The organism is Thalassospira profundimaris (assembly GCF_003326755.1).
Lineage (GTDB): Bacteria > Pseudomonadota > Alphaproteobacteria > Rhodospirillales > Thalassospiraceae > Thalassospira > Thalassospira profundimaris_B.
On record NZ_JPWH01000014.1, the window covers coordinates 1 to 115343 of the forward strand.

Annotated in this window: 98 protein-coding genes and 1 pseudogene (1 of these 99 running past the window's edge); 48 read left to right on the forward strand and 51 right to left on the reverse strand. The window is 54.8% G+C overall.

All coding sequences use genetic code 11. The features are described 5' to 3' along the window. Positions 1–27: 27 nt before the first annotated feature. Complete coding sequence (locus tag TH25_RS15890) at positions 28–432, reverse strand: MarR family winged helix-turn-helix transcriptional regulator (protein WP_220151422.1); 405 nt, start codon at positions 430–432, stop codon at positions 28–30. 277 nt (positions 433–709) lie between these two features. Here TH25_RS15890 and TH25_RS15895 point away from each other — a divergent pair, with 277 nt between their 5' ends. From TH25_RS15895 to TH25_RS15955, 14 genes and pseudogenes are all read left to right on the forward strand, one after another. Beyond that, positions 710–1984 carry a Rieske 2Fe-2S domain-containing protein gene (locus TH25_RS15895; RefSeq protein ID WP_114089347.1) on the forward strand — a complete coding sequence of 425 codons (1275 nt, stop codon included), beginning with the start codon at positions 710–712 and terminating at the stop codon, positions 1982–1984. A gap of 77 nt (positions 1985–2061) precedes the next feature. Continuing rightward, entirely contained in the window at positions 2062–3192 is a 1131-nt protein-coding gene (locus TH25_RS15900) for a Gfo/Idh/MocA family protein (protein ID WP_114089348.1), read from the forward strand. 33 nt (positions 3193–3225) lie between these two features. Further along, complete coding sequence (locus tag TH25_RS15905) at positions 3226–3648, forward strand: hypothetical protein (protein WP_114089349.1); 423 nt, start codon at positions 3226–3228, stop codon at positions 3646–3648. Between the two features lie 65 nt (positions 3649–3713). Next, positions 3714–4415: a class II aldolase/adducin family protein gene (locus TH25_RS15910; RefSeq protein ID WP_114089350.1), complete on the forward strand. Its 702-nt coding sequence runs from the start codon at positions 3714–3716 to the stop codon at positions 4413–4415. 28 nt (positions 4416–4443) lie between these two features. After that, complete coding sequence (locus TH25_RS15915; RefSeq protein WP_114089351.1) at positions 4444–5394, forward strand: PDR/VanB family oxidoreductase; 951 nt, start codon at positions 4444–4446, stop codon at positions 5392–5394. 91 nt (positions 5395–5485) lie between these two features. After that, the gene (locus tag TH25_RS15920) at positions 5486–6574 is read left to right on the forward strand and encodes an AbrB family transcriptional regulator (RefSeq protein ID WP_114089352.1); all 1089 of its coding nucleotides are present in this window, start codon (positions 5486–5488) and stop codon (positions 6572–6574) included. A gap of 262 nt (positions 6575–6836) precedes the next feature. Further along, positions 6837–7703 (forward strand): carboxylating nicotinate-nucleotide diphosphorylase, encoded by an 867-nt coding sequence (nadC, locus tag TH25_RS15925; protein ID WP_114089353.1) that lies wholly within the window; start codon positions 6837–6839, stop codon positions 7701–7703. A 370-nt stretch (positions 7704–8073) separates the two neighbouring features. Next, complete coding sequence (locus TH25_RS24790) at positions 8074–8544, forward strand: hypothetical protein (protein WP_147253033.1); 471 nt, start codon at positions 8074–8076, stop codon at positions 8542–8544. Between the two features lie 451 nt (positions 8545–8995). Then, positions 8996–9814, forward strand: coding sequence for a chromate resistance protein ChrB domain-containing protein (locus TH25_RS15935; protein WP_114089355.1), 819 nt, complete (start codon positions 8996–8998; stop codon positions 9812–9814). A gap of 3 nt (positions 9815–9817) precedes the next feature. Beyond that, entirely contained in the window at positions 9818–9955 is a 138-nt protein-coding gene (locus TH25_RS25475) for a hypothetical protein (protein WP_258549188.1), read from the forward strand. A 15-nt stretch (positions 9956–9970) separates the two neighbouring features. Further along, positions 9971–11110: pseudogene (gene chrA / locus TH25_RS15940) on the forward strand (chromate efflux transporter); the annotation flags it as partial. A gap of 235 nt (positions 11111–11345) precedes the next feature. Beyond that, complete coding sequence (locus TH25_RS15945; RefSeq protein ID WP_114089356.1) at positions 11346–11933, forward strand: recombinase family protein; 588 nt, start codon at positions 11346–11348, stop codon at positions 11931–11933. A gap of 10 nt (positions 11934–11943) precedes the next feature. Continuing rightward, positions 11944–13560 carry a DDE-type integrase/transposase/recombinase gene (locus tag TH25_RS15950; RefSeq protein ID WP_114089437.1) on the forward strand — a complete coding sequence of 539 codons (1617 nt, stop codon included), beginning with the start codon at positions 11944–11946 and terminating at the stop codon, positions 13558–13560. 12 nt (positions 13561–13572) lie between these two features. After that, positions 13573–14550 (forward strand): ExeA family protein, encoded by a 978-nt coding sequence (locus tag TH25_RS15955; RefSeq protein WP_114089357.1) that lies wholly within the window; start codon positions 13573–13575, stop codon positions 14548–14550. 669 nt (positions 14551–15219) lie between these two features. Here the strand turns inward: TH25_RS15955 and TH25_RS15965 are convergent. The 5 genes from TH25_RS15965 to TH25_RS15985 form a co-directional block, all read right to left on the reverse strand. After that, positions 15220–15981, reverse strand: a complete 762-nt coding sequence (locus tag TH25_RS15965) for a DeoR/GlpR family DNA-binding transcription regulator (RefSeq protein ID WP_114089359.1) — start codon at positions 15979–15981, stop codon at positions 15220–15222. Positions 15982–16009: 28 nt separating this feature from the next. Continuing rightward, entirely contained in the window at positions 16010–16945 is a 936-nt protein-coding gene (locus TH25_RS15970; RefSeq protein ID WP_114089360.1) for a sugar-binding transcriptional regulator, read from the reverse strand. 95 nt (positions 16946–17040) lie between these two features. After that, a complete protein-coding gene (locus tag TH25_RS15975; RefSeq protein ID WP_114089361.1) occupies positions 17041–17973 on the reverse strand; it encodes a sugar phosphate isomerase/epimerase family protein in 933 nt (310 codons plus the stop codon). Then, the gene (locus tag TH25_RS15980; RefSeq protein ID WP_114089362.1) at positions 17973–19481 is read right to left on the reverse strand and encodes a glycerol-3-phosphate dehydrogenase; all 1509 of its coding nucleotides are present in this window, start codon (positions 19479–19481) and stop codon (positions 17973–17975) included. Before TH25_RS15980 ends, TH25_RS15975 begins: the two co-directional genes overlap by 1 nt. A gap of 1 nt (position 19482) precedes the next feature. Next, positions 19483–21084: an FGGY-family carbohydrate kinase gene (locus TH25_RS15985; protein WP_114089363.1), complete on the reverse strand. Its 1602-nt coding sequence runs from the start codon at positions 21082–21084 to the stop codon at positions 19483–19485. A gap of 520 nt (positions 21085–21604) precedes the next feature. On the opposite strand from TH25_RS15985, the gene TH25_RS15990 reads away from it, so the two are divergent. From TH25_RS15990 to TH25_RS16005, 4 genes are all read left to right on the forward strand, one after another. After that, positions 21605–22255, forward strand: coding sequence for a DUF2291 family protein (locus TH25_RS15990; protein ID WP_114089364.1), 651 nt, complete (start codon positions 21605–21607; stop codon positions 22253–22255). Then, a complete protein-coding gene (locus tag TH25_RS15995; RefSeq protein ID WP_114089365.1) occupies positions 22252–23799 on the forward strand; it encodes a sugar ABC transporter ATP-binding protein in 1548 nt (515 codons plus the stop codon). The genes TH25_RS15990 and TH25_RS15995 overlap by 4 nt, the downstream gene beginning before the upstream one ends. An 11-nt stretch (positions 23800–23810) precedes the next feature. Then, positions 23811–24845: an ABC transporter permease gene (locus TH25_RS16000; RefSeq protein WP_114089366.1), complete on the forward strand. Its 1035-nt coding sequence runs from the start codon at positions 23811–23813 to the stop codon at positions 24843–24845. A gap of 101 nt (positions 24846–24946) precedes the next feature. Further along, positions 24947–25897, forward strand: a complete 951-nt coding sequence (locus tag TH25_RS16005; protein ID WP_114089367.1) for a D-ribose ABC transporter substrate-binding protein — start codon at positions 24947–24949, stop codon at positions 25895–25897. 200 nt (positions 25898–26097) lie between these two features. Here the strand turns inward: TH25_RS16005 and fba are convergent, their stop codons facing one another. The 4 genes from fba to TH25_RS16025 all read right to left on the reverse strand — a co-directional run bounded on the left by fba (position 26098) and on the right by TH25_RS16025 (position 29571). Beyond that, positions 26098–27129 carry a class II fructose-bisphosphate aldolase gene (gene fba, locus TH25_RS16010; RefSeq protein ID WP_114089368.1) on the reverse strand — a complete coding sequence of 344 codons (1032 nt, stop codon included), beginning with the start codon at positions 27127–27129 and terminating at the stop codon, positions 26098–26100. A gap of 3 nt (positions 27130–27132) precedes the next feature. After that, positions 27133–28101, reverse strand: a complete 969-nt coding sequence (locus tag TH25_RS16015) for a class 1 fructose-bisphosphatase (protein WP_114089438.1) — start codon at positions 28099–28101, stop codon at positions 27133–27135. 217 nt (positions 28102–28318) lie between these two features. Then, entirely contained in the window at positions 28319–28780 is a 462-nt protein-coding gene (derI, locus tag TH25_RS16020; RefSeq protein WP_114089369.1) for a D-erythrulose-4-phosphate isomerase, read from the reverse strand. A gap of 23 nt (positions 28781–28803) precedes the next feature. After that, entirely contained in the window at positions 28804–29571 is a 768-nt protein-coding gene (locus tag TH25_RS16025; protein ID WP_114089370.1) for a triose-phosphate isomerase, read from the reverse strand. Between the two features lie 135 nt (positions 29572–29706). On the opposite strand from TH25_RS16025, the gene tkt reads away from it, so the two are divergent. Beyond that, positions 29707–31713 (forward strand): transketolase, encoded by a 2007-nt coding sequence (tkt, locus tag TH25_RS16030; protein WP_114089371.1) that lies wholly within the window; start codon positions 29707–29709, stop codon positions 31711–31713. Positions 31714–31865: 152 nt separating this feature from the next. Here the strand turns inward: tkt and hydA are convergent, their stop codons facing one another. From hydA to aptA, 8 genes are all read right to left on the reverse strand, one after another. Next, a complete protein-coding gene (gene hydA, locus TH25_RS16035) occupies positions 31866–33323 on the reverse strand; it encodes a dihydropyrimidinase (protein WP_114089372.1) in 1458 nt (485 codons plus the stop codon). Between the two features lie 134 nt (positions 33324–33457). Further along, the gene (locus tag TH25_RS16040) at positions 33458–34438 is read right to left on the reverse strand and encodes an ABC transporter substrate-binding protein (protein ID WP_114089373.1); all 981 of its coding nucleotides are present in this window, start codon (positions 34436–34438) and stop codon (positions 33458–33460) included. Between the two features lie 63 nt (positions 34439–34501). Further along, positions 34502–35656 (reverse strand): ABC transporter permease, encoded by a 1155-nt coding sequence (locus tag TH25_RS16045; RefSeq protein ID WP_114089374.1) that lies wholly within the window; start codon positions 35654–35656, stop codon positions 34502–34504. Then, the gene (locus tag TH25_RS16050) at positions 35653–36582 is read right to left on the reverse strand and encodes an ABC transporter permease (protein WP_114089375.1); all 930 of its coding nucleotides are present in this window, start codon (positions 36580–36582) and stop codon (positions 35653–35655) included. Before TH25_RS16050 ends, TH25_RS16045 begins: the two co-directional genes overlap by 4 nt. Further along, complete coding sequence (locus tag TH25_RS16055) at positions 36572–37363, reverse strand: ABC transporter ATP-binding protein (RefSeq protein WP_114089439.1); 792 nt, start codon at positions 37361–37363, stop codon at positions 36572–36574. Before TH25_RS16055 ends, TH25_RS16050 begins: the two co-directional genes overlap by 11 nt. Positions 37364–37564: 201 nt before the next feature. Continuing rightward, the gene (locus tag TH25_RS16060; protein ID WP_114089376.1) at positions 37565–38431 is read right to left on the reverse strand and encodes a nitrilase-related carbon-nitrogen hydrolase; all 867 of its coding nucleotides are present in this window, start codon (positions 38429–38431) and stop codon (positions 37565–37567) included. A gap of 185 nt (positions 38432–38616) precedes the next feature. Then, the gene (locus tag TH25_RS16065) at positions 38617–40113 is read right to left on the reverse strand and encodes a CoA-acylating methylmalonate-semialdehyde dehydrogenase (RefSeq protein WP_114089377.1); all 1497 of its coding nucleotides are present in this window, start codon (positions 40111–40113) and stop codon (positions 38617–38619) included. Positions 40114–40134: 21 nt separating this feature from the next. Next, on the reverse strand, positions 40135–41466 hold the full coding sequence (gene aptA / locus TH25_RS16070; protein WP_114089378.1) for an omega-aminotransferase AptA: 1332 nt from the start codon (positions 41464–41466) through the stop codon (positions 40135–40137). Positions 41467–41900: 434 nt separating this feature from the next. Here aptA and TH25_RS16075 point away from each other — a divergent pair, with 434 nt between their 5' ends. The 4 genes from TH25_RS16075 to TH25_RS16090 all read left to right on the forward strand — a co-directional run bounded on the left by TH25_RS16075 (position 41901) and on the right by TH25_RS16090 (position 46195). Next, positions 41901–42545 carry a TetR/AcrR family transcriptional regulator gene (locus TH25_RS16075; RefSeq protein WP_114089379.1) on the forward strand — a complete coding sequence of 215 codons (645 nt, stop codon included), beginning with the start codon at positions 41901–41903 and terminating at the stop codon, positions 42543–42545. Between the two features lie 118 nt (positions 42546–42663). After that, positions 42664–44298 (forward strand): RNA-directed DNA polymerase, encoded by a 1635-nt coding sequence (locus tag TH25_RS16080; RefSeq protein ID WP_114089440.1) that lies wholly within the window; start codon positions 42664–42666, stop codon positions 44296–44298. Next, positions 44295–45035, forward strand: a complete 741-nt coding sequence (locus TH25_RS16085) for a hypothetical protein (RefSeq protein ID WP_114089380.1) — start codon at positions 44295–44297, stop codon at positions 45033–45035. Before TH25_RS16080 ends, TH25_RS16085 begins: the two co-directional genes overlap by 4 nt. Positions 45036–45256: 221 nt before the next feature. Then, on the forward strand, positions 45257–46195 hold the full coding sequence (locus tag TH25_RS16090; protein WP_114089381.1) for a substrate-binding periplasmic protein: 939 nt from the start codon (positions 45257–45259) through the stop codon (positions 46193–46195). Between the two features lie 96 nt (positions 46196–46291). Here the strand turns inward: TH25_RS16090 and TH25_RS16095 are convergent, their stop codons facing one another. The 3 genes from TH25_RS16095 to TH25_RS16105 form a co-directional block, all read right to left on the reverse strand. Further along, the gene (locus tag TH25_RS16095; RefSeq protein ID WP_114089382.1) at positions 46292–47569 is read right to left on the reverse strand and encodes a Zn-dependent hydrolase; all 1278 of its coding nucleotides are present in this window, start codon (positions 47567–47569) and stop codon (positions 46292–46294) included. A gap of 69 nt (positions 47570–47638) precedes the next feature. Then, positions 47639–48916: an NAD-dependent dihydropyrimidine dehydrogenase subunit PreA gene (gene preA / locus TH25_RS16100; RefSeq protein ID WP_114089383.1), complete on the reverse strand. Its 1278-nt coding sequence runs from the start codon at positions 48914–48916 to the stop codon at positions 47639–47641. Positions 48917–48942: 26 nt separating this feature from the next. After that, entirely contained in the window at positions 48943–50289 is a 1347-nt protein-coding gene (locus tag TH25_RS16105; RefSeq protein WP_114089384.1) for an NAD(P)-dependent oxidoreductase, read from the reverse strand. Positions 50290–51015: 726 nt separating this feature from the next. Here TH25_RS16105 and TH25_RS16115 point away from each other — a divergent pair. Next, positions 51016–51450, forward strand: coding sequence for a universal stress protein (locus TH25_RS16115; protein WP_114089441.1), 435 nt, complete (start codon positions 51016–51018; stop codon positions 51448–51450). Between the two features lie 84 nt (positions 51451–51534). Then, positions 51535–53055: an alanine/glycine:cation symporter family protein gene (locus tag TH25_RS16120; RefSeq protein WP_114089386.1), complete on the forward strand. Its 1521-nt coding sequence runs from the start codon at positions 51535–51537 to the stop codon at positions 53053–53055. A 73-nt stretch (positions 53056–53128) separates the two neighbouring features. Here TH25_RS16120 and TH25_RS16125 read toward each other — a convergent pair whose 3' ends face one another. The 6 genes from TH25_RS16125 to TH25_RS16150 form a co-directional block, all read right to left on the reverse strand. Beyond that, complete coding sequence (locus TH25_RS16125) at positions 53129–54190, reverse strand: osmoprotectant NAGGN system M42 family peptidase (protein WP_114089387.1); 1062 nt, start codon at positions 54188–54190, stop codon at positions 53129–53131. Between the two features lie 43 nt (positions 54191–54233). Continuing rightward, positions 54234–55109 carry a FadR/GntR family transcriptional regulator gene (locus TH25_RS16130; RefSeq protein ID WP_114089388.1) on the reverse strand — a complete coding sequence of 292 codons (876 nt, stop codon included), beginning with the start codon at positions 55107–55109 and terminating at the stop codon, positions 54234–54236. A 72-nt stretch (positions 55110–55181) separates the two neighbouring features. Beyond that, a complete protein-coding gene (locus TH25_RS16135) occupies positions 55182–56159 on the reverse strand; it encodes an ABC transporter ATP-binding protein (protein WP_114089389.1) in 978 nt (325 codons plus the stop codon). After that, a complete protein-coding gene (locus TH25_RS25480; RefSeq protein ID WP_114089390.1) occupies positions 56152–58137 on the reverse strand; it encodes a dipeptide/oligopeptide/nickel ABC transporter permease/ATP-binding protein in 1986 nt (661 codons plus the stop codon). Before TH25_RS25480 ends, TH25_RS16135 begins: the two co-directional genes overlap by 8 nt. After that, complete coding sequence (locus tag TH25_RS16145) at positions 58134–59081, reverse strand: ABC transporter permease (protein WP_073957339.1); 948 nt, start codon at positions 59079–59081, stop codon at positions 58134–58136. The genes TH25_RS25480 and TH25_RS16145 overlap by 4 nt, the downstream gene beginning before the upstream one ends. A gap of 111 nt (positions 59082–59192) precedes the next feature. Beyond that, positions 59193–60761, reverse strand: coding sequence for an ABC transporter substrate-binding protein (locus tag TH25_RS16150; protein ID WP_114089391.1), 1569 nt, complete (start codon positions 60759–60761; stop codon positions 59193–59195). Between the two features lie 231 nt (positions 60762–60992). On the opposite strand from TH25_RS16150, the gene TH25_RS16155 reads away from it, so the two are divergent. The 3 genes from TH25_RS16155 to TH25_RS16165 all read left to right on the forward strand — a co-directional run bounded on the left by TH25_RS16155 (position 60993) and on the right by TH25_RS16165 (position 64751). After that, the gene (locus TH25_RS16155; RefSeq protein ID WP_114089392.1) at positions 60993–61658 is read left to right on the forward strand and encodes a DUF1028 domain-containing protein; all 666 of its coding nucleotides are present in this window, start codon (positions 60993–60995) and stop codon (positions 61656–61658) included. A 46-nt stretch (positions 61659–61704) separates the two neighbouring features. Continuing rightward, positions 61705–62943: an allantoate amidohydrolase gene (locus TH25_RS16160; protein ID WP_114089393.1), complete on the forward strand. Its 1239-nt coding sequence runs from the start codon at positions 61705–61707 to the stop codon at positions 62941–62943. Between the two features lie 161 nt (positions 62944–63104). Next, entirely contained in the window at positions 63105–64751 is a 1647-nt protein-coding gene (locus TH25_RS16165; RefSeq protein WP_114089394.1) for a U32 family peptidase C-terminal domain-containing protein, read from the forward strand. Between the two features lie 122 nt (positions 64752–64873). Here the strand turns inward: TH25_RS16165 and TH25_RS16170 are convergent, their stop codons facing one another. Beyond that, a complete protein-coding gene (locus tag TH25_RS16170) occupies positions 64874–67342 on the reverse strand; it encodes a hypothetical protein (RefSeq protein ID WP_114089395.1) in 2469 nt (822 codons plus the stop codon). 3 nt (positions 67343–67345) lie between these two features. Beyond that, the gene (kduI, locus tag TH25_RS16175; protein WP_114089396.1) at positions 67346–68176 is read right to left on the reverse strand and encodes a 5-dehydro-4-deoxy-D-glucuronate isomerase; all 831 of its coding nucleotides are present in this window, start codon (positions 68174–68176) and stop codon (positions 67346–67348) included. Positions 68177–68402: 226 nt separating this feature from the next. On the opposite strand from kduI, the gene TH25_RS16180 reads away from it, so the two are divergent. Next, positions 68403–69419 (forward strand): LacI family DNA-binding transcriptional regulator, encoded by a 1017-nt coding sequence (locus TH25_RS16180; protein ID WP_114089397.1) that lies wholly within the window; start codon positions 68403–68405, stop codon positions 69417–69419. 57 nt (positions 69420–69476) lie between these two features. On the opposite strand, the gene kduD is transcribed toward TH25_RS16180, so the two are convergent. From kduD to TH25_RS16195, 3 genes are read right to left on the reverse strand one after another with little or no spacing between them, the layout of a single operon-like run. Beyond that, positions 69477–70217: a 2-dehydro-3-deoxy-D-gluconate 5-dehydrogenase KduD gene (kduD, locus tag TH25_RS16185; protein WP_114089398.1), complete on the reverse strand. Its 741-nt coding sequence runs from the start codon at positions 70215–70217 to the stop codon at positions 69477–69479. 31 nt (positions 70218–70248) lie between these two features. Beyond that, positions 70249–71571 carry a TRAP transporter large permease gene (locus TH25_RS16190; protein ID WP_258549189.1) on the reverse strand — a complete coding sequence of 441 codons (1323 nt, stop codon included), beginning with the start codon at positions 71569–71571 and terminating at the stop codon, positions 70249–70251. A 1-nt stretch (position 71572) separates the two neighbouring features. Continuing rightward, entirely contained in the window at positions 71573–72076 is a 504-nt protein-coding gene (locus TH25_RS16195; protein ID WP_114089399.1) for a TRAP transporter small permease, read from the reverse strand. 431 nt (positions 72077–72507) lie between these two features. Here TH25_RS16195 and TH25_RS16200 point away from each other — a divergent pair, with 431 nt between their 5' ends. Beyond that, positions 72508–73482, forward strand: coding sequence for a TRAP transporter substrate-binding protein (locus TH25_RS16200; RefSeq protein ID WP_114089400.1), 975 nt, complete (start codon positions 72508–72510; stop codon positions 73480–73482). Between the two features lie 50 nt (positions 73483–73532). Continuing rightward, positions 73533–74627 carry a beta-galactosidase BglB gene (gene bglB / locus TH25_RS16205; RefSeq protein WP_114089401.1) on the forward strand — a complete coding sequence of 365 codons (1095 nt, stop codon included), beginning with the start codon at positions 73533–73535 and terminating at the stop codon, positions 74625–74627. A gap of 58 nt (positions 74628–74685) precedes the next feature. On the opposite strand, the gene TH25_RS16210 is transcribed toward bglB, so the two are convergent. From TH25_RS16210 to TH25_RS16220, 3 genes are all read right to left on the reverse strand, one after another. Next, the gene (locus TH25_RS16210) at positions 74686–75912 is read right to left on the reverse strand and encodes a serine hydrolase domain-containing protein (protein WP_220151424.1); all 1227 of its coding nucleotides are present in this window, start codon (positions 75910–75912) and stop codon (positions 74686–74688) included. Between the two features lie 70 nt (positions 75913–75982). After that, complete coding sequence (locus TH25_RS16215; RefSeq protein WP_114089402.1) at positions 75983–77233, reverse strand: thiolase family protein; 1251 nt, start codon at positions 77231–77233, stop codon at positions 75983–75985. Between the two features lies 1 nt (position 77234). Beyond that, complete coding sequence (locus tag TH25_RS16220) at positions 77235–79100, reverse strand: feruloyl-CoA synthase (RefSeq protein ID WP_181847657.1); 1866 nt, start codon at positions 79098–79100, stop codon at positions 77235–77237. 378 nt (positions 79101–79478) lie between these two features. Here TH25_RS16220 and TH25_RS16225 point away from each other — a divergent pair, with 378 nt between their 5' ends. From TH25_RS16225 to TH25_RS16265, 9 genes are all read left to right on the forward strand, one after another. Continuing rightward, positions 79479–80951 carry a benzaldehyde dehydrogenase gene (locus tag TH25_RS16225; RefSeq protein WP_114089403.1) on the forward strand — a complete coding sequence of 491 codons (1473 nt, stop codon included), beginning with the start codon at positions 79479–79481 and terminating at the stop codon, positions 80949–80951. Between the two features lie 60 nt (positions 80952–81011). Further along, positions 81012–82127 (forward strand): NAD(P)-dependent alcohol dehydrogenase, encoded by a 1116-nt coding sequence (locus TH25_RS16230; RefSeq protein WP_114089404.1) that lies wholly within the window; start codon positions 81012–81014, stop codon positions 82125–82127. A 151-nt stretch (positions 82128–82278) separates the two neighbouring features. Continuing rightward, positions 82279–83043: an SDR family NAD(P)-dependent oxidoreductase gene (locus tag TH25_RS16235; protein ID WP_114089405.1), complete on the forward strand. Its 765-nt coding sequence runs from the start codon at positions 82279–82281 to the stop codon at positions 83041–83043. A gap of 40 nt (positions 83044–83083) precedes the next feature. Further along, a complete protein-coding gene (locus tag TH25_RS16240) occupies positions 83084–83863 on the forward strand; it encodes a crotonase/enoyl-CoA hydratase family protein (RefSeq protein ID WP_114089406.1) in 780 nt (259 codons plus the stop codon). A 171-nt stretch (positions 83864–84034) separates the two neighbouring features. Further along, entirely contained in the window at positions 84035–85087 is a 1053-nt protein-coding gene (locus TH25_RS16245; protein WP_114089407.1) for a TRAP transporter substrate-binding protein, read from the forward strand. A gap of 1 nt (position 85088) precedes the next feature. Continuing rightward, positions 85089–85643 (forward strand): TRAP transporter small permease, encoded by a 555-nt coding sequence (locus TH25_RS16250; RefSeq protein WP_114089408.1) that lies wholly within the window; start codon positions 85089–85091, stop codon positions 85641–85643. Continuing rightward, positions 85640–86962 (forward strand): TRAP transporter large permease, encoded by a 1323-nt coding sequence (locus TH25_RS16255; RefSeq protein WP_114089409.1) that lies wholly within the window; start codon positions 85640–85642, stop codon positions 86960–86962. The genes TH25_RS16250 and TH25_RS16255 overlap by 4 nt, the downstream gene beginning before the upstream one ends. 23 nt (positions 86963–86985) lie before the next feature. Beyond that, positions 86986–87465: a MarR family winged helix-turn-helix transcriptional regulator gene (locus tag TH25_RS16260; RefSeq protein ID WP_220151425.1), complete on the forward strand. Its 480-nt coding sequence runs from the start codon at positions 86986–86988 to the stop codon at positions 87463–87465. Between the two features lie 20 nt (positions 87466–87485). Further along, a complete protein-coding gene (locus tag TH25_RS16265) occupies positions 87486–87956 on the forward strand; it encodes an acyl-CoA thioesterase (protein ID WP_114089410.1) in 471 nt (156 codons plus the stop codon). Between the two features lie 35 nt (positions 87957–87991). On the opposite strand, the gene TH25_RS16270 is transcribed toward TH25_RS16265, so the two are convergent. From TH25_RS16270 to TH25_RS16295, 6 genes are read right to left on the reverse strand one after another with little or no spacing between them, the layout of a single operon-like run. Then, complete coding sequence (locus TH25_RS16270) at positions 87992–88822, reverse strand: phosphodiesterase (protein WP_114089411.1); 831 nt, start codon at positions 88820–88822, stop codon at positions 87992–87994. Positions 88823–88842: 20 nt separating this feature from the next. After that, complete coding sequence (locus TH25_RS16275; RefSeq protein WP_114089412.1) at positions 88843–89928, reverse strand: ABC transporter ATP-binding protein; 1086 nt, start codon at positions 89926–89928, stop codon at positions 88843–88845. Further along, on the reverse strand, positions 89925–90743 hold the full coding sequence (locus TH25_RS16280) for an ABC transporter permease (RefSeq protein ID WP_114089413.1): 819 nt from the start codon (positions 90741–90743) through the stop codon (positions 89925–89927). Before TH25_RS16280 ends, TH25_RS16275 begins: the two co-directional genes overlap by 4 nt. A gap of 2 nt (positions 90744–90745) precedes the next feature. Next, positions 90746–91654 (reverse strand): ABC transporter permease, encoded by a 909-nt coding sequence (locus TH25_RS16285; protein WP_258549190.1) that lies wholly within the window; start codon positions 91652–91654, stop codon positions 90746–90748. Then, on the reverse strand, positions 91655–92665 hold the full coding sequence (locus TH25_RS16290) for an ABC transporter substrate-binding protein (protein ID WP_220151426.1): 1011 nt from the start codon (positions 92663–92665) through the stop codon (positions 91655–91657). 11 nt (positions 92666–92676) lie between these two features. Beyond that, positions 92677–93705, reverse strand: a complete 1029-nt coding sequence (locus TH25_RS16295) for a LacI family DNA-binding transcriptional regulator (RefSeq protein WP_114089415.1) — start codon at positions 93703–93705, stop codon at positions 92677–92679. Positions 93706–94103: 398 nt separating this feature from the next. Here TH25_RS16295 and cydD point away from each other — a divergent pair, with 398 nt between their 5' ends. The 5 genes from cydD (at position 94104) to cydX (ending at position 100433) form a co-directional block, all read left to right on the forward strand. Beyond that, a complete protein-coding gene (gene cydD, locus TH25_RS16300) occupies positions 94104–95720 on the forward strand; it encodes a thiol reductant ABC exporter subunit CydD (protein WP_181847659.1) in 1617 nt (538 codons plus the stop codon). Beyond that, entirely contained in the window at positions 95720–97378 is a 1659-nt protein-coding gene (locus TH25_RS16305; RefSeq protein WP_114089417.1) for an amino acid ABC transporter ATP-binding/permease protein, read from the forward strand. The genes cydD and TH25_RS16305 overlap by 1 nt, the downstream gene beginning before the upstream one ends. Positions 97379–97503: 125 nt before the next feature. After that, complete coding sequence (locus TH25_RS16310) at positions 97504–99114, forward strand: cytochrome ubiquinol oxidase subunit I (protein ID WP_114089418.1); 1611 nt, start codon at positions 97504–97506, stop codon at positions 99112–99114. Positions 99115–99119: 5 nt separating this feature from the next. Then, positions 99120–100283, forward strand: a complete 1164-nt coding sequence (gene cydB / locus TH25_RS16315; protein ID WP_114089419.1) for a cytochrome d ubiquinol oxidase subunit II — start codon at positions 99120–99122, stop codon at positions 100281–100283. Positions 100284–100301: 18 nt separating this feature from the next. Beyond that, on the forward strand, positions 100302–100433 hold the full coding sequence (gene cydX / locus TH25_RS16320; RefSeq protein WP_114089420.1) for a cytochrome bd-I oxidase subunit CydX: 132 nt from the start codon (positions 100302–100304) through the stop codon (positions 100431–100433). Positions 100434–100526: 93 nt separating this feature from the next. Here the strand turns inward: cydX and TH25_RS16325 are convergent, their stop codons facing one another. The 10 genes from TH25_RS16325 to TH25_RS16370 all read right to left on the reverse strand — a co-directional run bounded on the left by TH25_RS16325 (position 100527) and on the right by TH25_RS16370 (position 109737). Then, on the reverse strand, positions 100527–100829 hold the full coding sequence (locus TH25_RS16325; RefSeq protein WP_114089421.1) for a cytochrome C oxidase subunit IV family protein: 303 nt from the start codon (positions 100827–100829) through the stop codon (positions 100527–100529). Continuing rightward, entirely contained in the window at positions 100829–101449 is a 621-nt protein-coding gene (locus tag TH25_RS16330) for a cytochrome c oxidase subunit 3 family protein (RefSeq protein WP_114089422.1), read from the reverse strand. Before TH25_RS16330 ends, TH25_RS16325 begins: the two co-directional genes overlap by 1 nt. Positions 101450–101497: 48 nt before the next feature. Continuing rightward, on the reverse strand, positions 101498–103453 hold the full coding sequence (locus TH25_RS16335; protein WP_114089423.1) for a nitric oxide reductase activation protein NorD: 1956 nt from the start codon (positions 103451–103453) through the stop codon (positions 101498–101500). A gap of 51 nt (positions 103454–103504) precedes the next feature. Continuing rightward, positions 103505–104314, reverse strand: a complete 810-nt coding sequence (locus tag TH25_RS16340) for a CbbQ/NirQ/NorQ/GpvN family protein (protein WP_114089424.1) — start codon at positions 104312–104314, stop codon at positions 103505–103507. 142 nt (positions 104315–104456) lie between these two features. Beyond that, positions 104457–105800, reverse strand: a complete 1344-nt coding sequence (locus TH25_RS16345; RefSeq protein ID WP_114089425.1) for a cbb3-type cytochrome c oxidase subunit I — start codon at positions 105798–105800, stop codon at positions 104457–104459. Positions 105801–105827: 27 nt separating this feature from the next. After that, positions 105828–106280, reverse strand: coding sequence for a c-type cytochrome (locus TH25_RS16350; protein WP_114089426.1), 453 nt, complete (start codon positions 106278–106280; stop codon positions 105828–105830). 312 nt (positions 106281–106592) lie between these two features. After that, positions 106593–107294, reverse strand: coding sequence for a Crp/Fnr family transcriptional regulator (locus TH25_RS16355; RefSeq protein ID WP_114089427.1), 702 nt, complete (start codon positions 107292–107294; stop codon positions 106593–106595). Then, the gene (locus TH25_RS16360; protein WP_147253034.1) at positions 107272–108012 is read right to left on the reverse strand and encodes a Crp/Fnr family transcriptional regulator; all 741 of its coding nucleotides are present in this window, start codon (positions 108010–108012) and stop codon (positions 107272–107274) included. The genes TH25_RS16355 and TH25_RS16360 overlap by 23 nt, the downstream gene beginning before the upstream one ends. A gap of 174 nt (positions 108013–108186) precedes the next feature. Further along, positions 108187–108867: a DUF542 domain-containing protein gene (locus TH25_RS16365; protein WP_114089429.1), complete on the reverse strand. Its 681-nt coding sequence runs from the start codon at positions 108865–108867 to the stop codon at positions 108187–108189. A gap of 171 nt (positions 108868–109038) precedes the next feature. Next, the gene (locus TH25_RS16370; RefSeq protein ID WP_114089430.1) at positions 109039–109737 is read right to left on the reverse strand and encodes a cyclic nucleotide-binding domain-containing protein; all 699 of its coding nucleotides are present in this window, start codon (positions 109735–109737) and stop codon (positions 109039–109041) included. Positions 109738–109990: 253 nt separating this feature from the next. Here TH25_RS16370 and TH25_RS16375 point away from each other — a divergent pair, with 253 nt between their 5' ends. The 3 genes from TH25_RS16375 to TH25_RS16385 all read left to right on the forward strand — a co-directional run. Further along, positions 109991–111367: an MFS transporter gene (locus TH25_RS16375; protein WP_114089431.1), complete on the forward strand. Its 1377-nt coding sequence runs from the start codon at positions 109991–109993 to the stop codon at positions 111365–111367. 14 nt (positions 111368–111381) lie between these two features. Further along, a complete protein-coding gene (locus TH25_RS16380) occupies positions 111382–112779 on the forward strand; it encodes a NarK family nitrate/nitrite MFS transporter (RefSeq protein WP_220151427.1) in 1398 nt (465 codons plus the stop codon). 81 nt (positions 112780–112860) lie between these two features. Continuing rightward, a protein-coding gene (locus TH25_RS16385; protein ID WP_114089432.1) for a nitrate reductase subunit alpha crosses the window boundary here: on the forward strand, positions 112861–115343 show its 5' portion. Its footprint extends 1255 nt past the window's final position; the window shows 2483 of its 3738 coding nt (coding positions 1–2483); the start codon lies at positions 112861–112863; its stop codon lies off the right edge, out of view.

The following is a 115343-nucleotide window of genomic DNA, read 5'->3' on the forward strand; positions in this document are numbered from 1 at the left end:
TTTTACCTCAATTAATGAGTCCTGAGCCTAGCTATTTTCGGTTTCAAGATTCTTGATGATGACAGACAGCGTGGTCCGCAGGGATTCCCTTTGGCTTTTGCGCAATCCGTTCAGAGCAAGTTCATTGACCTCTAGCGCCAGCGGAACCAGCTTTTTTTCCAACTCCCGCCCCTGCGCGGTCAAATAGATATAGATCGCCTTCTGATTGTCAGGCTTTTGCTCTTTGGTGAGGTAACCTAGTTTTTCCATTGCATGGAGTGCTGTTGCGCCAGCCGGTTTTGCAACACCGGCACGGCGGCACAATTCGGTGACGCTTAATCCGTCATCCTGCCAAAGTATTCTAAGAAACGTCCAGTGACCGTAAGCAACATTCTGCTTGGCGAGCCTGTTTTGCAAGGCCCGCGCCGTTGCTTTACTCGCAAGCTTCAACAAGTGGGCTGTACGATCAAAATGTATGCTGCTCGGAATGGTTGATCTCCCACAAGTAAATTGCCTTTTGAGAATGCGCGTCAATAGCTACACGACAATTCTGTTCGCGTAAAGCGATGAGGCATATCTCGAATTTGGTCAGGGAAAATTTCCTCCCAGAGCAACGAGATTGGTTGACACTCCCTCTTATTATTGTTAAGCACTTAACAATAATGATGTCGATTTCGACCGCATGAGAGATTGATCTAATCGCTGTTAGAAAAACCAAGAGGGAGGAAAAATGCTTACTCAAGAACAGAACGACATGCTGAGCCGTGTTGGTTCGGGGACGCCGGCAGGTGAACTTCTTCGCCGTTATTGGCATCCTATCGCGGCAAAGGAAGACCTTCAGGAAAAATGGACGGTTCCGGTCCGGTTGATGGGAGAGGATCTTGTCCTCTATCGCGACCGTCAGGGTCGGTTGGGGTTGCTGGCGCGTCAGTGTCCGCATCGCCGGGCATCGCTTGTCAATGGCATCCCGACCGAGGACGGCCTGCGTTGTCCTTATCATGGATGGGCATTTGGCAGTGACGGGCAATGTCTTGAACAGCCCAATGAGCCAGAGGGGTCTTCATTCTGTCAGAAAATCAAGACAACAGCCTATAAGGTGCAGGAGCTTGGCGGCATGATCTGGGCCTATATGGGACCGGATCCGGCACCGCTGCTTCCGTTGGTTGACGGCTTTATTGAACCGGGCACGGTGCGCATGATGGGCCGGACGATCATTCCGGTCAACTGGCTGCAGGCCATGGAAAATTCGCTTGATCCTGTTCATACGGAATGGCTGCATGGTCACCTGTATGAATTTGTTAAAGAGCAGGAAAACGTCAAGGTCGCAATCAGTGCGCCGCACGCCAAGATTGCGTTCAAGGAATTTGAATACGGCATGACCAAGCATCGTCTGCTTGTCGGGCAATCGGAGGATTCCGACGACTGGAAGGTCGGCCACCCCGTCATGTTCCCCAATACGCTGTCCGTCGGGAACGGGGATGAAAATTCGCGCTATTACGCGTTCCAGATCAGGGTGCCGGTCGATGACATCCATACCCTGCATATCTGGTACACGGCCTATGTTCCGCCTCAGGGTGTGGATGTTCCGTCGCATTTGACGGAAAAGCTGCATACTTATGAAGTGCCGATCTATGATGAAAACGGGGACCACATCGTTGATAACGTTGATGGTCAAGACATGATGGCCTGGATTTCCCAAGGGGCGCTTACGGATCGTACCCAGGAAAACCTGGGATCGACAGATCAGGGGATTGCGGCCTTCCGCCGGATGCTGCGTCGGGAGATCAAAAAGGTCGAGGCGGGCGAAGACCCGATGTGCGTGTTCCGTGATGAGAGTAAACACGGCCGTATCGACCTGCCCAATGAAAAGAAGAAACATCACAACAGTGATGGGATGAAAAGCTGGCTGATGCGCACTCATATGCGTTTTTCGCCAATCCTTGATGATTTGGTCGAGCTTTATGAACCGTCTGGCAAGCAGCCGCCCGCGCGCAAGGCTGTTTAAGGCATCAGGTTCTGGGTGCTATCCGGCTGCCTTACAGGCAGCCGGATAGCACCACCAAAATTTCAAGGAGATATCTGATGGTCCTGCTGGGGATTGTTGGACTAGGGGCGGCTGCACATGCTTTTCTGGAGCCGTTAAAGCGTCATCCCGATTTTGTCATAGCGGCAGTTTGCGATTCAAATGCGGTTGTCAGGGACGAGTTTGCCGCGACATTTGGCGTGCCGGGATATGGATGCCTTTCCGACATGCTCGCTGATGGCGTGTGCAATGCCGTTTATATCGGCACGCCCACCGATCTGCACCATGCCCAGGTTCTGGAAGCGCTTTGCGCAGGATTGCATGTTCTGGTTGAAAAGCCGATGGCGATTACCGTGGAAGAATCCCGGGACATGTCGCGAAAGGCGAAGGAAAACGGCCTGGCATTGGTGGTTGGACATTCCCACAGTCACGACCTGCCGATCCGCAAGATGCGCGAAATTATCCTTTCCGGTCGGCTGGGTGCTGTCCGTATGGTCAATACCATGTGCTACACCGACTGGGTACGCAGACCGCGTCGTGCGGATGAGCTGAAACCGGAACTTGGCGGAGGCATCACCTATCGGCAGGGGGCGCATCAGTTCGATATTCTTTGCAGTCTGTGTCATGAACCTGTTGTCGAAGTCTCTGCAAATGTTTTTGACTGGGATTCCGAACGTTCGACGATTGGTGCTCATGTTGTCCGTTTGTTATTCAAAAACGGGGCTGTCGGAACGGCCATCTATAATGGTTATGGCAATTTCCTGAGCTCGGAATTGACAGGCGAAGTCGGCGAATGGGGCTTTGTCGCAGCAAAACGAGAAAAGCCCTCACCGTTATCTGGTGCGTCCGAGGAAGAAGAACTCAGGAAAAAACAAATCCGCAGCAAGAATGCGATTGCAAACGATGCACCCCATCAGCCGCATTTTGGTCTTACCATTGTCAGTTGCGAGCGCGGTGATATTCGGCAGTCCCCTGATGGTTTGCTGATTTACACTGATGGCGGGCAAGAGGAAGTGCTGTTGTCTCGCGACAAATCCCCAAGAGATCTGGTGCTTGATGAATTCAGTCAGGCCATCCGCCAGGAGGCGGTGCTGCATGACGGGCAGTGGGGGGCGGCCATTATCGAAATTTGTTCCGCGGCATTGACATCGTCGCAAACCGGCAAGCCTGTGCGGATTCCGCATTGCTGATTGATGTTTGGCAGGGGAACAGGAGGAAATCAAATGATCAAAGTCAGTAAGGCTAACGGTAGCAACGAAGCGGTTATTCAGATTGAGGACGGCGTTCAGAAAGTTGAGCAACAACTGAATGCTGACGAGCTGGAGGCGCTTATTGCAAATCTGGCAAGTTTGCGAGCCGAGATGACGCCAGTGCATTCAGGCCAGTTCGTGCCTGGTTATACAGCGTCTTATGAGTGTGACAATCTGCTTTGGAGCACCATGCCCGATCCCGGCAAGAGGGGATTGCTTATCGCATTTCAAAATTCGGGGCTGGGCTGGATAACCATGCGAATGTCCCGGGCGCAGATCGAGGATTTGGTGACCAATATCGAGTTTTCTTTGCTTGATCTGTCGCGGGCACAAAATCGGGACACAACAGTTACGGCAGATATTGAACCCGACAATATGGTGCCGATCCGCAGCTAGATTTTCAGACAATCCACCACGCCCATAACTCCGAAACCAAAACCATGCCGTACCGGGAGAAAAAAATGAAATATCAGAATCTGAGAGAGAAGCTCGTCTATGCCGGAAAAATACTTTGTGCCAATGGTCAGGATGATCTGACACGCGGTCACGTATCAGCAAGAATTCCCGACAATTCCGGGCTTTTTCTTATGAAGCCGCACAGTGTGGGCCTTGATGAACTGACCCCGGAAAGTTTGTTGATGATCGATCTGGAAGGAAACGTTGTCGAAGGCGATGGACGCCGCCACAGCGAGGCTTTCATCCATACCGAGATTTATCGTTCAAGGGATGATGTCCAAGCTGTTCTTCATACACATCCGACCTATTGCGTGGCGCTATCGGCGTCGGGACAACCGCTCCTTCCCGTTAGCCAGCCGGCAGCATTATTCTTTAATTCGCTCGGTACCTACACTGATACAATCAACTTGATTCGGACCCCGGAAATGGGGGCTGGTGTTGCCGCAGCTCTTGGGACCAACCGGGCTGTATTGTTGCGCCATCACGGAATTGTCTGCACCGGTTCCTCGGTCGAGGAAGCAGTCATCGGTGCGATCATGCTCGAAAATGCGGCGATGATCCAGATGATCACCAGTGCGACAGGGCAGGTTTCTGAACTGTTTTCTGATGAAGATATTCTCAAGCTCCAGAACGCGATTGGCAAGCAAGAGCAGTTCACGATCAATTTCAACTATCTTGCCCGGCGCATAAATAAAAAACAGCTTTGACAATATCCTCTGCAAAAGGCGTGAAAAAATGGAAACGTTCAATGTGAAAGTTGCCTCTGTGCGGGAGGTGGCCACCGATATTTTCGAGTATGTATTCGAGCACCCGGACAAAATGGACCTGCCGGAATTTGTGCCCGGCGCACATATTCATGTCAATGTTCCGAACGGTGATACGCGGCAATATTCGTTGTGCAATGACCCGGCAGACAGAAGCATTTACAGGATCGCCATTAAACGGGAAGACAGCGGTAAAGGTGGGTCTGTCGGTTTCATTGAGCAGACAAAAGTCGGGGACCTGGTGGGAATTTCGGCACCGTGCAATGACTTTGAACTGAAGTTTGATGCCGAAGAAATTATTCTGATTGCCGGGGGGATCGGAATTACACCGATCTTGTGTATGGCAAAAGTTCTTGAAAGAACCAAACAGGTTCCCTGCAAGGTATTTTATCTTACACGAGACGAGACGCTGACGGCATACGGTGATGAAATCCGCAACACATTGCATGCTGATGTCACGATACATCACGATTATGGCGACCCTTCCAGATCGCTGGATCTGGTCAGTCTGCTATCGGGGGATCACAGCAAATCGGTGATTTACTGTTGCGGCCCCACCGGCCTGTTGCATGCGGTCCGTTCCGCAACGTCGCACTGGCCCAAAGGAAGTGTGCGGTTCGAAGATTTCGGGACATCGACAAAAGCAAAGGATGAGGATGCATTCTGGGTTCGGGTCAAGGGGCATGATGAACGCTATCTTGTACCGGGTGACAAATCCATCCTTAAGGTCTTGCAGGAGGTGGGACTTGACATGCCCAGTTCCTGTGAGGCCGGCACATGCGGCACATGCCGGATGAAGCTGATTGCCGGGGAGGCTGAGCACCGGGATCTGGTTCTGTTTGATGACGAGATGGAAGACAACATCATCATATGTTGCTCGCGTGCTGCGAGCGGGGAAATTACGATCGATTTTCCCGACTGAAATATGATTCAAGCAGCGCCGCGTTGGCAGACATCGCAGGGCGAAATCTGTCTCGGAAAATTTTAATCGGTTTGTTGACTATGAGATTTCAATGACTCTCATGCAGGGGAAGCTCTTCCTCTCTTATACAATCACAATCGTGATATCCTTGATTGGCATGCTTATCGCGGGTGCGATAAACATGCCGCTTCCCTGGATGCTCGGGCCATTGTTCATTACAGCGGCCTGCAAGCTTTCCGGGTTTGGATATTTTGATGCAAATGGCAATCTGCCGAAATCGACGAGCAAGTTTTTCATCCCGGTCATCGGTATTGCGATCAGTGCCAATGTGACACCGGCGATTATTGCCAGTTTTGCAAGCTGGTGGCCAAGCATGGTGCTGGTTGTGCCATTCAATATTGCCCTGCAATTTATAATTTATCGGATTTTCCTGACAGTGGGAAAGCACGACAGGGCAACGGCCTATTTTTCTTCCTGTACCGGTGGAGTTACAGAATCAATCTTGCTTGGCTTTGAGAAGGGCGGGAATGCATCTGTCATCGCTTTTCAGCATTCGGCGCGCGTATTTCTGGCGATTAGCATCGTTCCTTTCATGGTGCTGCTTTTGACGAGCCTGTCGGTTCATCCCCGGCAAGTAGAACTTCCCGAGCTGAATAGCGTGGGGGGTGTTTATTTTCCTGATGTGTTTCTGATGATTTCGGCGGCAGTGGGCGGTGCGTTGATCGCCTTCAAACTGCGGTTGCCCGCGGCTGCGATGATCGGTCCCTTAACCCTTGGCGTGATACTTTATAGCATGGAAATTATCACGATGCCGGTCCCCGAGCCCGTTTTGCACATTGCACAACTTTTTGTCGGGACGATTTTGGGGGCGCGTTTTAAATCAAAGGATCGTGCTGCAATCATCCGCGGAGCGCCGATGGCCGTGATGGCGCTATGTGTTTCCATACCATGTGCCGGGTTAATCGCATATCTGCTCGCGCATTCCGGAGTGGCCAATACGGAAATACTGTTCCTGTCATTTGCTCCGGGCGGGTTGGCAGAAATGAGTTTGGTGGCGATTTCTCTTGATGCGGACCCGGTGTTTGTGGCGGCGCATCATTTAATCCGGATCATGTCCACGATATTTTTGTCACCGCTGATTTTTATAAAACTGATCGAAAAACAGGACGAGGTTTTCTAACCGTGGAATTGACGGTTTTAAAGGATCGCTGCTGCTGAAAGGCATCGCCAACCTCCTTTGGTGTCGGGGCTTTTCAGTCCCTCCTGTTTGCTGTTTTGATAGCATTCAGGGATCCAGTATGCAGCAAACTTGACGGGCTACTCGAAGAGTAGTCCGTCTTTTTGTGTGCGGCTTTGGTTGACCGCATACTTGTTTATGGTTAACTAGTTAACCATATCAGCCATATCCAAAAGTGCTGATTTTTCTCCGAAGGCTATCAAAAATGTTGAAGCTTCCTGCAATACCAAAACTGATCATCGAACGAACCGTGATGGCGACCCTTTTGGAAGACTATGGTCGTTCCGGTGACATAGCGTCATCCTATACATTGCCAGCCGGGCAGACGGCCGAGGCCTGCATTGTCGCGCGCGAGGATGGCATTTTGTGTGGTCTTGACTATGCCGAAGCAGCTTTTCGGCTATCAGGGGGCAATGTCCGTTGGGAAAAGAAATCCACCGACGGTGACCGGGTTCGAAAAGGGGATATCATCGCAACAGTCCGCGGTGATGCCATCGAGATGCTGTCGAGTGAGAGGGTTGCTCTCAACTATCTGGGACATTTATCTGGCATATCGAGCTATACGGACAGGTTTGTCGAAAACATCCGGCACACCGGTGCCAAAATGTGCTGCACCCGAAAAACAACCCCCGGTTTGCGGTTGGCTGAAAAATATGCGGTTAAATGTGGTGGGGGTGCAAACCATCGGTTCGGTCTTGATGACGCGGTGCTGATAAAGGACAACCATATTGCGGTATGCGGAAGTCTAAAAGACGCAGTCCTGTCGGTTCGCGCTCAGATTGGGCATTTGGTCTCCCTTGAGGTTGAAGTCGATACTTTATCGCAAATGCGTGAAGCACTGGATTTGGGGGTTGGTGTTATTCTTCTCGACAATTTTACGATTGAGGAGTTGCGCCAAGCTGTCGCTGTTAACGAAGGTGCGGCAAAGCTGGAAGCATCCGGTGGGGTAATGATCGATAATGTCAAAGACATTGCTGAAACGGGAGTTGATTACATCAGTAGTTCGAAAATTACTATGTCGGCACCGGCGTTTGATTTTGGATTGGATGTCAGAATCATAGGTGCAAAGTAAATTTAGAAAATTATAAGAAAACTGTGATGGAACTTCACAGCAGGGAGCGAGCGGTAGTCGCTGCCATTCTAGTTGCTTATCGAGTTTGTAGACGTGACCTTCTCACAATGGTCTTATACGGTTTGATCTTCAGGGGTCGTGCCCCCGTAAAAGCGGGTCGCTCACGGCAGGGGCGGATTGCCGCCTGTTCGTTGAGTGAAGCCATGCTTTCGCGCATATTGCGATTTCGCCAGAAAATACCGGTCAAGGCCGATAGTTTGGCACCTGTATATCGGAAAACATGATTTCCAACCCTGTCTGAAGAAGCTCTCAAGCCCACAACAAAAATTGCGGGCACGAAGCACGTCATGAGAAATCGCGGCGATGCCCCATGACACTGATATCCTCAAACCAAAACGGATTAAGGAGATATCAGTTCAGAGTGTTGGTTCTGGGAGGGAATGGATCGAGAGAGTTTGAGCGGCCGGTAAGGCTGCCTGTCGGCCCGAAATGCTCGACTGAGGCGAGCGCAGGTATTGCAACTTGTACAGGCGCAATTGCGATAGTCGATACTTGGGGACACGCAATATCACAGTCAGGCATGCTGTCGCCGCTGCCAGAACAATCCTGGCAATTGTCCATTGCCATGTCCGCCATCGACATCCCGACATCCATAACAGCAGCGTTGACCGTCGAAAGACTTGTCCCGGCGGCAAAAGCAGCTATCAAAAGTATGGTCAGAAACCTGATGCAATTCAGCATAGTCAACTTCTATCCCAAGGGTGGAAATCTGTCGACACAAAATTCTTGTGACCATGCCGCTGTCATCCAGAAAGTGTCCCGTTGTAGACGCGAAATGTGAAACATCAAAAGGCTGTTCCGGATTTCAAAAGAAAGTGGTTGCCCTAAACGGGCAAAAACCATTCATCAGTTAGCCTCTCTTGCATATGGTGAAATCACATTATCTGCCACTAACGCTCACATTACCAATTTGAATTGATACATAAAATTGGAAATAACGCCGAGTTCCGGATTATGCCGCGCTGACATCTGAAAGCACATGTTTTGATTGGCTTTCGGCAAGCTCCATCAGCATAAGACTGTCGAGAGAAACAGCGGCCATTCGTGACTTGCGCAGCGTAGGTCTTGAAGGAGCCCTTTTCCCATTTGTTCTGCGATGCTGCTAATGTCTGCTCTGGAGCTTGACGGCGCGGAAAACCGGGTTTAAAAAACCGGTTCCGGGGGTCCCCAAGAACCCCGTGAGGCGCCAGCCCAATCTTGCTTCCTTCCAACCTGTTCATGGAGGATGCTTTATGGCGTCATACAATGAAATCCCCGTATCGACCTTGGCCCGCTTGGTGGGGACACCCGATTGTCCCGTACTGCTTGATGTACGCATTGATGAAGACTTCGATGCGGACCCGCCCCTGATCCCTGGCGCGATACGTCAACCATTTCTCAATGTGCGTGATCTTGCCGATGATCTCGCGGGCCGTTCGGTCGTCGTCTACTGCCAGAAAGGCCTGAAGATTAGCCAAGGTGCCGCCGCATTGTTGCGATCAGCCGGCGCGAAGGCGGAAATCCTCGAAGGTGGGCAATTCGCCTGGAAAGATGCCGGGCTTCCGATGGTTCTTGCGGAGAAACTTCCACCGTCTGATGCCAGCGGATGCTCGGTCTGGGTAACGCGTCACAGGCCAAAGATCGACAGGATTGCTTGTCCCTGGCTTATTCGCCGGTTTGTCGATCCGAATGCCCAAATACTGTTTGTCGCCGCATCGCAGGTCCTCAACGTCGCAGAACGTTTCAATGCGACGCCCTTCGACGTTGAAAACGTATTCTGGAGCCATCGCGGCGAAAAATGCACGTTCGACACGATGATTGAAGAGTTCGGCATCAGCCATAGTGCGCTTGAGGGATTGGCCGTGATCGTGCGTGGTGCCGACACCAACAGGCATGATCTGGCACCTGAAGCGGCGGGACTTCTTGCTGCCTCACTAGGCCTATCTCGAATGTATCGCGACGACCTGGAACAGCTCGAAGCTGGCATGATGCTCTACGACGCATTCTATCGGTGGGCACGCGATGCCACGGATGAAGGGCATGACTGGCCCGCCGCGTTGAAGAAGGCGTAGGTCATGAGTGGTTCCAGTAACGTCCTGAGGGACGAAACCCCGACGCTTGCGGAAGCAACACGGGTTTGGTGGAAGATCGGCATCCTATCGCTTGGTGGTCCCGCCGCCCAGATCTCGCTCATGCACAAGGAGATCGTCTAAGACCGCAGTTGGCTCTCTGAGCAGCAGTTCCTGAATGCGCTGAGCTTTTGCATGCTCTTGCCCGGTCCCGAGGCGATGCAGTTGGCTACCTATGCCGGATGGCGGCTGCATGGCACGTTCGGTGGCTTGATCGCCGGGCTGCTGTTCGTCTTGCCCGGTGCCGCCGTGATCATGTTGCTGGCGACGATCTACAGCATCTATGGCGATGTACCGCTTGTGGAGGCACTGTTTTACGGAATCAAGGCTGCCGTTCTGGTGATCGTGGTCGAGGCATTGTTGCGGGTCGCGAAAAAGGCACTTTCACAGCGTGTGCATTGGCTGATCGCGGCATTGGCGTTTGTCGGGATATTCTTCTTGTCGATCCCCTATCCGCTGATCGTCCTAATGGCGGGCCTGTTCGGCTGGTTCATGAAAACCGTGGACATGGATCGGAAGGCCGTGGACATGGCGCACGTGTCGGTGGGTAGGACGAGCCTTACGATTGCAACATGGTTGGCGATCTGGCTACTGCCACTGCTTGCCCTCGGATGGCTGGGTGCGCCGGGCATCGTGGTCGAGGTCGGCAGGTTTTTCTCCATGCTCGCTGTCGTGACCTTCGGCGGTGCTTATGCTGTTCTCGCCTACATGGCCCAGGATGTCGTTGTCCAATTCGGCTGGCTAACCGCAGGGGAAATGGTCGACGCCCTTGGACTGGCGGAAACGACACCTGGCCCGCTTATCCTGGTCACGCAATTCGTCGGGTTTCTCGCCGGTTTCAAGGATGGTGGGCTTCTGCTTGGCCTGAGTGCTGCCGTAGTGGCACTTTGGGTCACCTTCGCCCCGTGCTTTCTCTGGATACTGGTTGGCGCACCTTACATCGAATGGATATCGAACCAACCTCGATTGAGAGGTGCCCTTAAGGCAATCACCGCTGCCGTCGTGGGTGTCATCCTAAATCTTTCGATCTGGTTTGCACTGCATGTCCTGTTCTCTGGCGTGAACCGGCAGAAGCTGGGACCCATAACGCTTTGGCGGTCGGACCTTGCAACCATCGAATGGCTCGCCGTAGGCCTGTTCCTCCTCAGCGGCTTCCTGGCCTTCCGGTTGCACTGGGGTATCATCAGGATTCTGTTGATTGCGTCGTTTCTTGGAGCTGGTTTGAAGCTGTTCCTCTGAGGCCTGTCCGAAGAACATGAAAAACTCGGACCGCCTTTGTAACGTGCCATTCCCGTAGTACGGTCCGGGCGGGACAGCATACCTTGTACGCTGCATCCAGAAAGGGACCGTTTTCCAGACAGGTAAAAGCCCGAATGCCGGTCTCCGATTGAAAACTGTTAATTTGTCTGTATACCGCGTCTTGAAATCAACGTAATATTCTGCGCCTCAAAAACGGCTTTCCGGACGGTCCGCCATGCGTATCGGCTACGCACGTGTCTCGACCGACGATCAGAATCTTGACCTGCAAAACGACGCTTTGCGGGAAGCTGGTTGTGAGCGCATTTTCCAGGACAAGGTGAGTAGTGCAAAAGGTGATCGCCCCGGGCTTGATCGAACATTCGAAGAATTACGCCAGGGCGATGTGCTTGTGGTCTGGCGCCTCGATCGCCTGGGACGGTCCCTGAAGGAACTGATTGCGCAAGCCGAGATGTTGGCAGAACGACAAATCGGTCTGCGATCAATTACCGAAGCGATCGATACGACCACCAGCGGCGGGAAGCTGGTTTTTCATATTTTTGCCGCCCTTGCCGAATTCGAGCGGAACCTGATCCGGGAGCGCACGAAAGCCAGTCTTGAAGCGGCTCGGTCGCGCGGCCGGAAAGGCGGCCGTCGAAAGGCGCTGACCAAAGACAAGCGCCGTCACGTTGCAAACCTGTATCGATCGAGACAGCACAGTATTAAAGAGATCTGCGATCTGATGGGTGTGTCGCGGGCAACCGTCTATACCTATGTCGCGGAATTTGCCAATAGCATTGATGGCGAGGCCGACAATGAAAAGTAGAGCCGCCCGCATACCGGCCGAGGCACTTCTGGCGCTTCGGACCAGATTGTCTTCTCTGCCCGTGCGAGACCCCGGTCGGGCCAGCGCTGTTGCACGGACTGCCGGGTTATATGGCCTCAGTATATCGTCGGTCTATCGCCAGTTACGAAACTTGCAACGCCCGAAAGGCTTGCAACGTTCTGATCGCGGTGTGCCCCGCGCAATATCGCAGGCAGAGATGGAACGCTATTGCGAGATCGTGGCCGCCCTGAAAATCAGAACAGAGAATGGCAAAGGTCACAAGTTATCCACGAATGAAGCCATCCGGTTGCTTGAGGATCACGGTGTCGAGACGCCCGAGGGTTTTGTGCAAGCCCCCAAAGGGGTACTGGTGGCATCTACCCTCAACCGGTGGCTCCGCAATTGGGGATACGATCATCCCCGGATGATACGCGGCCCGACCGCCGTCCGGTTTCAGGCCGGATATTCCAACGAACTCTGGCATTTCGACATGAGCCCGTCCGATCTGAAGCAGCTCGACCAGCCAGAATGGATTGAACCCGGACGTGGTGCACCAACCCTGATGCTTTATAGCGTGGTGGATGATCGTAGCGGTGTTGCCTATCAGGAATATCGTTGCGTGTATGGCGAGGATGCGGAATCTGCCTTGCGGTTCCTGTTCAACGCCATGGCACCCAAAGAAGGCACCACACTTCAGGGCAGACCGGCAGGACTGTATCTCGACAATGGACCGGTTGCCAAAAGCATCGTGTTCCAGACCGTCATGGGACATCTTGGCGTTGATTGGCGCACCCACATGCCCCGCGGTTCGGACGGTCGACGGGTTACGGCGCGATCCAAGGGCAAGGTTGAACGTCCGTTCCTGACCGTCAAGGAAGCTCACGAAACCCTGTATCACTTTCATCGTCCCAAAACAGAGGCCGAAGCCAATAGCTGGCTGCTGAACTTTATCAACCGCTACAATGACAAGCCGCATCGCCATGAAGCCCATAGCCGGGCGGAAGACTGGTGTTCAAACTTGCCTGAGCAAGGCCTGCGCGACATGTGTTCCTGGGAACGGTATTGCGCCTTTGCCCGGGAACCGGAACGCCGAACGGTTGCAGCGGATGCCCGCATTCATCTGAAGGGCGCCTATTACGAGGTGGACCCGGATCTGGCGGGTGAAGAAGTTTTATTGTGGTGGGGATTGTTCGATCAGGAACTATTTGTCGAGTTCGGCAGCAAACGCTATGGCCCATATCGCCCTGTCGGCGGACCAATCCCATTGCATCGGTATCGCAAACAGGCCAAATCGCCCCGCGAGAAGCGTGCCGACAAGGTAGCCGACTTGGCTGCCAGAATATCGGTGCCGCGTTCGGCCCTGGCCGGGCCGGAACAGGCATTTGCCAGCGCGGAGATTATCCCCCTCGTTGAAGCAAAGTTTGAAGATCCAGACCCGTGGCACCAGTTCAGTTATGCCAGCACACTCGATGCGCGTCGCGGCATTGCGGATTTGTTGGAGAAACCGCTGGCGCGGTTGAGTGCCGAAGACCTTGAATTCATCGAGGAGCTTGTCACCACCACGATAAACAAACGTGAAATTGCCAAGGCGATCAAAACACGGTTCGGCAAGAACCCCAAAACATAATAGGAGACTGTCATGCTAACAGCGGATGTCAGGGCATTTTATGGCATCGAGAAGGACTGGGCGCTGGCCGGTTTTTTCGAAACGGAATGGCACCGCCAGATGATGGCCGACCTGCGGGCGGCCATTCTGGCCGGGAGGCTGGTTGCCATTACAGGATCAGTTGGTGTCGGAAAAACCATGATGTTAAACCGGCTTCAGGCTGAATTGGCCGCAAGCAAGGATATTCTGGTGGCCCGCAGCCTGTCGATCGACAAACCGCGTGTTGTTTTGCCAGCCCTTCTGACCGCAATCTTTCTCGATGTCTCCGGTGATGCGGATGTCAAAGTGCCGACACAACCCGAAAAGCGGGAACGCAAGCTTCAGGATCTCATCCGGAAAATGCGAAAAACCGTCGTTCTGTTCATCGACGAAGCTCATGACCTGCATGGGAACACTCTGACCGGCCTCAAGCGCCTGATGGAAATTGTCCAGGCCGGTGACGGAGTTCTGTCTGTGGTTCTGGTTGGCCATCCGCGCCTGCGAAATGACCTGAACAAGGCGACAATGGAAGAGATCGGGCATAGAACCACCAAGTTCGTCTTTCAGGGGCTTGGCGATGACAGTCGCAAATATCTCGACTGGTTGCTGAAGCAGTGCCGGGCCCAAAAAACCACCAGACAGGGAGACATCATTGCGGATGATGCGCTGGATCTGATGGTGGAATGCCTGTCAACACCGCTTCAGTTTACCGAACAACTGACACGCGCTTTCACCGAAGCCTACAAGCTTGGCGCCAAGCCTGTCACCCGGGAGATTGTCGAAGAAACAATTGCGATCGGCTATGATGATCTGGATGCCCGACTAGCACGGCTTGGATACAACGCCAAGACACTTGCGGAACAATTCGATACCCGGTTGCCGGAAATGCGCAAATTCCTGAAAGGCCATCTGGATTCCGAACGCACCCAAGAGCTTGGGCAAATGATGCGACAGGTCGGATTGCCGATATAACCTACAGTGGCACATAATGTGATTTCACAGCGATGATTGCGATCTGGTGGCAGGTAATCTGATCTCATTCGCAGTTAATGTGAGTTTGGCTCTGGCGATAAAATCACTTAATCTGAGCCGGAAAAGCGCGATAAGTGCAAGTTTGACGGATTATAAGTGCAATCCTCTATATTTATCGCTAGCTTGCGCGAAATATGACGCACGAAGACCGACGGCAGGACAGGACAGGACAGCATAGTCATAACCATTGCCGGGAACATCCTTGCTGCCTAGCCAATTACGTAACCGCCCTCACCAGCAGCCACGCATTCCCTCCACCACTTCCTACTCCCCTAACATCCCATCTACCAAGGTGCTCGCGCCTAGGGTGTCACAAATGACAGCATAAATTCAGTGGGGATAATAGGGCCATCGCAGGAACTATCAACCGGGTGGAATGCGAGGAAATATCTTGATCAACACAGCGAACGTCCAGCGACGTTCCATTAAGCTGATGGCGGAGCAGATAGGGCAGAATGAAGAGACAACCAGACAAACTAAGATGGTTTTAGCACAGTACGGATTTCGACAGACGCCCCAAAGCAATCCAACCGCCAAACAGCGCACACCATACATAAAGGGATGAACCATCAAAAATCCGCAGAAAACACATTCGCCAACCCGGCTTGCCTAACCCGCAATTACAAGTTCTGTCCCGGCATCTTTGATTTGCGCGCGTGCAGTATCAGACGGGGCCGCATCCGTGATCACAGCAGAAAATTCGGAAAAAGGTGCAAGGACATGCAAAGCAGTATGATCAAATCTGAGATGATTGATCAGAAGGATGGAGCGCGTTGCACCATCCATCATCCGGCGTTTCGCCCGCGTAATATCATCATCCATATGATAAACGCAGCCCTCCCCCGCCGCCGGGGTAGAAATAAAGGCGATATCAGCACGTAAGCTGCCAAGGGCCTGTTCCGTCACCCGGCCAACCCAGGCATTATATTTGGCAGAATAACGCCCGCCAAGCGCCAGCACGGTAATACCGGCCTCGGACTTAAGCCCCTCCATCACCGCATCATTATTGGTAATCACGGTGAGCGGGCGTTTTTCGGGTAACAGGGTGCCCAGTATGGTCGCCGTGGAGCCATCATTAACCATAACGGTCATGCCCGGTTCCACCCATTCCAGGGCAGCACGCGCCATACGTTCCTTAAGGTCATGCCCCTGAAGATGGCGAAAGCGAAAATCACTTTCAAACTGTGAACCGGGTTCAATCGTTGCCCCACCACGAATACGGCGTAACAGCCCCTCGCCTTCCAGATCATCGAGGTCGCGATGGATGGTCATTTTCGATACGCCGAAAGTATCAGCCAGTTCATCAAGCTGCACTTCGCCATCCCGTACCAGGGCATCAAGAATTTGCTGCCTGCGATCATCGCGTTTCATGGGGCGTCCTTTATTCGGTCTGCTATCGTCAATCCAGAAGCGCGCGCGCCGTTCGCTCGTCAGTGATCAACCCGGCCACCCGGCCAGATCGCAACACCGCCCGGATCGCATTGATCTTGTCCGGCCCACCCGCAACCGCGACAATATCCTCTTTCCGTTCAGGATCATAGCCCACCGCAAGGGTGCGTGCAGAAAGCGTGGTTTCCACCACATCGCCCGCAGCATTGAAAAAATCACCCAGCATTTCGCCCTGCGCGCCAGCAGCAGCAATTTCTTCGATCTCGGAAGGTTCAATCATGCCAGATGATACAAGCTGGGCATCGGCCGTTGTTGTGCCGATCCCGACAAGTTTAAGGGTTGCGGCCTGCGCCATATGGAAAACTTCATCCACACCGCGCTGTGAAAGCAGCACTTCACGGTCTTCGACTGTATTGGCAAAAAACGGCACCGGCATAACATAGGCACGTGCGCCGGTTTTTTCCGCCAAGCGATGCATCACATCATGCGGGTTGGCCGAAAAATTGCGGGTTAACCCGCCCAGAAGCGAAACGAAATGAAGCCCCTTGGCATCGATCCGTGGCAATTGACGGGTAATTTCAGCCAAGGTACGACCATGCCCAAGGCCGATAATTGAATGTTCCCCGGTCTCGAACTGGCGTTTCAAATAGGCTGCACCAGCCAAAGCAAGGGCGCGCACCGGCAGGCCCTCTTCGCCAATATCCGGGGCGACTTCGCACAGTTTAAGGTTATAGGCCTCAAACAAACGGGTTTCGAGCTGGACACATTCAACAATATCCCCCTCGATCGACACCTTTACACGGCCATCGGCCACCGCCTTGGCTATCAGCCGGTGTGCTTTGACAGACGGCAGACCAAGCCTTTTGGCCACCTTGGCCTGTGTCAGCCCGCCAACATAGTGCATCCAGGCCGCACGAATGGCGAGCGTTTCATCGGTATCGTTCATGGCATCCTTTAGCCCGACCGGGCCTTAATTAAGCAGCTCATCATGTTATAAGGCCCGGGCAAAGCAGAAGGAAGTCCTGCCCCGGCAACAGGTTATCAAAGTTTCAGATCCGATGCACCCGTATCAATATAGGGCGCCCAAAAGGCCACACTTTCCGCGATCTGGGGAATTACCTCACGGTCATTGGGTTCGCGTTCCTTGAAGGAAAGTTCGAGGCAGATTTCATTATCCTGCGCGCCGCCTTTTGCAAAGGCTTCAAGCAGCGGTTCAGGCTGAATACGGCCACGGGCATTGAATTCGGCAGTAAAGGGCCGGTGCCCGCCCTTATCCATCAGGCTTTGTTTGATGTGGATGATGGGGGAAACACGCGGCACGGCGCGTGCCCAGGCGTAGGGATCAAAATCATCGGGGTTGCTTGATGTCACATCGCCATGGTCGATATCGGCCATCATCCACATGGGAATTGCCATATCAGCCGCGCTCAGTCTGTCTTGCAGGGCAAGGCATTCCTCAATCGTTTCGCCAAATTCACGCGCGATGCTCATGGGTTCCCAAAACACATATTTCAGGCCAGCGGCCTTGCCGTGTTCGGCCACTTCGGCCCAGCAATCAATCGCGGTGCGGATCATATCTTCGCGTTTGGCCGGGTCGTCCTGGTCCCGATAGGTCAGAATGGCAAATTGCGTACCGACCGATATTCCGCCCAGATCGGCGGTAATATCGGCAAAGGTTTTAAACCAGTCCACATAATAACGACGCACATCGCGGTCAGGATGACCAAAATGGTTAAGCCGGCCATATGGCCCCGTCATACCCGATGTTACACGAACACCCGTACGCGCAAGGGCCGCCCCCATTTGCCGGGTCAAACGGCGAATTACCGGAGCGGGCCACGATGGGTTGATAAATTCGTGGGTTAACTGCAAATCGCGAATGCGCAAATCCCGCGCGACACAGTCAATCAGGTCGTCCGGGTCGGCAAAGCGGTTTACCAGCGGGTTGGTGTTCAAAGAAAGGGTCAATGCCATCAGCTTGCCTCCGCCGCCAAACCGTCAAACCATTCGCCAAAGGCGGTAATTTCGTCCGGCGTCATATCAAGCCGGTGTTTGGTGCGACGCCAGATAATGTCTTCGGCCGTAACCGCCCATTCATTGGCAACCAGCCAGCGTACTTCGGCTTCATAAAGATGCGCGCCAAAATAACGACCCAGGCCAGCCGCGCTGGTGGCAGTGCCAACAATATTGCGGGTCAGCGTGCCGTAACGACGACCGTAATATTCACGTAACTGGCGCGACATCCAGGGGAATTCCGCCTTCAGGGTTTCCCGAAAGGCCGCATAATCGGCATTGGGCATGTCCCCCCCCGGAAGCGGCGCATCTTCGGTCCAGTCTTTGCCCATATCGGGAAAAATATGCCGGATTTCGCGCATGCCCCGTTCGGCCAGTTCGCGGAAGGTGGTGATTTTACCGCCAAAAATATTCAAAAGCGGCGCACCTGCGGTTTCATCAAGATCAAACACATAATCACGCGTCACGGCCGACGGGTTGCCATTGCCATCGTCAAATAACGGGCGCACACCGGAAAAAGTCTCCAGAATATCCTCGCGCCGTAGCTTTTCCTTGAAATAGCGATTAACGCATTCCAGCAGGTAATTGATTTCATAATCATCAATGGCAACGTCTTCGGCCCGGCCATCATAGGCAATATCGGTTGTTCCGATCAGGGCCTTGTTGCCCTCATAGGCATTGATGAAAATAACGCGCTTGTCATCATTCTGCACAAGGTAGCTATGCGGCCCTTCCCAGAATTTGGGCACAATAATATGACTACCCTTCACCAGTCGCACATTGCGGGTGGAATTGGCACCGGCAACCCGTGTCAGCACGTCGGTCACCCAGGGACCGGCGGCATTGACCAGGCATTTGGCAACAAATTCGCGTGTTTCGCCGGTCAGCCGGTTTTGCGTGGTGACATGCCATTTGCCATTTTCGCGACGCGCGCTGATGGCGGGGGAACGCGTCATAACAATCGCACCACGCCGTGCCGCATCAAGGGCATTTAACGTTACAAGGCGCGCATCGTCCACCCAGCAATCGGAATATTCAAAACCACGGGTATATTTATCAAGCAACGGTGCCCCTTCGGGATCGCGCAGCAGATCAAGTGTACGGCTACCGGGCAGTTTTTTGCGCCCGCCCAAATGATCGTAAAGAAACAGGCCAAGCCGCACCAGCCAGGCCGGACGGTCCTGCGGGGAATGGGGCAGCACAAAACGCAACGGCCAGATAATATGCGGCGCTGCATTCATCAGAACTTCGCGTTCGATCAGAGCTTCGCGCACCAGCCGGAATTCATAATATTCCAGATACCGCAACCCGCCATGCACCAGCTTGCCAGAACGCGACGATGTCCCTTCGGCCAGATCATCCTTTTCACAAAGCGCAACTTTCAGGCCACGCCCGGCAGCATCGCGGGCAAAGCCTGCGCCGTTAATGCCACCACCGATAACAAACAGATCCAGTTCCTGCGTGCTCATGTCACGATCCTCCTTGCGCCGTGTCTGACGCATTTATTTCGGGGGCTGATTTGCCATCGCGATGTGTCGCCAGCCGGTCCCAAACCGGTTCCAGCGCCACGCGGACTTCAGCATAAGCCGGGTAAAGGGCGGCATAAGTCGCCATCAATTTTTCATCGGGAGCCTCAGCCGCACCCAGAAGCGGCGATACCCATTCGGCAACGCAACTTTCCATATCGCGATAGGCACCAATGGCAACGGCGGCCATCATGGCGCACCCTGCGGCACCGGCTTCTTCCCGCGCCGAAACACGCACGGGCGCCCCAACGCAAGCAGCCAGAATCCCGCGCAGCGCCTGGGACCGCGCGGCACCACCGGTCAGGCGCAATTCCTGTGGCAGGGCATCCATCGCGCCATAACAATCGCGCGCGGCCATGCCCAGGCTTTCAACAACCGCCCGGATCAAATCGGGGAAACGATGCCCGGCTGACAGGCCAATAAAACCCGCGCGCGCATTGGCATTCACCATCGGTCCGCGTTCACCTGCCTCGGATACATAGGGCTGATATAACAACGCACCGGGTTCGGATCGCGCAAGCCAGCCATCAATTCGCGCGACCAGATCGGCATAATCATGCGGGTGGCCGGTTTCACTCATCAGATCGGCGGCAAGGCGCAAGGCCCAGTCAATATTCAGCGTCGCGGCCATATTGGTTTGTACCTGTGTCACCATGCGGCTGGCGGGCAGGCAAATGACATAGCCCGATTTGCCATTCAGGCGAACTTCGTCATCGCGCACGGCACGCATATGCACGCCGGTTGACCCGATGGTGGAACACGCTGCCCCCTTGGTGCCGGTATAAACACCTGCACCAAGGGCCGTCATGACCATGTCAACATAACCAAGGCTAACAGGTGTTCCCGCACGCAGACCAGTTTGGGCAGCGGCGGCATCGCTTAGCGGGTGTGTATCGCCGCTGCCATCAACAATTTGCGGCAGCAAATGGCGGCGATTGCGCAATCCCAGCGCATCAATCACAGTATCGCTATAGGCACGGGTCCGAAAATCGCCAAAGGTAAAACTGGCTTCGGACGGGTCAGTGGCACGAACGCCTGTCAGGTTCAAATATAGCCAGTCCTTGCAATGCAGGGCGACCTCGGCCTGATCCAGCAATTCGGGAAAATGGCGTTGCATATGGGCCATTTGCGCACCCTGCTGGCAGGTATTAAGCGCCGTGCCAGTAGCGTTAAACCGGGCAGTATCTGCCAGGCTTTGGGCCAGGTTGCGGGTGGTATCAGCCGCCCGCGCATCAAGCCATAACCATGCGTCACCCACCGGGCGGTTACCCTGCCCAACCAGCCAGGTACCATCGCCCTGCGCGGTTACCGCAAGGGCGGCCGTGCGATCGGCAAGGCCGTCAATCCGGGTGCCAAGTTCGCGCAACGCACTGGCACAATCAGCCCATGTGCGGTCCATATTCTGGGTGGCAGCACCATTTTGGCCGCTGTCATACTGGTTGGTAACGGCGGCAGCACCAAGCTGGCGCCCCTGAAGGCTGAACGCCACCGCCTTGATGACAGATGTGCCCGCGTCGATACCGATGATGATGTCACGTTTAGCCATGCCGCACCCTTTCGTAGCGCGAATGGCCAATCATGCAAAACGCATGAGCCATGTGACCTCCTCCCTATGTTTATGCCCCACGGCCTGTCTTGCCGGTGCGGTTCTTGCCGGAACCATTTCGCCCGGGTTGATTTCAGCATAACCACACATCGCGACATGTCGAGTGTAATTTTTTTCTTTCGTAGAAATTTTTTTCAGTTATGGTGGTGATCACGAACCGGATACCCGACCTGCCAATCGGCGAAAAAGACTGGCGCAAAAACAAAGGGATTTCGGTGCGTGACAGGCGAAACGGGCGCAAGCACGGATCGCATTGTGAAACGGGAGGATATGGCCTGCACCAAGACAGGCTGGGCTGGTTCCCACCGCGACGCGCATTTTTCTGCCCTTTTTGGCGGTATTAAAACTGCGCAATGCCGGAACAGGGACAGACAAAGCCGCAACTCGCAGCTTTGCACCAGTGCACCTCCCGCAAGGAAACAACAGGTCCGTCAGGGCCCGACGGGAGGAGCGTGAGGCTATGAGTGCCAACGATATTTCAGCTATCTCGATGAAACCGCGTCTTGGCAGGCGGGGCATGATCATTGGCGCAGCGGCGCTATGTGTGGTCGCGGCAATCGCGCTTGATACGACCGTGGTTACCATCGGTTCCGAACTGGACACCCGCGTCGCCGGTTTTTCGCCCGATGCCTATGGCAAAAAGGAATTTCCCCGGATTCGCGATGATATCACGGCCCGCGCGGTGGATGCACCGACCCTGGCAAACGCACTGGCCGCAGATAAAAAGGCCGCAGCCGAGAAATACGGTACGGGTGGTGCGATGCCGGTTTTACCGGTCAAGCTGACCGGCACAGTAGGCGAAGGCAAAGCAGGCATTTATGACATCAATGTTGATGGCGTTGAAAATGTCCGCATCCGTGTGCAGACCGGCCCGGCCATTAACGGCACCGACTTGCGCGATGCACCCGGCGATATCGCCTTTGGTGATTTCAAAAACCAGATCGAATATCAGGATGCCGGTGCCGGTATTAATCGAGCAATGAAGGCCGAAGTCCTTGAAGGATTTGATAATTCAGACCTGACCGGCAAAACGGTTTCGCTGACGGGCGTATTCAAGCTGATCAACCCGAAAATGTGGCTGATCACCCCGGTCAAGGTGCAGGTCCAATGACCGTGCAGCAAAATATCAACCCGACCCTGGCGACCAAAAGCGAAGTTGTCATGTCCGCCCGCCACGTTGCCAAACATTACGGGCCGATCAAGGCGCTGAAGGGTGTGAATTTTGACATTCACCGGGGTCAGGTCACCACATTGTTTGGTGAAAACGGTGCGGGCAAATCAACCCTGATGAAAATTCTTTCAGGCATCATTGCCCCCACATCGGGCGAAATCCTGCTTGATGGTGAGCCGGTACATTTTCACGGTGCCAACCATGCGCTGGCGCACGGGGTGTCAATTATCCACCAGGAACTGGCCCTGGCCCCGAACCTGAATGTGCGTGACAACATTTTCATGGGCCGCGAAATCCGCACCGCACGCGGCATTGATTTTGCCGAGGAAGAACGCGTTACCCGTGCCTTGATGAAGGAACTGGAAGAAGACCTTGATCCTTTAACCCCGGTCGAGGAACTGCGCCTGGGCCAGCAGCAGATCGTGGAAATCGCCCGTGCCCTTCAGGCCAAAAGTCGCATCCTGATTATGGATGAACCGACATCGGCCCTGTCGGCATCCGAGGTCGAGGTTCTGTTTAAGGTCATCAATGATCTGACCGCCAAGGGGGTCAGCATTGTTTACATTTCGCATCATCTGGAAGAGGCCCTTGAAATTACCGATCACGCCGTTGTCCTGCGCGATGGCGAGATGACAGCCTGGGCCCCCCGCGCCGAGATCGACCTTGAATGGATCGTGCGCAACATGGTGGGCGAGAACTTTGACCTGGGTTCGCCACCAGACAGCAAAATGGGCAATCCTGCCCTGTCGATTGAAAATCTGTGTGTGCCAGATACATCCGGCCATGGCCTGGTGGTGAACCATTTGAACCTGAGTGTCCGCGCCGGTGAAGTGGTGTGCATCTATGGCCTGATGGGTGCCGGGCGCACCGAAATGATGGAATGTGCAGCAGGGCGTGTTGCCGCCCAAAGTGGCGCGATCAAACTGCATGGGCAGGATATTTCGCATCTTTCGATTGCCCAGCGCATTAATGCCGGGCTTGTTCTTGTCCCCGAAGACCGGCAGCGGGACGGCCTGGTGCAAACCATGACGGTAGGGCAAAACCTGTCACTGGCATCAATTGCCGCCTTTACCCGCGGGCTTTTCACCAGCCGCAAGGATGAACGCAGGGTCATCGACGATTCCATTCGCGAAGTCACCGTCAAAACCGATGGCGGCGGTGCCATGATCGGCTCGCTTTCCGGCGGCAACCAGCAAAAGGTTGTGATTGGCAAAATGCTTGCCACACGGCCTGACGTCATCCTGCTTGATGAACCTTCGCGCGGGATCGATATCGGCGCAAAGGCCGAAGTTTTCAAATTGCTGGCAAAAACGGCCGAAACGCGCGGACTGGCAGTTGTTTATTCAACATCCGAAGTCAGCGAATGCCTCAGCATTGCCCACCGCATCATTGTGATGAACCGGGGCCGCATCGCAGCCGAGTTCGACCATACCGTAACCAAAGAACAGATCATGGCCGCCTCTGGCGAAGCCGTACACCATTAAGGGAGGCCAACATGGCGGACATAACAAATTCCAAGCCCGCGGCAGGTGGCATGGACCTGAATATCGGCAAAATCCTTCTTGAAGGCCGCGCCTTTTTTGCGCTGGTTGCCATCATTATCGTTTTCTCGTTCATGTCGCCGGTTTATTTCAGCGTCAATAACTTCCTGATCATGTCATCGCATGTAGCGATTTTCGGCCTGCTGGCCGTTGGCATGCTTGTTGTCATCCTTAATGGCGGCATCGATCTTTCGGTGGGATCGACACTGGGCCTGTCCGGTGTTGTTGCCGGCTTTCTGATGCAGGGCGTCGAACTGCCATCTGCCGGGGTTATTCTATATCCGCCGGTTTGGGCGGTTGTGGTGCTGACCATTCTGCTGGGCGCATTTGTTGGCGCAATCAACGGCGTGCTGATCGCCTTTTTCCGGGTTCCCGCCTTTGTCGCGACGCTGGGCATGCTGTATGTCGCACGCGGTGTCGCCCTTCTGATGACCAATGGCCTTACCTATAACAATCTTGGCGGGGTCGAGGCCCTGGGCAATACCGGTTTTGACTGGCTGGGCTTTAACCGCATCGCCGGGGTGCCGATTGGCGTCATTGTGCTGGCACTGGTTGCGCTGGCGGTCGGCCTGGTTCTGGTCCGCACGGCCTTTGGCCGCTGGCTTTATGCTTCGGGTGGCAATGAACGCGCAGCCGAACTTTCCGGTGTGCCCACACGCGGTGTCAAAATATCGGTTTATGTGCTGTCAGGCGTTTGTGCCGCGATTGCCGGGTTGGTTCTTTCATCGCAATTGACTTCGGCTGGCCCGACGGCGGGTACCACCTACGAACTTACAGCTATCGCGGCGGTGGTTATTGGCGGTGCAGCGTTAACCGGGGGACGCGGCAATGTGCGCGGCACCATGCTGGGCGCCTTTGTCATCGGCTTTCTTAGCGACGGCCTCGTCATCATTGGTGTGTCGGCTTACTGGCAAACGGTTTTTACCGGTGCGGTGATCGTTCTCGCCGTGCTGCTGAACAGCCTGCAATACGGCCGGGCTGGTCGATAAATTTTTATTGAAATTCGCGGACGCGGGACAGGGTGGTCCCGCGCCCGAATAACCGCCGGTCTTAACCGGCAAATATCAAAACCCACGGGAGGACACCCACAATGAATCTTTTTAAACGCACGATCCTTGCATCCGTTCTGGCATTGCCCTTCATGGCCCAGTCGGCCATGGCCGATGACCTGATTTCGATCATCGTCAATGATCCGTCCAACCCCTATTGGTTGGCAGAAGGCAATGTTGCCAAAGCAACTGCCGAAAAGCTTGGCTACAGTGCCAATGTTGGTGCGCATAAAGGTGACACCAACACCGAAAGCAATCTGGTCGATACCGCGATCACCAACCAGGCAAAGGCGATCATCCTTGATCCGGCCAATGCGGATGGCTCCATTGGTGCCGTGAAAAAGGCTGTTGATGCCGGTATTCCGGTTTTCATCATCAATGCCGAAATCAACCAAACCGGCCTTGCCAAGGCACAGCTAGTTTCCAACAACGCCCAGGGTGCCGCCCTTGGCGCGATGGCATGGGTTGATGCGATGGGCGACAAGGGTTCGTATGTTGAACTGTTTGGCGCACCGTCGGACAACAACGCACAAACCCGTTCCAACGGCTTTGAAACTGTGTTGAGCCAGTATCCCGACCTTAAGAAAAAAGCACAGGAAGTTGCCAACTGGGACCGTACCCAGGGCTATAACAAAATGCAGTCCATGTTGCAGGCCAACCCGGACATTAACGGTGTTATTTCGGGCAACGACGAAATGGCCCTTGGTGCAATTGCCGCCCTTAAAGAAGCAGGCAAACTCGAAGGCAAGGTTATTGGCGGCTTTGACGGATCACCCGACGCGGTTGAAGCCGTCAAGGCTGGCGAACTGACCTACACCGTGCTGCAGCCTGTCGCGATCTTTGCCGAAGAAGCCGTTCGCCAGGCTGATGAATATATCAAGACCGGGAAACTTAAAGTCACAGAAGAAAAACAGCTTTTCGATTGCATCCTGGTCGATTCAAACGTGCTTGACGTTTATTCCTTCTCTGGTCCGTTCCAGCTTGACCGGTAACCTTCCCTGCCGATCCTGATCTGACGGACCAACAAACCCCGCCTGTTTCATCGGGCGGGGTTTTATGTGCCTGCAGCACAGCACCAATACCATATGCGTCAACACGATCCAGCATCCGTCCCAACTGAAGCACAGACAACAAAAAAGCAGGACCACAACAGCCCTGCCTATTTAAATCTTATCTGGTTACGTTCAGCACGTCAGGCTGATGCCATTGCCTCTAACGACAGTGGTTTAATGCGGTCAGCCTGCCCGGCGGTGCCAAAGGCCTCAAACCGGGCCTGGCACAGTTCCATCATAAGGGCGGTGCCTTCTTTCAAATATTTACGCGGATCAAATTCGCTGGGGTCATTGGCAAGCACCCGGCGCACACCTGCGGTCATTGCCATGCGGTTATCGGTATCAATATTCACCTTGCGCACACCCGAACGAATACCGCGCTGGATTTCTTCGACCGGAACGCCCCAGGTCGGGCGCATATCGCCGCCAAAATTGTTGATCAACTGGCGTAATTCTTCGGGAACGGATGATGAACCATGCATCACCAGGTGCGTATTGGGCAGGCGACGGTTGATTTCCTCGATCACATTCATGGCAAGAATGTCGCCATCGGGTTTGCGGGTGAATTTATAGGCCCCGTGGCTGGTGCCCATGGCAACGGCCAGGGCGTCCACCCCGGTTTCGCGCACAAAACGTTCGGCTTCTTCCGGGTCGGTCAAAAGCTGGTCTTCGGAAAGTTTTTCTGTTGCCCCATGCCCGTCTTCCTGGTCCCCCATCCCGGTTTCAAGCGACCCCAGAACGCCCAGTTCACCCTCTACCGACACACCACAGGCATGGGCCATGGCAACAACACGCGCGGTAATGTCACGGTTATAGTCGTAATCAGCCGGGGTTTTGCCATCGGCCAGCAGGGAGCCATCCATCATCACCGATGTAAAACCGTGCTGGATCGCGGTTGCGCAGGTCGCAAGGTTGTTACCGTGATCCAGATGCAGGCAAACCGGAATTTCCGGAAAAGTTTCAACAAGCCCGTCAATCAGCCGCGCCAGTAACCGGTCCCCGGCATAGGCCCGCGCCCCGCGCGAAGCCGCCAGAATAACCGGTGCATTGGCCTTGCGTGCCGCATTCATAATCGCAAGGCCCATTTCCATGTTCGATATATTAAAGGCCGGCACGGCATAGCCGTGTTCGGCAGCGTGGTCGAGCAACTGGCGAAGCGTGATGCGGGCCATTAATCATGTCTCCTCGGTTATATATTTTGCAATGATGTCAACTTCTTCGGCTGCGCCAAAAACAAGCGGCACATTCTGGTGCGGTGTTTGCACAATCAGGTCCATAATACGGTCGGTGCCATTGGTGGCGCGCCCGCCTGCTGCCTCGATCAGGCAGGCAATCGGTACGGCCTCATAGGCCAGGCGCAAACGACCCTGACGATAATTTTCGCGCTGGTCCGCCGGGTATAAAAACGCCCCGCCCTGCAGCAAAATACGGTGTAATTCACCCACAGCCGCCGCCAGCCACCGCATGTTAAAATCGCGTCCGCGCGGGCCATCGGCGCCGGCGCGTACGTCCGCCGCCCATTGTTTCAGGCCCGGTGACCAGTGGCGTTCATTCGATGCGTTATAGGCAATGGTTGATGCCGCCGGTTTCAGGCGAACATCGCGTGCCGTCATGCGAAAATCCTGGCCATCATGGGTGGCGATCTGCACGCCCTGCCCGGTGGTAAAGCCAAAATCAAGGGAATGCCCGAAGGATGCATAACCGGCAGCCACTGCCTCGCTGCCTTTACGGCGGAAATCAGCCGGGCCGGTCGGGTAAATGACAAATAACATGCCCAATGGCGCGCCAATGCCAATCGACCCGGAACCGTCAATCGGGTCAATTGCAATATCAAACGCCCCTGCCGGGTCCAGCAGTTCAACCTGTTCGGCTTCTTCCGACAGCATGTGGCGCACACCGCGCCCCTTTAACACGGCCAGAACATGGTTATGCGCGCCAACATCTAACGCCTTTTGCGCATCGCCACTTTCATTTTCCCCGCACGGGGCCGCCGGGTCGCCCGGTAGTTTGCCCGCAGCCAACCGGGCGGCAATGGCGGGCAAGGCACTGGCAATCGCGTCAATAAGGCTGCCAAGGGCACCATCAGGCAGGCAGGCATGAAGGATCGCCGCCTCGGAGGGACGATCAGTCGGTAAGGTCAGCATGTCGGAAAATCCATAATTGATAAGGCCGGGCATCCTAACAGATCAGCATGGTTATTCCGCACCAAGATCTGACCTGGCGCAACGGGGCGGCATAGCCTGTGCCCCAAAGGCAAAGACCATCAAAAATTTCAACCCGTCGGCCACGAAATGTGGCGATCAGGCTGATCACTGCATTTCAAATGGCCGTCAACCCATGCCCGGCGCTATCACGTGCCCATCAGGCCGTATGGTATTTGGCGTCAACCGCGTCAATCGCCTGCACATTGCCTGCCGATTTACCCTGTGGGTCAAAGGCGGCAGACAGAAAGGCATCGGCAATATCTTTGGCAAGTTCGGTGCCAACAACACGTGCGCCCATGGTGATGATGTGGGCATTGTTCGATGTCGCTGCCTTGCCCGCCGAATAGGTGTCGTGGGTTTGCGCCGCACGGATACCCGGCACCTTGTTTGCTGCCAGACATACACCAATGCCCGTACCACAGCATAAAATGGCGCGATCATAGGTACCGGCCTTTACCGCCGATGCCACCCGGTCAGACAGATTGGCGTAAAAGGCGTCCGGGCCTGCTTCGGTTCGCGAGGCCTCGGTGACTTCATAATTCGGGTTCTGGCTCAGATATTCGGCCAATGCCCTGGCCAGACTTTCACCGGCGCTGTCGCCGGCCACTGCGATTTTCATGTCAGTTCCTCCGTTTTGGCGTTTCAGGCTTGTGCGTTCAGCGCGGCGTCGCAGCGCGTTAAAATGTCGAGATACCCCGCCACATCCCAGGCGGACCGGCCAATGAACAGGCCATCGATATGCGGGCAGGTCACCAGTTCGGCGCAGTTGCCCGGGTTAACCGACCCGCCATAAAGGCAGGGCACACGCCGGCCCAGGACCTCCTGCGCGACGGCAATAATTTCGGCCTGCCGAGCATCGGCATAATCCGCCGTGGCGGGAATACCGTTTTCGCCAATCGCCCATACCGGTTCATATGCCAGCCAGATTGCAGCCTGCTTTTGCGGATCGCTTAATTTTGCAAGGGCCCCGCGCACCTGGCGTGCCAACACCTCGGCGGCCCGGCCCTGTTCGCGGTCCTGCAGGGTTTCACCAATGCAAATCAACGGGATCAACCCGTGGCGTACGGCGGCTTCGGTTTTCAAACCAACGGTTTCGTCAGTTTCGCCAAAATGTTCACGCCGTTCGGAATGGCCCAGTTCAACAATGTCAAGGCCACAATCCACCAGCATCGGCGCGGAAATTTCGCCAGTCCATGCGCCCTGGTCCGCCCAGTGCATATTCTGTGCACCGACCAGAACCGGGCTATTGCTCAGGGCATCTCTTACCTGCCGTGCCGCGGTAAAGGGCGGAATAACAAAACTTTGAATGCGCTCAGACAGGTCTGCTTTCGCAACCCCCTCGGCCCAGGCAAGCGCCTCGGCCAATGTCTTGTTCATTTTCCAACTGGTGCCGATCCATACCTCGGACATGACGGACCCTCCTTTGTTCTGTTTTGGAAGAAATAACACCATCAATGTTAAATTCAACAATTATTTTGTTAATTTGTTATTTTTAATTGTTAGATCACATCGCCGCTGTTAGCCTTCCCAACACAGGAGGAACACATGAACGCTCAACCCAAAATCGCGGCCAAAGCCGCCATCGACCCCGAAAATTTCGCCCTTGCCAATTGCCTGCGTGCATTGGCCATTGATGCGGTCAATACCGCCAATTCCGGCCATCCCGGCGCACCAATGGGCATGGCCGATGCGGCCACGGTACTGTTTCGCAAACATCTGAAATTTGATGCATCCGCACCCGACTGGCCCGATCGCGACCGTTTTGTGCTGTCAAACGGCCATGCATCCATGCTGCTTTATGGCCTGTTGCATCTGACCGGTTATGAAGACATGACCATCGATCAAATCCGCAATTTCCGCCAATGGGGTGCCATTACCGCAGGCCACCCGGAATGGGGCCATGCCAAGGGTGTTGAAACCACCACCGGTCCGCTTGGCCAGGGGCTTGCCACTGCTGTTGGCATGGCACTGGCCGAACGGGCATTGGCAGCCGAATTCCCCGGCCTGGTTGATCATCGCACCTGGGTCATGCTGGGGGATGTTTGTTTGCAGGAAGGGATCGGCCAGGAAGCCATTTCGCTGGCGGGGCATTTGAAACTTGGGAAGCTTAACCTTCTTTATGATGACAACGACATCACCATTGATGGCCCTAAATCGGTTTCCTTTTCCGAAGATGTACCCGCGCGTTTTCGCGCCTGTGGCTGGCACGTCATAAGCTGTGATGGGCATGATGCAACCGCACTTGATGCCGCGATGACCGCCGCCAGGGCCGAAACCAGCCGCCCCACCCTGATTGCGATGAAAACCACCATCGGTTTTGGCGCCCCCAACCGGGCAGGCACGGCAAAGGCCCATGGTTCCCCCCTTGGGGACGAAGAAGGCGCGCTGGCAAAGGCTGCCCTTGGCTGGGATGCAGCACCCTTTGATATCCCGGCGGACCTTGCCAAAAGCTGGCAGGAAATTGGCGCGCGTGGTGCCAAAGAACGCAAAGCCTGGGAAGCCGCCCTTGCCGCATCACCCGATGCCAAAGCCTTCAACGACCGCGTTTCAGGCAAATTGCCGGAAAATTACGCCGCCGATGTGCAAAAGGCCCGCAGTGACCTGTTTGCCAAGCCGCAAAATGTTGCCACCCGCAAGGCATCGCAAATTGCCCTGGAAAGCCTTGCTGCCGCCGTGCCCGCCATGATCGGCGGCAGTGCCGATTTGACGGGATCAAACCTTACACGTGTGGCTGCGGTTGATCGCCAATATACCGCCGAAATGCCGGGACGTTACATTGGCTATGGCGTGCGCGAATTTGGTATGGCAGCAGCCATGAACGGGCTTGCACTGCATGGGGGTTTCAAGCCCTATGGCGGGACTTTTCTGGTATTTTTCGATTATGCGCGCAATGCCATTCGCCTGTCCGCACTGATGGGGCTTGGCGTTACCTATGTCATGACCCATGATTCCATCGGCCTTGGTGAAGATGGGCCAACCCATCAGCCGATCGAACATCTGGCATCCCTGCGTGCCATTCCCAACCTGAATGTATTTCGCCCTGCCGATGCCGTTGAAACACTTGAGGCGTGGGACATTGCCCTGCGATCCCCGGCAACACCATCGCTGATGGCATTATCGCGCCAGAACGTACCGCAATTGCGCGAAGCCGGGCCGGAAAATTTAAGTGAAAAGGGTGCCTATATCCTTCGGCAATATGGCGAAGGCCGCGATGTCACCCTGCTTGCAACCGGTACCGAAGTTGCCCTGGCCATTGAAGCCGCCGAAAAACTGCACGACGAAGGTTACGCCGTAACCGTTGTTTCGATGCCGTGCTGGGAACTGTTCGACGCCCAGCCCGAAGAATACTGCGAAAGCGTCCTTGGCAGCGCCCCGCGTATCGCGATTGAGGCGGCATCCGCCTTTGGCTGGACCCGCTATGTTGACCGTGAGGCCGATGTTATCGGCATGCCGGGTTTTGGCGCTTCCGCCCCGGCTGAACGCCTGTATGAGGAATTTGGCATCACAACCGATGCCATCATCACACTGGCCAAAGCCCGGATCGGCAAATAACCAAGCGAGTCCGACATACCATTCGGACACCCCGTTATCTGGCCTTGTGCATCACCGCTAACACACAAAACCCCGCCCAAATCAGTCGGACGGGGTTTTGTTTTGTCAAATGCAGGACCAATCAGGTATCGGCACAATTGCCTGCAATAGGGTTACACGCCTGCCGGCATATTTTCCGCCTTGCGCTCCACCCTGCGCGGGGCGGTAATTTCCTTCCATTTCGACAGGGCCTTGTTGACGGCCGGATAGGGTTTGCGCGGGATGAATTCACCATCGCCGCATTTGGCAAGAACAACACCTTCCTCGGCGGCAATGCGCCCCCGGCTGAGGGTGTAACGCGGCAGGCCGGTCACTTCCATGCCTTCAAACACGTTATAGTCAATCGAGGAAACCTGGTGTTTGGCCGAAATGGTTTTTGATGCTTTCGGGTCCCACACCACCAGGTCAGCATCGGCACCCACCAGAACGGCCCCTTTGCGCGGATACATATTCAAAATCTTGGCGATATTGGTCGATGTAACGGCGACAAATTCGTTGGGCGTCAAACGGCCGGTATTGACCCCGTAAGTCCACAAAAGCGGCATCCGATCTTCAAGGCCGCCGGTGCCATTCGGGATTTTAGTGAAATCGCCCAACCCCATGCGTTTCTGTTCGGATGTAAAGGCGCAATGGTCCGTTGCCACCACTTGCAGGCTACCCGATGCCAGGCCATTCCACAAACCATCCTGATGCAGCTTGCTGCGAAATGGCGGGGACATAACCCGGCGTGCCGCATGGTCCCAGTCCGGGTTGGCATATTCGCTGTCATCAAGCACCAGATGCTGAATCAGCGGCTCGCCAAAAACGCGCTTGCCGTTCTGGCGTGCCCGGCGAATGGCTTCATGGGCCGGTTCGCACGATACATGGACAATATAAAGCGGCACATTGGCCATATCGGCAATCATGATGGCACGGTTGCACGCCTCGCCTTCCACATCGACCGGGCGGGAATAGGCATGGGCTTCCGGCCCGTTATTGCCAGCTTCCAGCAGGCGCTGTTGCAGGGTGGCAACCACATCGCCATTTTCCGCATGCACCAGCGGCATGGCGCCCAGTTCCGAACAGCGCGAGAAAGAGGCAAACATTTCATCATCATCCACCATCAGGGCCCCTTTATAGGCCATGAAATGTTTGAAGGTATTAATGCCTTTTTCCTCGACGACGATTTTCATCTCGTTGAAAATCTGCTCGCTCCAGGAGGTAATTGCCATATGGAAGGAATAATCGCACACCGCCTTGGATGATTTGTTATCCCAGGCCTGCAGGGCCTCCAGCAAAGACTGATCGGGCGATGGCAGGCAGAAATCCACCACCATTGTGGTGCCACCCGCAACCGCCGCCTTGGTGCCAAATTCAAAATCATCCGCCGAATAAGTGCCCATAAAGGGCATTTCCATATGGGTATGCGGGTCAATGCCGCCCGGCATGACATAGCAGCCATCGGCATCAATCACCTTGTCGCCCGAAAGGTCCTTGCCAATCGCGGCAATCTTGCCATCTTCGATCAGAATATCGGCTTCATAAGTCAGGTCTGCGGTAACAATGGTTCCGCCGCGAATAACCATAGACATGGGTGGCTCCTTGTATGTCAGTATCGGGGTAACGGAGGTGATGAAAAACAGCACCCTGCCCTGAATTTTCAGGGAATGGCCCGGCAACCATCGGGGCAGCCGCCGGGTCCAAGAGGTAGAATGCAGCGCGGGGCTTACATTTTGTCGGTCACAGCGTGGGTCCAGGCACCTTCCGGCTTTTTGGTAATAACCGGGTCGGACCCGCCCGACAGCAGGCTGTCAACGGTGCGGGTATAGGCCGCTTCGCTTAAAACACCGTCCTTGCTCAGAAGTTTGGCTACTTCCTTCATCATACGGATCTGGTGTTTTTCGGTCTGGGCGCCGGTGGCATCGTTATCCAGCACAATCTGGGCGGCTTCTTCCGGGTGTTCCGCCGCCCAGTGCCAGCCCTTCATGCTGGCCGCAACAAAGCGCGCCATTTTATCCACAAAGGCCGGGTTTTTCAGTTTGTCTTCCATCACATAAAGACCATCTTCGAGGGTCGCGACCCCCTGATCTTCATATTTGAAAACAACCAGATCATCGGCCGGAATCCCGGCATCAATGATTTGCCAGTATTCGTTATAGGTCATGGTGGAAATACAATCGGCCTGCTTTTGCAACAGCGGATCGACGTTAAAGCCCTGCTTGAGCACCGTCACACCATTGGGTCCGCCATCGGTGGGAATGCCCAGTTTCGACATCCAGCTTAGGAACGGATATTCATTGCCAAAAAACCAGACACCCAGAGTCCGGCCGGGAAAATCCTTGGGCGATTTAATGCCGGTATCCTTAAGGCAGGTCAGCTCCATGCCCGATTTGGCAAAGGGCTGGGCGATATTCACCAGCGGCACGCCCTTTTCGCGCGATGCAAGGGCAGATGGCATCCAGTCCACCACCACATCGGCCCCACCCCCGGCAATCACCTGCGGCGGGGCAATGTCCGGCCCGCCGGGATTAATGGTGACATCCAGATCGGCATCTTCGTAATACCCTTTATCCAGGGCCACGTAATATCCGGCAAACTGTGCCTGCGTCACCCATTTCAGTTGCAGGGTTACGTTATCTGCTGCCATCGCCGAAAGCGATGTCAGGCCAAATGCCATCCCCAGAGCCGTCGCTAACACTTTTTTCATTTTATCGAAGCCTCTCCACAGGTTGAAATTCAATCCTCCCGACGGGTCGTCTTTTTTAATGCCTTAATGGCGACGTACCCGGAACGACGGATGCCACGACGTTACCTTGCGTTCCGCAAGGGCCACGGCCCCGTAAAAGGCAGTCCCCGCCAGGGCTGCCAATGCAATTTCCGCCCAAACCATATCCACATTCATCCGGCCAACTTCGGTCGATATGCGAAAACCCATGCCGACAATGGGGGTGCCAAAAAATTCGGCAACAATCGCGCCAATCAGGGCCAGGGTGGAATTGATCTTGAGCGCATTGAAAATAAACGGCAAAGCCGCCGGCAAGCGCAAACGAAACAGCGTGGACCAATAACCCGACGCATAGGTCGCCATCAGGTCACGTTCCAGCCGCCCTGCCGCATTCAGCCCCGATACCGTATTCACCAGCATCGGGAAAAACGTCATGATCACAATGACCGCGGCCTTTGACTGCCAGTCAAAGCCAAACCACATCACCATAATCGGCGCAACACCGATAATCGGCAGGGCAGAGACCATATTGCCCAGCGGCAACAACCCGCGTTTGAGAAACGGCACACGATCCACCGCAATCGCCACCAAAAGCCCGCTGCCACAGCCCAGCACATAACCGGCCAGCACCGCCTTAAGAAAGGTTTGACGGAAATCGTCCCACAAAATGCCGGTGGAATTGACAAAGCGCACACCAATCATGCTCGGTGCGGGCAGCAAAACCTGCGGCACGCCAAAACCGGCGGTGATGACTTCCCACAAAAACAGCAGCCAGATGCCAAAGGCCAGCGGCACGATGATATTTGCCGTTTGCTGTTTGCCCTGGTCAAGGGTGCGATAATTGGCGATCACGTCAATCCCGCGCCAGACCAGCGCCCAAAGCGAGGCAATAAACATCCAGAACCCGTAGGAGGCATAACCCGCCAGCCCGTGGTCATAAAGGGTGGCAATCGCCTGCCAGGCCCCGTAAATCACCACCAGCAAAATAATGCTGCCGCGCAAAACGCTGGTCACACCGGACCATGTAAAAAACACCCCAATGACAACACAGGCCACCATCGCACTGGCAAGCCCCGGCAGGTCCGACACAAAGGCAACATTTTTGCCAGTTTCAGGGTCCACCCCCGACAGCGGAAAAACCAGCGACAGCAGGGCAAAAACCGCACCGACAAGGCAGAATTTATCAAGTTTGCCGCTCATGCCCGCACCCCCATGCGTTCCAGCACCCGTTTTTCAAACAGGCCGACCACAACCACCATCATCGCCGCAACAAAGGCCGCAGTTAGCAGGGCCGCCCATATCTGCACCGTTTGCCCGTAATAGGACCCGGCCAGCAAACGTGCGCCCAGGCCAGCCTGCGCCCCGGTCGGCAATTCGCCGACAATCGCGCCCACAAGGCTAATTGCAATTGCCACCTTCAGGCTGGCAAATAAAAACGGCATGGACGATGGCCAGCGCAGGGCAAAAAATGTTTGCCAGCGCGAGGCATTATAAGTGCGCATCAGGTCAAGCTGGATATGATCGGGCGAACGCAACCCCTTGACCATCCCGATTGTCACGGGGAAAAAGCACAAATAGGTCGAAATCATTGCCTTGGGCACCAGCCCCTTCAGGCCAATCGCCCCCAAAACCACAATAATCATCGGCGCAATCGCCAGAATGGGAATGGTTTGCGAGGAAATCACCCACGGCATCAGGCTTTTTTCCAGTGTCAGCACATGGACAATGCCAACGGCGAGCAAAATGCCCAGTAACGTACCAATCCCGAAACCCAGCAGGGTGGAGGATAATGTCACCCAGGTATGATAGACCAGCGATCGTTTCGAGGTGATTTTGGTGGCAAAAATGGTTTTATACATTTCCGCGGCCACCTGGTGCGGGGCCGGCAAAACCGGACGGTCCTGATTAAGCGTCGCCTCGACAAGCTGGGAAACGGTCCAGTCCTGCTTGGCCCTTGCATAACGGTCCAGCTGGCCCGGCATATTCATGAAAATCGCGCCAATATACCAAATCACGAACAGGCCGATCAGCATCACGCAAACCGGGCCGGTCTGCCCCTTCATCATCCGCGTCCACAGGCCGGGGCCTGTGCGGGCGGCGGGCAAAGTTGCAGCGTCAGTCGTCATAGCTGTGCCCTGCCCGCAACCCTTCGCGCACGCGATGGGCCACTTCCAGAAATTCCGGGGTTTCGCGAATATCCAGGGTACGGTCCTTGGCGAAATCGGTTTCGATCACGTCAATAATCCGCCCCGGCCGCGGCGACATCACCACAATTTTCGACGATAAAAACACCGCCTCGGGAATGGAATGGGTGACAAAGGCAACCGTTTTATTGGTCCGCGCCCATAATTTCAAAAGCTGTTCGTTCAAATGGTCGCGCACAATTTCGTCAAGCGCGCCAAACGGCTCGTCCATCAGCAACAAATCGGCATCGAAACTCAGCGCCCGCGCAATCGAGGCCCGCTGCTGCATCCCGCCCGAAAGCTGCCAGGGGAATTTCTTTTCAAACCCGTTTAATTCCACCAGTTTCAGGGCATCATGGGCGCGTTTTACCCGCTCTTCTTTGGAAATCTCCATAATCTCCAGCGGCAGGGTTACATTGCGCTCAATCGAGCGCCACGGCAAAAGGGCTGGCGCCTGAAACACATAGCCATAAGCCCGGTCTTCACGGGCCTGGCGCGGCGATACCCCATTGATCAAAATATCGCCCGCCGTGGCCCGTTCCAGATCGGCAATCACGCGCAACAGCGTGGTTTTGCCACAGCCCGACGGACCAATGAAGGAAACGAAATCGCCGCGATTGATGGTTAAGTCCACATCGGACAGCGCATAGACCGGGCCATCGGCGGTTTGAAATGTCAGCGACATTTTCTGAATATCGACAACCACATCTTTGGATGCGGGCATCGGCGCCACATTATTGACGACTGCCTGTAACGTCATGGGTGTTCCCCTGATCGAATGTCTCTCAAAAACCTCCCTCAGGGACATTGCCCTGAACCCTGCCAGCTTGTTTTTTGGCTGCCCTGATGACGGGGTTAACGTCTTGGGGCTGTCGTGTGCTGGTCGGGGCAGTCGGGCGAACGTGTGGGCGTTCGCCTTTAAAGATCAGTTACCGTCTGTCAGGCGGTCATAGGTGGATGGCCGACGGTCGCGGAAAAACTGCCAGTTATTGCGGGCTTCACGCACCAGCGCCATGTCCATGTCATGCACAATCAGCTCGTCCTGATCGCGCGAGGCTTCCTTTTCAATCACGCCACGCGGATTGACAAAATAACTTTGCCCGTAAAACTCGCCAATATCCCAGGGCTGTTCACGCCCGACCCGGTTGATCGCCCCGATATAGCAGCCATTGGCAACGGCCGAGGCCGGTTGTTCCAGCTTCCAGATATATTCCGAAACCCCGGCCACCGTGGCCGACGGGTTAACGATATATTCCGCGCCATTCAGGGCCAATGCACGCCAGCCTTCGGGGAAGTGGCGATCATAACAAATGTAAACGCCCAGTTTGCAATATTGCGTTTCAAAGACCGGCCAGTTGGAGGCACCCGGTTTGAAAAAGAATTTTTCCCAAAAACCGGCCACCTGGGGAATATGGGTTTTGCGATATTTCCCCAGATAGGTGCCATCGGCATCAATCACGGCGGCGGTATTATAATACACCCCCGTAATGTCTTCCTCATAGATCGGAACGACAATCACCATCTTGTGTTTGGCGGCTAGCTCACACATCAATTGTGTGGTCGGTCCATCGGGGATTTTCTCTGCCGCCGCGTACCATTTGGCATCCTGGCTCGGACAGAAATAGGGTTGGGTAAACACTTCCTGAAAACACAGGACCTGTACGCCCTTTTTACCAGCTTCCTCGATATAAGGCAGATGCGCCTCGATCATGGCCTGGCGAATTTCTTCGGGTGACTGATCCGTGCTGCCCTTCAAGGACATTTGAATCAGCCCGCCTCTCAGCATCGACATGCGAGATACCTCCTTGATAATGTATGCGTTCCTGCCGGTTTTTACCGATCTGGATGTGAACGCTTGTATTGGTTTTCGCCCTCAAACGCCGTTAAGGGCGAAAACCGGTATATTTCAGCACCGAACCGCACATGGACCCGGCACAAAATAAAGAGGCGCAGCCCGTATGGGGCCACGCCTGCCTGTTACCCGTTGGACGGGAAGTTGAATTCCGCACCGGCGCGAATGCCTGTCGGCCAGCGCATGGTAACGGTTTTCAGCTTGGTATAGAAATGAACCGCTTCGGGGCCGTAAATTCCGTGTGATCCAAAAATCGACCGTTTCCAGCCACCAAAGCTGTGATAGCCGACCGGCACCGGAATGGGCACATTCACACCGACCATACCCACCTGGATACGGTCAACAAAGTTGCGTGCCGCATCGCCATCACGGGTGAAAATCGCGGTACCATTGCCATATTCGTGCTTATTGATCAGATCAACCGCCGTGTCATAGCTGTCCGCCCGCACAACCGACAGAACCGGGCCAAAAATCTCGTCGGTATAAATCGACATGTCCGGCGTCACACGGTCAAACAGCGACCCGCCAATGAAATAGCCGTTTTCATAGCCCTGCAGCTTAAAGCCACGGCCATCAACAACCAGTTCCGCCCCTTCCTTGACACCGGCATCGATATAACCCAGCACCTTGTTCTTATGTGCTTCGGTAATCACCGGGCCCATTTCGGCATCCGTGTCGGTCGAGGGACCGATTTTAAGCGCCGCCACCTTCGGTGCCAGGGCCTTGACCAAACGGTCCGCCGTTTCTTCGCCCACCGGCACCGCAACCGAAACTGCCATGCAGCGTTCGCCCGCCGCACCATAGCCAGCGCCCATCAGGGCATCCACAGCCTGGTCAATATCGGCATCGGGCATGACGATCATGTGGTTTTTGGCACCACCCAGCGCCTGAACCCGTTTGCCGTTCGCCGTGCCGGTTTTATAAACATATTCGGCAATCGGGGTGGAGCCGACAAAGCTGATGGCCTGCACATCCGGGTGATGCAGCAAACCATCAACCGCAACCTTGTCCCCATGCAGAACGTTACAAACGCCCTTGGGCAGGCCTGCCTCATGCAGCAGTTCGACCACCAGATTGGCCGCCGACGGATCACGTTCTGATGGTTTCAGAACAAAGGTATTGCCGCACGCAATTGCCATCGGGATCATCCATAATGGCACCATTGTCGGGAAGTTGAACGGGGTAATCCCGGCCACAACACCCAGGGCATGGCGATCAGCACAGGCATCGACCGCCGTTGCAACGTTGCGGCTGAAATCACCTTTCAGCAAATGCGGAATGCCACAGGCAAATTCCACCACTTCCAGCGCACGGGCCACTTCGCCCAGCGCATCGGGGTGGGTTTTGCCATGTTCGGCCGAAATGGTGCTGGCAATGTCATCGGCCCGTTTTTCCAGCAGGGCCTTATAGGCAAACATCACCTGGGCGCGTTTGGCCGGTGGTGTCGTCGACCAGCTTTCAAACGCGGCCTTGGCGGTGGCAACAACGGTGTTTACATCGGCTTCCGATGCCAGCACCACTTCGCCAGTCTGCTCCCCGGTTGCCGGATTGAAGATGGCGCCAGTCCGTGTGCTCTGTGCGCTGGTATGTTCACCGCCAATGATGTGTTCAATACGTTTCATAACTCTTCTTTCCGTGCAAATTCAGTCAAGATTCTTCAGAACGTCACGCAGGGTGCCGAACAATTCATCGATATGGGATTTTTCAATGATCAGGGGCGGCGACAGGGCAATGATATCGCCCGTCGTGCGGATCAGAATGCCCTTTTCAAACGCCTGCAAAAAGGCCGAAAATGCCCGCTTGGTCGGCATGCCTTCAATGCTTTCAAGCTCGATCGCGCCAATCAGGCCCAGATTGCGAATATCCTTCACATGCGGCAAATCGGCCAGGCTGTGTACCGCATCTTCCCAATATTTGCCCAGTTCGGCCCCCCGGGTCATCAGGCCTTCTTCTTCATAAATCTCAAGCGTTGCCAGGCCCGCCGCACAGGACACCGGGTTGCCCGAATAGGTATAACCGTGGAAAAGCTCGATCATGTTTTCCGGGCCGGTCATGAAGGCATCATGAATGGCATCGGTGGCAAAAACCGCGCCCATCGGAATGGTGCCGTTGGTCAGGCCCTTGGCGGTTGTCACCATGTCGGGCTGCACACCAAAATAATCCACGGCAAACGGGGTGCCGATACGGCCAAAGCCGGTGATGACTTCATCAAAAATCAGCAAAATGCCGTGTTTGGTGCAAATTTCGCGCAGACGTTTCAAATAACCCTGCGGCGGGATCAACACACCGGTCGACCCTGCCACCGGCTCGACAATCACGGCGGCGATGGTTGAGGGATCATGCAGGGCGCACAAACGCTCCAGGTCATCGGCCAGCCAGGCACCGTTTTCCGGCTCCCCACGAACAAATTTGTTTTCTTCGGGCAAATGGGTATGGCGGATATGGTCCACACCGCCGAGCATGGTGCCAAATGTTTTGCGGTTGGTCGGAATACCACCAACCGAAATGCCGCCAAAATTCACCCCGTGATAGCCGCGTTCACGCCCGATCAGGCGGGTGCGCTGGCCCTCGCCCCGGGCGCGATGATAGGCGATGGCAATTTTAAGGGCGGTTTCAACCGATTCCGACCCGCTATTGGTATAGAATACATGGTTCAAATCACCAGGCATCAATTGCGCCAGGCGGGTCGCAAGTTCAAACGCCTTGGGATGGCCCATCTGGAAGGCCGGGGCATAATCCAGCTCTTCAAGCTGGGCGCGGACGGCTTCGTTGATTTTCGGACGCTTGTGCCCGGCGTTACAGCACCAAAGCCCCGCCGTCCCGTCCAGGATCTGGCGATTGTCATCGGTGGTATAATACATGCCTTCGGCCGAAACCAGCATGCGTGGTGCCTGCTTGAACTGGCGATTGGCCGTAAACGGCATCCAGAACGCAGACAAATCATTGGGGCGGTTGTTTGAAGTGGCGGCAGTCATTTTTATCAGGTCTCCCGAACCCGGTTTGACTCTTCTGGTAGCTTTCGCACCAGATCACGTCGTCGATCTTGGCTTATCCGGCGTAAAGGCAAACAGAAAGCCCATCTGCCAACCGGAATAGAGAATCACGTCGCACATCGCATCGTCTGCGATACAGACACGAAAAACTACAGCACAATGGCCGTTTCTGTCAGTACCGATTTCGCACAACAAACCCGTACGAGCATGACATCGAAGCAATCCCTGTTTTGATTATTCTTTGCCGGTTCATTATCTCACCCTGCCTTCCCGATGCGCTTGCACCTTCAAGGCCCGATGGTAAAGTACCCGGCAAATTTCAGCTTGATTTTTAGCTGTTAACACCGAGATTATTGTAACCTGACCAAACGGTCAAGATAAATACATATAAAGAAATGGGACAAGGGACAGGGGATATGACCACCGCAACCGCCAAACCGGCCAATGGCGCACACAAGGCCGCCATCCGCCAGGAAAACGAAGTCCAGATTCTTGCCGCGGCCGAGCGCGTTTTTGCCGATTTCGGTTTCAAGGGGGCCACCACCGCCCGCATTGCCGAGGTCGCCAATGTCCCCAAGGCCAATGTCCATTATTACTTTGCCACCAAAGAGGCGCTTTATCGCCGCGTGATCGAAAATGTCTGCTCGCAATGGCTTGAAGCCGCCATGACATTTGAAAACACCACCGACCCCGCCACCATCCTGCGCGGCTATATCGAGGCGAAAATGGACCTCTCGCGCAGCACCCCCTATGGCTCGCGTGTCTGGGCCCATGAAATCGTCCGTGGGGCCAAATTCTCGTCCGATTATATCTCGACCACGGTCAAGAACTGGCTTGATGGCCGGGTGCGCATCATCCGCCGCTGGATCGCGGAAGGCAAAATGGACAATGTCGAACCCTACAGCCTGATGTACATGATCTTCGCCACCACCCAGCACTATGCCGACTTCGCAAGCCAGATCGAAATTTTCAATGACAACCAGCCGTTGAGTGATGCACAATTTGCGGAAGCCAAGGAGAATGTGGTACGGATTATTTTGAGGGGGGTTGGGTTATATTAAATTATACTAGAATATGATATATTAAACCATACTCTCGCGCAGGATCTTCTTAAGGAAATACCACAGGGATTATTATATATTGAACGCAAAGCATCAAATCAAGAAAAGCGCGAAAACAATGGATAATTTTACCTACAGAGAAGGTGAATTAGAATCCGCCTTTGCTCTATCACTAAAGAATATTGTAAAATTTGGCGATACAGATATTTTCCCGTTTCCTTACGAAACACGCATGTTTGACGATATTTTTAGTGATTTATTATTATCACTGGACGAAACACACAAAAAATTCGATGAGAGGATAAATGAAAGTCCACCCGTAAATATTAGCACATGTTCAAGCCTAGGATATAATGCCTACAGGTGGGCCACACAAATTGATCCCTATTGGAACGCATATTTTCTTGGAGTTGTACTATCTGTTAGCAATAAAATTGAACACGCACGTGCGAATAATAATTTTGTATACTCTTATAGATACGAACCTGATTTCGAGCAGGGATCTTTATTCAAAAAGGATATAAATTGGCGAAAATTTCAAGAAGACAGCCTGAACTTCTCAAAAGAAAATGAATCAATAAAATATGTTGTAACTTGTGATATTGCAGATTTCTATACTCGCATATACCATCATCGTTTAGAGAACGCGTTAGATCGCATTGATCCAAATAAAGAAACATCATCTAAAATCAAAAAATTAATTCAAACATTCTCAGGGACAAACTCATACGGACTACCAGTCGGGGGACCAGCCGCTCGCATCTTGGCCGAACTTTCACTAGATTCTCTAGATCATAGTCTGATAATAAACGGAATCAAATATAAAAGATATGTTGATGATTTTACAATTTTTTGCCACAACAAAGAAGAAGCTCACTCCATATTGACGACAATAAGCAGGAAACTAATGGAGAATGAAGGCCTAACACTGCAAAAACATAAAACAAATATTTTATCAAAGGATGAGTTTATTTCATTAACCCAATCAAAATTATTTGGACTCGACGAAGATGAAGGATCACCGCAAAAAGCTAAGTTCATGAGTCTGCCGATCCGATTTGACCCGTACTCCCAAAATGCCACAGAAAAATACGAAGAAATCAAAGAATCATTAAAAGACTTCGATTTGTTAGGAATGCTTAGCAAAGAACTACAAAAATCTAAAATAAACCAACCATTTAGCAAACAACTAATCCGAGCCTTCTCAGCTACAGATGACAAAACCCTTTCCGACGCGTTCAATGTTATCTTTGACGGAATATATGAACTCTATCCAATTTTTAGCACAATCATACAAGTTTCAACAGCTAACTGGCACCGGTTCGACACAAGAACAAAAAACAACATAAAGTCAAGTTTAATTGAATTAATAAAAAGCAAATCCTTTATATTAGAAACTGAAATAAACTTAGCGTATGTTGTTAAAATCTTTGCACGAGAAAATGACGTAGAAGCGCAGACAATACTAACAGAGATATATAAATCTCATACAGATAGCATACTGGTTACACTTGTCATCACACAAGCAATGACAAAATGGAAAACATATTATTGGCTCTCAGAACTACGTCGTCTATTTCCTACAATGAACCCGTGGCAGCGGAGACTTTTCATAGTATCTTCGTATTTATTGGGTGACGAGGGAAGACATTGGCGAGATCACAATAAAAAAAGATTTAACTTCATAGAGGAACTGTACAGAACGTGGGGAGTCACTAGAAAATCTCAAGAAAATCTGGAAGAAGCCCTATGATATCAGAAACTACTCTAGCAAAGAAATACACTTCTTTTTGGAATGAAATCTTACCAAATCTAAAAAATTACATAAGAATCATAAATAATGGACTACTAAACATAGAATACCCACCAATTCCAGAATCTGATAGGAAAAACAATATTGCATTAGTTAATGTAATATCATTTGAAATGCTACGTCACTGCTCAAAGGATGGGAATTTGCCACGAGCATACTCAAATTTTACATTCTTTAACACCGAACAGTTCAATCAAATACTTCAAAAATCAATAACTTACTTAAGCAAATTTAAATATCAAGAAACTTGTACACTACCGCTGACACACATCGAAAAACTACAAATACATAAAATATTTTATATCACATACAAAAGATATTTCATCACCGATAAGAAATCGATAATTGACCCAAAATTTGATGGATGTGGATTTGTAAACGAATCTTTTGGGGATATAATATCAAAAAAAACGCTCGTAGAAATAAAATCTGGTGAAAGAAGGTTTAGCTCCACTGATGCAAGACAAATGATCACCTACCTCACATTAAATAATTATTCCAAGAGTCCATATAAAATAGAAAGAATAGAACTATTTAACCCCAGAATGGGAATTTCTTTTACCGAAAACACAGAGGATTTCTGTAAAAACGTGAGCGCATTAAGCCCACAGGAACTTTACACAGAAGTACAAAAGTTCATTTCTGACAATAATTTCATCGAAATCTTTGATACTTGAAATAAAAAGCCATTAGAACGATGCAGAAAAAATATTTACATACATTTTATTTTTCCCCACCAAAAATATTAATTTCCTCAAATACAATATCCAAAATTTAAATCACTATAAAAACTCATATTTAGGGAAAAATCAATCCGATCCTCCTTTTGCATAGTTGTTCTGCCAAAAATCGTAACAATCTGAAATAAAGAACTTCAGATTGCGCGGGTAAGGACTGCATGGGAACCAAGGGTAAATTCATATTGGCAGTGATGCCGTTAGCACTGCTGAGCTTTACGTTACCGGCACCGGCACAAACCAGTACAGTGCCGATGGGGCATACGGAGACAATCCAACCCGCCGCGAAAGCCACACAGGCCGCGCCCCCTTACTTTTCCCCCGACAGCATTGCCAAGGTTCGCCCGATCCCCACTCCGCCTGTTATAGCCGTCAGACGACAGGGACCCAATGCAGAAAAATGCACAAAACTGCGCGCCAGCGGTGCGGGCGGGTGGGAGCCGGTCACATATCTGGATAACCGAAAAGTCGCGCGGGGTGTTGCGGTTGATATTTTGCAGGAATTTGCGGGCCAGAATCGGCTTGAAGCAGAGATTGATCTGAGCATTCCGTGGAATCGGGGCATGTTGATGTTGGCAAATGGCGAGATTGACGTCATGGCCGGGGCCTATTTTACCCAGGAACGCGACACAAAATTTCTTTATTCCCGGCCTTTTGCCTCTGACGACGTTATGGTATTTCAAAATGCCAATCACACCTTTAAGGTTAAAGAGGTGGGTGATTTGATCCATCGTCGCGGGGCCCGGCCCCAGGGCGGCAGTTATGGTGATTTTCTCGATGACTATGCGACGGATTATCTCGATATTATTTTCTCGCCCACCGGCAACCGCATTCTTGATTTATTGATCAATCAGCGCGTCGATTACGTGATGCTGGGGCGATATGACGGGTTGGCAAATATCGCCAATGACAGGATTGGCCGTCAAATCCACATGGTTGAAATGCCACTGGTCAAAAATCCTGTCATGTTCATGTTTTCACGCAAATCACCCTGTCTGGAACTCGTGCCGCAGCTTAACCACTTTATCACCGAGCTGGAAAAAACGGGTCGTTTGATGGAGATGACCAAAATCCATCTACCCGCCGTGCCGCAAAACTGACCGCATTGGACCCCACAAAAAAAGCGGGCCACCCAAAAGGCGGCCCGGAGGTAACAGTTTCACCAAATCAATCGGCTTCGTCCTGAAAACACTGTGTCAGGCGACGGTTTCCGCCGGTTTTTCATCCGCCTTCGCCAGCACGGCATCCAGCAGCACCTGCCCGCCCGCATCTGACCAGTGTTTATGGACTTCCTCGATCTCGTTATGGGAAATGCCATCCACACAGGGAATGAAGATCATCGCGGTAGGTGTGACCTTGGCAAGATAGCAGGCATCATGCCCGGCACCGGAAACGATTTCACGGGCCTTATACCCACCGCGTTCCGCCCCCTTGCGCACGGCATCCACACAGGCCGGGTCAAACGGCACCGGCGCGTAATAGAAAATCTGCTCAAATTCGCATTCAAGGCCGATGCCGGATTTAATCTCCTCCACCCCTTTGCGAAGGGCGGCATCCATATCGGCCAGAACGGCATCATCGGGGTGACGGAAATCGACCGTCAGGAACACACGACCGGGGATCACATTGCGCGAATTGGGGTGGATCTGCATCATGCCCACCGTGGCACAGGCCAGCGGCCCGCGATCAAGGCCAATTTTATTGACCAGTTCAATAATGCGTGCAGCCCCCAACAGCGCATCCTTGCGCGAGGTCATCGGGGTCGGTCCGGCATGGGCCTCCACCCCGGTCAGGGTGATTTCATACCAGCGTTGACCTTGCGCATCGGTGACAATGCCAATATCCATGCCTTCATCTTCCAGGATCGGCCCCTGTTCGATATGGGCTTCAAAATAGGCCCCCATCGGATGGGCATCAATCGTGGCCTCGTCATCGCCCATATAGCCGATGCGCTGAAGTTCCTCGCCCATTGTTTTGCCATCAACATCGGCGCGGGAATGGCCGTATTCCAGGTCAAACACCTTGGCAAACACGCCCGATGCCACCATTGCCGGGGCAAAGCGCGATCCTTCCTCGTTGGTCCAGCACACAACCTCCACCGGGGCTTCGGTTTCATATTTGGCATCATTCAGGGTGCGGATCACTTCCAACCCGCTTAACACCCCATAAACACCATCATATTTGCCGCCGGTCGGCTGGCTATCGAGGTGGCTTCCGGCAACAATTGGTGGCAGGTCGGGGTTTTTGCCTTCGCGACGGGCAAAGATATTGCCCATCTTGTCAATCCGGATCGAACAGCCTTCGTCCTTGCACCATTTGATGAACAAATCACGGCTTTCCCGGTCCAGATCGGTCAGGGCCAGGCGGCAGACCCCATCCTTGGCGGTTTTGCCGATTTTCGCCATTTCCATCAGGCTGTCCCAAAGGCGGTCGCCATTGATGTTCAGGTTCCGGGCGGTTGACGCAGCAGTCATTAATCAAAGTCCTTTCATATGTGGGGCATATAAATGCACATAAATGCACAATTTGCGGGGCTGCTGCGCCTATTCGGCGGCGTCACGCATCGGGTTGAGCGGATGTTGCGGCCAGGTCATATAGGGCTTGTCGGTTCTGACAGGCTCCATCGTGATGCAGTCAGGCACCGGGCAAATGTGGTAACACAGGTTACAACCCACACATTCCTCGTCAATCACGACAAATTCCTTGCCGCCTTCGGGCTTGGCATTCATGGCAATCGCCTGGTGGGATGTATCTTCACAGGCAATATGGCAGCGTCCGCATTCGATACATTTATCCGGGTCGATTACGGCCTTGGTATCGAAATTCATATTGAGTTCGTTCCAGTTCGCCACCTGCGGCACCGCCTTGCGGGTGAACTGCTCGACACTGCTATAACCCTGGTCATCCATCCATTGCGACATGCCGTCGATCAAATCATCGACAACGCGGAAACCATAAATCATTGCCGCCGTACAGACCTGCACCGCATTGGCGCCGAGCGCCATGAACTCGGCAGCGTCTTTCCAGGTGGTAATGCCGCCAATGCCGGAAATTTCCAGCGCCCGGGTTTCCGGGGTGCGGGCAATTTCGGCCACCATATTCAGTGCAATCGGCTTGACCGCCGACCCGCAATAGCCCCCGTGGGTTCCTTTGCCATCGACCATCGGCTCAGGCACCATCTTATCAAGATCGACCGAAATGATGGAATTTACCGTGTTAATCAGCGAAACCGCATCCGCCCCGCCCTTAAGCGCGGCCTCGGCCGACCACAGGATATTGGTGATATTGGGCGTCAGCTTGGTGAAAACGGGAATATCGACCGCTTCCTTGACCCAGCGTGTCACCTGCTCCACCATTTCCGGCACCTGACCAATGGCGGAACCCATGCCGCGTTCGCACATGCCATGCGGGCAGCCCAAATTCAGCTCAATGCCGTGTACACCACTTTCGGCAATCTGCTGGGCCAAATCCTTCCAGGCGCGTTCTTCAATCGGCGCCATCATGGAGCCGATAATCACGTGATCGGGCCATTCCTGGCGGCATTCGCGAATTTCCTGAAGGTTGAGCGCCAGCGGGCGGTCGGAAATCAGTTCGATATTGTTAATACCCAAAAGACGACGGTTCTGATCATGATGCGCGCCATAGCGGGACGAGACATTGACCACGGGCGGGTCAATACCCAGCGTTTTCCAAACAACCCCGCCCCAACCGGCCTGAAAGGCGCGCACGACATTGTATTTTTTGTCCGTTGGCGGTGCGGATGCCAGCCAGAACGGGTTAAGGCTATCAATACCGGCAATTTTGCAGCTTAAATCAGCCATGTTCTCTCTCCTTGGCGGGCGCGGGCTCAGGCGTTTTTCAAAAAGGCATCAATGGCGATGGCGGCACATTTGCCGTCCTCGACCGATTGCACGGTCAAATCCTCGCCGCTTTTGATGCAGTCCCCACCGGCAAAAATGCCTGCCGCCGTCGTCTGGTAATTTTCATCCACCACAATCTTGCCCCCGGCAATTTCCATCCCGGCCAGATCATCGGTTTTGATCTTCTGACCAATCGCCTTAAGAACCTGATCAGTCTTGACCTCGAATGTCTCGCCGGTGCCCGCCAGCTTGCCACTGGCATCCAGGGTGGTTTTTTCAAACACCATGCCCATCAGGCGGCCATTGGCCTTGATTTCAACCGGCTTGGCCCAATAACGCACGATGACACCATTGATTTTCGCCAGTTCCTGTTCAAATTCGGTGGCGGACATATGTTCGGGACCCCGACGGTAAACCAGAGTTACTTCCTCCGCCCCCAGGCGCTTGGCCTGCACGGCGGCATCAATCGCGGTATTGCCCCCGCCAATCACCACAACGGAATTGCCAACCGGCATGGTGGATTTGTCACTGGCCTGACGGAGTTTTTCAATAAAATCAATCGCATCATCAACGCCGCTGGCAGCCTCGCCAGCCAGGCCCAGATTATTGGTGGCACCAAGGCCCACGCCAACAAAAACGGCATCAAAGGATGATTTGACATCCGCAAGCGTCATATCACGCCCCAGTGCCTTGCCATATTCAATGGTGATCCCGCCGATACCGAGCAGGAATTCAACCTCACGCTGGGCGAAATCGTTGGTCATTTTGTAGGCGGCAAGGCCATATTCATTCAGGCCACCCGGCTTTGGCTTGGCTTCAAACACCGTCACGTCATGGCCCAGCATGGCGGCACGGTGTGCGCAGCTTAACCCGGCGGGACCGGCACCAATCACGGCAATTTTTTTGCCGGTGGCCTCTGCCCGTTTAAACGGATGCGGCAGGTTGCGCGCCATCAAATGGTCAACGGCGTAGCGTTGCAAACTGCCAATTTCGACGGCTTCATCTTCGGCAACATTGCGGACACAGGCCTGTTCGCAAAGAACCTCGGTCGGGCAGGCCCGGGCACAGGTGCCGCCCATGATATTGGCCGACAAAATGGTTTTTGCCGCCCCGTCCGGGTTGCCGGTGCTGATTTTGCGAATAAAACTTGGAATATCAATCGATGTCGGGCACGCCGTGACACAGGGCGCATCATAACAATACAGGCACCGGTTGCTTTCGGCCATGGCCTGCAAGGTGGAAAAAGGCGGGTGCAGATCGGAAAAATTGTCGGCAATGGCAACAGCCGACATCTGGCCGGTTTGCAAAGCGGGCTTTGCCTGCTGGGTCGTCATTTCATGTCTCCCTGCGCTAAAGGCGTCCTCTCCTGCGCCAGCGAGAGACATGCGACAGAAATACAGCATACAGATACATCACGGGCGTTGATGACATGCGCAACGCTGCCACCCCTGACATATCCGGCATTTTGTATTCCTGGCGTTTTCCAACAAACCCGCCGCATTTTTTGCGATCAGGGCCGTCGATCCCTTATTTTTATCCCGCCGTGTTTTTGTCTTTTAACATTGCTGACACGGTCAGGAGCCTCTCTCTGACCTTGATAGCATGATCAATCCTGATCATTTGGTCAAGATTAATTTTACATGGAAAAAACCCGCTGAAATTTGCGCGAAAAAACAAAAACTTGCAGGAATGTTTCGCCAGCATCCCTGCCGCCGAAATAACCAGACTAAAAATTAATGAAACTTTCACCGGAACAATCCCTCAACCGGCGCGTTGAGGGCCTAATCTGCCGATGCCAAAGCCCCTGGCAAAACCCGCCAAGAGCGACCCGGCGTGTATTCGGCATGATTATCGCGCCAGGCACACCCCGCTTGTCAGGGAGGCAAAGATGATCACGAAGCATAATCCGCCAGAAAATTCACAGCACACCTGCGACCTTGCAGGACGCAAGGCCATGACTGTCTTTCCTCTGGCGGTTCCATCTGCACACAAAGTGGACATCGGGCTTTTCCAACACTCTGCGGGCCGCTTTAAAACCCATGATCAATGGAGCCAAAGCCATGTCCGACCATCCCATTCTTGTCGGGTTTGATGGCACCGATGCGGCACATCGTGCCGTTGAATTTGCCGGATCCCGCGCCGAAGCCATAGGATGCCCTGTCCATATCGCCTATATCCTTGAATGGTCCCCCTATAGTTTTCTCTCCGCCCAGGAACTTGAAGAACGCCACCAGCGTCGCACCGAAGAACTCAGCCGGGCGGAAGCCACCCTTAGCCCGGCGCTCGACATTCTGCGCAAACGCGACATCCCGGTCACATACGAAGTTCGCTACGGACATTCGGGCGAACTGATGTGCCAAATCGCCCAGGAAAAACAGGCCAGCCAAATTGTCATCGGCCGCAAGGGAGGATCGGGTCTTGGTGCCCGTCTGCTGGGCAGCCTGGCCCTGACCCTTGTTCAGGCGGCCCCCCTGCCTGTTACCGTTGTCCCCTAAACCCTGCCCATACCGAAATCACAACCTTAAACGGCGCAAAGCCGCAAATACGGGAAATAAAAAAGACAAGATCAGGAGCATCTCATGTTTTCAACAAAATGGATTCCCGCCTCGGTGGCGGGTGCGGCCATTTTATCCTTTGCGCCTGTCGCACAGGCCCAACAGGGCGGTATGGATCAGGTAATTAACGAAACGGTCGCCCCGGTTTCCAATGTGATTGCCGGGGCGATTTTTTACAGCGTATCTTTCGGAGATGTAGAATTTCCATTGATCGTCGGCTGGCTGGTTCTCGCCGCAAGCATTTTCACCCTTTATTTCGGATTTGTTCAGTTTCGCAAATTCGGCCATGCAATCTCGCTGGTCAAGGGGGACTATTCCGACCCCAATGACGCCGGCGAAGTCTCGCATTTTCAGGCACTCGCAACCGCGCTTTCAGGCACGGTCGGGCTGGGCAACATTGCCGGGGTGGCCGTTGCCATTTCCATTGGTGGCCCCGGTGCCACTTTCTGGATGATTTTGGCCGGGCTTTTGGGCATGGCGTCAAAATTTACCGAATGTACGCTGGGCGTTAAATTTCGCAATGAATATGCCGATGGCCGCATTTCCGGCGGGCCGATGTATTATTTGTCCAAGGGCCTGAAAGAACAGGGAAAACCGGGGCTTGGCCGCGTATTGGCCGTTGTGTTTTCCGTTTGCTGTATTGGGGGTGCCGTGGGGGGCGGCAACATGTTTCAGGCCAACCAGGCCTTTCAGCAAATTGTCAATGTCACCGGCGGCGAGCAAAGCTTTTTTGCCGGAAATGGCTGGTTGTTCGGCCTGGTCATGGCCGCCATTGTCGGGATGGTCATTATTGGCGGCATCAAATCGATTGCCAAAGTCACGGAAAAAATCGTGCCCTTCATGGCGGTTATTTACGTTATTTCCGGCCTTGTCATTATTGGCATGAATCTGGACCATGCCGGGGATGCCATCTATCGCATTTTCAACGGGGCCTTTACCGGGGCCGGGGTTGCCGGTGGTATGGTTGGTGCGCTGATTCAGGGTTTCAAGCGCGCCGCGTTCTCGAACGAGGCGGGTATTGGCTCTGCCGCCATTGCGCATTCCGCCGTGCGCACCAAGGAACCGATTACCGAGGGCTATGTTGCCCTGCTGGAACCCTTTATTGATACCGTCGTCATTTGCACCATGACCGCCATTGTCATCACCATTTCCGGCGAGCTGCAAACCGACCTGACCGGTGTCGCCCTGACATCGGCGGCCTATGCCACCGCCTTTAGCTGGTTTCCCATCGTTCTGGCACTGGCGGTTGTGCTGTTTGCCTTTTCCACCATGCTGTCCTGGTCCTATTACGGGCTTAAGGCATGGACCTATCTGTTTGGCGAGGGCAAAGGCAAGGAAACGGTTTTCAAGGCCTTTTTCTGCCTGTGTGTCATTATCGGGGCCAGCATGAATCTTGGCCCGGTCATCGACTTTTCCGATGCCATGATCTTTGCAATGGCCCTGCCCAATGTGGTTGGCCTGTATTTCCTGATGCCGGTTGTCAAACGCGAAGCCGCCCAATACTGGCAAAAAATCGAACGGGGCGAGATCAAAAGGGTCAAATGATCCTGTTTTAACAGCACCGCCAAATCAGAACCGGCACCTTGATAAAGGTGCCGGTTCTGTCGTTCCAAACGCCTTAGGAGACCACCGGCGGGCTTTGCACATAGGCCAGCAACAGCCGGGCAACGGCCACAAAACTGTCCATATGCGCCCGTTCATGCCCGTGCGAGGCATCAAGACCAAAACAGATCAGCGCAGCGCGGGTGTCGTATCCGGCTTCCAGGGCGGAGGCCACATCGCTGCGGTAAAATTTGAACACATCGCGCGAATGTTCAATATCGCTGCTCTTGCATAAATCAATCAAATGATGGTTCAGCTTCCGGTCAAACGGGCCGGACATATCCATCATGGCGATGGTGACACCATATTCACAGGTATTTTGTCCCGGCGCATGGGTGCCATTATCCACCGCCACCAACTCGCCCACATCACCATCAAGCACATGCGCCCCACCCAGGCCAACTTCTTCGGCAATGGTGAAAATCACCCGGCAATTAACCGGCAGGGCAATGCGGTTTTCCTTCACCGCCCTGATCATCGCCAAAACCGATGCCACCCCCGCCTTGTCATCGAGATGGCGGGACACGACAAAGCCGCTATCGGTAAATTCGGTATTGGTATCAATGGCAATCAAATCGCCAATATTAACCCCGATCGCCATCACATCGGTACCATTGGCAACCCGTTCATCCAGGCGGACCTCCACCTGGCTCCAGGCCACCGGCTGGCTGTCAATTTCAGTATTATAGGTATGGCCCGATGCCTTGTTGGGCACAATCGTGCCGCGCCATTTTTTGCCATCATCGCCATAAACCGTCACCCGCGCCCCTTCGGCAAAGCGCGACGACCAATGCCCGACCGACATAATCGCCAGGCGGCCATTATCCTTGATTTCCTTTACCATCGCGCCCAGCGTATCCAGATGCACGGCAACCGCCCGGTCCGGCGATTTACGTTCACCGGGCAGCAGGGCACGAATGGCCCCGCGCCGGGTAAGCTCAAATTCAACACCCAGTTTTTCCAGTTCATCGCAAACAAAGGCGACAATCTCGTCGGTCATTCCGGTTGGGCTGTGAATTGCCAACATCCGCGCCAAAATATCGGCCAGATAATCGCGATCAATGTGCGGGGCAAACATGGATACTCCTGTCAGTCAGAAACCGGGACAAATCCCGGTCCGGTCAATGTTTGGTGATAATCGCGGATAGCGCCTGCAATTCCGGGCTTAAGGGCTGGTCGGGCGGCACATCATTGCTGCCCACCCGCAAAAACCGGCGTTCCACCACCGCTTCCTGTTCTTCCATCAAACGCTGGGCGGCACACATATGCTGGTAAATCATCGCCCGTGCCGTTTCGCCGTCATTATTTTGCAGGGCGGTAATCAGGCGCAATTGATAATTGCGGCCAACCTCGCGCAGTTCGGTGTTGGGTTCATCGTAAATCTTTTTGCACACCGTCAAATTCATCAACAGGTCAATCATGAACCGGCACACAAAGGCCAAAAGCGGATTGGGGCAGATATCCACCAGAACCAGATGAAATTCCAGTTCCTTGATCCGCTGGCGATGCGCTTCCTCGATACTGGCGGGCTGGCGGGCATACCAGGTCATTTTTTCTTCCAGCCGGGCAAAGTCATCCTCGGTCATATGACCAATGCAGGCGGCCGCCATTTCGGGTTCCAGCAGGATGCGCAATTCGTAAATATCGCGGATCGACAAATCCTTGAAAAAGAAATAATTCCCCAGCAATTCCACCGCCCGCTGTTCGGGAACGCGGTCAATAAATGCCCCGCCGCCCGGCCCGGTGCGGGTGGCAATCAAACCCTGGGTTTCCAGCGATTTAAGGGCTTCACGCACCGTCCCCTTCGAGGCCCCCAACAGCGAAATCAGCTCTGCCTCCTGCGGCAGGCGCGATCCGGGGCGCAAACGTTTCTGGGCAATATAATCCTTGATCGCCTCGCTAATCGCTTCGGGGCGTTTACGGTCGCGTTTGCGGGTTTTGTCCAACTTGTCCAGCGCATCCTGCCGGGGTTTGGAAATTATCGGTCGGTCGGTCATCCATGCTCCATAGCCGCCAGTGCGACCCGTTTATACCCTGTTCTCACAAAATCCGGTTTTGTCGCTGCCATGTTATGCCATCCGCCCCAGCGGGTGAAAACAGGCCGCAGCATGATTATCCAGCCCAAAATCGGCATCGGGTATCTTTTTTCGACAATCATCCTGCGCATATGGACAGCGCGGGGCAAAGGCACAACCCGGCGGCGGTGCCATCGGGTCGGGCAATTCGGCGTTTGCTTCCTCGCCCTGCAGGCCGCGCTTGCCCGGCACCGGCGCACTGTCAAGCAACAACCGGGTATAGGGATGGCGCGGCTCCACAAACAGGGCCTTGCCTGCCGCCTGTTCCACCACCCGGCCAAAATACATCACCGCCACCCGGTCACTGACGGCCTCCACCACCGATAAATCATGGCTGATGAAAATATAGGTCAGTCCAAAACGCGCCTTTAAATCATCGAGCAGGTTTAACACCTGCGCCTGTACCGACACATCCAGGGCCGATACCGGCTCATCAAGCACGATAATCTCCGGTTCGGCTGCCAGGGCCCGTGCAATGCCAATGCGCTGCGCCTGCCCGCCGGAAAATTCATGCGGATACCGGTCCAGAAATTCCGGGCGCAAATTAACGCAATCCATCAGCTCTTTTAACCGGTCCTCCAGCGCCTTGCCGGACAGATTGCGCAAATAGCGCAACGGCGCGCTTAGGGTCTCGCGGATCAATTTACGCGGGTTCAGCGAACTGATCGGGTCCTGAAACACATATTGAATGCGTCGTGACAGGGCATGCCGGTCCTGGCTTAGCAAATCATTCAATTGCGCACCCGAAAGCTGAATATCGCCGTCACTGGGCCGGTCCAGCCCCACAAGCATGCGGGCCAGGGTGGATTTGCCACAGCCGGATTCCCCGACAATACCCAGCGTTTCGCCCTTGCGCACGGCAATATCCACCCCGCGCACGGCATAAACAGACGGCTTTTTGCCCATAAACAATGTGCGCCCGCCCCCAAATACCCGCACCAGATCGCGGGTTTGCAAAACAATATCAGGCATGGCGAACCTCCATCGGTTTGATGCAACGCACGGCATGGCCGTCACCCAATGGATCAAGGTCAATGGCCCCGGCCCGGCAGGCATCCGCCGCACGGTCACAGCGATCGGCAAAGGCACACCCCACCGGCAAATCATTGACCGCCGGGGGCAGGCCCGGAATGGCGGCAATTTCGCGCGCGGTTTCGCCCAAACGCGGCACACAATCGATCAGGCGTTTGGTATAAGGATGGGCCGGGTTTTCCAACACCTGCTGCGTTGTCCCCATTTCCACAATCTGCCCGGCATACATCACGGCAACCCGGTCGCAAATTTCCGAGACCACGCCAAAATCGTGGGTAATGAACAAAACCGACGTACCATGCTGTTCACGCAAATTGTTCATCAGTTTCAAAATTTGCGCCTGCACCGTCACATCCAGCGCCGTTGTCGGTTCATCGGCAATGATCAGTTCGGGTTCATTGGCCAGCGCCATGGCAATGCCTACCCGCTGGCGCATCCCGCCCGATAATTGATGCGGGTAACTATCGGCCCGTTTTTCCGGGTTGGGAATGCGCACCATGCGCAAAAGTTCAACCGCCTTTTGCCAGGCTTCCTTATAACTCACGCGATTATGGGCGCGGATCGCCTCGACCAACTGATCACCCACCGAAAATAACGGATGCAGCGTTGAAAGCGGGTCCTGAAACACATAGGCCGCCCGCCCGCCACGAATGGCGCGAATTTCCTGTTCGTGCATGTCAAACACATCGCGCCCGTCCAGCATTACCCGGCCCCCGGCAATGGTACCGGGCGGGGATGCCACCAGCCCCAACAGCGACAAGGCGGTAACAGATTTGCCAGAGCCGGATTCCCCCACCAGACCCACACATTCATTGCGCCCAACATGGAAGGAGACGCCACCAACGGCTTTATAAACGTCATCACCCAAAACAAATTCGGTGCGCAAATCCTCGACCGACAAAATGGCGCCCTTTTCGGCATCCCTTTTGGCACCCGGCTGACCATTGACGTGCCCGGAACCCGCATGTGCCGGGCCATCCCATGTACTGCGATCAATGCGGGTTACAGGGGCCGGACGCGCCAGCGCACCCGATTTCAGCCGCGGGTCCAAAATGTCGCGAATACCGTCGCCCAGCAAATTGATGCTCATGACCAGCACAAAGATCATGCCACCGGGAATGGCCGATAAATGCAGCGCGGTGGTAATCAGCTTGCGCCCCTCGCCCAGCATGGAGCCAAGGTCCGCCTGCGGGGGTTGTGCGCCCAGCCCCAAAAAGCTGAGCCCCGCCGTTTCCAAAATCATCCAGCCCACCGTGGTGGACATGGTAATCACGATCACCGGCATCACATTGGGCAAAATCTCGCTGAGCAAAATGCGGATATGCCCCTTGCCCGACAAACGGGCGGAATCGACAAATTCCCGGTGCACAATCCCCACCGTCACCCCGCGAATATTGCGGGCAAAAAACGGAATATTGACCACGGCAATGGCATAAAGCGCATTCATCAGCCCCGGCCCCAGGGCGGCAACAATCGCCAAAGCCAGCAAAATATAGGGAAACGCCATCACCATATCGATGCCGCGCATCATGATATTATCGGTACGTCCACCGAAATAGCCCGAAATAATGCCAATGGCAGAGCCGAAAAACGCGGCAAACAATGATGCCGAAATCCCCACCGCCAGGCTGACCCGCGTGCCCCATAACAGGCGCGATAACAAATCGCGGCCCAAATGGTCGGTGCCGAGAAAATGCCCGTCGCTTAACGGTGGTAACAGGCGGTTGGCCGGGTCGGTCGCATCGGGGTTCACCAGCGGCAACCACGGTGTAATCAGCGCCAGAATAATCACCCCGGCGAAAATCACTGCCCCCATCAGGGCTAAATGGTTCCGCGCCAGCAGTTTCAGGGCCGAAGGCCGTGCTGACCGTTTACGCGGTTTTATCGTCATATTGGTTGAGGATGCCGGGTTACTCATGCCTTGACCCTCGGATCGATAAGGTGTTGCAACACATCGGCAAACAGATTGAACAGCACATAACTTGCCGCCACAATCACAACGCCACCCTGGACGAGCAAAATATCGCGGGTGGCAATCGCCGTAACCAGCATTCGGCCAATGCCAGGCCACTGAAACACGGTTTCAATATAAACAGCCCCCCCCAGCACAAAACCCGCCTGCACGCCAATCACCGGGATCACATTGACCAGGGCGGCCTTAAAGGCATGGCGGTAAATCACCCGCCTTTCATCCAGGCCCTTGGCGCGTGCGGTGCGAATATAATCCTGGCGCAAAACTTCCAGCATGTTGGAACGGGTCAAGCGCGCGATCACCCCGGTTGCCACCACCGCCAGTGTGACGGCAGGCATAATCAGATGGCGCAATAAATCGGGCAAATCGCCACCGCCATAAATGGCGTACATGCCACTGACCGGCAGCCAGCGCAGTTTGACGGCAAACAGCAACATCATCATCAGGCCCAGCCAGAATGACGGTATCGAAATGCCAATCAGCACCACAAAGGTCAGGGTTTTATCCGCCCAGCCATATTGCCGCACCGCCGATACCACACCGGTCAGAAGGCCAAATACGGTACATAACATCAGCGACGCCCCCGCCAAAATCAGCGTCGCGCCAAACCGTTCCAGAACCTCGTCCAATACCGGGCGGTTCAGGCTGTAAGACCGGCCAAAATCGCCATGCAGCATATTGGAAAGCCAGATCCAGTATTGACTGAACAGCGATTTATCCAGCCCCAGATCAGCCCGTAACTTGGCGATGTTTTCCGGCGTCGCATAGGACCCCAAAATCGCCAGGGCCGGGTCGCCCGGAATAAGGGACATGATCAAAAAGACAATCACGGTCAGACCCAGCAAAACCGGAATCATCAAAACCAGTCGGCGCAAAATATAGACGTGCATGACAGGGCTCGTCAGTGTGAGTGCGGGAAAAATGCCAGGTGCAAACAAAAGAACCCATTTGCACCCGGCGTAATGTCAAACTGGCCAATCAAGCCAGCAAAAGCCAAAGGCCTAATCCTTGCTGACATCCTTTAACAGCAGGAAGAAGGACGGTTGCAGCTTGAAGCCCTTCACCGCCGCACTGGCCACGGCATTCTGTTTCCAGTTGGCAATAAAGGCCCAGGGTGCATCGTCATGCACGATCTGCTGCATTTCACGATACAGCTTTGCCCGTTCATTCTGATCGGTTGATGTGCGGGCCTTTTCCAGCAATTCATCCACTTTGGGGTTGGAATAATAACCGGAATTAAAGCCGCCCTTGTCCGGCCACGCATCAGTGCGCAGCGCCAGATACGGCAATGTATCGGGGTCGTTGGTCATCCAGGCCATTTCGGCCATGTCCGCCTTGCCCTCAAGCCCTGGGTTCACCTTGCCCAGGAAGGTATTCCATTCATAGGTCTCGATCTTGACCTTCAGGCCAACCTTCGCCAGATCAGCCTGGATCGCGGCCCCCATCGGGATCGGGTCCAGCATGCCAGAACCGCCTTCGGTCACGTAAAAGGTCACTTCCTTGCCCGCGGCCCCGGCTTCATCAATCAGCTTTTTGGCCTTCTCAACGTCATAGGGATAAGGCTGAAGGCTTTTGTCATAGGCCCAGGCAAAGGCGGGCGGGATCGGCCCGGCGGCAATATCGGCCGTGCCCTGCAAAACGTTATCGACCAGCGCCTTTTTATTAATGGCGTAATTGATCGCCTGGCGCACACGCTTGTCCTTGAACGGGCCGTCCTTGGTATTCAGGATCAGGAACCACAAATGCGGCCCGGCCTGCTGATAGACCGCGAAATTGGCATCAGATTCCAACTGCCCCAAATTATCTGGCGGCACCTCGACCATCAGGTCAATGCCACCGGCCATCAATTCGGCAACGCGGGTATTGGCATCGGTAATCGGGCGGAAAACAACGGCATCAAGTTTCGGCGCACCATCCCAGTAATCGTCATTACGGGTAACAACCACCTTGGCATTGCTTTCCCATTCCGCGAATTTAAACGGGCCGGTCCCCACCGGATGACGGCCAAAATCCTTGCCATATTTCTTGACCGCCGTGGGCGAAACCTGCAACCCCGGTGGATAAGCCAGATTGGACAGGAACGGCGCATAGGGTTCCTTGAGCGTGAATTTGACCGTCAAGTCATCCATCACGTCAACATGGTCAATCGCGCTAAAGAAAAACGCCAGCGGGAACGGCCCGGTATCATGCTGCGGGTGCTTTTCATCCAGCATACGGTCAAAATTGTATTTTACCGCTTCGGCGTTAAACGGCGTACCATCATGGAAGGTCACGCCCTCGCGCAGTTTAAAGGTATAAACCTTGCCGTCGTCCGAAATGGTCCAGCTTTTGGCAAGGTCGGGTTCGACCTCAAGCGTGCCATCCTTATAGCGCACCAGCCCATCATACATATTGACCAGAATGCGGAAGTCATTCACCGCCGTATCGGCGGCCGGGTCAAGCGATTTGGGTTCTGCAATCTGCCCGACCAGCAGAACGCCCGGCGGTGTCTGTGCCTCAGCCGTGCCGGCTGAAAATGCTGAAACTGTCAGGGCCGCTGCGACCAGCGCCCCTTTAAACAGGCTTTTCATTCAAGCCTCCCTTTTTATAAGCCTCTCGATCTGGGCCGGATCACGATCCGAACCTTACGGTGACAACCCTTTTTTGTTGCGTTGAACGTTTCCACGTCAAAGGCCGTTGCCAGCCCTGCCGGTTGTTGCGGTTGCAATGTCTATTTATAATGATAAATTGACGCCGGGCAATTATTTATCATTATAAATTTAGCCATCCCGCATAACAGCCCTTCTGACCTGGCAGGCAAAATGACCTATTCGCTGATCGCAAAAGACCCGAAAACCAAGGCTCTCGGGCTGGTAACGGCCACCGGCAACCTAGCCGTTGGCGGTTTTGTGCCCCATTTGCGCGCCGGGGTTGGCGCAATTGCCACACAGGGCTATTCCACCAATTACTGGTATGGCGTTAACGGGCTAACCCGCCTGGAAGCCGGTGAAAATGCCGAGTCCGTGGTTAAAAACCTGACAGACGCCGACGAGGGCCGCGCATACCGGCAAATGCTGTTGCTTGATGCCAATGGCAATGGTGCGGCCTGGACGGGGACTGCCAACAGCGCCCATCATGACCATATCATCACGCACAATCTGGTTGCCGGCGGCAATATTCTGACAAACGAATGCGTCATCCCCGCCATGAAAAACGGCTATGAACAGGCGCTTGAAAATGGCTGTTCTTTTGCCCTGGCACTGCTACATGCGCTGGAGGCCGCCTTTGAGGCAGGCGGGGATAAACGCGGCACCAGTTCGGCCACCATTCAGGTTGTTACCCCCAGGCAGCTCCCGCTTGATCTGCGGGTCGATAACCATCCAAACCCGATTGCCGAACTGAAACGCCTGTATGACATGACCCGTCAATCCGACTACCAGTCCTTTTTCGTCCGTTTGCCCACACCGGACCATCCACACCAGCATTGATCAATATTGATCAATATATTTTTCCACCCCGCTATTCGGAGGCCCCATGCTGGGACAACTTGTTTATGATCGCCTGGAACAGGCCGCCCAATTTTCCCAACCCGGCCCCGGTGTGACCCGCCTGTTTTTAAGTGCCGAACACAAACAGGTCGCCGCCCTGATTAACGAGTGGATGAAACAGGCCGGGCTGGAACCCGACATGGATGCCGCAGGCAACATTGTTGGCCGCGATGAAAAGGCCCGCAATGGCGCCCCCACCCTGATCATGGGGTCACATCAGGATACGGTTGTTTCAGGTGGCAAATATGATGGCATGCTGGGTGTTGCCCTGCCAATCGCGGTGGTCGGGGACCTTTATAAACGCAAAATCGACCTGCCCTTTGGCATTGAAATTGTCGCCTTTGGGGACGAGGAAGGAACGCGTTTTCAATCCACCCTTGTCGGCTCCCGCGCCCTTGCGGGGACATTTGACCCGGCCGCCCTTGATGCCACGGATGATAATGGTGTTACGGTGCGCACCGCCCTGCAAGATTTTGGCTGCAATCCCGATCATATTCCCGGCCTGAAACGGTCGCGCAAAAATACGCTGGGCTTTCTGGAAGTGCATATCGAACAGGGCCCGGTGCTGGAAGGGCACGACCTGCCCGTCGGGATTGTCACTGCCTTAACCGGGATTGAACGCCACCGCGTACTGATCAAGGGCAAGGCCAGCCACGCCGGAACCACCCCGATGGATCACCGCCAGGATGCTTTACTGGCCGCCGCCGATATTGTTCACAAGGTCAATCAAGTGTGCCGCGAAACCGAGGGCATGGTCGGTGTGGTCGGCAAGCTGGAAGTATCGCCCAATGCGGTTAACGTGATTCCCGATAGCGTTGACCTGACGATTGAACTCCGCGCCCCTGAACGGGCGGTACGGGTGAATGGCCGTGGGGCGATTTTATCGGCCCTGGGCGGCATTGCGCAAAACCGCAGCGTTGCGATTAATACCGATCACACCTACGAGGCAGAGGGGGTACCCTGTGCCGACTGGATGATGAACGGGCTGGAAGCCGCGATAACCCAACACAACATTCGCCCCCTGCGCCTGTTTAGCGGCGCGGGCCATGATGGCCTTGCCATGCACGATTTATGCGACATTGGCATGTTATTTGTCCGCTGCAAGGACGGGTTAAGCCACCATCCCGATGAAGCCATCACCGCCGAAGATGCCAACATCGCGGCACAGGTGCTGACGACCTATTTGCAAAATCTGGCGCAATTCTGCCCGAAACTAACAGGATAAAAACCCAGGTTTATCGCCGCGCATTGCCGCCCTGCAAAGCCATGTCTTTGCAGAAGGCCTGAAATATGCGATTTTGGGCGCATCATTGCTGGTAAATATGATATGACCCGCCAGCAAGAGAGAGAACATTTCCCGCATTCCATAAATAAAGACCCGACGATATGAGTGATCAATCGCGCCGTTCCGAATTGTTGATGCCTGCTGGCTCTTTGGAAAAGCTTAAAATTGCTGTGCTGTATGGCGCGGATGCCGTTTATATGGGCACGCCTGATTTATCACTGCGGGTCAAAAGCCAGATGTCGCTGGATGACGTGGTGGAGGGCATTGAATTTGCCCACCAGCATGGGGTGCGGGTTTATCTGACGCTGAACCTGTTTTCGCACAACAAGGACATTTCCAAACTGCCGGAATATGTTGAAACCGTGCGCAAGGTGCAGCCGGACGGCCTGATTGTCGCCGACCCCGGCGTTTTCATGTTTGTGCGCGAACAGGCCCCGGAAATACCGTTACATGTCTCCACCCAGGCCAATGTCTGTTCCTGGCAGTCCGTCAAATTCTGGCAGAGCATTGGTGCGAAGCTTGTGGTTCTGGGCCGCGAGGTTTCCTACGAGGAACTGACCGAAATTCGCGAAAAATGCCAGGACATCAAAATCGAAGCCTTCGTGCATGGTTCCATGTGCATGACCTATTCCGGCCGCTGCCTGCTCTCCAATTTCATGGCCGAACGCGGCGCCAACCAGGGGGCGTGCGCCAATAGTTGCCGCTGGAAATACAAGGTCCATATGAAACTGAAGGATGGCACAGTCAAGGAACTGAACCTGACCGAAGAAAATATGGAACTGTTTGATTTCTTCCTGGAAGAAGAAATGCGCCCCGGCGAACTGATGGAAATCCAGGAGGATGAACGCGGATCATACATCCTTAATTCGCGTGACCTGTGCATCATGCCGAAACTGGAAGACTACCTTAAAATCGGTGTCGATAGCCTCAAGGTTGAAGGCCGCGGCAAAAGCCCCTATTATGCCGGACTGGTCGCACGCGCCTATCGCATGGCGATTGACGACTGGTACGAAGACCCCGAAAACTGGTCAGCCGAGCCCTATATGAAGGAACTGGCAACCATTCCCAACCGGGGCTATACCCTGGCCTTCCATGAAGGACGGTTGACCAATTATGCGCATGGCTATGACAGCTCCAGCAACGTTTCGGACTGGGAATTTGCCGGGCTGATCGAACGGGTGGAAGACGATGCCTTTATCGTGTCGGTCAAAAACCGCCTGCTGGCTGGCGACGTTCTGGAAATCGTCCCGCCCAGGGGCCGTAAAACCATTTTCCTCCGCATGTATGAATTTATCGATGCCAATACAGGCAAAGTTGGCGAAGCCGTGCATGCCGGGGCCAAACCGATGGTCCGTATTCCGTTTTCCCTGCTGGAGCAGGAAGACCCGGACTATCTGCGCACCGCCTTCCCGCCGCTAACCATCATCCGCAAGGAAAAGGCCTTAACGCCCGATGAATGGGAACGCATGAAGCTGGACCAGGAAGGCCATAAAATTGAAATGGGCAAGGGCAACCCGGAACGCTACGACGCCAAACGCGACGCCCTGCAAACCGCCCTTGATGAACGCCAGAAAGACCGCACCTTCCGCACCCCGCGTGTGGGCACACAAGGCTGTTGTGGCCGGGGCTGCAATGGCTGCCTGATCTTCTGGCACGACCCGCAATATGCCAAGGCCCGTGACATCCTCGCCAAACGGAAACAGGGCGAAATGCTGGAACGCGATGGCAAGACAGTGGCGGCGGAATAATTCCGCGACCAACACCCAATACGCATATAAACGCGGCCAAAGAAAAACCCCTTGATGCCATGTCGCATTCAAGGGGTTTTCCATAAGGCCCGCACCGGCGGGAGGCTAAAGCCAGGTGCAGGCTATTTGATCAGCGGCAGTTCCACGCGGCTGCCTTCCAGGGTCCATTCCATCGGGTCGAGGGTTCGGCCTTCTGCCTGCACAACACCGTTGGCATAAAACAGCACGGTGCCGTAATCCGCATCCTCAATGCGATAAGTTCCATCATCATCGGCCGTAACCGACAAATCATGGCGGCTTGCAAACCCTGACAGATCCTGTGTATGGCCCAGCCGGACCACCCAGATGCTGTCCCGCCCGGCAAGGCGCAATTCATGGGCGGCAGAGCTTCCCGTTTTCACCAGTTCCAGCGGACCAGAGGCCGAAACCAGCACCGCCCCCGCGCCCGAACGCGCAAAGGCCCTGTTCGCATCAACCTGCCATTCGTCAAAAATGGGGGTCGGGAACCAGGCATGGGTGAAATCCGGCTGCGGGGCGACCCCTTCAAACCGCACAATCGCAAGATCGCGATATTGCTGCACACGCGGCACACTGGCCGACCCGCCCCAGAAGGACGGCCGCCCGAAACCGGATTGCACAATTTCACCGGGATGATTGATGAACAATTGCGCGCCGGGTTCGCGACCAATACGGGCCTGAATCAGGGTTTCCTGATAGCCCCAGTCGCGCCAGCGATAAAGCGCGGCAGAGCCCATTGCCGTTTCACTGGTTTTATAATGATACAACCGGCAAAAGGCATTTTCCCCCTGCCAGAAGGTCCATTCCTGTGCCGCATCGGGCTTTTCCCAACAGGCAATATCGGCAAGGTCCGGCAGGTTTAAACCATAATCACGCAAGGCCAGCGCCACCTGCGCCAAGCAATTGACATGCGCGCCAAATTGCCCCTTGCCCCACAGCAAACGGGCAAGGCCGGTCAATTCCAGGGTGTCGGCAACACACAGGGAATGTTCGTAACTGCGCCCCTGTGCTCCGGTAATCACCCCGTGATGGGCAGAATGGGCGATCATGGTGATCAGCCGGACAATGGCCCGCGATGCGCGATTGCGAATAATGTCATCCGGGGCCAGGGCAAACAGCGCCGTTAAGCCCTTAAGATCAATCGGGAAATAGGTGCCCGAATTGAATTCCGCCATTTCGGCGGCTTCAAAATGGTCAAACCACGCCATCAGGCGGTCATAACCCGCCTTGCGATGCGCCGTGCCCGAACGATCCGCGCGCCTGAAATGGGCATCGGGGAAATGGTTGCCTGCCAGATAGGTCGCGGTATGAAACAGCAGCGCGTGATTTTCCGAGAAATACCACTGCACATCATTGCCCGGTTCATCCATCCAGTAGCGGAATTCAAAGATCGCGGCATCAATCCGTTTCACCAGATCCGCTGGCAAACGGTCCTCATAGACAATGCGGGTCCAAAGTAACGGCACCAGCGCAAAATCCGCACAGTCGAAACAATCCTCGATCCCCGGCAAGGCGGTATTGATAATGTCATAGGCCCGGTTAAGCGAGGCATCGTCGCCCTGGGCGACGCAGGCCAGTGCCGTTTCGGTATCGGTTTCGGCATGGCGCGCAATCCATTCCAGCGTCTCGGCAATGCGGGCCGCCATATCCGGCGATGGCTGTGCGGTGGAGGACCGCCAGCTTACTTCCGCGCCCAATCGTGCTTCGGTGGCAAAATCGCCGCACTGAAAAGACATCTCGAAATAGCGGTAATCGGCCGGGAAATCGTTTGATACCGCCAGTCGCACCCGGTCCGCCCCGGCAGGAATATCAAACGGCACATCATCATGGTCATGCGACATGAAATGACCGGCAACGCGGATCCGGCCTGTCACGGCACCGGGGAACGCCACCGGCAAAACCAGCCAGATATCGCGATCATCATAAAACTTGCGATCCAGGTGCATCGCATCCACAGCGGCCTCAACCGCGTTAACGGTTTGCGAGGGTGCGGGAAAACAATTGCCCGACCGTGCCCGAGGCCCGTCAATCCAGGTCAGCGCAATACGGATCACCGCATCGCGTTCGCATAAATCCTCGAACTGGACCGCAACTTCATTATGCCCCGCCACCAGCTTTGCTTCAAATTCAAGTTCGTCCAGGGCATTACGGGTGGCCGGTGACAGCCATGCCACCGGTGCACCATTGACATAAACCTTGGCCGCGCCGCAAATACCAACCCGCAAGCGGGCCAAACCGGCCTCGTCCGCGACAATTGCGGTGCGGGCCCAGCCGCGAATCTGCGTTGCGCGAAACCAGAAACCGGAAAGATCCAGAAACGGCGACCCGCCCGGCAAAATATTGCGCGCCCCGGACCAGTCCGGAAAGGACCGGGCCGGAAGCTCTTTACCCCGGCGTTCCTCGATATAGGCCGTCCGGCAAGGATAGGTATGCGGGATAAAGTTCTTTTCCTTGGTCAGGAAAAACGTTGAATCCATCTCTCCTTCCATTGGCATATCGGCAACGTCATAGCGGCTTTCCTCAAGCGACGTTACCTGCCAATAGGGAACGGGCGAACCGGGGTAAAGAACCATGATTTAGCGCAGCTCCTTCACGGCAACCGGCGATACGTCGGTATATGCCTGGTTTTCACCTGTCATGCCCCAGACAAAGCCATACGGCCCGGTTCCGGCACCCATATGGATCGACCATGCCGGTGACAAAACAATATCACCATTGGCAACCACCAGATGGCGGGTATTATCCGGCCGGCCCATAAAGTGCATAACACGGTCTTCATCGGAGAGGTCAAAATAGCAATAGGCTTCCATGCGCCGTTCATGCAAATGCGGCGGCATCGTATTCCAGACAGAACCTTTCGCCGGGTCGGTAATCCCCATCAGCAGCAGGCAGGAAGGCGACACTTCGGGGTGGATATACATTGCCAGCGACCGGCAATTGCTTTTTTCCGCATCACCGAGTTCAAGAATCTTGGATTGCGCACGCGTAATCAAACGGGTTTCAATCGACTGCCCGGCAGGAACGGAATTCATGTAAAACCAGGCGGGCTGTGCGGCGTCATTGCTGCCAAGTTTTACGGCCTTCGTCCCACGGCCCACATACAAGACGTCGCGATTGGCGAGCTCGTAACGGGTGCCATCCACCTCGATCCAGCCCGCACCGCCAAGATTGGCAATTCCCATCTCGCGGGCGTCAAAAAACAGCTCGGTCCCTACATCTTCGCCGCCGCCAAAGGAAAGCGCACCATCAAGCGGCACGGCACCCCCAACAATCATGCGATCAAAATGGGTGTAGGCAAAGCGGATCTCGCCCGGCGTGAACAGGTTCTCGACCATAAAATTCTCGCGAAGCTGCGATGTGTTCATGCCGTCAATCTGGTCCGGCCCGGCACCATAGCGTTGTTCCATTGCCACGGGACTATCTCCTTCGGATGTTCCTGCACGTTTCAGGCACCGTTTTTCGGCACCTTAACTTTTTAAAACGGAAGGTTCGGCAAACATCATCCGCACCAGTCACTCCCGGCGCGAACCGATATTGTTTTCCTCACCACAAGAAAAAACATCACATTAAGAAATTTATCGTGCAACATGTAATTAAATTCCACATACTGACATTATCAGAAAAGAGGAAATCATGTCAGTTAGTGGTCGAACGAAAATCAGTGACATTGCATCGCGCCTTGGGGTTTCAACGGCGACAGTCTCGCGCGCCTTAAGCGGAAATGGCTATGTCCGCGAACAACTTGCGTCCCGTATCCGGGCGACCGCCATTGAAATGAATTATGCCCTGCCCAGTACGGCATCGGGCCAGAAGGTGCTGATCGTGTCCTCCCAGGAGGCCATGATCGATTTCAAACGCAGCCAGTTCACCATGTATGTGCTGGAAGGTCTGCGCGAACGGGCCGAAAGCCGCGACATCCGCATCGAATCCTATATCTATCAGCCCAATCAGCGGTTTGAGGACCTGTACGACGCCGCCCAGGCCCCGGACCTGATCGGTCTTTTACTGGTATCGGTCGATGATGCCACCCTTGAATATGTGCGCGGTTCCGGCATACCGGCGGTGATGGTCAATGGCGATGATCCGGAAATGACGCTTAGTTCCGTCACACCGTGCAACCGCTCTGCCGCGACGCTGGCAACCAAACACCTGATGGCGCAGGGGCACCGGCGCATCCTGTTTCTCAATCGCCCCGGTCGGCGCACCATCCAGCGCCGTCGCGAAGGCTGGCAGGACGCAATGGCGGAGCATTACAACCCCGATTTCGTCATTGATGTGGATGACTGGACCGCCGAAGCCGCAAGCGCGCGTGTGGCCGACGTGCTGGAAAGCAATTTACCCTTTAGTGCCATTGTCGCCGCGGGTGACATTTTGGCGGTGGGGGCCGTATCCGCCCTTCAGGCCAAGGGGTATGTGGTGCCAAAGGATGTTTCCGTGATCGGCATCGATGGGCTGCCGCAGGGACAATATATGTCCCCCGCCCTGACATCGGTTAAAATCCCCATGCAAACCGTGGGGGCCCTGTCGCTGGATTTGCTGATCGAAACGTGCCGCCTGGTCAATGCAGATATTGACATGCCCGCCCGCCGGATCGAGCTGGCCTGCGAGCTGATCCATCGTGAAAGTGTGTGCCCGCCGGCAAAAAAATAGCGCAAACCTTCCGGTTTGCGCCAATAGGAAAATGTCGCGGTTGGCAAACAGCCCGCCCTAGCGGGCCAGCCAGCCGCCATCCACATTCAGGATCGCGCCGGACACATAATCCGACGCCGGGGCGGCCAGATAAACCGCACTTTCGGCAATGTCCTCCGGGCGGCCCCAGCGACCAGCCGGGATACGGTCCAGAATGGCGGCAGAACGGTCCGGGTCGTCGCGCAGGGCCTGGGTGTTATTGGTGGCAATATAACCCGGTGCAATCGCGTTGACATTAATCCCGCGTGCGGTCCATTCATTGGCGAGAATACGGGTTAACCCCGCCACACCATGCTTGGATGTTGTATAGGATGGCACACGAATGCCGCCCTGAAACGACAGCAGGGAGGCAATATTAACGATCTTGCCCTTGCGGTCCTGTTTCAATAGTTCCTTGGCAAAGGCCTGGGATGTAAAGAACACCGCCTTGACATTGACGTCCATCACCGCATCCCAGTCTTCTTCGGTGAAATCAACACTGTCGGCACGGCGAATGATCCCGGCATTATTGACCAGAATGTCAATACCGGCACCGTCAAACAAAGAAACACCGGCCATCGGGTCAGAAAAATCAACGATAATTTCGCTGGCTGTTCCCCCGGCATCGGTAATGGCCGAAACCGTTTCGGCACAGCTTCGCCGCCCGGCACAAACAACATCTGCACCGGCACGGGCCATTGCAATGGCAATCGCCTGCCCGATACCGGCATTGGCACCGGTAATCAGGGCTTTACGACCATTCAGGGAAAACGCATTCATAAGGTAACTCCGTTCCAAAGAAGGGGGTATATCACATCAGGCCAAGGAAACGCGGCAGGGCCAGCGTCAGCCACGGCACATAGGTGGTCAAAAGCAGGGCAGCAGTTGTGGCAAAGAAAAACGGCAGGATCGGACGGATCACCTGATCAATGCGCAAGTTGGCCACCGCACAGCCGACAAACAACACACTGCCCACCGGCGGCGTCATTGAACCCACACCAAGATTAAAAATCATGACAATGCCCAAATGCACCGGATTCATGCCAATTTCATGGGCGATGGGCAAAAAGATCGGGGTGAAAATCAGCACTGCCGGTGTCAGATCCATGAAAAAACCAATCACCAGCAAACAGACATTCATCACCAGCAAAATCATGATCGGGTTGTCGAATGTCAGGATTGTATCGGCAATCACATCGGGGATACCGGCAATCGTCATGACATAGGACATGATGCCCGACGCCGCGATCAGAAACAGAATGGAACAGCTTGTAATGGCAGAGGTTTTAAGGGCGTCAAGATATTCGCGCCAGGTTGCCAGCCGATAGAGCAGCGACAAAATGAACGAATAAAACACGGCAACCGCCGCGCCCTCGGTCGCGGTAAATGCACCAACGGCGATGCCGCCAATCACCAGAATGATCATCAACAGCGCAGGCAGCGCCTGCCAGATGACGGTAAAAACATCCGACCAGCTAGCATGACCTTCGGTACGATAGCCCTTGCGCATGGCGATAACCCTCACCACCGCCATCACCGACAGGCCCATTAAAATCCCAGGCAAATAACCGCCCAAAAACAGGGCCGAAATGGAGGTCCCGCCCGACACCAGCGAAAACAAAATCAGCGGCCCGCTGGGCGGAATAAGGATGCCGGTCGGGGCAGAGGCAATATTGACCGCCGCACAAAAGGCCGGATCATAGCCTTCCTTGCGCTGCAAGGGGCCAATCACCCCGCCAACACCGGCCGCCGCCGCAATAGACGATCCGGAAATGGACCCAAACAGCATATTTGCCAAAACGTTGGTGTGTGCCAGTGCACCCGGCATCCGCCCGCCCAGCAGTTTGGCAAGATTAACCAGCCGAATGGCGATGCCGCCCTTGTTCATGATATTGCCCGCCAGCACAAAAAACGGGATGGCAAGCAGGGTGAAACTGTCGATGCCCGAAAACATCTTTTGCGCGCTGACAAAGCCGATCACGTTGGATGGCAGATAGGCAAAGCCGGTGACAACGGATGATACGCCAATGGCAATCGAAATCGGTGTGCCCAGTATCAGCAGGCCAAAAAACAGCACAAACATGACAACGGCCGCACCGGCAGGATCGAGCATGAAATCAATAATGGTATCCATATCAGACCGTATCCTGCGCTTCTTCGGCGGGGGCCAGTTGCCCGGCCAGAATGAGAATAATATTAAGGCTTTGCAGCACAATGATCAGGCAGGCCGCGACCGGCACGGCCAAATAGATCATGCCCATTGGCACCTGCATGATGGGCGATAATTGCGACATCGCCGACATGGCGGCTTTCCAGCCCCCCATCAGCATGGCAAATGTGGCAAACGAAATCGAAATCAGGCCATTCAGCGTTGCCAGCAGCTTTTTCCACCAGTCAGGCCCCATAAAAATCAGCAAATCCAGCGACAGATGCTTGCGGGTGCCAAAACAGTAGGCCGAGCCCAGCAGCGCCATCCAGATCATGGTGAATCTGAGGGTTTCTTCGGTAAACAAGGCAGGTGTCGCCAGAACATAGCGGGTAAAAACCTGCCAGAGCATGAGGGCGACCATGCAGCAGAGTGTGATGGAGATGACCCCCAGCAGCAGGTGCTCAAGACCGCGCTTGAATGAATGCAACACTTCGCGTTTCCTCCGTCGAAGTTGCCCGGTGCACGTTGCGGCACCAAATTTTTTGTTTTGTGCAAAAACAGACCATGCGATGTGAAAACAACATCTGCAATCTGAAAATTATTTTCATATGCTAACTGTCGAACCTGTCCGTATTCAAATCTCCCCCTGATTTCCTGTTTCACGCCAAACTAACGGATCGGTTCACCCTGACCGTTCCGGCAATGATGCCGAATCTTTGTCGCACGATAGGCCGCCAACGTCCCTTTCCCCGTACCGGCCCCTTCACAGCCAGCACAAACAGCACATCCAACAATGAAAATTTATTACATATAGCAATATTATTTTCACAATGACATTTTTCCTTACATGCCATCGAGCAAATCTGATGGCATTTTCGTCACCGCCTTAATAGCGGAAAGATGTCCCAAGGGAGGAAAATAATGAAATATCAGAAAATTGCCTTTGCTCTGGCAGCATTTGCAACACTTGCCGCCGGCCCGGTCGAGGCAAAAACCCGCCTGACACTTGCCAATTCACTGTCGGCCGACCATCCAACCAGCACCGCCCTGCAACAGTTTGCCGATGAAGTCAAAGAACGCACCAATGGCGAAGTCACGATCCGGCTCTATCTGAATGCCGTGCTGGGGTCAGAACGCGAAGTTCTTGAACAGCTTCAAAATGGTGCGGTTGACATGACCCGCGTCAGTGCGGGGAACCTTGAAAATTTTGATCCGATCTTCAAGGCCTTTACCCTGCCCTATATCTTCAAAAGCGAAGACCATTTCTATCGCGTCATGAACGGGCCGGTCGCCGATGAGGTATATAAAGCCACCAAGGATAGCGGCTTTGTCGGCCTGACCTTTTTTGACAGCGGGGCACGTTCCTTTTACACGGTCAAAACGCCGATCAACAAACCCGAGGACCTTTCGGGCCTTAAAATCCGGGTGCTGAATTCAAACAGCTCCATCCGCATGGTGGAAATGATGGGCGGCACACCGACCCCCATGCCCTATGCCGAAATTTACACCGCCCTGCAAATGGGTGTGATTGATGGTGCAGAAAACAATGTGACGGCACTGACCATCGGCCGTCACGGTGAAGTCGCCAAATTCTATTCGCAGGATGAACATCTGCGCATTCCCGACTTTCTGGTCATTTCCAATGCCGCGGTTAAAAAGCTGACCGACGAACAATATGCCATCGTCAAGGAAGCCGCCGTTCACGCAACCGAATCCTTCCGCGGGATCTGGGACAAGGCCATCACCGATGCCAAGACCGAGGCGGAAAATATGGGCGTCACTTTTGTCACCCCGGACCAGGCGCCTTTCCGCGAAAAGGTCATGCCGCTGCTTGATGAATATCGCGATGATCCGGATTTTGGCGGCCTTTTGAACCAGATCCTCGATACCGAATAATCTCCACGCCGCGCCGCATGATTCTCAAATAAAAACAGCGAGAGATAATAATGGGAACCGATACCCTCAGCCTTCGCGACGACCTGCAAAGCAAAATATCCCTGATCGTGACGGGCCTTCGCAACCTGCGTGATGAAGGACAGTTCAACGAACCGAACCTGGACGGAACCGCCGGGGATTATGTCAGTTTTGACAGTTGGGAATGGCCACAGGGTGTCGGGCTTTACGGGATTGCACAATTGTGGCTGCAAACCGGTGACGACCAGGCGCGGGAAATTCTGGAAAACTGGTATGAAAAGCAGCTAAAACAGGGGTTGCCGTCACAAAATGTGAATACGACCGCCCCCATGCTGGCTCTCTCCCTGCTTTGGCAGCAAACCCGGGACCCACGCTGGAAACCCGTACTCGATGACTGGGCCAACCGGTTGATCGAGGAAGCCCCGCGCACGGTTTCCGGCGGCTTTCAGCATGATGTATCCGACAAAATCAACAATGGTGAATTGTGGGACGATACCCTGTTCATGCTGGCCCTTTTTCTGGCGTCTTATGGTCAGGGGGCCGGGCGCCCGGAACTGGTGGATGAAGCAAAATTCCAGTTTCTGGTTCATACGCATTATCTGTGTGAACCTGAAACAGGATTGTGGTTTCACGGCTGGACCTTTGATGGCAACCACAACTTTGCCCGTGCCCGCTGGGCCCGGGGGAATTCCTGGATTTCAGCCGGTATCCTGGATTTGATCGACCTGGCAGAGCTTGACCCGGCAACCCGCCGGTTCCTGCTTTGGGTCGTCAAGGCACAACTGACGTCGCTTTTGGAATATCAATGTGAAAGCGGGGCCTGGCGCACCCTGGTGGATGATCCGTCCTCTTACGAGGAAATTTCGGCAACCTCGGCCATCGGTTATGCCCTGCTCAAGGGCTATCGCCTGGGTCTGGGCCCGGAAAGCTGGAAAGACGCCGGGGACAAAGCCCTTCAGGCCGTGTTGCGCAACATTGATGCTGATGGTGTTGTCCAGCAGGTGTCCTATGGCACCCGTATGGGGCACGACCTTCAATTCTATAAGGATATTCCGCTGCATCCAACGGGATATGGCCAGTCAATGGCGTTGCTGTGTCTGGTCGAGGCACTTAATCATATTAACTGATAAAGTTGGTTAATAGGGCAAAACGGGCTTGTCAGGGATCCCCCGACAAGCCCGTTTTTTATTTCGACAGCCGGTCTGCAATCTGGTTGAACAGGCCGATATTTTCGTCTTCCCGGCCTTCGGGCTCTGGCGTGTAGCTGGCCTTGACGATCACCATATTGTTCGCCGGATCAACATAAATGAACTGGTGAAACAGGCCAATCGCCGAATAGGCATCCGACCCCGGCAGGGTCCACCATTGATATTGATAGCCAAACGGTTCACCTTCTGCCGTTGGTTCATATCCTTCATCGGGCACGGTGGCCTCCTGCACCCAGTCAGCCGGGATAACCTGTTTGCCATTGGCCTTGCCGCCATTTAAAAACATCAGGCCAAAACGGGCATGGTCACGCGCGGTGGCGTTTAACCCGGCACCAAAAAACTCCCGCCCGACATTTTCCGGGCCGTCCATCACCCAATAGGCATCATTTTCCATACCCGCAGGTTGCCAGAGCTTTTTGGACATATATTCCGCCCCCGTCATGCCCACCACACGTTCGAGCACACAACCCAGCACGCTGGTATCCAGGGTGGCGTAATTAAAAACAGCGCCGGGCTTGTTGGGGCCGGGTTTGGACTGATTGGCGGCATAATCACACCAGCGATATTTATAACCAACCAGCGAATTGTCATGCACCTGTGTCAATTGCGTTTCGCTGCCGAATTTATAAATTTCCTGCCAATCCACGCCAGAGCGCATGCGCAGCAGATCACGGATTGTCGGCCCGTCATAGCCCGATCCCGCCATTTCGGGCAGGTAATCGGTTACTTTGTCATCCAGGCTTTTAATCAAACCGTCATGCAGCGCCAACCCGATCAGGGTGGAGACATAGGATTTGGCAACCGAAAAGGTCATGAAGCGGGTATCGGGCGTGCTGCCATTGCGATAGGTTTCATACACAATCGCCCCGTCCTTGACGACGACCAGCGCATTGGTCGAAATCGCTTCCAGATAATCTTCAAGGCTGACGGTTTTGCCATGCAGATTATAATCACCTTCCAGCGACACCGGCTTTTCCGGAAGCTGCCAAACATGATCCCCCGCCGCAACCGTACGGGTGGCAAACATCTGATTCATATGCTGAAAGGTCAGAAAATTCAGATCCGGCGAAAACATGTGCGCCCGGGCATTGATCATGGTTGGTGTCAGCCAGCGTGACGTTTGCTCGGCCGCAAAGCCCGGAACGGCACATGTGGCAATGGCACCGGCAAAGGCCGCCGCCCCCCATAAACGACGATGTAACACGATATTGGTCCTCCCGTTTTGGCATTCACGCCCGATCAACCGGACGCACCGCGATAGACAAAAACAAAAATCAGGTAAGCGCTGCCCGTTCGATCAGCACGGCAATGCCCTGGCCGCCACCAATGCAGGCCGATGCAATGCCAAAGCGCCCGTCACACTGATGCAGCGCGCGGGCCAGCGTGTTGGTAATGCGCACCCCCGTGGCAGCAAGCGGATGCCCAATGGCAATCGCCCCGCCATTGACATTGACCTTATCCTCGTCCAGTTCCAGTTCGCGAATGCAGGCGAGAATTTGCGCACCAAAGGCTTCGTTAATTTCAATCCGGTCGATTTGATCCAGCGTCATATCGGTATGGTCCAGCAGGGCGCGAATGGCCGGGACCGGGCCAATGCCCATAATGTCCGGTGGCACGCCCACCGATACACCGGCAATAATGCGCGCCTGCGGGGCAAGATTGTGGGCGCGGGCATAGGCCGCACTGCCCAGCACAACTGCCGCCGCGCCATCCACCACGGCGGACGAATTGCCCCCTGTTTGCACCCCGCCAAATGCCGGACGAATTTTTGCCAGAACCTCGTAGGCGGACGGTTTGATATGGGAATCTGCATCAACCTGCGCGATGTTGCGCGGCAGGCGTATTCCACGATCCGTAAAACCATCAATTGCAAATGTTTCTGTCGTCACCGGGGTAATTTCGCCCGGCAAAAACCCGGTGTCCCGGGCGCGCACGGCACGCGCAAAGCTGCGCGCGGCAAATTCATCCACCTGTTGCCGGGAAATATCGTATTGTTTCGCCAGATTTTCCGCCGTATCGCCCATCGTGCAATTAACCGCCGGGTCCAGCAGCGCCTCCCACAGGAAATCCTTGAATTCCACCTGCCCCATGCGAAATCCGCTGCGATGGGTATAGGCGGCAACGGGGTTGCGGCTCATGGATTCCGTGCCAACACACAGGGCCAATTGCCCGCGCCCCAGCGAAATATGGTCCGCTGCCTGCAAGATCACCTCGATCCCGGTGCCGCAAATGCGTTGCACCAAATGGGCGGGACGATCCACCGGAACACCGGCATAAAGCCCGATATGGCGCGGCGTCATATAGGCGTCAAACGATGCCTGGGCCATTGAACCCGCCACGGTAAAATCAATATCGGCGGCACGAACCCCCGCCTGTTCGATGGCGGCCCGTGCGGCCTTGATGCCAAGGTCAATTGGCGAAATTTTGCCAAAGGCACCGGTATAATCAACAAAGGGAGTTCGCTTGCCGCCCAACAGCCACACATCTTCAAATTCGGTGCGCAGTCCTTTCGTAATTCCGGTCATCTCAGTTTCCTTTCTGCGCAATCATGACGTGTTCTGGCACTGGCTCCCGGTACAGATCGGCAACCTTGTCGGCACGGCTGGTCAAAACGGCGCGTTGATTGATCGATCCTTTATCCGTGACTTCATGAGCATCAAGGTCCGGTGATCGATCCAGCAGAATGGCGCGGGCCACCAGTTGGGCACTGCCCGTCGCCTTTGACGCCAGTTCGTTCAGTTTTTGCTGGAAATGCGCCAAAACTAACGGATGGGTTGCGATATCGCGTTCGGATGCGCCATCTGGCAAATCGGGGCACAATTTGCGACAGGCGACAAAATCGGCAAACAGCAATGCACCGATATGATTTTCGTTCAGCCCGGTTAATACCGCGTCGCGCACATAGGGGGCAAATGTATCGGCAATATTGGCGCGAATGGCGGCAACATGCACCCAGGTACCGGTGGAAAGCTTGAAATCCTCGCACACCCGGCCGTCAAACAGAAAACCGCGTTCAATATTGTCGGGATCGACAAATTTCAACGCATCACCAATCAGATAATAACCCTCGTCATCAAAGGATTCCCGGGTTTTGTCGGGCTGTTTCCAATATCCCGGCGTGATACTGGGCCCGCGCAGGCGCACTTCAAGTTTTTCGCCATTGGGCACCAGTTTGACATCCAGCCCCACCGCCGGAAGGCCAACACTGGCCGCCTGATCGACCGCCCAGGTGGTGGTAAAGGCAAACGGGGCGGTTTCGGTGGAGCCATAACCCGTTACCATCACGATTTTTTCGCCGATGGTATCCAGGGCAATGCGTTCCAGATTGTCCCAAACATATTGCGACAAACCCGCCCCGGCATATTGCATCAGCTTAAGCCGCCGGAAAAACGAATCACGCAACACCGGATTTTCCTGCAAATGCTGCACCAGCATTTCAAACCCCTTGGGAACATTGAAATACATGGTCGGCGAAATTTCGCACAGATTGCGCACGGTTTCAAAAATGCCGTCCGGTGTCGGCTTGCCCTGATCAATATAAAAGCTGCCGCCATTATAAAGAGCGATGCCAAAATTATGATTACCACCCGCTGTATGGTTCCAGGGCAGCCAGTCCAGCATCACCGGGGGTTCATCCTGCAAAAAGGCCAGGGTGTGACGCAGCATCATCTGGTTAAAACAGATCATGCGTTGCGTGTTGATCACGGCCTTGGGCATTCCGGTAGAGCCCGATGTAAACAGAAACTTGGCAATGGTATCTTCGCCAACACGGGCATTGGCCTGGTCCACCGCATCCGTCACATCGGTGGCAAGCGCATTTGAAAAGGTATCGACCGCAAATTCCGCCACGCCGTTTTCGACCACCAGAACAGGTGTATGGGCAGGCACAACAGCCGATAATGCCTTGGCATATTTTGCCCCGTCCTCGACAAAAACCAGGCCCGGTTCCAGCAATTCGCACACATGGCGCAGCTTGGCAAAATCCTTCGAGATAAGGGAATAAGCCGGAGAAACCGGCGCATAGGGAATGCCGACATACATGGCAGCCAGCGCCAGCAATCCGTGCGCAAGACTGTTGCCCGACAGGATCAGAACCGGGCGATCCACCGACAGATCATGATTAAGCAAATATTGTGCAAGCTGGCGAACCTCCTGGCGGGTTTGGCGATAGGTCCGTGTTTGCCAAGCCCCGGATGAATCCCGGTCAGCCAAAAACACCTGATCGGGTGTGTGTTCGGCCCAATAATCCAGCTTGTCGGTTATGGCGCGCGGGTAGTCATCCGGTGTTTCACCCGAGCGCAGATAAATTGTGCCGTCGTCTCGCCTTGAAACCGAAACGCGGGTATCCCCCATGCGAACCGGACGCAATCCGGGTTCAGCAATCACAGGCATGATACGTATCCTCCGCTGATCATTTTTTATTTGTTATAATTAATAACAATAATGAATCATTACAGCAAGCAGAATCTTTCCGACCGGATCATCGCGGCCCAAACCAAAGGCTCACAGCGCATTCAAGCACTGCCAGAACGCAAAAATGATGTTGCCTAAAATCTATAACTATTATAATTTATAACAATATTGACGACCCCGGCATCATTGCCCGATCATAGACACACATATAAAGGTCACGCTTGTCACAAACGAGTGACAGCCTGTGAATCTGTCTTGTGTATCTGGATGTATCTGGCACCTCGCAATATCCGCGCACGCCACATGACAATAATGCCGAGAACAACCATAAACCGATAAAAATACCGGGAGGAAAACATGACCCCAAAAACCAAGAGCTTTATCACCCCTGAAAAATGGCAGGGCAAAGTGCTGTTTTCCGACTGGGAAGCGGCAGAGGGCGGTAAAATCGACGTGGCAAATCCGGCAAACGGGCAGACGATTGCATCGGTCGGATTTGGCATCAGCACCGACATCACACGCGCCGCAAAAGAAGCCTCTGTTGCGCAGCGGGCCTGGGCCAAAGAACAGCCTGAAACCCGCAAGGCAATCCTTGATAAAGCCGCAGACCTGCTTGAGGCAAATGCGGAAGAACTGATCCCTTGGATCATGCAGGATTCCGGCTCCACCCGTATTAAGGCGGGTATCGAGATCGAACATGGTGCGGCCTTTATCCGCCATGCCGCATCGCTTGCAACGCAGCCCATGACCATCCCGCTTCCGGATATGGAAGGTCGTCCCAATTACGCCCGGCGTGTACCGCATGGCGTGGTTGGCGTTATTTCACCTTTCAATTTCCCGCTGGTATTATCTGTCCGGGCGATTGCCCCCGCGCTGGCACTTGGCAATGCCGTTGTCCATAAACCCGACCCGCGCACGCCGATTTCCGGGGGCATCATCATTGCCCGAATTTTCGAGGAAGCCGGGCTGCCGCAGGGGTTGTTGCACATCATTCCCGGTGGTGCCTCGGCAGGTGAAGCCCTGTGCACCACCCCCGACATTGCAATGGTTTCCTTTACCGGGTCCGCCAATGCCGGGTCGAGGGTTGGCGAGCTGTGCGGAAAACATCTTAAAAAGGTTCAACTGGAGCTGGGCGGGAAAAACACCCTGATCATTCTCGATGACGCCGACATCGCCGTGGCGGCATCAAATGCCGCCTGGGGGGCCTTTTTACATCAGGGGCAAATCTGTATAGCAACAGGCCTTGTCCTGGCGCATGACAGTATCGCCGATGAAATTGCCAAAACCCTGGCAACCCGGGCGCAAAAACTTCCGGTCGGGGACCCCCTGTCCGACCAGGTCGCACTGGGGCCGATCATTTCGGATAACCAGATCAAAACCATACAGGACATTGTCAATGACGCCGTCAAAAAAGGTGCCCGCCTGCTGACTGGCGGAACCCCGACGGACCGGTTTTACCCGGCAACCGTGCTGGCAGGTGTAACCCCGGATATGCAGGCCTTTCACAAGGAAATCTTTGGTCCGGTGGCCTGCATTGCTTCCTTTGCGTCCGACGAACAGGCCGTCGAACTTGCCAATATGTCGGAATACGGGCTGGCGGCCGGTGTGATATCCGGGTCACGCGACCGCGCACTTGAAATTGGCGAACAGCTTAATGTCGGCCATCTCCATATCAATGACCAAACTGTCAATGCCGGGCCATTTGCGCCCTTTGGCGGGCGCGGCAAGTCGGGCAATGGCACACGCATCGGCGGACCGGCCGACATTGCGGAATTTACCCAATGGCTGTGGGTATCGGTACAGGATGAAGCCACGGCCTATCCTTTTTGAGCACCCTTGTTAACCGCACATTACAACAGGCCACAGATAAAAACATTCGGGAGAAAACACATGGAAATCCAGGCAGCTGTCGCACGCGAAAAAGGCGGCGACTTTTCAATTGAAACACTGGAAATCGAGGCCCCGCAAGCAGGCGAAATCCTGGTGCAGGTCGTTGCAACCGGCGTATGCCATACGGATCTGGCGGTTCGGGACGGACATTTGCCCACCCCCCTGCCTGTCGTCCTGGGCCATGAGGGGGCCGGTATTGTGAGCCGGGTTGGCGCGGGTGTAACCAAGGTTGCACCTGGCGACCATGTGGTGATGACATTTAATTTCTGCGGGCACTGTCCAAGCTGCGAAGATAATGCCCCATCCTATTGTTATGAATTCTTCCCGCGCAATTTCTTTGCCACCCGGCCCGATGGCTCCACAGCACTTTCCAATGAAGCAGGCAGCATTCATGCCAATTTCTTCGGGCAATCATCCTTTGCGACCTATGCCATTTGTCATGAACGCAATATTGTCAAAGTCAGCGACAAAGCCCCGCTGAAGTTGCTCGGCCCGCTTGCCTGCGGCGTGCAAACCGGTGCCGGTGCGGTAATGAATGCCCTGAAAGTGGGTGCAGGCAAATCCTTTGCCGTTTTTGGCACCGGGTCGGTCGGGCTTTCGGCGATCATGGCGGCAAAGGTGGCCCATGCGAAAACCATTATCGCCATCGATACAAATGACCAACGGCTTGATATTGCCAGGGAACTGGGTGCCTCCCACACCATCAACCCGGAAAAAACCGATACACGCGATGCCATTATGGCAACCCTGGAACATGGTGTTGATTTCGCCCTGGATACCACCGGCATCCCGGCGGTGATCCGCACCGCTGTTGAAAGCCTGGCGCCACGCGGCACATGTGGCATTTTGGGGGCGTCGGGACCAGATGCCGAGATTGTTCTGAATGAAACGCATTTAATGAGCGCAGGGCGCAAACTTGTCGGTATTGTCGAAGGTGATTCCTGCCCCGACAGCTTCATTCCCCACTTGATTGACCTTTATCTTCAGGGAAAATTCCCCTTCGACAAGCTGGTGACTTTCTATCCCTTCGCGCAAATCAACAATGCGGTCAGGGATTCCGCAACCGGCACAACCATCAAACCCGTCGTTCTGATGGATCATGGCACGCAACCCTGATTCGGACACGGGCCAAGGCCAGGACCCGGCAAAACATCAGGCGTTATCAAAGGGAAAGATGGCCGATCAGGGGTGTCTTTCCCGGCTTGACCGGGCCAATGTAATGTGTAAATATAATTGTTATAAAAAATAACTATTTTCGGGTAGGAAAATGCACCTGGATCAGATCTCAGCCGTTGTCACGGGTGGTGGCAGTGGCCTTGGGGCGGCAACCGCCCGCAAATTTGCCGCATCGGGCGCAAAGGTTGCGGTATTGGACCGCAACGGGGAAACCGCAAACCGCATTGCCAACGACATTGACGGTATTGCCATTACCGTTGATATGGCAGACCCGCAGTCGGTCGCAGCCGCCTTCACCACCATCCGGAATAAAATCGGCATTCCGCGTATCCTTGTTAATTGTGCAGGGATCGGTACCGCAAGCCGCATTTTGCCGCGCAGTGGTGACTTGCCGATTGAGGGTTTCATCAAAACACTCAACATCAATCTTACCGGCAGTTTTGTCGCCATGAGCCACGCCGCCAAATTAATGGCAGAGGCCGCCCCCCTGAATGAGGATGGCGAGCGCGGTGTGATCATCAATACATCGTCAGTGGGCTATGAGGACGGGCAAATCGGCCAATGCGCCTATGCGGCATCGAAAGGCGGCATTGCGGCAATGACCCTGCCGGCCGCGCGCGAACTGGCCCGCATTGGCGTTCGGGTTGTTGCCATTGCGCCCGGCCTGTTTGCCACCGCCATGACCGATACCCTGCCCGACGAAGCCCGCGCGGCCATTGCGGCCAATATTCCGTTCCCCAAACGGTTGGGTCATGCCAGCGAATATGCCGATCTGGCCTGCCACATTGTTGAAAACACCATGCTGAATGGCACCGTCATTCGTCTTGACGGGGCCGTGCGCCTTCAGGCGCGATAAATTACCCGAACAATGACAGCTTTACGTAAGGAAAAAGAACATGACAAATGGCGCGAATGACGTATTGGACGTGACAATCGATGGCACGGTTGCGCGTTTGACCATCACGCGGCCAGACAAGCGTAACGCCGTCAGTGACACGCTTATGGATGCGCTGGGTGCCTTTTTTGCCAATCCGCCCGAGGATGTCCGGATCGTTATTTTAAGCGGTGAAGGCGAGCATTTTTCGGCGGGTCTGGACCTTTCGGAACATGTGGCGCGCGATGCCGCCCAAACCATGCGCCATTCGCGCAACTGGCACCGCATCATGGATATGATCCAGTTTGGCGGCCTTCCGGTGATTTCGGTTCTGAAGGGGGCTGTGATTGGCGGCGGGCTGGAACTGGCAGCAGCAACGCATATTCGCATTGCCGACCCAAGCACCTTTTATCAATTGCCCGAGGGACGGCGCGGCATTTTTGTTGGCGGCGGCGCATCGGTGCGAATTGGCAAAATCCTGGGCGCGGACCGGATGATCGAAATGATGCTGACCGGGCGCAAATACACTGCCGAAGATGGCCTGCGGCTGGGTCTGTCGCATTATGTTTGCGACAGTGCGGCTGAGGCCGAAGCAAAGGCAAACGAACTGGCCGCCAAAGTTGCCGACAACGCCCAGCTTTCAAATTACATTATGATCCAGGCCCTGGCCCGGATCGAGGATATGGCAAAGGCGGACGGCCTGTTTACCGAAAGCCTGTGTGCGGCCCTGACCCAAACCAGTGATGATGCACAGGAAGGTTTAAACGCCTTTTTGGAAAAACGGGCGCCAAACTTTAAATAACCGGTTAAATAACCCGTTCGTTCATCCGCAACAACAAAGCCGCGATAGGACGGCCAACGGCAAAAAACCATAAAAAAACGGGCAAAAGCCGTGTCAAGCGGCTGCCCTGATATTCAGGAAGGAACATGGCATCCGGGCATAACCGGGGCCTTCATCGTGAGGAGATGTTCAATGTCGGGATTTTCGATTAACCGCCGCCAAATGCTGGGCCTGATGGGCGGGGCGCTGGCGGCACCTGCCATCATTGGCAAGGCCAAAGCCGCCGAAGTCACGTTAAGACTGCATCATTTTCTGCCGCCCGTCGCCCCGATGCACAAGGCATTTTTTGAACCCTGGGCAAAGGAAATCCGCGAACAGTCGGACGGGCGGATCGATATTCAGATCTTTCCCGCCATGCAGCTGGGGGGCAAGCCATCGCAAATTGCCGATCAGGTTGCCAATAATGTTGTCGATATTGGCTGGACGCTAACGGTTTATACGCCGGGGCGTTATCCGGTTGCCGAAACCGCAAGCCTGCCTTTCATGATCACCAATGCCGAGGCAACTTCGGTTGCCATGCACAAATTCATGGATGAATTTGGCCAGGATGAATATCGCGGCATGAAGCCGCTGGCGTTCCATGTTCATGCCAGTGGCAAATTCCATATGCGCGACAAGGCCATTGAAAAACAGGCCGATCTGGAAGGACTGCAAATTCGCGCCCCCAATCAGAGCTTTGGCCGCGCCCTTTCCATTCTGGGGGCGGAACCGGTCTTTTTCCCGGTTACGGAAATGGCGGTTGGCCTTGCCAACGGGGTGATTGATGGCACCTGCCTGCCCTATGAAGTTGTGCCCGCCTTCAAACTGCATGAACTGACATCGGTACATTGCAGCACCCCGGCAAATGCCCGCGGCCTGTATGCCAATTCCTTTGCCCTTTTGATGGCAGGCGATGCCTATGACGGTTTACCTGACGATCTCAAGGCGATCATGGATGCCAATTCGGGCCTTGAACTGTCACGCCGGATCGGCAAACAGTTTGATACCTTCGAGGAAGTCGGCCGTAAAATGTGCGCGGAACATGGCAACAAATTTGTTGAAATTCCCAAGGCGGAAGTGGACCGCTGGCAGGCTGCCAGCCAGCCGGTGATTGATGACTGGATTGAAACGCTGAATGATGCCGGGCATGACGGCAAGGCCATGATTGACCGCCTGAACCAGCTTATTGATGCCGAGACCGCCTGAAATGGCCGAAAACAGCACCAAACGGCATGAACATCAACCGGCGGGCAGCGGCGTTACCAAAATTGTCGATCGGGCCTGTTTTGCGAGTGCGGCCATTGCCGGAACCATTATTCTGGCGGTGGCGGCCACCGTCACCCTGTCGGTTTTGATGCGCCATATCGGGATTGGCGGCATTCGCGGCGATTTTGAACTGGTCGAAATCGGCTGTGGCATTGCCGCCTTTTTGTTCCTGCCGCTCTGCCAGCGCAAAGGCAACCATGTGATGGTGGATATTTTTACCGCCGCCCTGCGGCAGCGCACCCGCAACATCCTTGACCGGATATGGGAGGTCATCTTTGGTGTGGTCTGGATTATTATCGCCTGGCAGCTTGCCGATGGCCTGATGGATATGCTGGCCTATCGCGATCACAGTATGTTGCTGCGCATACCAACCTGGATCATCTATGCGTTTGCCATTTTCGGGCTGGGACTTTCGGGGCTGGTTGCCCTGGTCAATACGCTTGAAAAACTGTCGGTCTTTGCATCATCCCCTGCCAAAACGGAATCCCTTAAATGAGTCCGGTTGAAATCAGCATCATCATGGTCGTCGTTTTGATGGCCCTGATCTTTTTGCGCATGCCCATTGCGCTGGCAATGGCGGTGGTTGGCGCGGGCGGATATATGGCCCTTTCGGGCTGGATGCCGCTGATGGCCTATTTGAAAACCGCCATTGTCGATAAATATGTATCCTATGACCTTGCCGTTATTCCGCTATTTATTCTGATGGGGCAAATTGCCACCCGCACCGGTATCAGCCGGGCGATTTTTACCGCGTCCAATGCCTGGCTGGGCCATTGGCGCGGCGGACTGGCAATGGCATCGGTGGCGGGATGTGCCGCCTTTGGCTCCATTTGCGGGTCATCCATTGCCACGGCCACCACAATGGGGCGCGTTGCTTTGCCCGAAATGCGGCGTCATGGCTATTCCGGCGCGCTCAGTTCCGGCACGCTGGCGGCCGGCGGCACCCTTGGCATTCTCATTCCGCCTTCGGTTGTCCTGATCATTTATGCCCTGCTGACGGAACAAAACATCGTCAAACTGTTCCTGGCGGCCACCATCCCCGGCATTCTGGCGGTTTTGGGGTTTGTGCTGGCCATTGGCGTTTATGTGCGCCTGTTTCCTGACGAAGGCCCGGCACACAAGGGCTTGCCGCTGCGTGAACGCATTCGGTCCCTGGGCGGGGTCTGGCATGTTGCACTGGTTTTTAGTGCCGTTCTGGGCGGCATTTATGGTGGCGTTTTCACCCCGGCAGAGGGGGCATCGGTCGGGGTTATCCTGATTACGATCACGGGAATTTTAATGCGAACCCTGTCCTGGCGCGGGTTGTTTGACTGCGTGATTGAAACGGCAGGTTCCACGGCCATGATTTTTGCCATCATTTTCGGGGCGGACCTGTTCAATGTCGCCCTGGCCTTAACGCGCGTTCCCACCCTGGCGGCGGACTGGGTGGCAACCGCAGGCATCGCACCAATGACCGTTTTACTGATCGTGATTGCCTTTTACATCGTCATGGGCTGTATCATGGACAGCCTGTCGATGATCCTGCTGACGGTGCCGGTGTTCTTTCCTGCCTTTATGGCAATGGATTTTGGCATGGACCCAACCCACCAGGCCATCTGGTTCGGGATCATTTCGCTGATTGTTGTTGAATTGGGGATGATCACGCCCCCTGTCGGTTTGAATCTTTTTATGATATCGGCAATGGCACCCGATATTCCAACCCGCAAAATTTTTCGCGGCGCGGTCCCGTTTCTGATCGTTGAATGCCTGCGTGTTGCGATCATCGTGGCCTTTCCCGCTCTGACTTTCTGGCTGGTTGATATTGTGACAGGATAGCGCGCCAAAATAAGGAGACGCCCTTGCAAACAAGAAAAAAGAAAACCGCACCGTCTGATATGAACAGCGCCAGCAATTTGCCCGACAGCCCGTTACGCGGCTTTATCGGCTATAACCTCAAACGCGCCTATATGTCGCTGCATAGCGACTTTGTTGCCAGCCTGACGCATCTGGACTTAAAGCCGACAACCTTCAGTGCGCTTGCCATCATCAATGAAAACCCCGACATCAGCCAGACCGATCTGGCGCGTTCGCTGGCGATGGAACGGTCCAATATTGTTGTCATGATTGACGAGTTGGAAAAACGCGGGCTGATCGTGCGCAACAAGGTGCCGACCGACCGGCGCGTTTATGCCCTGCGCCTGACCGACAAGGGAACGGCCCTGTTTAACGATGCCAGCCGGGCGGTTCAGCATCACGAGGACAAACTGCTGGAGGATTTCAGCTTTGATGAAAAAGAACAACTGGTGCGGATGCTGATCCGCATTCAAAAGGTAAAATAACCCGCAAACAGGTCAAATAGATGCTGAAGCTGACGCGCGAAATTCGCATTGAATGGGGCCATTGTGACCCCGCCCGGATCGTTTATAACCCGAATTACTATCACTGGATGGAAGGCGGCCTGCTGGAGCTGTTTTTCGCAGCCGGGCATGATATGGCCCCCATCATGAAAAAGGATGAAGCATTTCGCGGCACCCCGCTGGTGCGCGGCGATGCCGTGTTCAAGGCCCCGGCCCGCCTGGGCGATTTGATTGTTCATCATATCGCGATTTCTCGCTGGGGCCGCACATCCTTTGATGTGGCCCATCACTTTACCCTAGGCGACACAACCCTGCTTGAGGCAACCCAAACACGCGTCTGGGCGCGCGCCCACCCCGACGATCCAAACGGCATCATCCCTGTCGAGATTCCGGAGAATGTCAAAGCCGCACTCTCAAGCGACATCTCGATCCATCAGTCCCTGCACCAGGAAACACTTCATAACCCGGTTTAAGTCGTGCTGCACCAAAGTGGCGGACCGTCTGGCGACTAAACAATCAACTTGCCGTCCGGGCCAAAAAACGGATGTGGCCCGTCATAGCGACCAATATAGGACAGATGTGTCGTCAGGCTTTTGGCATTTGCATCCCAAACATGCAGATGCAGGCCCGGGGGTTCCATCACAAAGGCCGAAGGCCCGTCGGCACGCAAATCCAGCGCCACCTGATGGGCAACCGACGGACCAACCATCACCGGCACCCCGGACCAGATTGTGTGTATCGGCCGATGGATATGACCACAAAAAACCGCCCGGATCGTATCTCGATGTTCTGCAACAATGCGTGCCAATTCGTCCGCACCAGCACCCAGATTTTGCGCATCCATATGCGCAATGCCGGTACGAAACGGTGGATGATGCATGAAAATGGCGCAGTCCCTGTCTGTGCCATCCGACAGCACCCTTTGCAACCAGTCCAACTGCGCGGGTAGCAAAATGCCACCTGCCCTGCCTTCATCCAGGGTATCAAGCGCAATCAGGCGCAGGGGAAAATCATCCACCACATAATTGACAAATCCGGCCCCGTTGGCCACCGGCGTGGCATGGGGAAATGCCGCCCGCAGCGGTCCGCGACGATCGTGGTTGCCCGGCACCATGAAATAGGGGATTGTCAATTTTGCCAGGATTTCGCCGACCAGGGCATATTCCTCGGCCGTGCCCAGGTCGCCAATATCGCCTGTAAACAAAACCACATCCGGGCGCGGCACCAGCGCCATTACATGATCAATCGCCTTTTCAAGCGCACCTGCAGTATCCACCTTGCGATACGCCAACCTGCGGCCCGCCGCAATGTGAAGGTCAGTAAGTTGTGCAATGAGCATTTTTGGTCTGTCTTTCCTGATTAAATCGCGCCGGAATCAGCATCATGTGCCGGAAATATCGCCAGCCGTTCGATATTGAACCGGCAATGCACATCCGATCCCACCGCGGTCAGATCATCGGCATGGGTATCAATCATCATCGCTTGCGGCCCGATCCCGGAAACGGTCAAACGCTGTTTGTCGCCCAAATAGGCAACGGCTTCGATGCGACCGGTAAAATGGGCGTCCTCCCGCTCACAGACCGACAGGCCATCGGCCCGAAAAAACAGTTCCACCGGACCGGTTTTATCGATCATATCATTATACTGGTTCCAGCCATCCACGGCCTCGAACACCTGACTGCCAATATGCAGGCGTCCATCGCGCATATCACCCGCCAGCCGGTTCGCCGCACCCACAAAATCGGCGACAAACGGGTTTTTGGGGCTGCGGTAAATTTCGCGCGGGGTGCCGATCTGGGCGATTTCGCCCTTTTGCATCACCACAATCCGGTCGCCAAGTGCCAGGGCCTCTTCCTGATCATGGGTGACATAAACCGCCGTAATGCCCAGCTTGCGCAACAGGGCATTAATCTCGGTGCGCAGGCGCACCCGCAATTTTGCATCCAGCGCGGTAAGAGGTTCGTCGAGCAATAAAACACGCGGTTGCACGGCAATGGCGCGCGCCAGGGCCACACGCTGGCGCTGCCCGCCCGAAAGCTGGTCAATTCGCCGGTCTGCCAGCATGTCAATGTGCATCATTTCCAGCATCGCCGCCACGCGCGTTTGCCGTTCCGCTGCCGAAACCCCGTTGACCTTCAGCCCATAGGCGACATTTTCCGCCACCGTCATATTGGGAAACAGGGCATAGGATTGAAACACCATGCCCACCCGGCGCTTTTCAATCGACTGGCGGGTCACATCATCGCCGTCAAAGGTGATCATGCCGCCCGCATCGGGAAATTCAAGCCCGGCAATCATGCGCAAGATTGTGGTTTTGCCACAGCCGGACGGGCCCAGCAGAACAATGGTTTCGCCGCCCTCAATCGTCAAATCAAAGGGGGCCAGGGCGCGCGTACCATCGGCAAAGGTTTTGGCACAATGGCGCAATTTGATTTGCGTACTCATAATGTATCCTCCGCCGTATCAGTGCGCTTGCGCGGGCGTTTGCCCCGCTGGGCAAGGGCCTGCATTGCAATCAGCAACGGCATAATCAAAACAAAGAAAATCAGGGTATAGGCACTGCCCACCTCAAGACGCATCGAGGCATAGGCATCGGCAAGGCCAACCGGCAGAGTTTTGGTCAGTGGCGTATGGAGCATCCAGGTCAGGTTGAATTCGCCAATCGACAATGTCACCACCATCAAGGCCCCGGCCAGAATACCCGGCTTCGCATTGGGGATGATCACGGTAAAAAACCGCCGCCAGAAACCGGCCCCCAGGCTTGCCGCCCCTTCCTCAAGCATTTTGATGTCCATTGCCGCCATCACCGCCGCAACCGAACGCACCATAAAAGGCAGCGTAAACAGGACATGCCCGGTCAGGATAAACAGCCAGCTTGAGCGATAGCCACTAACCCCGCCATAGGTGATCAACAGGGCCAGCGCCAAAGCCAGGCCCGGTATGGCAACCGGCAGGGTTAACAATTCCTCGAAAATGCGGGTCAAACGGCCGGGTCTACGCACCAGCACATAGGCCAGCGGCACCCCGGCGACCAATGTCACCACCAGGCAGGCCAGCGCGATCATCACGGATAATAAAATGCTGTGCGCATACAGGTCCCAGACCTGAAATATCCAGCGCAATGTCAAACCCGATGACAGGCCCTTGAAAACATTCACGGTTACACCCGCCAATGCCGACATGACGACGGGCACCACAATAAACAGGCACAGCACAATGGTCAGTAAAAGCTGGGCATAAAACTTGGCGTCGCGCTGCATGGTCAGGCTCCTCCGCCAGTGCCAGAGGTTGCGGTATTTCCGGCAAAGCAGCGAACGGCCGTTAAAACAGCCCAGGTCAAAAGACCCAGTGCAATGCTGAGTGCGGCGGCAACGGCCACATTGGCATTCCGGGTAAACTCGGTATAAATCACCATTGGCAAGACATCGATGTCGGTCGCCAGGGTAAAGGCGGTGCCAAAGGCCCCCATTGCGGTGGCAAAACAGATCGCGCCCGATGAAATCAGCCCTGGCATTAAACCTGGCAAAATCACATCCTTGATCACGCGCCATGTTGGTGCACCCAGCGAGCGGGCGGCTTCTTCAAGTTGCGGGTCCAGTTTTTCGGCCGATGCCATGACTGCCAAAATCACCCGCGGGATCGAAAAATACAAATAACCAATAAACAAACCGGCAATGTTGTAGGCAAAAACCAGTTTGTCGCCAAACAGGGCGTCGGTCACACTGCCAATCACCCCTTGCCGACCCGCCAGCATAATCACCATAAAACCCACCACCGTGCCGGGAAACGACAATGGCAGGGTTAAAAGGGCGGTAATCACATTGCGCCCGGCAAAACGGTTGCGCACCAGAAACAGCCCGCAAATCCCGCACAGGACCAGGGCGGTAACTGTCACCCCCGCCGACATGACAAGGGTTTGCATCAGACTGGCAAAATAACGCCCGTTGGTCAGAATGATAAAATAGGTCGCGAAACCATCCGGCCCGTTTGCCACGCGCATGGCAACCAGCGCCATCGGGATCAGGAAAAAGGCGGCGACAATGATCAGACCGGGTGTGAGCAATAGTGCCAAAATGGCGGGGCTGCCAACACCGGGGCGCGCCTGCCCGACCATAAAGGATGGCAAAGAAGGGCGCGAACGCCCCCCTTTTATCTGATGAAGCGACGACACTTATCGTACCTCGGAGAGATAACGCTCGCTAAAGCCAGCCTGGACTTCGGCCATTTTGGCGTAATCCACCGGCTGGGAACGGGCATAATCGGATGCGGGAAGAAACTTGGCGGCCGCTTCGGGCGACATGGCCGAAGCAATTACCGGACGCAAAAAGGCATTTGCCCAATGGGCCTGCCCGGCATCAGACAGCACGTAATCCAGAACCTTTTTGCCATTTTCCGGGTGTGGGCCGTTTTTCACCAGGCTCATGACATAGGGAACCGTCACTGTGCCTTCGCTCGGAATGACAAAGGCAACATCTGCCTGATCCTTGTATTTCGCGCGGTAGGCATTGAAATCATAATCAATCAGGATCGGAATTTCGCCCGACAGAACACGGGCATAGGCCGTCTGTTTGGGCACAATCGGGTCATTTTCCTTCAGCTTTTTGAAAAATTCGATGCCCGGTGCAAAATTATCCAGCGTGCCGCCCATCGCCCGGTTGATCGCCACCGCCCCAGCATAGCCGACAAATGCACTGGACGGGTCCAGATAACCCACCATGCCTTTATATTCCGGCTTTAACAGATCCGCCCAGCTTTGCGGCACCGGCGCATCGCCCAGGGCCGCGGTGTTGACAAACAGGCCAATGGTGCCGGAATGAATGGCAAACCACGCCCCGTCCCTGTCTTTCAACCCGTCGGGGATTTTATCGAAATTGGCGGGTTTATAATTGGCAACCACGCCTTTTTCCTTGGCCTTGATGCCAAAGGAAACACCGTAATAGGCAATATCGGCGACCGGGTTATCCTTTTCCGCCAGAAGCTGCGACAGCGTTTGGCCGGAATTTTTATTGTCCTGGGGCACATCGATTTTAAGGTCGCGGGCAATATTCTTAAGCTGCCCGCCCCAATCGGCCCATTCCGGCGGGCAGTTATAACAAATGGCAACTTCGTCGGCAAAAGCGGGCTGGGTGCCAGCGGCCACCGCCGCCAATGCCAAACCCATAACAAGTTGTTTGAAACGCACCTTTGATCTTCCTATATTCGGGTTGATGACCGGCGTCGGAAAGGTCCTATGGACTCCCCGTCGCTTAAATGATGGGGCAGCAGCAAACTTTCCGGGTTTGACTGCCCCGTAATCAGGCCGCGCAGGAATGCAAGCGCCTGCCGGCCCATCTCCTGGGTGGGTTGAACTGCCGAACACAACTTTGGCGTGATCAGCCCACCCACCGAAATTCCGTCAATACCGCCTACCGACACATCACCGGGCACGGACAAACCATATGCGCGACAGGCATTTATTGCCGCAATCGCCAGCATATCGGTCGAACATACAAGTCCAGTCACGACCGCGGGACCACACAACAGATCACGCAGAGGTTCAATCAGGTCCGTCTCGCCAAACCCCACCTGCACCAGATGCGGCGTTTCAATGCCCGCATCGACAAGGGCGCGGCAAAAGCCGTCATATCGCTGGCGCGACCGGTCGGAGCTTTCAAACCGGCCCGCCACCATCGCCAGCGACCGGTGCCCGCGTTTGATCATCACATCGGCAATGTCATAGGCCGATTGCGCGTTATCCACGCTAATCGCGGCAATATCGGCCCGGTATGGCTGGTTAAACAGCAACACAAACGGGATTTTTTCGGCCAGCAGCAAATCCACCACCGGGTTGCTATCAGCATTGGCAAGGGTCAGGATCAAACCATCCACACGATTGTTCAACAGGGCAGAAACCGCGCCCATTTCCCGATCGGGGTCATAATTCGAGGATGTCAGAAGAACGGTCAGTCCCTCGGCATGGGCTTCCTGTTCAATGCCCTGAACGGATGTGGCAAAAACCGGGTTGGCAAGGGTGGGCACCAAAACGCCCACTGTCCTTGTGTGGCGCATCTTAAGGCGGCGACCATTGATGTTGGGCCGGTAATTAAGGTGACGCATGGCCGCATTTACGATTTCGACGGTGGGCGCAGGCACATCGTCGGGCGAATTGATCACCCGCGAAACCGTTGCGATCGACAAACCTGACTTTCGCGCAACATCGCGCATGGTGGGCTTTGAGGGCATCGGAAAACTCCTGTAACGGCCCCACCATACGGAAATTACAAGTCAGTCTGATAACGCATTTATTGCGTTTTGATGAATGTTTGAAACGTTTACATTGGCGGAAAACCGCAATTTATCAAAATCGCGACACAGCCGGGGATTCCGCCCGCCTGCGGGGCATTGGCACCTGTTTCTTTCCCGTCGAAACCTGAAAAAGACACGGAAAAAATTGCTTTTTCACGCCGCCTTCACATCTTTTGCAAAGATATCAATCCTCATCCGCCATATATGAATATCCGGTTTCTTTAATATGGACGCCACGGACCGGAGCAGATATTCCCTTAATTTACAGATTTAAAATCAGTTTGAGCGCATTCATGGACACCCCCTCCGTCCAAAATTCTTCCGCATCCGACAGAATGGCAACTATACTTGCGCCCGGGCTGCGTGCCCGGAAAAAGTCGGCAGTCTTGTCTGTTCTGGCGGCCCTGATTTGGCCGCTTCAGGCGGCTGTCGTGGCCCGGGCCTTTGGACAATTGCTGGCCGGGGAAACGGCGTCGGCCCTGTGGGCTGCACTGATTTTTGCCACCTTGGGGATCGTGCGCGCCGGGCTGTCCTATCTGGCAGAGGCGCAGGCGCAACATGCCGCCGACCATATTACGGCAAAAATTCGTGCTGATATCATCGCGCGCGAGGCAATACGGTCCGATGAAAGTGCCTTTGGCGGGGCGGGAGGCATCAGTGCGCTTGCCAGCGAAAAACTTGATCTTTTGATTCCGTTTGTCACCCGCTATGCCCCGGCACAGGCACGGGTGATGGTTGTGCCTGTGGTTATTCTGGCACTGGCCTTTTGGTATTCATGGGCGGCAGGGGCGGTTCTACTGATTTCCGGCCCGCTTATTCCCGTATTCATGGCATTGGTCGGCATGGCCGCCAAAGAGGCCAGCGCCCGACAAATGACCGAAATTGGCACATTAAACGATTTTCTGGTCGAACGGCTATCCGCCCTGGCAGACATCCGCCTGCTTGGCGCGGGCCCTGCCGTTTTGCAGGGATTTGCCAGCCAGGCGGCCGATTTGCGCCGCCGGACAATGGCCGTACTTGCGGTGGCGTTCTTATCCTCCACCGTGCTGGAATTATTTGCCGCAATCGGTGTGGCGATGGTCGCGGTTTATGTCGGTTTTTCGTTGCTGGGTGTGCTGGAATTCGGGGCCTGGGGCGGCCAGCTTATGCCCACAGCCGGTATCTTTCTTTTGTTGCTGGCCCCGGAATTTTATCAGCCCCTGCGCGATCTTTCGGCGGCCTGGCATGACAAGGCGGCAGCCACAGCCGTAATTGACGAAATTTATGCCTATCGCGCGGATACGGGGCACAGGTTACAGGGCACCGGCGGACAGGCCGCCCCCTTGCCCGGCCCGGCCAGTGTTGTTTTGTCTGGCTGCCATACACTTTCAGGGCGGCCCCTGCCCGAAATCAGCATTGCGCCTGGCGAACATGTGGCCCTTGTCGGGCCAAGCGGGGCGGGCAAAACCAGTGCCTTGCGGCTGATGGCCGGGCTGGAAGTACCTGTAACGGGCCATGTGATGGTCGCAGATCACCCGTTAAACGAGGCGAACGCCGATCGCTGGCGCGCCCGGCTGGGCTGGATGCCACAGGCACCACATTTTTTGACAGGCAGCGTGCAGCGCAACCTGACACTGGGCCGACATGGTGACATTGCCAAAGCCATTGATACCGCCGCGTTACAAAAGGTTCTTGATACGCTGCCACAGGGCCTGGCAACGCAACTGGGCGAAACCGGTGGCGGACTTTCAGGCGGTGAAGCCCGCAGATTGATGCTGGCGCGTGCGATTTTTGGCACCCCGGATCTTATTTTGGCTGACGAACCCACAGCCGACCTCGATGGCGACACCGCAAGGGCCGTTACCCACGGGCTTCTGGAATATGCCGCGCGGGGTGTCACCCTGGTCATTGCCACACATGACCGCGATCTTGCCGCGCAAATGGACCGGATTATTGATCTGGGAGCGGTGTGATGAAAGCTTTGTGGAAGATTTTCCGGTTTATTTTACGTGATCAACGATCGGCAATGCTGCGCGGTGCCGCCCTGAGCCTTGTTGTACTGGCGATGGGGGCGGCCCTTTTGGGATTATCAGGGTGGTTTATTACCGCCGCCGCCGCTGCCGGGCTGGCGGGGGCCGGGGCTGTTTTTGATGTCTTCCGGCCATCGGCGATGGTGCGGTTTCTCGCCCTTGGCCGCGCGGCTGCGCGATATGGCGAACGGATGTTAACCCACGATGCCACGTTACGCGCGCTTGAAACATTGCGCGCACGGGTGCTGGCAACCTATTTGGCAGCCCCGTATCCCCGCATGATCCGGATACGGGGGGCACAGGCCTTAAACCGTCTTACCGCCGATATCGATGCCCTTGATGGCGTCTCTTTGCGGCTGGTCCTGCCCGTCATGGCGGGACTATTCACATTGATGCTGGCATTTGTCGTGCTTTGGTGGCTGGTGACACCGGCTGTCGCATTTTGGGTGGCAGGCGGATATGTGCTTGCCGGGATTGTTGTTTTTGGCTGGATGGCGCGTATTTCCCTGCCATTGTCCTGGCGGGCCGAAATATCAGCACAGGCCTTTCGCACCCGGTTGATTGACCTGATCGCAGCCCGGCGCGACCTTGCCGTATATGGCCGGTTGGCCGCACAGAAAAAACATGTTCAAACCGCCGAAACCCGGCACGAGGATATACGCCGTCAACTCGACAGGCGCGAACGCCAGACCGGGGCGCTGCTGGCGATAACCGGCACAATTGTCACCGCCGGTGCCCTGGGACTGGGCATCATGCTGGTGCAATCCGGGCAGATCGGCCCGGCCTTTGCCGCTTTGGGCTTTTTTGCCGCCCTGGCCCTGGCCGAACCACTGGCCCCCGTGCGTCGCGCCGTGTCGGACTTTGGCCGCATGGCTGTTGCCGCCCGCCGGATTGGCAGCGATCTGTCAGAGCCCGCCCCCCTTACGACCGCCCCGTCACATGTTCCCGACCAAAACCCCGACCAAAACGGGGATCTGCACATTACAAACCTTACCCTGAATCGAGCGGGTGCATCCGTGCCGATTATATCGTCACTCTCTTTCACGGTGTCCCCTGGCGAAACCCTTGCCGTAACGGGGCCCAGTGGCAGGGGAAAATCAACACTTTTGCTGGCGATTGCCGGGTTGCATCCGGTTGCGACTGGGCATATCCGCATTGCGGACCGGCCAATTACCGACTGGGCCGAGTCCGATTTGCGACGCTATCTGACATTGCTGCCCCAGCGCAGCGCCCTTATGGCCGGTACCGTTGGCGATGCCCTGCAACTGGCGGGCCCGGTTGACGACGCACATCTGTGGCGCCTGTTATCTGCCGTACAACTAGATCATATTATCACACAAAAAGGCGGATTGTCCGCCAAAATAGGCTCGCGCGGCGAAGGGTTATCCGGCGGCGAGGCCCGACGCCTTGTGCTGGCCCGCGCACTGGCGAAAAACCCGAAAATTCTGCTGCTCGATGAACCCACCGAGGGGCTTGACGAAGCCACCTCTGTCGCGGTTTTACGCGGCATTCGCGAGGTCCTGCCTGACGCCGTTATCGTAATCGCCGCCCACAAGAAACCAGAGCGTTCATTTGCCGACCGGATCCTAGAGTTAAAATAATTATCAAAAAATCCGGTCAATTTTGACCTCCGTCAATGTGTGTTCCAGCTAATATGTTATTATATTCGCGAATAATAATTTACACCGCCGAAGTTCTACTTTCGCGGTAACTGGAGCCAAGAATTATGGAATTTGGCATCGTCGAACTGTCACGGCTGCAATTTGCCATGACAGCCATGTATCATTTTCTCTTTGTACCGCTGACCCTGGGTTTGTCCATTGTGGTCGCGATCATGGAGACGGTTTATGTCATGACGAACCGCCCGATCTGGCGGCAAATGACAAAATTTTGGGGTACGCTGTTCGGGATCAACTTTGTTCTCGGCGTTGCGACCGGTATCACAATGGAGTTCCAGTTTGGCATGAACTGGAGCTATTACAGCCACTATGTCGGTGACATTTTTGGCGCGCCATTGGCGATTGAAGGCCTGATGGCCTTTTTTCTTGAAGCGACCTTTGTGGGCCTGTTTTTCTTTGGCTGGGACAAACTGGGCAAAGTGGCCCACCTGGTTGTAGCCTGGCTGGTGGCAATCGGGTCCAACTTCTCGGCCCTGTGGATTTTGATTGCCAATGGCTGGATGCAAAACCCGGTAGGCGCACAATTCAATCCGCAGACCATGCGCATGGAAATGACGGATTTCTTTGCCGTGCTGTTTAACGAGGTGGCCCAGGCAAAGTTTGTCCATACCGTTAGCGCGGGTTATGTCACGGCAGCGGTTTTTGTCATTGGTGTTTCGGCCTGGTATATGCTCAAGGGACGCCATATCGAACTTGCCCGCCGTTCCATTACGGTCGGCGCGGCCTTTGGTCTGGCATCGGCGTTTTCGGTGGTGCTTCTGGGCGATGAAAGCGGATATTCCGCCACCCATAGCCAGAAAATGAAGCTCGCTGCGATCGAGGCGATGTGGGACACCGAAAAGGCCCCGGCATCGTTTAACCTCATTGGCTTTCCCGACCAGAAGGCGCGGGAAACGCATTATGCCATCGAAATTCCGTGGGTTATGGGTTTGATCGGCACACGGTCTTTAACCACGGAAATTCCGGGTATCAACCAGCTTGTCGCACAGGCACAGGACCGCATTCGTTCCGGCATTGTCGCCTATGATGCCCTGATGCACATTCGGGCCAAAAACGGCGCACCCGACCCCGCCGATACCGCCATTTTTGAAAAACACTCCGCCGATCTCGGCTTTGCCTTCCTGCTGAAAAAATATATCGATGACCCGCGCCAGGCCACCGACGCCCAAATCGTGGCTGCGGCAAACGATACCGTACCCACCGTATGGCCGCTATTCTGGGCGTTTAGGATCATGGTTGTCCTGGGTTTCGGCTTTATCGGCACAATGGGGTATCTGTTCTATCGGGCCTCGTTCAAGGGCATGAATTATCCGCGACCGATGCTCAAACTGGCCGTGATCATGATCCCGGCCCCGTGGATTGCCGCCGAAATGGGCTGGTTTGTTGCCGAATTTGGCCGCCAACCCTGGACCGTGGACGGCGTTCTGCCAACCGCTTTGTCGGTATCATCGCTGTCGATCACGGAAGTATCGCTCACTCTGGCTGGCTTCGTGCTTTTTTATACGGTTCTGTTCATCATCGAAATGGGTCTGATGCTGAAATACATTCGCAAAGGTCCCTATCAGGATGTTGAAGAAACCGAAGCCTGGGTGCAACGCCATAAAAATCGGCTGGCGGGCCGGCGCAATGCCGACTCTATCGCCATGCCTGCGGAGTAACCGCCATGATCTTGCATGATTTAATCAGCTATGATGTGCTGCGCGTCATCTGGTGGGGCCTGTTGGGTGTTCTGCTGATCGGCTTTGCCCTAACCGACGGTTTCGATATGGGGGTTGGTGCCCTTATTCCGTTTGTTGGCAAAACCGACCTTGAACGCCGGGTGGCCATCAACACCGTCGGCCCGGTGTGGGAAGGCAACCAGGTCTGGTTCATTTTAGGTGGCGGGGCGATCTTTGCCGCCTGGCCGCCGCTTTATGCCGTGTCCTTCTCCGGCTTTTATCTGGCGATGTTTGTTGTTCTGGCAGCCTTCATTGTGCGGCCCGTCGCCTTCAAATATCGCTCCAAACGTGATGATCCGCGCTGGCGCACGTCATGGGACTGGGCCCTGTTTGCCTCCGGTGCCGTGCCTGCCCTGCTGTTTGGGGTGGCTGTGGGCAACGTCATTCAGGGTGTGCCCTTTCATTTTACCGAAGATCTTCGCCCGGTTTACGAAGGGGCGTGGTATATCAAGTTCATCGGCCTGCTGGATCCGTTTTCGCTGCTGGCCGGTGTGGTTTCCCTTTCCATGCTGATCATGCACGGCGGGGCCTGGCTGACCCTGAAAGCCGAAGGTGCCGTCCAGCATCGTGCCCGGACCATCGGATCGGTTGCGGCCCTGCTGGCGGTGGCTGCCTATGCCCTGGCGGGCGTCTGGATGGCATATGGCATCGAAGGCTATCGTATCGTGGGGGATTACATCACCACCGGCCCCTCCAACCCGTTGCACTTCACTGTTGAAAAAACCGCAACATGGTTAACGGCCTATGGTGAACGTCCCTGGATCGCGATTGCACCGGCAATGGGCATTGTGGGTGGTTTGCTGACGTTCCTGGGTTTGCGGGCCGGGCGCGAAATTTCGACATTGCTGTTCTCCAAGATGGCGATCCTGGGCGTTATTTCCTCGGTCGGGCTGACGATGTTTCCCTTCATCATGCCCTCTTCATCCCATCCGCAATCGTCTTTAACGGTCTGGAACAGTTCGTCCTCGCAATTGACCCTGTTCATCATGCTTGTGGTCACGGTGATCTTTATGCCGATGATTTTGGCCTATACCGCCTGGGTCTACAAGGTGCTGTGGGGCAAGGTCACAACAGCCAGCGTTCATGATAACTCGCACTCGGTCTATTGACCGGAAAGGATAAAACACATGTGGTATTTTGCATGGATCCTCGGTCTGCCTTTGGCCGCCATATTTGCCGTGTTAAACGCGATGTGGCTGGAACTGCGTGAAGACCAGAAATTGCTGAACCGCAACGAAGACCCCTCCGCGCATTCGTGAGGGCACCATCAGGCAAACCACTGGCAGGGGCATCAATACGCCCCTGCCAGACGCGCTTCTGCATAAAACCTGCCCGTTCTGGCGACGAAACAGTCAATACAAGATGCCAATCAGAAACTGGGCAATGAAAACACCCGCAGAAATGATGATCAGGAAAGCGGCAAACAGGCCACGCCATGCCCCGCCGGACTGTCCCAATCCCAGGTAATATTGCAAAATCAGCCATGCCTTTACCGTTCCCGCCAGCATGACAACCGCTGTCGCGCCAAGGCCAAGCATGTGGCTGACATCCGCATGCCCCCCGCCGGTCGCGGTCATCACGGAAAGCAGCGTCGCGCCGCTGGTCAAGGCCCAAACAAGCAATGCAGGCCGGATTGAAAGGTGATGATCCATCATTATCGCACCAGATAAACCACGGGAAAAACCAGCACCCAGATCAAATCGATCATGTGCCAGAATGCGACACCGGTTTCGATATTGACCGCCAGAGGGCGCAGGGCAACAATCCCCAAAATACCCAGCCCCATGACAACATGCAGGGCATGAAAACCGGTAATCAAAAAATACAGGGTAAAAAAGCTGTTGGTTTCCATCGAAATACCGGCATCAATCTTGGCCTTGTATTCGACAATTTTGACCCCCAGAAAAACCAGCCCCAGAAGGGCGGTTAACAGCAACCAGCCGCGACAGTGCCCGACAGTGCCCAACCTGATGGCACGGGTTGCGAAAACGGCGCACAAACCACTGGTCAACAACACCATCGTATTGATGCCGCCAACAACCCGGTCAAGTTGCATCTGGGATATGGCAAACCCTGTCGGGTCTTTCACCCGGGCACCGGAAAATCCCAAAAGGAAGGCGCCAAAAACCACCAGTTCGGACAGAATGAGGATCCATATCAACGGATGGCCCGGCAATGTTTCAAGTCCGCCCCAGCTATCGCTGTCGGTGGCTGGCACGTCCTGTTCGGGCGGTTCTTGCCTGTCATCGGGGATGGATGAAACAGATTGCGTCATCTTTTAAGCCTGATCTGAGATTTGAAACAAATGCACGGAATCTGCCGTTCAGGAGACAAGATGTCGGTAGATGCGCGGCAAGGCGGCTGGCAAATTTTCCAAACGCCCGACAATGGCATGTCCCCCTGCCCCGAAAATGAAGGGAAAATATTCCTGCGCCTTGCGATCAATGGTCACGCCAAAAAGGCCAAGACCCTTTTTTCGGCATTCCTGAACCGCACGGCGGCTGTCTTCGATCCCGTATCGGCCTTCGTAATGGTCAATATCGTTTGGTTTGCCATCGGTGATCACCAGCATTAAACGATGCTGATGTGGGCGGCTTGCCAGTAGTTTTCCGGTATGGCGGATCGCAGCGCCCAGACGGGTGTAGTATCCCGGTTGCAGGGCCCCGATACGTTTCTGGCAATCATCACCATAATCTTCATCGAAATCCTTGACCGTTTCGATCCTGACCCAGTCGCGCCTGCGCGAGGTGAAACTGAAAATGCCAAAATCATCACCGCTGGCATCCAGCCCGCCCGCCAGCACCGCCAATGCCTGCTTTTCAATATCAAGCACCCGCCGGTCATGGACCCAGGCATCGGTGGACAAAGACACATCAACCAGGACAGCCACAGACAAGTCACGCGCCTGTTTGACCGATTTCAAATACATTCTGTCATTCACATGGCCCGTGCCCAAAAGATCGCAGCGGGCGCGGACCAGGGCTTCCAGGTCAAGTTCGCTGCCGTCAGTCTGGCCGCGCAGTATCTCGTGATTGGGACGAAAGGCCTCAAACTGGCGGCGGACGTGACGGATCTGGCGGCGTTCTTCGCGGGAAGGACGCCAGATATCCCTTTCCGGCATCGCGCGATCTTGCACGGTACCGCCAATGACCTGGCAGAAATCCGGGCGATAGCGTTGCTGGCGAAAATCCCATTCGGGATAAAGATGATGCCCTGTCAGGGCATTGCCCGCGGCGTCCTCCGGCGGGAGATCCAAATCAAAACGCAAACGCGTCGCGGTTTTGCGCTTGCAGGATGACATCTCCATTTCCTCAAGCTCGTCTGCAGCCTTGCGCGCATTTTGCGCATCCTCGTCATCCATCGGCCGGTTGACATTGACCATTTCGGCAATGGAGAGGATTTTCTCGAACCGGTTCAGCGCCAGAGGGTCATTGCGCCCGGCACGGTCATTTTTGCGCCGGCGGGCACGTTTCTTGCGCGCACTTCCGCCATCCTGCGACGGCCCCGCATCGGGGTCATCGTCCGTTTGGCGACGATCTGTTCCGGCAAGGCTCACTTCGCCCCACAGGGGAACAGGCAGGAACGGCGCATAGCGTTTTCCAGGGCCGTCCGCGGGCAATTCCGGATACTCAGAATCGGCCGTATAACGCATCAACTGATCCCAAACGACAGTCGCCCGATCCCCGGTATTTTGCCCGAGCAACCGGAGAATGCAGTCTTCAACCTGCTGTTCGCGGCAGGGAAGTTTGCGCACTGGACGAAGCCGGATAAATGCCGTGTAAAGCCGGTTGCGTAGCGGCCCGATCCCCGGGAACTGATCCTGCACGGCCAGGTCGATACGCCGCGCACGCGCCAGACGCCACACATCATGGTGATAGGGGTCGCGAATGTCGCCACGATGTTCCAGTGGTGCTGTGGCAAACCAGGCCATAAGCCAGATATATAAATCACGATTAAGATCGCGTGTCGGAAACAGGGAAAGAACCGGCGGCAGTTTTATCGCCGTTTCATCCATCTCCGCCTGTGAAATCATCTCGTCAACCAGGCCGATGCGTTGGCGAAGGCCCAGCCGGTGGGTCGAAACACGCTTGTCAATTTCGGCAAATTCGAGAACGGGATTGCCACCAAGCGCGCGAAAAAGAACCGGCAGAAAGGACCGCAACTCGGCAAAGCGGACGGCGGCATCTCGATGGTCGCGATAACTTTCCTGATTGTGGCTGGCCACACGATGCCACAACGTCCCGACATATTCTTCAAGTTCGAGAAAATTAAATGACACGGTTTGTCCTCCCCGCCCGACGATAAAAACAGGTGATTCCCGGCTCGGGACCTAGCTGCGCAAAATGGCAACGGCTTCGCGCAAACCGGCTTTGACATCGGCATCATCGGAAAGCGGTTCGATCACGGCAGCATTCAGGGCATCGTCAAAATCAACCCCGGCCATCAGCAAGGTTGCGCAATAAACCAGCAGACGGGTTGAAACCACCTCTTCGAGATCGATCCCTTTTAACCGGCGGATATTGGTTGCGATGCGAACCAGCAACATCGCCCCGTCGGGATCAATGCCGGTTTCCCGCACGATCACTTCCGCCTCGCGCGCAGGTTCGGGAAAGGCAAATTCAACCGCCAGAAAACGTTGCCGTGTCGAGGGTTTAAGCTGCTTGAGCAAATTCTGGTATCCGGGGTTATAGGAAACCACCAGCATGAAATTATCCGGTGCCTCCAGAAGTTCGCCAGTGCGTTCCAGCGGCAGCAGGCGACGGTCATCGGTCAGAGGATGCAAAACGACCGTAACGTCCTTGCGGGCTTCGACCACTTCGTCCAGGTAACAAATACCGCCATGACGGACTGCCCGTGTCAGGGGGCCATCCACCCAAACGGTTTCACCGCCCTTCAAAAGATACCGTCCTGTCAAATCCGATGCTGTCAGATCGTCATGGCAGGAAACGGTATATAGAGGCACCCCGAGCCGGGCTGCCATATGCGCGACAAAACGGGTTTTGCCACAGCCGGTAGGACCTTTAAGCAACAGCGGCAGCCTTTTGTCCCAGGCGGTTTGAAACAGGTCACATTCATTCGCGGTAGCCTCGTAAAAAGGCGGTTTTCCGGCTGATATCGGTTTTTCAGGCATTTCAAACATTGGTTTATCCTGCAAATCAGTCCTGAAAGGGAAAGGCAAAGGGGCGGACTTCGACCGGCGAGAAAACAGGAAAGCCGGTCGAAGTCCGCAACATGTCAATCAAAAGCGGGGAGCACGTTAATTGACATATTGACCAAGCGGTTTATTCGGCAGGCTGGGCCATGCGGCGTTTGACCGGTGCCTTGCGCGGTGCGACCAGCAAGGACCAAATGATCAGAATAACACCGACCCCGGCCACAAGCCCCGACCCCAGACGCATCCAGTAAAACAGGGCAATCTGGTCCTGGACCTCCATATAATTCATGCCAAGAACACGTTGCAGATGGGTTTGCACAACACCGGCAAATGTCAGGGTGAAGGTCATGAATGACATGGCGCTGGTCAATATCCAGAAACCCCACATATTGAGTTGCTGATTGTAGGGTTCACGCCCGCGCAAATAAGGCAGCGCATAGGTGAAAATCGCCAGATTGAGCATCACATAGGCCCCGTAAAACGCCAGATGACCATGCGCTGCTGTAACCTGGGTGCCGTGCGAATAATAATTCACCGATGACAGGGTGTGCATGAACCCCCAGACGCCACCGCCAAAGAAAGCCATGACCGAACAGCCAAGTGCCCAGAGAAGGGCCGCCTTGTTGGGGTGATCACGGCCGCCTTTCCACACCATGTAAAAGCAAAACACGACCATCGCAAAGAACGGCACGATTTCAAGGGTGGAGAAAATGCTGCCAACCCATTGCCAGTAACCCGGTGTCCCGATCCAGTAATAATGGTGGCCGGTGCCCAGAATGCCGCTAAACAGGGTTAGTGACACCATGACATAAAGCCATTTCTCGATCACCTCGCGGTCCACGCCCGTCATCTTGATCATCAGGAAGGCCAGGATCGATGCCATGATCAATTCCCAGACACCCTCGACCCACAGATGAACGACATACCACCAGTACATCTTGTCCACCGACAGATTGTCGGGGTTATAAAACGCAAAGAGAAACAGCAGCGCCACCAGCCAAAGACCAAGCATCAGCACATTGGTAATCGCGGTTTTGCGGCCCTTCAGCAGGGTCAGGGTGGTATTATAAAGGAACATCAGGGCGACAGCGACGATACCGACCTTGATATATAGCGGCTGTTCGAGAAATTCGCGCCCCTCGTGATAGCCCAGAATATAGCCCACCACGGCAGCCGCAGCCGCCGCCATAAACAGCCAGAACTGAATGATCGCCAGTTTGGGGCTGTGAAGTTCGGTTTCACATTCCTCGGGCAGCAAATAATAAGTCGCGCCGAAATATCCCATCAACAGCCATACAATCAGAGCGTTGGTGTGGATCATGCGAATAACGTTAAAGGGCAGAACTTCCGACAGGAAGTTGGGAAAGACATAGACCGTACCCGCAACGATGCCAAACAGGATCTGGGCCACGAACAATGCCAGGGCACCGTATATGTAATACAATGCAACTTTTTGCGACTGATATTTCATGATTGCCTCGTTTCCATCAGGATTCCGTTAACCCGCATCCGTCGGCGGCCAGTTTTGGGTGTTGATCTCGCTGGTCCATTTCAGGAAATCGATGATTTCGTCGAGCTCTTGGTCACTGAAGTGGAACTGGGGCATCTGCCTGCGCCCCTCGATGCCGGTTGGCTGGGCATTAAACCAGGCTTTCAGAATGTCGCGTGCGCCTTCCGGGTCGTCTTTTCCGCCATATCGCACCCACACATTTCCCAGTTCAGGTGCAAAATAGGCCCCCTCTCCCAGGATGGTGTGACAGTTGATACAGGATTCACGTTCCCAGATTTTCTTTCCTGCAATCACCGACGGCGTTAAGCCGGCTTCATCAGTTGAATCATTTACAATGTAATGATGGCTTTGCAGGGTTAAGCCCAGGAAGACGACCAGGAAGAAGATCGTCCCACCGTAAAAAATGTTCCTTGCGGCGGATTTTGTCAGACGTTCAGACATTTGAACGAATCCTCACTCCGGTTGAATTGTTGTGCGCCGTCCTGTCCCCAAAACGGCATACCCCAATCCTTTCCCGGAAGGCTTTTTGCCACCTTGATAATGATCAAAAAACCGATGCAGGCGCATATGAGCGCACGGTACGCCCGCGAAAACCCGCACCAGAAAACCACTGGCCACACAGGCACACGGGCACACGCACACGGACACGGGCAAAAAATACCGCCCCCCAAGGGCACGCCGCACAAACAGCTGCCCTTTGGGGGGACGATATGAATTTCAATGATGATGGAGACTATGTTGCGGCGAACCGGGTTATGAAAACCGGGCGAGTTCTTCCAGAACGGCGCGATCGCGGATGCGCAGTGTCGCCCCTGTTTCAATCGCGTTCATCTGCTCCAGACGGCGTAACAAACGTGAAAAGGTTTCAGGCGTGATCCCGATGCGGCTTGCGATCAAACGTTTTTCCGGATAATCCCGTGCTGTTTCATCCTGCTCATGTGCGATGGCGTGATCCTGATAGTCAATCAGAAACGCGGCAATACGCTGAAGCGGGCTGGTATGGCGCAATCGATAAATTTCATCGAGAAAAAAGCGTTCCCATTCCAGCAAACCCGCCATGACCTCGCCGGCGACTTCGGGAAATTCCTGCAATATTTTTAAATAGGCAGCACGTGGAATGGCAACCACCGCCCCGTCTGCCATGACCTCGCAATCAACGGGATAAGGACGCCCGGCCAGCGTTACCGCCTCGGCAAAGGCACCGGGGGCGGTCAAAAAGTGCATCACGGTTTCTGCCCCCTGGGAAGAAGTCCTTACAAGACGAAGCTGCCCGGACAGCAGAACATAAAAATATTCCGCACGGTCTGCGGCGCGAAACAGGTGTGAGCCGCGCTTGACCGTTTCGACCCGGCAACTGGCCACCAGATGCGCCAACCGGTCCTTGCCCAACGCTGCAAACAAGGGAATTTCGCCCAAAAAGACCTTTTCGGCGTCAGATAACGGTCTTGAGATCATGGTCTTCCCCGTTTGTCATTTCGTCCTCGCCCAAACCGCACCAGTCAACCAGCTTGTGAATGTCGGCAATGTGCATGATCCGCCCGTGTGCCTGTTGGGTAACGCCAATTTCGGTTAATTTGCGAAAGGCGCGCGAGAGTGTTTCGGGTTTCATGCCCAGTTTGCGGGCAAGCACACCCTTTTCAATTGCCAGCGCGGTTTCATGACCGTCCTTGACCGGCACGGCATCAGCCAACAAAAAAATACCCAGCCGTTTCGCCGCAGAATGACATTTAAGGTCCTGAATCTGACCCAGCATATTGCACAGGCGCTGGGTAATCACCGACATCATACTAAGCGCCCGTTCAATGTCCTGGGCCAGAAACCGGGCAAAGGCCGGTCCATCAATTTCGATAACGGTTGTGGGTTCCACCGTCTTTACGCTCATGACGTATCGCTGGTCGCGTGACAGGGCATATTCGCCAAAGATCTGCCCGCTTTCGATCAAATCAACAACACCCGCCGTCCCGTCGCCATCGGTGTAGGATTGTTCAACATGACCGTTCACGATGTAATACAGGGATGTTGCAGGCGCACCGGCGTTAAAAACGGGTGTATCGGCAGCAAAACGTTTCCATTGGCAGAACCCGGCAAGTTCACCGATCACATTCTGCGGCCATGCCCCGAAATAGGGGGTACGGCACAAAATTTCGCAAATTCGATGAAAATCGTCTGTCACGTCGCTTCCCCGCAGACTGTAAACACGCCGCACCTTGCGGAATGGAATACTTCTAACATCGACGTGACAACGGGAAATTGTTCTGGATCAAGTTTCACCAAAAACGGTCTCCGTCCCGCCGGGGAACGAAGACCGTCTGGCTGCAAGATGCCCAAACATCTTAAAAAGTCGTCGTTAATTCTCGAATCTTGGAAACAGCAGATAATTTTCCAGATAGATATGCCCCACCAGATCCTCAATCAGTTTTCCAACCCCCGCATAGAGCGCCTGCCAAGACCGACAGGCCCCGTCGGGCAACGTCACGCGATTGGTAAGATGCTCCAGACGGTGAATGAATTCCCCGTGGCCCTCATGTTCCAGGCGCATCTGTGCAATCGGCCCTTTCAGGAAGTCGCCGGAAGACTGCATCACCGGAAACAGAATCATTTCCTCTTTCATCATATGATCGTCCAGCTCCAGCTTGAGTTCTTCAAGCGTATCGGCAAGACCATGCGGACAATCGGCGTGATCATTGTGAACCGCCTCGACCTTGCGCGCGAGCATCAGAAGTTCCGGCAATTCCCGACGATGGGTATTGTGATACCGTGCCTGAATATAGGCAACCAGGGCGGCGTTATCGTCGTTCATGGGGATTGCCGGTTGACCGGTTTGCAGTTTGGCCAGCGCCCTGGCCATTGCATCGGCATCAGCCCCTTTCTGGCGGGCCGCATCGCGCAGGGTTTTATCAACACAGCAACAAAACCCGACACGATGTGCACGAAAAACACGCGTCGCCCCCGGCAGGCTGGCAACCACGTCACCCACAAGCCGGTCAAGAAACGCACTTTGATTATCGGAAGCAATCGCCTGGCTCATTTCTGGTCTCCGTCGGGAATTTGCAGGCATGACGGCCGGGAACATCCCGGCCACCTCGCCCGAGAAAATAGGGAAGCAGAAAGACGATAGCGGTTTTGGGTTCAACCCTGCTTGACGATGGTCAAGCCAACGAGACGCCCAAAATGTAAATTCGGGCGGTCAGGTACCTTGTTACCGGTTAAGATCATCAATCAACGGACTGGGTTTTGCCAGGCCCTGCAAATCGCCGAGTTTATCAATCGTCACACACTGACCATCGATGGTGACGCCATAGGGCCGCAGGGATTTTATCGCGCGCGACAGATTTTCCGGTGTCATCCCCAAAAGAGAGGCGATCTTGCGTTTTTCCATTGTCAGATCATAGGTCGGGGCCTGACCGGCTTCCTCATATTGCTGAAGCAGGTAATTTGCCAGCCGTTCGATCGAACTACGCAATTTAAGGTTTTTGGTATTCTTGACCACCGAACGATAGCGCGCCGCAAGCTCGGTAACGACACTGCGGGCAAAACCGCTATCGGCATCAAAAACCGCACGCACATCCGAAGACGGCAGCAAAATCAGCCGCGATTTTTCGAGTGTGCGGGCCGACATCAGATAAGGCGCATCCTTGATTGTGGCCGCCAGAATGAATGTCGAAATCGGTTCGACCGTCGCAATCACGGTTTCGCGCTTGTTCCAGCTTGCAAACAATTCGACCCGCCCTTCAAGAACGATATGCAGAAAATCGCTCATATCGCCTTCGGTAATCAGGTCAACCTGCGGCGGAAATGTCTGGACATAGGCCGCGTGCATCAATTCCTCGAATCGTGCTTCCTCCATGTCGCGAAACAGTTCCAGATTGCGCAAATCAGGCAAATCAGAGGGACGCATAACGTTTTTCCGGCCTTATAATTGATAATTGTCAACTGGATAGAAACATCAAGTCAATTGATGGGATATTATTTTTACATTCGACAATCCAACTATTTTTTATTTCGGATCATCATACTTTGACTGTCCGATTATTTCCGGAATCAATCCCGATATATTGATTCTGATCAAGTCTTTTCTTTCCCCCTGGCACACAAATACCAGCCGAGACGCGTATGCGACATCAGCTTGCCCAATACCAAAGGGGGACAAAATGCATACTCTCGACGGAGTTTCCAAGTCGGATCAGGGTCGGGCCCTTGGCCTTAGCACCTTTGCGTTCACGGCCTGCTTTGCCGTCTGGACGATATTTTCGATCATTGGTGTCGAAATCAAATCAGAACTGGGATTAAGCGACACCCAGTTCGGACTTCTGGTTGCCACCCCGGTCCTGACCGGATCGATCAGCCGAATTTTTCTGGGTATCTGGACCGAACAATATGGCGGCCGCCTGATGTTTCCGCTGCAAATGCTGATCACGGCCGTGGCCGTATGGCTGCTGACATCGGTTCATACCTATGAAGTTTTTCTGCTCGCCGCACTTGGCCTTGGCCTTGCGGGCGGATCATTCATTATCGGGGTCGCGTATGTATCGCGCTGGTTTACCAAAGAACACCAGGGCACGGCACTTGGCATTTTCGGGGCCGGGAATGTAGGGGCCGCCGTCACCAATTTTGCAGCCCCCTTTCTGGTTGTGGCAATGGGCTGGGAAAACACGGCGCGGATCTACGCCGTTGTTCTGGCCATCATCGCGGTTTTGTTCTTCCTGCTTTCAAAAACCGATCCGGTTCAGCTTGACCGCCAGCGCACGGGCAAGGATGCGGTGTCAACAGGTGCCCAGCTTGCCCCGCTCAAGAATATCCAGGTCTGGCGTTTTGCCACTTATTATTTCTTTGTCTTTGGCGGGTTTGTTGCGCTGGCATCGTTTTTACCCCGCTATTATGTCGGGGCCTACGGGCTTGAACTGACCACAGCGGGTGTTCTGGCCGGTCTTTATTCCCTGCCTGCCTCGGTCTTTCGTGCACTGGGCGGCTGGATGTCGGATAAATGGGGCGCCCGCGCCATTATGTATCTGACCTTCATCGTGTCACTGGTGGCGCTGTTTTTCATGAGCTACCCGGACACCGCCTATACCATAAGCGGCATTCATGCACCGATCACCTTTCACTTTGGCATTTCGCTCGCCGCGTTTGTTACCCTGACCGTCATCCTTGGTTTTGTCATGAGCCTGGGCAAGGCCGCTGTCTATAAACACATTCCGGTCTATTACCCGCATCATGTCGGTGCGGTTGGCGGCCTGGTGGGCATGATTGGCGGTCTTGGCGGGTTTTTCCTGCCCATCGGTTTTGGCATGCTGCTGGATACCACCGGTATCTGGACGGCCCCCTTCATGATGATGTTTGCGATTGTTGCCATCTCGACGATCTGGATGCACCTCGCGATCCGCAAAATGGAACGTCGCCGCCACCCTGCACTCGCCACCGAAACGCACCTTTCCGATGTCCCGGATCATCCCTTTTCCCACCCTGACGAAAATGCCGGTGTGACGACTGATGCTGCTGCGACAGCCAGCCGCCCGAACGCACGCTAAAAGGACTTAAAACCATGACAAGCATGGGCTCTTCCCAGGCCAGCCAAAGCCGTTATGTCATCACCGACTGGCGCCCCGAAGACGGCAGCTTCTGGCACACTACAGGCGCATCGGTTGCCTCGCGCAATCTCTGGATTTCCATTCCCTGCCTTTTGCTGGCTTTCTCGGTCTGGATGGTCTGGTCGGTGGTGGTCGCCAAGCTTCCGGCGATCGGCTTTAACTATACCACCGACCAGCTTTTCTGGCTGGCCGCGTTGCCCGGTTTGTCGGGGGCGACACTTCGCATATTCTACAGCTTTATGGTGCCGATTTTTGGCGGGCGTCTCTGGACAACCCTGTCCACGGCCTCGCTGCTGCTCCCCGCGATTGGCATCGGACTGAGCGTGCAGAACCCCGACACCCCCTATTCCATCTTTCTGATCCTGGCCCTTCTGTGCGGGTTTGGCGGCGGAAACTTTGCCTCCTCAATGGCAAATATCGCCTTTTTCTATCCCAAAAAGACCAAGGGCAACGCACTTGCCCTGAATGCCGGACTGGGCAATCTCGGGGTTTCGGTGATGCAATTCGTCGTTCCGATGGTCATTACCGCCGGTGTATTTGGCACGTTCGGGGGCGAAGGACAGGTTCTGTCGGATGGCAGCAGGCTGTGGCTGCAAAATGCCGGGTTTGTCTGGGTCCCCTTCCTGGTGATTGCGACCCTTGCCGCCTGGTTTGGCATGAATGACATTGCCGATGCCAAGGCCAGTTTCCGCGAACAGGCGATCATCCTCACCCGTCGTCACAACTGGATCATGTGCATTCTTTATACGGGGACCTTTGGCTCCTTCATTGGCTATTCAGCGGGTTTTCCCCTGCTGATGAAAACACAATTCCCCGGTGTTGATGTTCTGGCCTATGCCTTTCTGGGTCCGCTGGTCGGGGCATTGTCGCGGGCGGCAACCGGCTGGGTCTCTGACAAATTTGGCGGTGGCCGGGTCACTTTCTGGACGTTCCTGGGCATGCTTGTTGCCGTATTTTGCGTATTGCAATTCCTGCCATCGGGCGGTGAAGGCGGCAATTTCTGGGGCTTTTTTGCAAGCTTCATGGCGCTGTTTTTCCTGACCGGTGTGGGCAATGCCTCCACATTCCAGATGATCCCGTCAATTTTGCGCCAGGAAGTCCCCCGCCTGATGCCCCATCTTGACCCGGCCGCGACCCTGAAACAGGCCGAACGCGAAAGTGCGGCGATCATTGCCTTTACCTCGGCAATTGCAGCTTACGGCGCATTCTTCATTCCCAAGGCATATGGCACGTCCATCGGGCTGACCGGCGGCCCCGAAGCCGCCCTGTGGGCCTTTGGCATTTTTTATGCGGTCTGCCTTGTCATTACCTGGGCCTTTTATGCGCGCAAGGGCGCAAAGACGCCCTGCTGATTGATCGCGCACAAATGACAGGTTGCGCGCCGCACCCCGCAACACACCCTGCGGCGCGCCCTTAAATATCAGGAGAGAGAGATGAGCCATCTGCTCGACAAGCTGAACTTTTTCCAGTCAAAAGAACTGGAAACATTTTCCAACGGTCATGGTCATGTCACCCGCGAAAATCGCGACTGGGAAGATACATATCGCAGCCGCTGGCGCCACGATAAAATCGTGCGGTCAACGCATGGCGTAAACTGCACCGGGTCATGTTCCTGGAAGATTTACGTCAAATCCGGCATCGTCACCTGGGAAACCCAGCAAACGGACTATCCGCGAACCCGCCCCGACCTGCCCAATCATGAACCGCGCGGCTGCGCACGCGGTGCCAGCTATAGCTGGTATTTATATTCTGCCAACCGCGTAAAAAACCCGCTGATCCGCAGCAAACTTTTGCGGGCCTGGCGGCGGATGCGCCAAACCATGAACGCAACCGATGCCTGGGCGGCCCTGCAAAATGATCCGATCCTGCGGGCAAGCTATGTCAAGGCACGCGGCAAAGGGGGCCTGGTGCGCGCAACCTGGGACGAAGCGACAGAAATCATTGCTGCGGCCAATGCCTATACCACCAAAACCTATGGCCCGGACCGCGTTTTTGGCTTTTCGCCAATCCCGGCCATGTCAATGGTCTCCTATGCCGCCGGTTCACGCTATCTGTCGCTGCTGGGCGGCGTCTGCATGAGCTTTTATGACTGGTATTGCGATTTGCCGCCCGCCAGCCCGATGACCTGGGGTGAACAAACCGACGTTCCCGAAAGTGCCGACTGGTACAATGCCGGTTTCCTGCTTTTGTGGGGGTCAAACGTTCCGCAAACCCGAACCCCCGATGCGCATTTCTATACCGAGGCCCGCTATCGCGGCACAAAATCGGCCGTCATCTGCCCGGATTATTCCGAAGCCGCCAAATTTGGCGACATCTGGCTGGCGCCAAAACAGGGCACGGACAGTGCGCTGGCAATGGCAATGGGTCATGTCATCCTGCGGGAATTCCATCTTGACCGGCAGGCCCCCTATTTCGAGGATTATTGCCGCCGATATTCCGACATGCCGATGCTGGTCAAACTGGAGGAAAAGGATGGCAAGCTGGTCCCGGGTCGTTTCCTGCGCGCCGACGAATTCACCGACAAACTTGGCCAGACCAACAACCCGGAATGGAAAACCCTGGCCGTAGACGAAAATTCCGGCACCATCGTTGCCCCGAACGGGTCAATCGGGTTCCGCTGGGGGGAACAGGGGGTATGGAACCTTGAAACCGTTGCGGCGGGCAAGGAAACCAGCCTTAAAATGTCGCTGATCCTTGAAGAGGATCATGACGAGATCGCCGCTGTCGATTTCCCCTATTTTGGCGGCACAGCAAGCGAGAACTTTGTCAAATGCGACCATCCCGAGGTCCTGACCCGCAATATTCCGGTCAAACGCCTGCAACTTGCCGATGGCGAAGCACGGGTCGCCACCGTTTTTGACCTGTTCTGTGCCAATTACGGCCTTGATCGTGGCCTGGGCGGCGACTGGGTGGCACAGGAATACCATCAGGATATTCCCTATACCCCGGCCTGGGCGGAAAAAATTACCGGCGTTTCGGCCGACAAAATCGTCACCGTGGCCCGCGAATTTGCCCGCAATGCCGAAAAAACCCGGGGCAAATCGATGGTGATCCTGGGGGCCGGTTTGAACCACTGGTACCACATGGACATGAATTATCGCGGCATCATCAACATGCTGGTGATGTGCGGTTGTGTCGGGCAGTCGGGTGGTGGCTGGAGCCACTATGTCGGCCAGGAAAAACTGCGTCCGCAAACCGGTTGGCAGCCGCTGGCATTTGGCCTGGACTGGTCCCGTCCGCCGCGCCATATGAATGCAACCTCGGCGTGGTATGCCCATACCGACCAATGGCGATATGAAACGCTCAACGCATCGGAAATTCTCTCGCCCACGGCACCGGAGGGTGATTGGGATTGCAGCCTGATTGACTACAATATCCGGGCTGAACGCATGGGCTGGCTGCCCTCGGCACCACAATTGCGCACCAATCCGCTGGACGTTGCCAAAGCCGCCAAAGCCGCCGGGAAAGACGTCAAGGATTATGTCAGCGAAAACCTGAAATCGGGCCATCTGCAAATGGCGTGCGAAGACCCGGACGCGCCGGAAAACTGGCCCCGCAACCTTTTCGTCTGGCGTTCCAACCTGTTGGGGTCATCGGGCAAGGGGCATGAATACTTCCTCAAACATTTGCTGGGCACCGATCATGGTGTTCTGGGCAAGGATCTTGGCGAACAGGGCGGCATTGCGCCCAAAGAAGCCGTCTGGCACGACAAGGCCCCGGAGGGAAAGCTTGATCTTCTGGTCTGCATTGATTTTCGGATGTCCACCACAGCGGTCTATTCCGACATCGTGCTGCCAACCGCAAGCTGGTATGAGAAAAACGACCTGAATACATCGGATATGCACCCGTTTATCCACCCGCTTCAGGCCGCCGTTGACCCGGCATATGAGTCAAAATCCGACTGGGAAATTTTCAA

Bases quoted from the DNA above. Each gene is read 5' to 3' on its own strand.
- TH25_RS15935 (WP_114089355.1), top strand. From the start codon at position 8,996: ATGGCGTCATACAATGAAATCCCCGTATCGACCTTGGCCCGCTTGGTG.
- TH25_RS15905 (WP_114089349.1), top strand. From the start codon at position 3,226: ATGATCAAAGTCAGTAAGGCTAACGGTAGCAACGAAGCGGTTATTCAG.
- TH25_RS15900 (WP_114089348.1), top strand. From the start codon at position 2,062: ATGGTCCTGCTGGGGATTGTTGGACTAGGGGCGGCTGCACATGCTTTT.
- TH25_RS16125 (WP_114089387.1), bottom strand. From the start codon at position 54,190: ATGTTTGCCCCGCACATTGATCGCGATTATCTGGCCGATATTTTGGCG.
- TH25_RS16135 (WP_114089389.1), bottom strand. From the start codon at position 56,159: ATGCCTGATATTGTTTTGCAAACCCGCGATCTGGTGCGGGTATTTGGG.
- TH25_RS16040 (WP_114089373.1), bottom strand. From the start codon at position 34,438: ATGAAAAAAGTGTTAGCGACGGCTCTGGGGATGGCATTTGGCCTGACA.
- TH25_RS16265 (WP_114089410.1), top strand. From the start codon at position 87,486: ATGCTGAAGCTGACGCGCGAAATTCGCATTGAATGGGGCCATTGTGAC.
- TH25_RS16245 (WP_114089407.1), top strand. From the start codon at position 84,035: ATGTCGGGATTTTCGATTAACCGCCGCCAAATGCTGGGCCTGATGGGC.
- TH25_RS16160 (WP_114089393.1), top strand. From the start codon at position 61,705: ATGCTGGGACAACTTGTTTATGATCGCCTGGAACAGGCCGCCCAATTT.
- TH25_RS16375 (WP_114089431.1), top strand. From the start codon at position 109,991: ATGCATACTCTCGACGGAGTTTCCAAGTCGGATCAGGGTCGGGCCCTT.
- TH25_RS16095 (WP_114089382.1), bottom strand. From the start codon at position 47,569: ATGACTGCTGCGTCAACCGCCCGGAACCTGAACATCAATGGCGACCGC.
- kduI (WP_114089396.1), bottom strand. From the start codon at position 68,176: ATGGAACAACGCTATGGTGCCGGGCCGGACCAGATTGACGGCATGAAC.
- TH25_RS16055 (WP_114089439.1), bottom strand. From the start codon at position 37,363: ATGCCCGCATCCAAAGATGTGGTTGTCGATATTCAGAAAATGTCGCTG.
- TH25_RS16025 (WP_114089370.1), bottom strand. From the start codon at position 29,571: ATGTCCGAGGTATGGATCGGCACCAGTTGGAAAATGAACAAGACATTG.
- TH25_RS16065 (WP_114089377.1), bottom strand. From the start codon at position 40,113: ATGAAACGTATTGAACACATCATTGGCGGTGAACATACCAGCGCACAG.
- TH25_RS16080 (WP_114089440.1), top strand. From the start codon at position 42,664: ATGGATAATTTTACCTACAGAGAAGGTGAATTAGAATCCGCCTTTGCT.
- cydD (WP_181847659.1), top strand. From the start codon at position 94,104: ATGGCAACTATACTTGCGCCCGGGCTGCGTGCCCGGAAAAAGTCGGCA.
- TH25_RS16280 (WP_114089413.1), bottom strand. From the start codon at position 90,743: ATGCAGCGCGACGCCAAGTTTTATGCCCAGCTTTTACTGACCATTGTG.
- TH25_RS24790 (WP_147253033.1), top strand. From the start codon at position 8,074: ATGACACTGATATCCTCAAACCAAAACGGATTAAGGAGATATCAGTTC.
- TH25_RS16225 (WP_114089403.1), top strand. From the start codon at position 79,479: ATGACCCCAAAAACCAAGAGCTTTATCACCCCTGAAAAATGGCAGGGC.
- TH25_RS15990 (WP_114089364.1), top strand. From the start codon at position 21,605: ATGAGTGCCAACGATATTTCAGCTATCTCGATGAAACCGCGTCTTGGC.
- TH25_RS16000 (WP_114089366.1), top strand. From the start codon at position 23,811: ATGGCGGACATAACAAATTCCAAGCCCGCGGCAGGTGGCATGGACCTG.
- TH25_RS16200 (WP_114089400.1), top strand. From the start codon at position 72,508: ATGAAATATCAGAAAATTGCCTTTGCTCTGGCAGCATTTGCAACACTT.
- TH25_RS16115 (WP_114089441.1), top strand. From the start codon at position 51,016: ATGTCCGACCATCCCATTCTTGTCGGGTTTGATGGCACCGATGCGGCA.
- TH25_RS15970 (WP_114089360.1), bottom strand. From the start codon at position 16,945: ATGAACGATACCGATGAAACGCTCGCCATTCGTGCGGCCTGGATGCAC.
- TH25_RS16275 (WP_114089412.1), bottom strand. From the start codon at position 89,928: ATGAGTACGCAAATCAAATTGCGCCATTGTGCCAAAACCTTTGCCGAT.
- TH25_RS16350 (WP_114089426.1), bottom strand. From the start codon at position 106,280: ATGTCTGAACGTCTGACAAAATCCGCCGCAAGGAACATTTTTTACGGT.
- TH25_RS15995 (WP_114089365.1), top strand. From the start codon at position 22,252: ATGACCGTGCAGCAAAATATCAACCCGACCCTGGCGACCAAAAGCGAA.
- TH25_RS15915 (WP_114089351.1), top strand. From the start codon at position 4,444: ATGGAAACGTTCAATGTGAAAGTTGCCTCTGTGCGGGAGGTGGCCACC.
- TH25_RS15945 (WP_114089356.1), top strand. From the start codon at position 11,346: ATGCGTATCGGCTACGCACGTGTCTCGACCGACGATCAGAATCTTGAC.
- bglB (WP_114089401.1), top strand. From the start codon at position 73,533: ATGGGAACCGATACCCTCAGCCTTCGCGACGACCTGCAAAGCAAAATA.
- TH25_RS16170 (WP_114089395.1), bottom strand. From the start codon at position 67,342: ATGGTTCTTTACCCCGGTTCGCCCGTTCCCTATTGGCAGGTAACGTCG.
- TH25_RS16295 (WP_114089415.1), bottom strand. From the start codon at position 93,705: ATGCCCTCAAAGCCCACCATGCGCGATGTTGCGCGAAAGTCAGGTTTG.
- TH25_RS16230 (WP_114089404.1), top strand. From the start codon at position 81,012: ATGGAAATCCAGGCAGCTGTCGCACGCGAAAAAGGCGGCGACTTTTCA.
- derI (WP_114089369.1), bottom strand. From the start codon at position 28,780: ATGAAAATCGCAGTGGCCGGCGACAGCGCCGGTGAAAGTCTGGCCAGG.
- TH25_RS16120 (WP_114089386.1), top strand. From the start codon at position 51,535: ATGTTTTCAACAAAATGGATTCCCGCCTCGGTGGCGGGTGCGGCCATT.
- TH25_RS16250 (WP_114089408.1), top strand. From the start codon at position 85,089: ATGGCCGAAAACAGCACCAAACGGCATGAACATCAACCGGCGGGCAGC.
- TH25_RS25475 (WP_258549188.1), top strand. From the start codon at position 9,818: ATGAGTGGTTCCAGTAACGTCCTGAGGGACGAAACCCCGACGCTTGCG.
- TH25_RS16050 (WP_114089375.1), bottom strand. From the start codon at position 36,582: ATGACGACTGACGCTGCAACTTTGCCCGCCGCCCGCACAGGCCCCGGC.
- TH25_RS16365 (WP_114089429.1), bottom strand. From the start codon at position 108,867: ATGAGCCAGGCGATTGCTTCCGATAATCAAAGTGCGTTTCTTGACCGG.
- TH25_RS15910 (WP_114089350.1), top strand. From the start codon at position 3,714: ATGAAATATCAGAATCTGAGAGAGAAGCTCGTCTATGCCGGAAAAATA.
- TH25_RS16235 (WP_114089405.1), top strand. From the start codon at position 82,279: ATGCACCTGGATCAGATCTCAGCCGTTGTCACGGGTGGTGGCAGTGGC.
- TH25_RS16150 (WP_114089391.1), bottom strand. From the start codon at position 60,761: ATGAAAAGCCTGTTTAAAGGGGCGCTGGTCGCAGCGGCCCTGACAGTT.
- TH25_RS15965 (WP_114089359.1), bottom strand. From the start codon at position 15,981: ATGAAACGCGATGATCGCAGGCAGCAAATTCTTGATGCCCTGGTACGG.
- TH25_RS16240 (WP_114089406.1), top strand. From the start codon at position 83,084: ATGACAAATGGCGCGAATGACGTATTGGACGTGACAATCGATGGCACG.
- TH25_RS16015 (WP_114089438.1), bottom strand. From the start codon at position 28,101: ATGCTGACCTTACCGACTGATCGTCCCTCCGAGGCGGCGATCCTTCAT.
- TH25_RS16045 (WP_114089374.1), bottom strand. From the start codon at position 35,656: ATGAGCGGCAAACTTGATAAATTCTGCCTTGTCGGTGCGGTTTTTGCC.
- TH25_RS16075 (WP_114089379.1), top strand. From the start codon at position 41,901: ATGACCACCGCAACCGCCAAACCGGCCAATGGCGCACACAAGGCCGCC.
- TH25_RS16340 (WP_114089424.1), bottom strand. From the start codon at position 104,314: ATGTTTGAAATGCCTGAAAAACCGATATCAGCCGGAAAACCGCCTTTT.
- TH25_RS16370 (WP_114089430.1), bottom strand. From the start codon at position 109,737: ATGCGTCCCTCTGATTTGCCTGATTTGCGCAATCTGGAACTGTTTCGC.
- preA (WP_114089383.1), bottom strand. From the start codon at position 48,916: ATGGCTGATTTAAGCTGCAAAATTGCCGGTATTGATAGCCTTAACCCG.
- TH25_RS16345 (WP_114089425.1), bottom strand. From the start codon at position 105,800: ATGAAATATCAGTCGCAAAAAGTTGCATTGTATTACATATACGGTGCC.
- TH25_RS16220 (WP_181847657.1), bottom strand. From the start codon at position 79,100: ATGCCTGTGATTGCTGAACCCGGATTGCGTCCGGTTCGCATGGGGGAT.
- aptA (WP_114089378.1), bottom strand. From the start codon at position 41,466: ATGACTGCCGCCACTTCAAACAACCGCCCCAATGATTTGTCTGCGTTC.
- TH25_RS15980 (WP_114089362.1), bottom strand. From the start codon at position 19,481: ATGAGCACGCAGGAACTGGATCTGTTTGTTATCGGTGGTGGCATTAAC.
- TH25_RS16005 (WP_114089367.1), top strand. From the start codon at position 24,947: ATGAATCTTTTTAAACGCACGATCCTTGCATCCGTTCTGGCATTGCCC.
- TH25_RS16155 (WP_114089392.1), top strand. From the start codon at position 60,993: ATGACCTATTCGCTGATCGCAAAAGACCCGAAAACCAAGGCTCTCGGG.
- kduD (WP_114089398.1), bottom strand. From the start codon at position 70,217: ATGAATGCGTTTTCCCTGAATGGTCGTAAAGCCCTGATTACCGGTGCC.
- nadC (WP_114089353.1), top strand. From the start codon at position 6,837: ATGTTGAAGCTTCCTGCAATACCAAAACTGATCATCGAACGAACCGTG.
- cydB (WP_114089419.1), top strand. From the start codon at position 99,120: ATGATCTTGCATGATTTAATCAGCTATGATGTGCTGCGCGTCATCTGG.
- TH25_RS15955 (WP_114089357.1), top strand. From the start codon at position 13,573: ATGCTAACAGCGGATGTCAGGGCATTTTATGGCATCGAGAAGGACTGG.
- TH25_RS16085 (WP_114089380.1), top strand. From the start codon at position 44,295: ATGATATCAGAAACTACTCTAGCAAAGAAATACACTTCTTTTTGGAAT.
- TH25_RS16215 (WP_114089402.1), bottom strand. From the start codon at position 77,233: ATGACCGGAATTACGAAAGGACTGCGCACCGAATTTGAAGATGTGTGG.
- TH25_RS16330 (WP_114089422.1), bottom strand. From the start codon at position 101,449: ATGACGCAATCTGTTTCATCCATCCCCGATGACAGGCAAGAACCGCCC.
- TH25_RS15975 (WP_114089361.1), bottom strand. From the start codon at position 17,973: ATGGCATTGACCCTTTCTTTGAACACCAACCCGCTGGTAAACCGCTTT.
- TH25_RS15985 (WP_114089363.1), bottom strand. From the start codon at position 21,084: ATGGCTAAACGTGACATCATCATCGGTATCGACGCGGGCACATCTGTC.
- tkt (WP_114089371.1), top strand. From the start codon at position 29,707: ATGAACGCTCAACCCAAAATCGCGGCCAAAGCCGCCATCGACCCCGAA.
- TH25_RS16165 (WP_114089394.1), top strand. From the start codon at position 63,105: ATGAGTGATCAATCGCGCCGTTCCGAATTGTTGATGCCTGCTGGCTCT.
- TH25_RS16310 (WP_114089418.1), top strand. From the start codon at position 97,504: ATGGAATTTGGCATCGTCGAACTGTCACGGCTGCAATTTGCCATGACA.
- TH25_RS16325 (WP_114089421.1), bottom strand. From the start codon at position 100,829: ATGATGGATCATCACCTTTCAATCCGGCCTGCATTGCTTGTTTGGGCC.
- TH25_RS16270 (WP_114089411.1), bottom strand. From the start codon at position 88,822: ATGCTCATTGCACAACTTACTGACCTTCACATTGCGGCGGGCCGCAGG.
- TH25_RS15895 (WP_114089347.1), top strand. From the start codon at position 710: ATGCTTACTCAAGAACAGAACGACATGCTGAGCCGTGTTGGTTCGGGG.
- TH25_RS16255 (WP_114089409.1), top strand. From the start codon at position 85,640: ATGAGTCCGGTTGAAATCAGCATCATCATGGTCGTCGTTTTGATGGCC.
- TH25_RS16130 (WP_114089388.1), bottom strand. From the start codon at position 55,109: ATGACCGACCGACCGATAATTTCCAAACCCCGGCAGGATGCGCTGGAC.
- TH25_RS16380 (WP_220151427.1), top strand. From the start codon at position 111,382: ATGACAAGCATGGGCTCTTCCCAGGCCAGCCAAAGCCGTTATGTCATC.
- TH25_RS16145 (WP_073957339.1), bottom strand. From the start codon at position 59,081: ATGCACGTCTATATTTTGCGCCGACTGGTTTTGATGATTCCGGTTTTG.
- TH25_RS16180 (WP_114089397.1), top strand. From the start codon at position 68,403: ATGTCAGTTAGTGGTCGAACGAAAATCAGTGACATTGCATCGCGCCTT.
- hydA (WP_114089372.1), bottom strand. From the start codon at position 33,323: ATGTCTATGGTTATTCGCGGCGGAACCATTGTTACCGCAGACCTGACT.
- TH25_RS16105 (WP_114089384.1), bottom strand. From the start codon at position 50,289: ATGACGACCCAGCAGGCAAAGCCCGCTTTGCAAACCGGCCAGATGTCG.
- TH25_RS16090 (WP_114089381.1), top strand. From the start codon at position 45,257: ATGGGAACCAAGGGTAAATTCATATTGGCAGTGATGCCGTTAGCACTG.
- TH25_RS16060 (WP_114089376.1), bottom strand. From the start codon at position 38,431: ATGTCGATGCTGAGAGGCGGGCTGATTCAAATGTCCTTGAAGGGCAGC.
- fba (WP_114089368.1), bottom strand. From the start codon at position 27,129: ATGGCCCGCATCACGCTTCGCCAGTTGCTCGACCACGCTGCCGAACAC.
- cydX (WP_114089420.1), top strand. From the start codon at position 100,302: ATGTGGTATTTTGCATGGATCCTCGGTCTGCCTTTGGCCGCCATATTT.
- TH25_RS16305 (WP_114089417.1), top strand. From the start codon at position 95,720: ATGAAAGCTTTGTGGAAGATTTTCCGGTTTATTTTACGTGATCAACGA.
- TH25_RS16355 (WP_114089427.1), bottom strand. From the start codon at position 107,294: ATGATCTCAAGACCGTTATCTGACGCCGAAAAGGTCTTTTTGGGCGAA.
- TH25_RS25480 (WP_114089390.1), bottom strand. From the start codon at position 58,137: ATGAGTAACCCGGCATCCTCAACCAATATGACGATAAAACCGCGTAAA.
- TH25_RS16190 (WP_258549189.1), bottom strand. From the start codon at position 71,571: ATGGATACCATTATTGATTTCATGCTCGATCCTGCCGGTGCGGCCGTT.
- TH25_RS15920 (WP_114089352.1), top strand. From the start codon at position 5,486: ATGACTCTCATGCAGGGGAAGCTCTTCCTCTCTTATACAATCACAATC.